The organism is Aeromonas sp. 25-248, assembly GCF_053005425.1.
Genome location: NZ_JBRKTB010000015.1, coordinates 1 through 113,356, shown reverse-complemented (window position 1 = coordinate 113,356; position 113,356 = coordinate 1). Strand labels below are relative to the sequence as shown.

The 113,356-nt window shown below is 62.0% G+C and carries 101 protein-coding genes (1 of these 101 cut by a window edge); 58 read left to right on the top strand and 43 right to left on the bottom strand.

Features of this window, described 5'->3' with window-relative positions; genetic code table 11:
* From ACVDHI_RS17940 to elyC, 4 genes are all read right to left on the bottom strand, one after another.
* Nucleotides 1-485, bottom strand: partial view of an amidohydrolase gene (locus tag ACVDHI_RS17940; RefSeq protein ID WP_408745313.1) — the start only. 772 nt of this gene lie to the left of the window's left edge; the window shows 485 of its 1,257 coding nt (coding positions 1-485); the start codon lies at nucleotides 483-485; the stop codon falls past the left edge of the window.
* A 1,308-nt stretch (nucleotides 486-1,793) separates the two neighbouring features.
* Nucleotides 1,794-2,765 (bottom strand): 6-phosphofructokinase, encoded by a 972-nt coding sequence (gene pfkA, locus ACVDHI_RS17935; protein WP_010674852.1) that lies wholly within the window; start codon nucleotides 2,763-2,765, stop codon nucleotides 1,794-1,796.
* Between the two features lie 143 nt (nucleotides 2,766-2,908).
* A complete protein-coding gene (gene tpiA, locus ACVDHI_RS17930; RefSeq protein ID WP_042879260.1) occupies nucleotides 2,909-3,664 on the bottom strand; it encodes a triose-phosphate isomerase in 756 nt (251 codons plus the stop codon).
* Nucleotides 3,665-3,799: 135 nt separating this feature from the next.
* Nucleotides 3,800-4,585, bottom strand: coding sequence for an envelope biogenesis factor ElyC (gene elyC / locus ACVDHI_RS17925; protein WP_447212358.1), 786 nt, complete (start codon nucleotides 4,583-4,585; stop codon nucleotides 3,800-3,802).
* Nucleotides 4,586-4,713: 128 nt separating this feature from the next.
* On the opposite strand from elyC, the gene cmoM reads away from it, so the two are divergent.
* The 8 genes from cmoM (at nucleotide 4,714) to ACVDHI_RS17885 (ending at nucleotide 14,487) form a co-directional block, all read left to right on the top strand.
* Nucleotides 4,714-5,490 carry a tRNA uridine 5-oxyacetic acid(34) methyltransferase CmoM gene (cmoM, locus tag ACVDHI_RS17920; protein ID WP_039040723.1) on the top strand — a complete coding sequence of 259 codons (777 nt, stop codon included), beginning with the start codon at nucleotides 4,714-4,716 and terminating at the stop codon, nucleotides 5,488-5,490.
* Between the two features lie 114 nt (nucleotides 5,491-5,604).
* Entirely contained in the window at nucleotides 5,605-6,924 is a 1,320-nt protein-coding gene (mukF, locus tag ACVDHI_RS17915; RefSeq protein WP_039040724.1) for a chromosome partition protein MukF, read from the top strand.
* Nucleotides 6,905-7,642, top strand: coding sequence for a chromosome partition protein MukE (gene mukE / locus ACVDHI_RS17910; protein ID WP_042863921.1), 738 nt, complete (start codon nucleotides 6,905-6,907; stop codon nucleotides 7,640-7,642). The genes mukF and mukE overlap by 20 nt, the downstream gene beginning before the upstream one ends.
* A gap of 45 nt (nucleotides 7,643-7,687) precedes the next feature.
* Complete coding sequence (gene mukB, locus ACVDHI_RS17905; protein WP_447212357.1) at nucleotides 7,688-12,115, top strand: chromosome partition protein MukB; 4,428 nt, start codon at nucleotides 7,688-7,690, stop codon at nucleotides 12,113-12,115.
* A gap of 149 nt (nucleotides 12,116-12,264) precedes the next feature.
* On the top strand, nucleotides 12,265-12,651 hold the full coding sequence (locus tag ACVDHI_RS17900; RefSeq protein ID WP_042863918.1) for a septal ring lytic transglycosylase RlpA family protein: 387 nt from the start codon (nucleotides 12,265-12,267) through the stop codon (nucleotides 12,649-12,651).
* 286 nt (nucleotides 12,652-12,937) lie between these two features.
* Nucleotides 12,938-13,411, top strand: coding sequence for a cupin domain-containing protein (locus ACVDHI_RS17895; RefSeq protein ID WP_039040728.1), 474 nt, complete (start codon nucleotides 12,938-12,940; stop codon nucleotides 13,409-13,411).
* A gap of 17 nt (nucleotides 13,412-13,428) precedes the next feature.
* Nucleotides 13,429-13,914: a GNAT family N-acetyltransferase gene (locus ACVDHI_RS17890; protein ID WP_103243077.1), complete on the top strand. Its 486-nt coding sequence runs from the start codon at nucleotides 13,429-13,431 to the stop codon at nucleotides 13,912-13,914.
* A gap of 264 nt (nucleotides 13,915-14,178) precedes the next feature.
* Nucleotides 14,179-14,487, top strand: a complete 309-nt coding sequence (locus ACVDHI_RS17885) for a putative quinol monooxygenase (RefSeq protein WP_202043628.1) — start codon at nucleotides 14,179-14,181, stop codon at nucleotides 14,485-14,487.
* Nucleotides 14,488-14,532: 45 nt separating this feature from the next.
* On the opposite strand, the gene ACVDHI_RS17880 is transcribed toward ACVDHI_RS17885, so the two are convergent.
* Entirely contained in the window at nucleotides 14,533-15,471 is a 939-nt protein-coding gene (locus ACVDHI_RS17880) for a LysR family transcriptional regulator (protein ID WP_319909213.1), read from the bottom strand.
* Nucleotides 15,472-15,779: 308 nt separating this feature from the next.
* On the opposite strand from ACVDHI_RS17880, the gene xapA reads away from it, so the two are divergent.
* The 5 genes from xapA to ACVDHI_RS17855 all read left to right on the top strand — a co-directional run bounded on the left by xapA (nucleotide 15,780) and on the right by ACVDHI_RS17855 (nucleotide 20,253).
* Nucleotides 15,780-16,607, top strand: a complete 828-nt coding sequence (xapA, locus tag ACVDHI_RS17875; protein ID WP_447212356.1) for a xanthosine phosphorylase — start codon at nucleotides 15,780-15,782, stop codon at nucleotides 16,605-16,607.
* Between the two features lie 25 nt (nucleotides 16,608-16,632).
* A complete protein-coding gene (locus ACVDHI_RS17870; RefSeq protein WP_447212355.1) occupies nucleotides 16,633-17,892 on the top strand; it encodes a NupC/NupG family nucleoside CNT transporter in 1,260 nt (419 codons plus the stop codon).
* 62 nt (nucleotides 17,893-17,954) lie between these two features.
* Nucleotides 17,955-18,761, top strand: coding sequence for a deoxyribose-phosphate aldolase (gene deoC, locus ACVDHI_RS17865; RefSeq protein ID WP_447212354.1), 807 nt, complete (start codon nucleotides 17,955-17,957; stop codon nucleotides 18,759-18,761).
* A gap of 47 nt (nucleotides 18,762-18,808) precedes the next feature.
* On the top strand, nucleotides 18,809-19,723 hold the full coding sequence (locus ACVDHI_RS17860; protein ID WP_447212353.1) for a DMT family transporter: 915 nt from the start codon (nucleotides 18,809-18,811) through the stop codon (nucleotides 19,721-19,723).
* Nucleotides 19,724-19,761: 38 nt separating this feature from the next.
* On the top strand, nucleotides 19,762-20,253 hold the full coding sequence (locus ACVDHI_RS17855; protein WP_447212352.1) for a SixA phosphatase family protein: 492 nt from the start codon (nucleotides 19,762-19,764) through the stop codon (nucleotides 20,251-20,253).
* Nucleotides 20,254-20,326: 73 nt separating this feature from the next.
* Here ACVDHI_RS17855 and ACVDHI_RS17850 read toward each other — a convergent pair whose 3' ends face one another.
* From ACVDHI_RS17850 to ACVDHI_RS17835, 4 genes are all read right to left on the bottom strand, one after another.
* Nucleotides 20,327-20,917 (bottom strand): hypothetical protein, encoded by a 591-nt coding sequence (locus ACVDHI_RS17850; RefSeq protein ID WP_048208717.1) that lies wholly within the window; start codon nucleotides 20,915-20,917, stop codon nucleotides 20,327-20,329.
* A 121-nt stretch (nucleotides 20,918-21,038) separates the two neighbouring features.
* Nucleotides 21,039-21,242 (bottom strand): hypothetical protein, encoded by a 204-nt coding sequence (locus ACVDHI_RS17845; RefSeq protein WP_039040737.1) that lies wholly within the window; start codon nucleotides 21,240-21,242, stop codon nucleotides 21,039-21,041.
* A gap of 123 nt (nucleotides 21,243-21,365) precedes the next feature.
* Nucleotides 21,366-22,001: a LysE family translocator gene (locus ACVDHI_RS17840; RefSeq protein WP_447212351.1), complete on the bottom strand. Its 636-nt coding sequence runs from the start codon at nucleotides 21,999-22,001 to the stop codon at nucleotides 21,366-21,368.
* 521 nt (nucleotides 22,002-22,522) lie between these two features.
* A complete protein-coding gene (locus tag ACVDHI_RS17835) occupies nucleotides 22,523-23,101 on the bottom strand; it encodes a PhnA domain-containing protein (RefSeq protein WP_039040739.1) in 579 nt (192 codons plus the stop codon).
* Nucleotides 23,102-23,280: 179 nt separating this feature from the next.
* Here ACVDHI_RS17835 and ACVDHI_RS17830 point away from each other — a divergent pair, with 179 nt between their 5' ends.
* The 6 genes from ACVDHI_RS17830 (at nucleotide 23,281) to ACVDHI_RS17805 (ending at nucleotide 27,916) form a co-directional block, all read left to right on the top strand.
* Entirely contained in the window at nucleotides 23,281-24,474 is a 1,194-nt protein-coding gene (locus tag ACVDHI_RS17830; protein WP_447212350.1) for a methyltransferase, read from the top strand.
* Nucleotides 24,475-24,662: 188 nt separating this feature from the next.
* The gene (locus ACVDHI_RS17825; protein ID WP_201926158.1) at nucleotides 24,663-26,108 is read left to right on the top strand and encodes a chitinase; all 1,446 of its coding nucleotides are present in this window, start codon (nucleotides 24,663-24,665) and stop codon (nucleotides 26,106-26,108) included.
* A gap of 122 nt (nucleotides 26,109-26,230) precedes the next feature.
* On the top strand, nucleotides 26,231-26,596 hold the full coding sequence (locus ACVDHI_RS17820) for a VOC family protein (RefSeq protein WP_323901649.1): 366 nt from the start codon (nucleotides 26,231-26,233) through the stop codon (nucleotides 26,594-26,596).
* A gap of 207 nt (nucleotides 26,597-26,803) precedes the next feature.
* Entirely contained in the window at nucleotides 26,804-27,202 is a 399-nt protein-coding gene (locus tag ACVDHI_RS17815; protein ID WP_447212349.1) for a GFA family protein, read from the top strand.
* A gap of 29 nt (nucleotides 27,203-27,231) precedes the next feature.
* Nucleotides 27,232-27,459, top strand: coding sequence for a DUF4287 domain-containing protein (locus ACVDHI_RS17810; protein WP_042863908.1), 228 nt, complete (start codon nucleotides 27,232-27,234; stop codon nucleotides 27,457-27,459).
* A gap of 46 nt (nucleotides 27,460-27,505) precedes the next feature.
* Entirely contained in the window at nucleotides 27,506-27,916 is a 411-nt protein-coding gene (locus ACVDHI_RS17805) for an SRPBCC domain-containing protein (RefSeq protein ID WP_042881036.1), read from the top strand.
* A 90-nt stretch (nucleotides 27,917-28,006) separates the two neighbouring features.
* Here the strand turns inward: ACVDHI_RS17805 and smrB are convergent, their stop codons facing one another.
* Nucleotides 28,007-28,531, bottom strand: coding sequence for an endonuclease SmrB (gene smrB / locus ACVDHI_RS17800; RefSeq protein ID WP_041211465.1), 525 nt, complete (start codon nucleotides 28,529-28,531; stop codon nucleotides 28,007-28,009).
* Between the two features lie 65 nt (nucleotides 28,532-28,596).
* Here smrB and prmB point away from each other — a divergent pair, with 65 nt between their 5' ends.
* On the top strand, nucleotides 28,597-29,532 hold the full coding sequence (gene prmB, locus ACVDHI_RS17795) for a 50S ribosomal protein L3 N(5)-glutamine methyltransferase (RefSeq protein WP_039040745.1): 936 nt from the start codon (nucleotides 28,597-28,599) through the stop codon (nucleotides 29,530-29,532).
* Nucleotides 29,533-29,548: 16 nt separating this feature from the next.
* Complete coding sequence (gene aroC / locus ACVDHI_RS17790; protein WP_042017130.1) at nucleotides 29,549-30,637, top strand: chorismate synthase; 1,089 nt, start codon at nucleotides 29,549-29,551, stop codon at nucleotides 30,635-30,637.
* An 87-nt stretch (nucleotides 30,638-30,724) separates the two neighbouring features.
* On the opposite strand, the gene ACVDHI_RS17785 is transcribed toward aroC, so the two are convergent.
* A complete protein-coding gene (locus ACVDHI_RS17785; protein ID WP_410487827.1) occupies nucleotides 30,725-31,543 on the bottom strand; it encodes a substrate-binding periplasmic protein in 819 nt (272 codons plus the stop codon).
* A gap of 305 nt (nucleotides 31,544-31,848) precedes the next feature.
* On the opposite strand from ACVDHI_RS17785, the gene ACVDHI_RS17780 reads away from it, so the two are divergent.
* Nucleotides 31,849-33,255: a DEAD/DEAH box helicase gene (locus ACVDHI_RS17780; RefSeq protein ID WP_042881342.1), complete on the top strand. Its 1,407-nt coding sequence runs from the start codon at nucleotides 31,849-31,851 to the stop codon at nucleotides 33,253-33,255.
* Nucleotides 33,256-33,341: 86 nt separating this feature from the next.
* On the opposite strand, the gene ACVDHI_RS17775 is transcribed toward ACVDHI_RS17780, so the two are convergent.
* The 4 genes from ACVDHI_RS17775 to cra form a co-directional block, all read right to left on the bottom strand.
* Nucleotides 33,342-34,031 carry an RES family NAD+ phosphorylase gene (locus tag ACVDHI_RS17775; protein WP_324026077.1) on the bottom strand — a complete coding sequence of 230 codons (690 nt, stop codon included), beginning with the start codon at nucleotides 34,029-34,031 and terminating at the stop codon, nucleotides 33,342-33,344.
* On the bottom strand, nucleotides 34,031-34,435 hold the full coding sequence (locus ACVDHI_RS17770) for an antitoxin Xre-like helix-turn-helix domain-containing protein (protein ID WP_041211580.1): 405 nt from the start codon (nucleotides 34,433-34,435) through the stop codon (nucleotides 34,031-34,033). The genes ACVDHI_RS17775 and ACVDHI_RS17770 overlap by 1 nt, the downstream gene beginning before the upstream one ends.
* Nucleotides 34,436-34,678: 243 nt before the next feature.
* A complete protein-coding gene (locus tag ACVDHI_RS17765) occupies nucleotides 34,679-35,872 on the bottom strand; it encodes an aromatic amino acid transport family protein (RefSeq protein WP_447212348.1) in 1,194 nt (397 codons plus the stop codon).
* A 634-nt stretch (nucleotides 35,873-36,506) separates the two neighbouring features.
* Nucleotides 36,507-37,493 (bottom strand): catabolite repressor/activator, encoded by a 987-nt coding sequence (gene cra / locus ACVDHI_RS17760; RefSeq protein ID WP_048207771.1) that lies wholly within the window; start codon nucleotides 37,491-37,493, stop codon nucleotides 36,507-36,509.
* A gap of 307 nt (nucleotides 37,494-37,800) precedes the next feature.
* Here cra and fruB point away from each other — a divergent pair, with 307 nt between their 5' ends.
* The 3 genes from fruB to fruA are packed head-to-tail and all read left to right on the top strand — an operon-like array spanning nucleotide 37,801 to nucleotide 41,611.
* Nucleotides 37,801-38,901, top strand: coding sequence for a fused PTS fructose transporter subunit IIA/HPr protein (fruB, locus tag ACVDHI_RS17755; RefSeq protein WP_010674822.1), 1,101 nt, complete (start codon nucleotides 37,801-37,803; stop codon nucleotides 38,899-38,901).
* Nucleotides 38,901-39,890 carry a 1-phosphofructokinase gene (gene pfkB, locus ACVDHI_RS17750; protein ID WP_447212347.1) on the top strand — a complete coding sequence of 330 codons (990 nt, stop codon included), beginning with the start codon at nucleotides 38,901-38,903 and terminating at the stop codon, nucleotides 39,888-39,890. The genes fruB and pfkB overlap by 1 nt, the downstream gene beginning before the upstream one ends.
* A complete protein-coding gene (gene fruA, locus ACVDHI_RS17745) occupies nucleotides 39,887-41,611 on the top strand; it encodes a PTS fructose transporter subunit IIBC (protein WP_447212346.1) in 1,725 nt (574 codons plus the stop codon). Before pfkB ends, fruA begins: the two co-directional genes overlap by 4 nt.
* Nucleotides 41,612-41,692: 81 nt before the next feature.
* Here the strand turns inward: fruA and ACVDHI_RS17740 are convergent, their stop codons facing one another.
* Complete coding sequence (locus ACVDHI_RS17740) at nucleotides 41,693-41,944, bottom strand: DUF1289 domain-containing protein (RefSeq protein WP_447212345.1); 252 nt, start codon at nucleotides 41,942-41,944, stop codon at nucleotides 41,693-41,695.
* 150 nt (nucleotides 41,945-42,094) lie between these two features.
* Here ACVDHI_RS17740 and mltA point away from each other — a divergent pair, with 150 nt between their 5' ends.
* Nucleotides 42,095-43,246 (top strand): murein transglycosylase A, encoded by a 1,152-nt coding sequence (gene mltA, locus ACVDHI_RS17735; RefSeq protein ID WP_042863900.1) that lies wholly within the window; start codon nucleotides 42,095-42,097, stop codon nucleotides 43,244-43,246.
* 133 nt (nucleotides 43,247-43,379) lie between these two features.
* Here mltA and yfaE read toward each other — a convergent pair whose 3' ends face one another.
* The 5 genes from yfaE to ubiG all read right to left on the bottom strand — a co-directional run bounded on the left by yfaE (nucleotide 43,380) and on the right by ubiG (nucleotide 49,219).
* Nucleotides 43,380-43,700: a class I ribonucleotide reductase maintenance protein YfaE gene (yfaE, locus tag ACVDHI_RS17730; RefSeq protein WP_042863899.1), complete on the bottom strand. Its 321-nt coding sequence runs from the start codon at nucleotides 43,698-43,700 to the stop codon at nucleotides 43,380-43,382.
* A 48-nt stretch (nucleotides 43,701-43,748) separates the two neighbouring features.
* Nucleotides 43,749-44,882, bottom strand: coding sequence for a class Ia ribonucleoside-diphosphate reductase subunit beta (gene nrdB, locus ACVDHI_RS17725; protein WP_042017109.1), 1,134 nt, complete (start codon nucleotides 44,880-44,882; stop codon nucleotides 43,749-43,751).
* Nucleotides 44,883-44,961: 79 nt separating this feature from the next.
* Nucleotides 44,962-47,229 (bottom strand): class 1a ribonucleoside-diphosphate reductase subunit alpha, encoded by a 2,268-nt coding sequence (nrdA, locus tag ACVDHI_RS17720; protein WP_010674815.1) that lies wholly within the window; start codon nucleotides 47,227-47,229, stop codon nucleotides 44,962-44,964.
* Nucleotides 47,230-47,816: 587 nt separating this feature from the next.
* Nucleotides 47,817-48,503, bottom strand: a complete 687-nt coding sequence (locus tag ACVDHI_RS17715; RefSeq protein ID WP_029314563.1) for an HAD family hydrolase — start codon at nucleotides 48,501-48,503, stop codon at nucleotides 47,817-47,819.
* A complete protein-coding gene (gene ubiG, locus ACVDHI_RS17710) occupies nucleotides 48,503-49,219 on the bottom strand; it encodes a bifunctional 2-polyprenyl-6-hydroxyphenol methylase/3-demethylubiquinol 3-O-methyltransferase UbiG (RefSeq protein ID WP_447212344.1) in 717 nt (238 codons plus the stop codon). Before ubiG ends, ACVDHI_RS17715 begins: the two co-directional genes overlap by 1 nt.
* A gap of 199 nt (nucleotides 49,220-49,418) precedes the next feature.
* On the opposite strand from ubiG, the gene gyrA reads away from it, so the two are divergent.
* On the top strand, nucleotides 49,419-52,166 hold the full coding sequence (gyrA, locus tag ACVDHI_RS17705; protein ID WP_039040760.1) for a DNA topoisomerase (ATP-hydrolyzing) subunit A: 2,748 nt from the start codon (nucleotides 49,419-49,421) through the stop codon (nucleotides 52,164-52,166).
* 304 nt (nucleotides 52,167-52,470) lie between these two features.
* On the top strand, nucleotides 52,471-52,644 hold the full coding sequence (locus ACVDHI_RS17700; RefSeq protein ID WP_164882096.1) for a hypothetical protein: 174 nt from the start codon (nucleotides 52,471-52,473) through the stop codon (nucleotides 52,642-52,644).
* Between the two features lie 6 nt (nucleotides 52,645-52,650).
* On the opposite strand, the gene ACVDHI_RS17695 is transcribed toward ACVDHI_RS17700, so the two are convergent.
* The gene (locus ACVDHI_RS17695) at nucleotides 52,651-53,706 is read right to left on the bottom strand and encodes a PA0069 family radical SAM protein (protein ID WP_323881349.1); all 1,056 of its coding nucleotides are present in this window, start codon (nucleotides 53,704-53,706) and stop codon (nucleotides 52,651-52,653) included.
* A 174-nt stretch (nucleotides 53,707-53,880) separates the two neighbouring features.
* On the opposite strand from ACVDHI_RS17695, the gene ACVDHI_RS17690 reads away from it, so the two are divergent.
* Nucleotides 53,881-54,471: a tetratricopeptide repeat protein gene (locus ACVDHI_RS17690; RefSeq protein WP_324063465.1), complete on the top strand. Its 591-nt coding sequence runs from the start codon at nucleotides 53,881-53,883 to the stop codon at nucleotides 54,469-54,471.
* 3 nt (nucleotides 54,472-54,474) lie between these two features.
* Here ACVDHI_RS17690 and ACVDHI_RS17685 read toward each other — a convergent pair whose 3' ends face one another.
* Complete coding sequence (locus ACVDHI_RS17685) at nucleotides 54,475-54,687, bottom strand: hypothetical protein (protein WP_010674802.1); 213 nt, start codon at nucleotides 54,685-54,687, stop codon at nucleotides 54,475-54,477.
* A 325-nt stretch (nucleotides 54,688-55,012) separates the two neighbouring features.
* Between ACVDHI_RS17685 and thrS the strand changes: the two genes are divergently transcribed.
* The 13 genes from thrS to ACVDHI_RS17620 all read left to right on the top strand — a co-directional run bounded on the left by thrS (nucleotide 55,013) and on the right by ACVDHI_RS17620 (nucleotide 71,040).
* Nucleotides 55,013-56,941 (top strand): threonine--tRNA ligase, encoded by a 1,929-nt coding sequence (gene thrS, locus ACVDHI_RS17680; protein WP_042017100.1) that lies wholly within the window; start codon nucleotides 55,013-55,015, stop codon nucleotides 56,939-56,941.
* 3 nt (nucleotides 56,942-56,944) lie between these two features.
* Entirely contained in the window at nucleotides 56,945-57,493 is a 549-nt protein-coding gene (infC, locus tag ACVDHI_RS17675) for a translation initiation factor IF-3 (protein ID WP_026139078.1), read from the top strand.
* An 86-nt stretch (nucleotides 57,494-57,579) separates the two neighbouring features.
* On the top strand, nucleotides 57,580-57,777 hold the full coding sequence (gene rpmI, locus ACVDHI_RS17670; protein ID WP_005300673.1) for a 50S ribosomal protein L35: 198 nt from the start codon (nucleotides 57,580-57,582) through the stop codon (nucleotides 57,775-57,777).
* Nucleotides 57,778-57,792: 15 nt separating this feature from the next.
* On the top strand, nucleotides 57,793-58,149 hold the full coding sequence (rplT, locus tag ACVDHI_RS17665; protein ID WP_010674800.1) for a 50S ribosomal protein L20: 357 nt from the start codon (nucleotides 57,793-57,795) through the stop codon (nucleotides 58,147-58,149).
* 305 nt (nucleotides 58,150-58,454) lie between these two features.
* Entirely contained in the window at nucleotides 58,455-59,438 is a 984-nt protein-coding gene (gene pheS / locus ACVDHI_RS17660) for a phenylalanine--tRNA ligase subunit alpha (protein WP_043155490.1), read from the top strand.
* A gap of 12 nt (nucleotides 59,439-59,450) precedes the next feature.
* On the top strand, nucleotides 59,451-61,838 hold the full coding sequence (pheT, locus tag ACVDHI_RS17655) for a phenylalanine--tRNA ligase subunit beta (protein WP_447212343.1): 2,388 nt from the start codon (nucleotides 59,451-59,453) through the stop codon (nucleotides 61,836-61,838).
* A 3-nt stretch (nucleotides 61,839-61,841) separates the two neighbouring features.
* Nucleotides 61,842-62,138 (top strand): integration host factor subunit alpha, encoded by a 297-nt coding sequence (ihfA, locus tag ACVDHI_RS17650; RefSeq protein WP_005300715.1) that lies wholly within the window; start codon nucleotides 61,842-61,844, stop codon nucleotides 62,136-62,138.
* A 54-nt stretch (nucleotides 62,139-62,192) separates the two neighbouring features.
* Nucleotides 62,193-66,116 carry an ATP-binding protein gene (locus tag ACVDHI_RS17645; protein WP_447212360.1) on the top strand — a complete coding sequence of 1,308 codons (3,924 nt, stop codon included), beginning with the start codon at nucleotides 62,193-62,195 and terminating at the stop codon, nucleotides 66,114-66,116.
* Between the two features lies 1 nt (nucleotide 66,117).
* Nucleotides 66,118-67,368 carry a response regulator gene (locus ACVDHI_RS17640; protein WP_257726063.1) on the top strand — a complete coding sequence of 417 codons (1,251 nt, stop codon included), beginning with the start codon at nucleotides 66,118-66,120 and terminating at the stop codon, nucleotides 67,366-67,368.
* Nucleotides 67,369-67,983, top strand: coding sequence for an N-acetyltransferase family protein (locus ACVDHI_RS17635; protein WP_447212342.1), 615 nt, complete (start codon nucleotides 67,369-67,371; stop codon nucleotides 67,981-67,983).
* 72 nt (nucleotides 67,984-68,055) lie between these two features.
* On the top strand, nucleotides 68,056-68,829 hold the full coding sequence (cobB, locus tag ACVDHI_RS17630; protein ID WP_041215132.1) for a Sir2 family NAD+-dependent deacetylase: 774 nt from the start codon (nucleotides 68,056-68,058) through the stop codon (nucleotides 68,827-68,829).
* An 85-nt stretch (nucleotides 68,830-68,914) separates the two neighbouring features.
* Nucleotides 68,915-69,394 (top strand): hypothetical protein, encoded by a 480-nt coding sequence (locus tag ACVDHI_RS17625; protein ID WP_042017169.1) that lies wholly within the window; start codon nucleotides 68,915-68,917, stop codon nucleotides 69,392-69,394.
* Nucleotides 69,391-71,040: a GGDEF domain-containing protein gene (locus ACVDHI_RS17620; RefSeq protein WP_447212341.1), complete on the top strand. Its 1,650-nt coding sequence runs from the start codon at nucleotides 69,391-69,393 to the stop codon at nucleotides 71,038-71,040. Before ACVDHI_RS17625 ends, ACVDHI_RS17620 begins: the two co-directional genes overlap by 4 nt.
* Before the next feature lie 88 nt (nucleotides 71,041-71,128).
* On the opposite strand, the gene ACVDHI_RS17615 is transcribed toward ACVDHI_RS17620, so the two are convergent.
* The 7 genes from ACVDHI_RS17615 to ACVDHI_RS17585 all read right to left on the bottom strand — a co-directional run bounded on the left by ACVDHI_RS17615 (nucleotide 71,129) and on the right by ACVDHI_RS17585 (nucleotide 77,889).
* Nucleotides 71,129-72,154: a substrate-binding domain-containing protein gene (locus tag ACVDHI_RS17615; protein WP_201921040.1), complete on the bottom strand. Its 1,026-nt coding sequence runs from the start codon at nucleotides 72,152-72,154 to the stop codon at nucleotides 71,129-71,131.
* Complete coding sequence (rbsK, locus tag ACVDHI_RS17610; protein WP_263308945.1) at nucleotides 72,154-73,086, bottom strand: ribokinase; 933 nt, start codon at nucleotides 73,084-73,086, stop codon at nucleotides 72,154-72,156. The genes ACVDHI_RS17615 and rbsK overlap by 1 nt, the downstream gene beginning before the upstream one ends.
* Nucleotides 73,087-73,184: 98 nt before the next feature.
* Complete coding sequence (rbsB, locus tag ACVDHI_RS17605; protein WP_010674790.1) at nucleotides 73,185-74,060, bottom strand: ribose ABC transporter substrate-binding protein RbsB; 876 nt, start codon at nucleotides 74,058-74,060, stop codon at nucleotides 73,185-73,187.
* A gap of 30 nt (nucleotides 74,061-74,090) precedes the next feature.
* A complete protein-coding gene (gene rbsC, locus ACVDHI_RS17600; RefSeq protein WP_042863889.1) occupies nucleotides 74,091-75,059 on the bottom strand; it encodes a ribose ABC transporter permease in 969 nt (322 codons plus the stop codon).
* Nucleotides 75,056-76,585, bottom strand: a complete 1,530-nt coding sequence (rbsA, locus tag ACVDHI_RS17595; protein ID WP_447212340.1) for a ribose ABC transporter ATP-binding protein RbsA — start codon at nucleotides 76,583-76,585, stop codon at nucleotides 75,056-75,058. The genes rbsC and rbsA overlap by 4 nt, the downstream gene beginning before the upstream one ends.
* A gap of 21 nt (nucleotides 76,586-76,606) precedes the next feature.
* Nucleotides 76,607-77,026, bottom strand: a complete 420-nt coding sequence (rbsD, locus tag ACVDHI_RS17590; protein ID WP_048207718.1) for a D-ribose pyranase — start codon at nucleotides 77,024-77,026, stop codon at nucleotides 76,607-76,609.
* A 245-nt stretch (nucleotides 77,027-77,271) separates the two neighbouring features.
* A complete protein-coding gene (locus ACVDHI_RS17585) occupies nucleotides 77,272-77,889 on the bottom strand; it encodes a glutathione S-transferase family protein (RefSeq protein WP_039040777.1) in 618 nt (205 codons plus the stop codon).
* 257 nt (nucleotides 77,890-78,146) lie between these two features.
* Between ACVDHI_RS17585 and ACVDHI_RS17580 the strand changes: the two genes are divergently transcribed.
* Nucleotides 78,147-78,902 (top strand): hypothetical protein, encoded by a 756-nt coding sequence (locus ACVDHI_RS17580; protein WP_447212339.1) that lies wholly within the window; start codon nucleotides 78,147-78,149, stop codon nucleotides 78,900-78,902.
* Nucleotides 78,903-78,963: 61 nt separating this feature from the next.
* A complete protein-coding gene (locus tag ACVDHI_RS17575) occupies nucleotides 78,964-79,626 on the top strand; it encodes a DUF2987 domain-containing protein (protein WP_324061560.1) in 663 nt (220 codons plus the stop codon).
* 71 nt (nucleotides 79,627-79,697) lie between these two features.
* Here the strand turns inward: ACVDHI_RS17575 and ttcA are convergent, their stop codons facing one another.
* The 11 genes from ttcA to ccoN all read right to left on the bottom strand — a co-directional run bounded on the left by ttcA (nucleotide 79,698) and on the right by ccoN (nucleotide 89,865).
* Nucleotides 79,698-80,606 (bottom strand): tRNA 2-thiocytidine(32) synthetase TtcA, encoded by a 909-nt coding sequence (gene ttcA / locus ACVDHI_RS17570; protein WP_447212338.1) that lies wholly within the window; start codon nucleotides 80,604-80,606, stop codon nucleotides 79,698-79,700.
* Nucleotides 80,607-80,673: 67 nt separating this feature from the next.
* Nucleotides 80,674-81,621: a universal stress protein UspE gene (gene uspE / locus ACVDHI_RS17565; RefSeq protein WP_039040780.1), complete on the bottom strand. Its 948-nt coding sequence runs from the start codon at nucleotides 81,619-81,621 to the stop codon at nucleotides 80,674-80,676.
* Nucleotides 81,622-81,757: 136 nt separating this feature from the next.
* Entirely contained in the window at nucleotides 81,758-82,513 is a 756-nt protein-coding gene (locus ACVDHI_RS17560; RefSeq protein WP_039040781.1) for an FNR family transcription factor, read from the bottom strand.
* 68 nt (nucleotides 82,514-82,581) lie between these two features.
* Complete coding sequence (locus ACVDHI_RS17555) at nucleotides 82,582-83,268, bottom strand: sulfite exporter TauE/SafE family protein (protein WP_045524886.1); 687 nt, start codon at nucleotides 83,266-83,268, stop codon at nucleotides 82,582-82,584.
* Nucleotides 83,252-83,458 (bottom strand): cbb3-type cytochrome oxidase assembly protein CcoS, encoded by a 207-nt coding sequence (gene ccoS / locus ACVDHI_RS17550; RefSeq protein WP_447212337.1) that lies wholly within the window; start codon nucleotides 83,456-83,458, stop codon nucleotides 83,252-83,254. The genes ACVDHI_RS17555 and ccoS overlap by 17 nt, the downstream gene beginning before the upstream one ends.
* A gap of 82 nt (nucleotides 83,459-83,540) precedes the next feature.
* Nucleotides 83,541-85,937 (bottom strand): heavy metal translocating P-type ATPase, encoded by a 2,397-nt coding sequence (locus tag ACVDHI_RS17545; RefSeq protein WP_447212336.1) that lies wholly within the window; start codon nucleotides 85,935-85,937, stop codon nucleotides 83,541-83,543.
* Between the two features lie 88 nt (nucleotides 85,938-86,025).
* Nucleotides 86,026-86,514, bottom strand: a complete 489-nt coding sequence (locus ACVDHI_RS17540) for a FixH family protein (RefSeq protein ID WP_039040784.1) — start codon at nucleotides 86,512-86,514, stop codon at nucleotides 86,026-86,028.
* A 113-nt stretch (nucleotides 86,515-86,627) separates the two neighbouring features.
* Nucleotides 86,628-87,617 carry a cytochrome-c oxidase, cbb3-type subunit III gene (gene ccoP / locus ACVDHI_RS17535; protein WP_039040785.1) on the bottom strand — a complete coding sequence of 330 codons (990 nt, stop codon included), beginning with the start codon at nucleotides 87,615-87,617 and terminating at the stop codon, nucleotides 86,628-86,630.
* Nucleotides 87,617-87,796, bottom strand: coding sequence for a CcoQ/FixQ family Cbb3-type cytochrome c oxidase assembly chaperone (locus ACVDHI_RS17530; RefSeq protein WP_010674775.1), 180 nt, complete (start codon nucleotides 87,794-87,796; stop codon nucleotides 87,617-87,619). The genes ccoP and ACVDHI_RS17530 overlap by 1 nt, the downstream gene beginning before the upstream one ends.
* An 11-nt stretch (nucleotides 87,797-87,807) precedes the next feature.
* Nucleotides 87,808-88,422, bottom strand: a complete 615-nt coding sequence (gene ccoO, locus ACVDHI_RS17525) for a cytochrome-c oxidase, cbb3-type subunit II (protein WP_010674774.1) — start codon at nucleotides 88,420-88,422, stop codon at nucleotides 87,808-87,810.
* An 18-nt stretch (nucleotides 88,423-88,440) separates the two neighbouring features.
* Nucleotides 88,441-89,865: a cytochrome-c oxidase, cbb3-type subunit I gene (gene ccoN, locus ACVDHI_RS17520; protein ID WP_010674773.1), complete on the bottom strand. Its 1,425-nt coding sequence runs from the start codon at nucleotides 89,863-89,865 to the stop codon at nucleotides 88,441-88,443.
* 278 nt (nucleotides 89,866-90,143) lie between these two features.
* On the opposite strand from ccoN, the gene ACVDHI_RS17515 reads away from it, so the two are divergent.
* The 14 genes from ACVDHI_RS17515 (at nucleotide 90,144) to rmf (ending at nucleotide 110,484) form a co-directional block, all read left to right on the top strand.
* Complete coding sequence (locus ACVDHI_RS17515) at nucleotides 90,144-90,602, top strand: hypothetical protein (protein ID WP_202042465.1); 459 nt, start codon at nucleotides 90,144-90,146, stop codon at nucleotides 90,600-90,602.
* A gap of 108 nt (nucleotides 90,603-90,710) precedes the next feature.
* Entirely contained in the window at nucleotides 90,711-91,169 is a 459-nt protein-coding gene (locus tag ACVDHI_RS17510; RefSeq protein WP_447212335.1) for a GAF domain-containing protein, read from the top strand.
* A 101-nt stretch (nucleotides 91,170-91,270) separates the two neighbouring features.
* Complete coding sequence (proQ, locus tag ACVDHI_RS17505; RefSeq protein ID WP_010674770.1) at nucleotides 91,271-91,915, top strand: RNA chaperone ProQ; 645 nt, start codon at nucleotides 91,271-91,273, stop codon at nucleotides 91,913-91,915.
* 8 nt (nucleotides 91,916-91,923) lie between these two features.
* The gene (gene prc, locus ACVDHI_RS17500; RefSeq protein WP_041211433.1) at nucleotides 91,924-93,939 is read left to right on the top strand and encodes a carboxy terminal-processing peptidase; all 2,016 of its coding nucleotides are present in this window, start codon (nucleotides 91,924-91,926) and stop codon (nucleotides 93,937-93,939) included.
* Nucleotides 93,940-94,068: 129 nt separating this feature from the next.
* Nucleotides 94,069-96,693: an aminopeptidase N gene (gene pepN, locus ACVDHI_RS17495; protein ID WP_447212334.1), complete on the top strand. Its 2,625-nt coding sequence runs from the start codon at nucleotides 94,069-94,071 to the stop codon at nucleotides 96,691-96,693.
* Between the two features lie 67 nt (nucleotides 96,694-96,760).
* Nucleotides 96,761-96,982: a DUF2835 family protein gene (locus ACVDHI_RS17490; protein ID WP_447212333.1), complete on the top strand. Its 222-nt coding sequence runs from the start codon at nucleotides 96,761-96,763 to the stop codon at nucleotides 96,980-96,982.
* A 274-nt stretch (nucleotides 96,983-97,256) separates the two neighbouring features.
* Nucleotides 97,257-102,119: an NAD-glutamate dehydrogenase gene (locus ACVDHI_RS17485; RefSeq protein WP_447212332.1), complete on the top strand. Its 4,863-nt coding sequence runs from the start codon at nucleotides 97,257-97,259 to the stop codon at nucleotides 102,117-102,119.
* 47 nt (nucleotides 102,120-102,166) lie between these two features.
* Nucleotides 102,167-103,177, top strand: a complete 1,011-nt coding sequence (gene pyrD, locus ACVDHI_RS17480) for a quinone-dependent dihydroorotate dehydrogenase (protein ID WP_143237545.1) — start codon at nucleotides 102,167-102,169, stop codon at nucleotides 103,175-103,177.
* A gap of 85 nt (nucleotides 103,178-103,262) precedes the next feature.
* Nucleotides 103,263-103,799 (top strand): cell division protein ZapC, encoded by a 537-nt coding sequence (locus ACVDHI_RS17475; RefSeq protein ID WP_041211431.1) that lies wholly within the window; start codon nucleotides 103,263-103,265, stop codon nucleotides 103,797-103,799.
* Between the two features lie 308 nt (nucleotides 103,800-104,107).
* Nucleotides 104,108-106,279, top strand: a complete 2,172-nt coding sequence (rlmKL, locus tag ACVDHI_RS17470; protein WP_447212331.1) for a bifunctional 23S rRNA (guanine(2069)-N(7))-methyltransferase RlmK/23S rRNA (guanine(2445)-N(2))-methyltransferase RlmL — start codon at nucleotides 104,108-104,110, stop codon at nucleotides 106,277-106,279.
* Nucleotides 106,279-106,506: a glutaredoxin family protein gene (locus ACVDHI_RS17465; protein WP_010674762.1), complete on the top strand. Its 228-nt coding sequence runs from the start codon at nucleotides 106,279-106,281 to the stop codon at nucleotides 106,504-106,506. The genes rlmKL and ACVDHI_RS17465 overlap by 1 nt, the downstream gene beginning before the upstream one ends.
* Nucleotides 106,507-106,578: 72 nt before the next feature.
* Nucleotides 106,579-108,489 carry an ATP-binding cassette ATPase Uup gene (gene uup, locus ACVDHI_RS17460; protein WP_029314544.1) on the top strand — a complete coding sequence of 637 codons (1,911 nt, stop codon included), beginning with the start codon at nucleotides 106,579-106,581 and terminating at the stop codon, nucleotides 108,487-108,489.
* A gap of 8 nt (nucleotides 108,490-108,497) precedes the next feature.
* Nucleotides 108,498-110,147, top strand: a complete 1,650-nt coding sequence (locus tag ACVDHI_RS17455) for a DUF3466 family protein (RefSeq protein ID WP_010674760.1) — start codon at nucleotides 108,498-108,500, stop codon at nucleotides 110,145-110,147.
* Between the two features lie 157 nt (nucleotides 110,148-110,304).
* Nucleotides 110,305-110,484, top strand: coding sequence for a ribosome modulation factor (rmf, locus tag ACVDHI_RS17450; RefSeq protein WP_005315693.1), 180 nt, complete (start codon nucleotides 110,305-110,307; stop codon nucleotides 110,482-110,484).
* Between the two features lie 80 nt (nucleotides 110,485-110,564).
* Here rmf and fabA read toward each other — a convergent pair whose 3' ends face one another.
* Entirely contained in the window at nucleotides 110,565-111,125 is a 561-nt protein-coding gene (gene fabA / locus ACVDHI_RS17445) for a 3-hydroxyacyl-[acyl-carrier-protein] dehydratase FabA (protein WP_010674758.1), read from the bottom strand.
* 78 nt (nucleotides 111,126-111,203) lie between these two features.
* Nucleotides 111,204-113,183, bottom strand: a complete 1,980-nt coding sequence (locus ACVDHI_RS17440; RefSeq protein ID WP_041215150.1) for a Lon protease family protein — start codon at nucleotides 113,181-113,183, stop codon at nucleotides 111,204-111,206.
* Nucleotides 113,184-113,356 lie beyond the last annotated feature (173 nt).

Below are 113,356 nucleotides of genomic sequence, written 5' to 3'. Positions count from 1 at the left end.
CGGCCAGTGAGGCGATCGGCGAGGGCCGCGATCCGCTCGGCCAGCACCAGCCCGATGGCGGTGTGACCATCGTGGGCACAGGCGTGCATCCAGCCCGGGTTGGCGGAGTGCCAGCCTCCCTGGCCGGGCAGGTGTGACGCCTCCTGGCTCTCTTCGACCTCCACCGCATCGATATCGAAGCGAAACGCCAGGGTGGGGCCGGGGCGCCCGCTATCCCAGAGTCCCATCACGCCGGTGAGTGCGTCGATCCGCGTCAGCCACTCCGGATGCGCCCCCTGGTGCAGGGCACGGGCCTTCTGGGCCTCGACGTCTATTTCCCGTCCCATGATGAGGGTGCTGGCGAGCAGTTGATCCCCCAGCATGATGGAGAAACCGAGTTCACTGAGGTGTTGGGCGATGAGGGTGGTGGTGCGAAATTCACACCAGGCGGCTTCGGGGTGACGATGAAGGTCGCGGCGCCAGTGGCGCAAGGCATCCTGAGTCATGGTGGTTCCTGCGTGGCAAATCCAGCGGTCATTGTGACGGGCAGGGGGGCAAGAGTAAATCCCGCAGGGGGAGATGCGACAAGGGGAGCCCGGGCTCCCCTTGAAAGATGGCATGGATGTCGACGCGGTCGTTTTGTGTGCGCAGATCGCACTCAATGATGGCTTGGCATCATCCTTTGCCAGAGCGCGTCAAAAACCCATGTTGCAGTCTGTTTTTTGAACCACCCCTCTGGTGCAGAGGGGGCAGAAGGCTGATTGACCGACTTAGAGCTGTGCCAGCGACGGCATGGAGACGGCAACCAGAGTGAAAAACACGGTGAAAACGGCGGTAACTACGAACTCTTTCATGATTTTATCTCCCTTGGTTGGCTCATGATGGAACCAAGATACCACAATAGAACGATAAAACAACGAAAAATGTAATTATGAGGCGAAAATGGTTTGGCGGTGAAATATGGCTGCATTTTTCAAAGTTTAAGGGCGTTTTTTGTCCTTGTAAGGGTTTTATGGTGATACCAGTTAAAGGGGATGTATATAAAGTCTTTAAATACATTGAGTTACGTTGTTCTTGTGACTCTTTCCTTTGTGGTTCCGATTGGGGTCTTTGTGGTGTTCTCCATTTTTAGTCAGCAAAATGGCCTGCGGGATGCGCCGATTGGTGTCGCCATAGGGAGGTTGGTGGCTGTCAGCCAGGTTTTGTCATCCCATGTCATGTTTTCTCACGACTTGTGTCCCAACCCCAGTCTGCAAGGCTGTTGCCAGCCAGGGTTATCCGATGAAGGCTCAATTTTCTGCTCATCCCAAACAGGATGGGAGCAAAAAGAGTACGAAAAAACGACAAAACGGCCGTCAAAGGAGCATGGAAGGAAAGGGGGGAAGGCGGGAAAATGGGGGGGCGATCTTCATGGGGCCTTGGGTGGCCGGAAGCCCCGTTTTTCGCTGTTTTCTTGGGGGGACGAGCCACTGGGCCCGCGCGCAGGGGAAGCGGGAGAGATCGTCGGCCCACCCGGGTGGCTATATGGCGCCAGTGTGATGGGATGAAGGGCAGGGGAGGCCTGGCGCAGGGCCGTGGCACTCCGGCACCAAGGCCTTTATCCAGACCCGTCGCGAACAAGGTGAGCAAGCAGAAAAGCGGGGGAAAGAAGTAAAGGAGAAGGTCGTGGGGTCAGAGGCTCAGGGCCGCCGGGCAAGGGGTAAGACATGGCGACAGTGGCCAGTGGATAGTCGGGCCCCCGCAGAGGGAGGAGGGGGTGAGGAGCCCGCATAAAAAAACCCTCCAGAGGAGGGTTTTTTGTCAGACCACAGCCCTTAGAACAGGGTGGTGGAGAGATCGTACAGCTCCTGGTTGAACGGGCGCTTCAGGTTCTCGATGCAGTCGATGATGTCGTGGTGCACCATCTCGTTGCCCTGAATGCCGACGCAGCGGCCACCCTGGCCCGCCAGCAGTTGCTCGACGGCGAAGGCACCCATGCGGCTGGACATGATACGGTCACGGGCAGTGGGAGAACCGCCACGCTGGATGTGACCCAGGATGGTGGCGCGGGTTTCGCGGCCGGTCATGGCCTCGATGTCTTTTGCCAGGGCGTTGACGTCGGTGACGTGCTCGCAGATGGTGATGATGGCGTGCTTCTTGCCCTTGGCTTCGCCTTCCTTGATCTGTTGCAGCAGCTTCTCCTTGTCGAAGGCCACTTCCGGCACGATCACGTATTCGGCACCACCGGCAACGGCGGCAGACATGGCGAGATCGCCGCAGTGGCGGCCCATGATCTCGACCACGGAGATGCGGTGGTGGGAGCTGCAGGTGTCGCGCAGGCGGTCGATGGCGTCCACGACCACGTTCAGAGCGGTGTCAAAGCCGATGGTGAAGTCGGTACCGGCGATATCGTTGTCGATGGTGCCCGGCAGGCCGATGCAGGGGAAGCCCTCTTCGGTCAGCTTCTTGGCACCCATGTAGGAGCCGTCACCGCCGATGACCACCAGGGCGTCGATGCCGTGTTTCTTCAGGTTTTCGACCGCTTCGGCACGGACTTTCGGATCCTTGAAGGCGGGGAAACGGGCGGAGCCCAGGAAAGTACCGCCACGGTTCACGACGTCGGAGACGCTGTGACGCTCGAGCTTGACGATACGGTCCTGGTGCAGACCGAGGTAGCCATCATAGATGCCGTAAACTTCCAGGCCATGATGCAGACCGGCGCGCACCACGGCGCGGATGGCTGCGTTCATACCCGGTGCGTCACCACCACTGGTCAAAACACCAATACGTTTGATTTGTTTGGTCATGAGTGCCTCTGGATCTGAGTTGTCGAAAATCAAGATTCTGAAAAATACGGCTGGCCGCTTTTACTATATCGGCTTTCCTATGGCGAGAGGGTCCATAGGAAAGCGATATGCAAAGAGGGGCGGGGCCCCTCTTTGCTTGGCGCTTACTTGGCGGCGCCAGCGATGATCTGGGAGAAGTCGTCCACTTTCAGGGACGCGCCACCCACCAGGCCACCGTCGATGTCCGGCTGGCCGAACAGGTCGGCAGCGGTGGCGCCAGTCACGGAGCCGCCGTACAGGATCTGTACCTTGGCAGCCACGGCTGCATCAAAACCGGCCAGGTATTGACGGATGTGGGCGTGAACGGCCTGAGCGATTTCCGGGGTGGCAGTCTTGCCGGTACCGATGGCCCATACCGGCTCGTAAGCGATGACGGCGTTCTCGAAGGAGGCGATGCCGCAGCGATCGATCACGGCCTTGAGCTGGGTCTCGACCACCTGGTTGGTGGTACCGGCTTCGAACTGGGCCAGGGTTTCACCGATGCACAGCACGGGGATCAGGCCGCCCTTCTGGATGGCTTCGTACTTGGCAGCCACCACGTCGTCGGTCTCTGCATGCAGGGTACGACGCTCGCTGTGGCCGACCAGGGAGTAGGTGCAGCCGAAGGCTTTGAGCATGGAGGGGGCGTTTTCGCCGGTGAAGGCGCCGGACTCGTGAACGTCGGCGTTCTGGGCACCGTAGGCGATCTTGCTGCCAGCGGTCAGCTGTTCAACCAGACCCAAAAAGATAACCGGCGGGCAGACGGCCACTTGCACGGAAGGATGAGCGGCAGCGGCCGGGGTCAGTCCTTTGATCAGGGCTTCTACAGAAGCCTTGGTGCCGTTCAGTTTCCAGTTACCCATTACCAGGTGCTGTCTCATCTTCTATATCTCCTAGGCATTTGATTGCGCAACATTATATGAATTGAACCGAGCCCAAGATAGCTGACCCGGCGGCAAATGACGTAATTTTTTTTCGCTTTCCTGATCCAAATCAGGAATGCAAGGCGCGATTGCTCACTCGGTGACCTGCCCACGCAAACGGGCCCACCATACCCCAATCCACTCGTGAATGGCAGCCTCGGAATACATCAGATAACGCCCCTTGGGGAGGTAGCTGTAGAGGGGTTGCGGCTCCTGACTCTGCTTGGCGGTGTAATCGGTGGGAGCCGGCACCGCATCGAGTCCCTGACTGCGATAGAGGGCCATGGCCCGGGGCAGGTGGGTGGCCGAACTCACCAGTGCCACCCGCTTGCCGTTGAGGTGGGCGGCGATGCTGACCGCCTCGTCATGGGTGTCTTTGTTGTTTTCAAACAACGTCATGTGCGCTCGCGGGATGCCAAGGCTGGCCGCCATGCGGGCGTTGACCTCGGCGTTCGACAGGGGATCCCCGGCCACGGCACCGGAGAAGACCAGCTCGGCCTCTGGATAGGCCAGGGCCAGGCGAACCCCTTCCAGGGTGCGCGCCAGGGAGATGTTGTTTTGCCAGGCGCGCTCTGGGATGGCCGGATCGCTCACATGACCGTTGCCCAGCACGACGATGGCCTGGATGTCAGGATGCTGGCTCACCTCGAAGGGGGGATAGGTCTGCTCCAGGCTGCGGGCCAGCTCGTAGCTCACCGGCCGCGTCCCCATCAGGGCGATGATCACCAAGGAGAGGGTCGCCAGCAGCCTGCCGCTTTTTTGAAAGCGGGTGAACCAGAGCAGCACGAGCGCCAGCACCAACAAGGAGAGAGAGAAGGGGAGCGGCATCAACAGATGGCCCAGCCATTTCTTGATGACAAAGAAGTTGAGCTCGAACACGACAGAGACGTCCTTGAGTTTTCAGCAAATTCGGGATGTGACAGAATACCCCTCTTTTTTCCTGTGGCCCAATCCTGTGTGGTTCCTCCTGCGGCCCTCATGGCGGGGCGGTCGAAGATGAGTGTGTCTTGAAGCAAGATCAGAGTTTTGACGGGCGCGCGGACAAGTTCGCTCGCAACATTTACGACTCCACCAAGGGGCGCATTCGCACCACCATTGTCTGGAGTGACATCGAAGCCTGCCTGGCGCGCCTGGGCAACCGGCCGCTGCGCATCCTGGATGCCGGCGGCGGCTTTGGCTACTTCGCCCAGAAACTGGCGGCCATGGGCCATCAGGTGGAGCTGTGCGATTTGTCGGCAGAAATGCTGGATCTGGCCCGGGAGCAGATCGCCCAGAAGGGCTTGGAAGACAGAATTCGTCTCATCCATTGCCCCATTCAGGATCTCAAGCACCAGGTGACCGGCACCTTCGATCTGGTGCTCTGTCACGCGGTACTGGAGTGGCTCGCCGAGCCGCGCCAGACCTTGCTGGGTCTGTTCCCTTTCGTCAAGGCTGGGGGCATACTGTCGCTGCTTTTTTACAATCGTCACGGCCTCCTGTTCCAGAGCCTGGTGGTGGGTAATTTCGACTATGTGCGCCTGGGCCTTCGCAAGAAACGCCAGACCGCCCTGACTCCCACCAACCCTCAGTTGCCGGAGCAGGTCTATGACTGGATAGGCCGGGGGGGATTGCGGATCATCGGCAAGACCGGGGTGCGCGTCATCCACGACTACATGCGCCACAAGCAGGATCAGGTCGAGAAGTTCGAGGACCTGCTGGCCATGGAGCAGCAATATTGCCGCCAGGAGCCCTTTGTTTCCCTGGGGCGCTACATCCATGTGATGGCCCAGAAACCGGCCGGTTGAGACACACCGGCGTGAATACGATGCGGGATCCAGCCGCCGGGGCGCCACCGACCCCGGCCTATATCACCACGGCGGGCGAAGACCTGCCGACTATAACAACGAGATGATAACGTCATGATGAGTACATCCCGTACCCTGCCAGAGACGGTGGGATGGGTCAGACAGGAGGGGTTGGCGCTGAACCTCCCCACCGACAGGCTGGCCTTTCTGATAGCGATCAAGACGCTCTCCGAGGACGAGTCTGATCTCTCTGAGGCCGCGCTGCACGATGCCTTTGGCTATGTCAGCAGTGCCTTCGGCCAGATGGACGAGACCCTCACCGGTCGCGCCAACAACGCCATCAACGATCTCATTCGCCAGCAACTGCTGTCGCGTTTCACCACCGACATGGTGGCGGGGGAGAGCCTCTACCGCCTGTCGCGCCTTGGCATGAGCATCGTCGATTTCTTCATGGATCAGCGCCAGGTGGACTCCATCAAGCTCTCCATCCTGCTCGAGCACCTGGCGGCCGAGCTCGACACCGCCCGCAAGGCGGCGCTCGAGACCAACACCCGGGAGCAGTGGGACGCCGAGGTGCTGCCGCGCCTCTCCTTCTCCCTGGAAGAGACGCTCGGGCGCATCGATCTCACCCAGCGCGCCATGGACGAGCAGCAAAACCAGGTCAAGAGCGAGATCGCGGCCCTGCTGACCCAGAACTGGGTCGATGCCATCCACAGCTGCGAGAAGCTCCTGCACGAGACCGGCCAGACCCTGCGCGAGTTGCAGGACACCCTGGACGCCGCCGGCCACCGCCTGCAGGCGGGGCTGCTCAACATTCAGGAAGCGGCCCAGGGGCGCGATGATCTGTTCCATGTCGAGGAGCTGACCCACGCCCTGCAGGGGCGTCTGGACGTCATCACCGCCTGGGGCCAGCAGTGCATCGAGCTCTGGTCCCGTTATGACAGGCACGTCCACAAGTTCATCCGCAACGCCATCGACATGGACAAGAACCGCGCCTTCAGCCAGCGGCTGCGGGAATCCATCCGCAACTTCGAGCAGCACAGCTGGTTGTTGCGGGTGGCCGAAGAGCCCCGTTTGCTGGAGCTTCGGGATGAAACCATCGCCATCCACGACGAGGAGGTGACCGGCGAGGTGCCCCTCGAGATGGAGTACGTGGAGATGGTGGACATCAACCAGGAGCTGGCGGAGCGCATCGAGCGCTACCTGGCCCGCTACCCCGAGCAGGGAGATCGGCTGGATCTTGCCGACGTGCTGCGGGAATACCTGCTGGACTACCCGGCCCATGCCCACTTCGACGTGGCGCGCCTCCTGATCGATCAGGCCGTGCGTCTCGGCCATGCCAGCGGTGAGCGCGAGCACCACCGCCAACCCGCATGGAAACCCATCAACCAAGCTGGATCCAAGGTTCAGGCCTATGTCATCGATCAATACTGAGTTTCCCTTGCCCCTGCGTCTCGCAGAGGCCATCGCCAACCCCTTGTTTCCGCGCATCGACACCGCCCTGCGCTCCGGTCGCCACATCAGTGCCGACGAATTCGAGCAGCACTCTGCCCTGGTGGAGTACCACCAGGAGCTGGAGATCTTCTACGGCCGCTATCAGGTGGAACTCATCAAGGCGCCGGAAGGCTTCTTTTACCTGCGTCCGCGCCCGAGCGCCGACATCGGAACAACAGTGTTATCTGAGCTCGATATGCTGGTGGGCAAGGTACTCTGCTACCTCTACCTGAGCCCGGATCGCCTCGCCTCGGAAGGGGTGTTCGCCATGGGCGAGCTGCAAGAAGAGGTGCTGAGTCTGGCGGACGAGAAGCAACTGCTGCGCATGGTCAACAGCCGCTCCGGCGGCACGGATCTGGACAAGAAGAAGCTCCTCGAGAAGATCCGCACCTCCATGCGTCGCCTCAAGCGCCTCGGGATGATCACCCCCCTTGGCAACAGCGACAAATTCCGGGTCAACGAATCCGTGTTCCGCTTCGCCGCCGATGTGCGCTCCGACGAGGATCCTCGCGCGGTGCAACTGCGGATGATCCAGGAAGGGGAGGCTATCTTCCACGACGACGAGATGCCGAGCAGCGATTCCCTGTTCGAGGATATCGAAGAGGATCTGGACGAAGAGCAGCTGGAGCTGGAGGTGGAAGATGATCTGCAACGTTAATGTGCCGGCACTGATGGTGTCTGCCGGTTTGATGGAGAGTGTGGCGTGAGAGGCAAATTCAAATCCCTGACCATGGTCAACTGGAACGGCTTCTTCGCCCGCACCTTCGATCTCGACCAGCTGGTCACGACCCTGTCCGGCGGCAACGGCGCGGGCAAGTCCACCACCATGGCGGCCTTTATCGCGGCCCTCATTCCCGACCAGTCACTGCTTCACTTCCGTAACACCACGGAGGCGGGCTCCTCCAGCGCGTCCCGCGACAAGGGGCTCTACGGCAAGCTGCAGCGCGGCCACTGCTATTCGCTGCTGGAAGTGATGAACAGCCGCGAGCAGCGGATCTGGGTCGGCGTCCACCTCGAACAGGTGGCCAACCGTGACAACAAGGTCAACATCACCCCGTTCGCCCTGGTGGATGTGCCCGAGCACCTGGCGCCCACGGATCTGCTGCTGGAGAAGCTCGATGACGGCAAGGGCCGGGTACGTGCTTTCGCCGATCTGAAGGGGGCGGCAGCGGAGCTCGGCGCCATCAAGGTCGCCAAGTTCAATACGGTGACCGACTATCACAACTTCATGTTCGAGTTCGGCATCACGCCGAAGAAATTGCGTGATCAGAAGGATCGCGGCAAGTTCTATCGGCTGATCGAGGCCTCCCTCTACGGCGGCATCTCCTCGTCCATCAGCCGCTCCCTGCGGGAATACCTGCTGCCGGAAAACTCCGGGGTGCGCAAGGCGTTCCAGGACATGGAGGCGGCCATCTACGAGAACCGCCGCACCCTGGAAGCCATCAAGGAGACCCAGGGTCAGCGGGATCTCTTCAAGAACCTGATCACCGAGACCACCCACTATGTGGCCGCGGAGTATGTGCGGGGCGCTGCCGAGAAGAGCCGCCTCTCCGAGCTGGCCCTCAAGGCACGCTCTGAGCTCGCCGGCAAACGCCGCCTGCTGGCCGAGGAGAAGCAGCGCGCCATCTATCTGGCGGACGAGGTGGATCAGCTCACCAACCGCGAGAAGCTCCTGACCGACGAGCTGGAGTCCGCCGCCGAGCACCTGGCCAAGGTGATGGCGGCCGTGGCCCTACAAAAGAAGATTGCCCTCTATCGCGCCGATCTGGCGGAGCTCAACGACAAGCTGGAGCAGCAGCAGGCGGTGGTGGAAGAGATCCACGGCCAGTTGCTGGAAGTGGAAGAGCGCAAGGAGCTGGCCCAGGCAGAGGTAGACAGCCTCAAGACCCAGCTCGCCGACTATCAGCAGGCGCTCGATATCCAGCAGACCCGCGCCATCCAGTACCGTCAGGCGGTGCAGGCCCTCGATGCTGCCCGCGAGCAGTGCGAGTTGCCGGGGTTCGAGCCTGCGCAGGCGAGCGACACCCTGCACCAGTTCCGCGCAGCCGAGCAGAGCTTGACCAGCCGGGTGCTGGGGGCCGAGCAGCAGTTGGCGCTGGCCAAGGCGGCGGTGGCCGAGCACGAAGCGGCGCTGGCGCTGCTGCTCAGCATCGCCCCCGAGACAGTGCGCGAGGCTGCCTGGCCCACCGCGCAGGGGCTGCTCAAGCGCCACATCGAAGACAAGGCCCGCATTGCCCAGGGCCAGGGTCTGCGCGCCGCCCTGGCTCGCCTCGAGAAAGAGAGCGAAAGCCAGAAGACCCTCTTGCGGCTGCGAGACGAGCTGGCCCAGGCGTCTGGTCAGCACATTGCCAGCCAGGACGAGCTGGAGATCTTCCTCGAAGCCCAGCGCACCCGCCAGGAGGAGCTCTCCGAGCAGCAGGCAGAGGCCAATCAGCGCCGCGCCAGCCTCGAGCATCAGGGCACTCAGCTGGGTCGCGATATCGCGGAACTGACCAAGCTGGCCCCGCGCTGGCTCAAATCCTTTGAAAAACTCGAGCAACTGCGCGAGCAGAGTGGCTTGGCCTTGGCCACCGCCGAAGAACTCTCTTCCGGCATGCAGAGCGTGCTCGACAAGGAGCGGGAGTTCGAGCAGGAGAGCAACCGCATTCAGGGCCAGAAACAGGCGCTGGAGATGCAAATTCGCAACCTGCAGCTGGGTGCCGGCGAGGCGGATCCCCGTCTTGCCCGCATCGCCGAGCTGGTGGGGGGCGTGCTGCTCTCCGATGTCTACGACGACATCTCCATCGATGATGCCCCTTACTACTCCGCGCTCTACGGCCCGGCCCGCAGCGCCCTGGTGGTGCTCGACCTCGAAGGCGCCATCGAGCGGCTGAAAAAGCTGGAAGATTGCCCGGAAGATATCTACCTCATTCAGGGCAACCCAGACTCCTTTGACGAGGATCTGGTGGAAGCGGATGAGCTGGGGGACGCCGTGCTGGTGCGCACCAGCAAGCGTCAGGTGCGCTTCTCCCGCTACCCCGAGCTGCCGCTGTTTGGCCGCGCCGCCCGGGAAAAACGGATCGAGCAGCTCGATCTTGAGCGGGAAAACCTCATCGAGGGCTACGCCAAGGCCGCCTTCGAGCAGCAGAAGTACCACCGTCTCTACGGCCACTTCCGCGACTTTATCGGCCAGCATCTGGATATCGCCTTCCGCCCGGACCCCGAAGCCGAGGTGCAGGCCAAACAGGCCGAGCAGCGCAAGCTGCAAGAAACCATCGCCGAGTGCGACAAGCAGCTGAGTGATGCCAAAGCCGCCGCCGCCCAGCTGACCCGCCATATCCAGCTGGTGCAGGGGATGCTGCCCTTTGCCCACCTGTTTGCCGAGGCAGACCTGGCGGCCCGCCTCGAGGCGGCTCACGCCGACGTGGAGGCGCTTAAAACAGCCGAAGCCTTTATCGCCAAACACGGCAAGGCGCTGGAAAAACTGGAAACCATGGTGCAGGTGCTGCGCCAGGATCCCCAGGATCTGGCGGCCCTGCAGGCGGCCTTTGACGAGGTGAGTGACCTGCTGGCCGAGCAGAAGCGCCGCTGCTACGCCCTCGATCAGCTGGTGGCCCGTCTGCCGCACTTTGCCTATCAGGATGCGCAAGACCTGCTGGGCAAGGCCTCCGAGATGAGCGAGCGACTCAAAGAGAAGCTCAAGGCGGCGGAGCTTGCCGCCCGCACCGCCGGTGAGCAGCACAAGCAGGTCACCCAGCGCCACACCGAGGCGCTGCAACTGCGCACGGCGCTCGATTCCAGCGCCTCGGCCAAGGGGCAGACCCTGGCGGAGTTCGAGCAGGAGCTGGCGGCCATGGGGCTGACCCTGTCGGATGACATGGAAGAGAAGGCCCGTGCCCACAAGAAAGAGATTGAAGAGCTGCTTATCCGCACCCGGACCCGCCGCACCAGCGCCGAGGCCCAGTTGCAGGTGTGCAAGCGCGAAATCGAATCCCTTGGCGGTCGTCTCAAGCTCGAAGGCAAGGATTACTACAGCGCCCGCAAATCCCTGGTGGGTCACAAGGCGAGCTGGTCGCGGGTGGTGCGTCTGGCACGGGAGACCGACGTCGAGAAGCGTCTGAACAAGCGCGAGCTGGCGTACCTCGACAGCGACGAGCTGCGCTCCATGTCGGACAAGGCCCTCGGCGCCCTGCGGGTGGCGGTGGCCCACGACGAGGCCCTGCGCGATGCGCTGCGTCTGTCGGAAGGCAACCGCAGCACCGAGCAGAAGGTCGCCTTCTACGTGCAGGTCTACCGTTACCTCAAAGATCGCATCCGCAACGACATCATCCGCTCGGACGATCCGGTGGAAGCCATCGAGGAGATGGAGATCGAGCTGGCGCGCCTCGCCGACGAGCTCAAGCAGCGGGAAACCCATCTGTCCCTCTCCTCCCACGAGGTGGCGGCCAAGATCACCAACATCATCCGCCGGGAGCAGAACCGCATCCGGGTATTGAACCAGGGCCTGCAGAACATCGCCTTCGGTCTGGTGCGCGGGGTGCGTCTCAACGTCAATATCCGCGAGGCCCACACTCGCCTCCTGACGGCGCTGGCCGATCAGAGCGCCATGCACAACGATCTTTTCGCCGACAAGGAGCTCAGCTTCTCCGAGGCCATGGCCAAGCTCTTCCAGCGTCTCAATCCGCAGGTGGAGCAGGGGGAGCGCAACTATCAGGTGATGGGGGACGTGCTGCTGGATTATCGCAACTACCTGGAGCTGGAGATCGAGGTGCAGCGCGGGGCTGACGGCTGGCTGCGTGCCGAGAGCGGCGCCCTCTCCACCGGTGAGGCGATCGGCACCGGTCAGGCCATCCTCTTGATGGTGCTGATCAGCTGGGAGGAGGAGTCCCGCCGTCTGCGCGGCAAGGACATCGCTCCCTGCCGCCTCTTGTTCCTGGACGAAGCGGCGCGGCTTGATGGCAAATCCATCGCCACCCTGTTCGAGCTGTGCGAGCGGCAGGACATGCAGCTCCTCATCGCGGCGCCGGAGAACATCAGCCCCGAGAAGGGCACCACCTACAAGCTCATCCGCAAGGTGCAGGGCAAGCACGAGCACGTGCATGTGGTGGGGCTGCGCGGCTTTGGCTTTGCCGACGACAAGCTCATCGCCTGACATCTTCCCCTGACAGGGGCTGACGGGTGAACACACAAACGGGAGGCCTGGGCCTCCCGTTTTACATGGGAAATATGAGAGAGTAGGCCCCTGTTAACGGAAGCCCGACTGGCGATGCTGGTCGCTCTGTCCCATCGAGGAAGCAACGCATGACGACGCGACAAAAAGGGCTGCTGGCCTCCCTGTGCCTGCTGCTGGCCGCCTGCAGCAGCCAGCCTGATGCAGGCAGTGCGGGCAACTGGCGAGGCTATAGCGAGACGGGGCTCGCCTCCTATTACGCCGATCGCTACCACAACAAGCGCACCGCCAGCGGGGAGCCTTACCAGCGCCACGCCAACACCGCCGCCCACATGACACTGCCCTTCGGCGCCCTGGTCAGGGTCACCAACCTGGCCAACGACAAGAGCGTGGTGGTCAGGGTCAACGACAGGGGCAATTTCCCCCGCGGGCGCATCATCGATCTCTCCAAAGCGGCCTTCAGCGCCATCGGCAATCCCCGATCCGGGCTTATCAAGGTCAGGATTGAGGTGCTCTAGTCGCCGGTTCTGCATGTGCCCGAGCCCCTCCATACCCGGGCCGCTGGAAGAGGATGCTTCCCAGTGATCGCGGGCCATCTTCTTCATTCCATTGGTGAGGTCGCCGACGCGGCTTCCCATTTTCCGGTGTGCCATTAAGATAGCCAAACGAAAAACAGGGTGTCTTTGCCATCTGGCGGCAACCGGGCATGACATGGTGTGTGAGACCCCCTTCAACCCCTGCCCATGTTTCGCCGCTAAGGAGCAGGCTATAAAGTGAGACGTCATTCACAGGGAGGATCAGAACATGACTGACAAACGCGCCATTCAGGCAACGGCCATCCCCGAGCACAAGGCAAAGTCCCTCTATCCGGAGCCCTTTGCCTCCCTGGTCAAGCACCGCACCCGGCGCAGGCTGGGGGATCATTTCGGCCTCGCCAATTTCGGGGTCAATCTGACGACCCTGGCACCGGGAGCCATCTCGGCGCTCAAGCACCATCACGGCCTGCAGGACGAGTTCGTCTATGTGCTCTCGGGCAATCCCACCCTGCGCCACGGGGAGGAGGAGTACCGGATGTCGCCGGGGGAGTGCATCGGCTTCAAGGGGGGCAGCGGCCTGGCCCACCAGTTGCTCAACCACGGTGAGGTGGACGCCGTCTATCTCGAGGTGGGGGACAGGCTGCCAGGGGATACCGTCGACTATCCCGACGACGATCTGGCCCTGGTACAGGGGGCCGATGGTGCCTGGTCAGCCAGACACAAGGATGGCAGCCCCTACTAGGGGGAGCTCTTCGGGCAATGAGAGAGACCTCCATGGTGTTCAGCCCCTTTTCTGCTGTCAGGGCAGAGGATTTTCTGCCGCTGCTCAACGACGAGACGCTGCGAAAGCACCTGATCCCTCACCCGCTTTTCGATGTGGCCGGGGTGCGCGACTGGATGGCGCACAAGCTGGGAGTCGACGCCCGGCCAGGTTGCCGCGTGCGCGCCATCTTCCTCGACGGCACCCTGGCGGGGTGGTGCGGCATCCAGCCCGATGACGAGGGAGTGGAGCTTGCCATTGTGCTCGCCAGGGGCGGCTGGGGAAGCGGCGTGGCGATTTTCAACGAGATGATGGGGTGGGCGAGGGAGCTTGGCCATCGGACGATCCTCTTTCACTTGCTGGATACCCGCCCGCCTTATCGATCCCTCGCCAGACGGGCCATCTGGGTGAGGAAAACGCGCCTGGGCGAACACCCTTTCACCACCTATTGCCTTGACGTTGAGCGCTGGTCTGCAGGCCCTTAGCCTGGACCAGGGGGCAGCAAGCCGTGCCGCCTCCTGGCGGGTCCCGTTGCCACCCTTTGCGCCATGATCCCTCCCGCTCGTTTGTTCCTCCGTGCACGGCGTGGTTATCCACCCCGTTGAACACAGTGTTCATTCTGCCCCCCTATATGGCCTCCACCGTCCTGCCTACACTGGGCAACGTCTGATGGGGGGCATCCGGCAGTATAAATCGCTGTCCAGGTTGCACTCTCTGGCGTGTTGACGATGTACAACGGAGAAAACTGGATGAAAAAAGAGACAGACAAACTGGTATCGATCGCGGTGCTCAAGGCCCGTGACGGCATGGGAGAGCGCCTTCGCGATACCCTGCTTGCCTTGATTGACCCCACTCGCCAGGAGCCGGGCAACCTCGATTACGTACTGTTCGAGTTGAAGGATGAACCCGGCACCTTCTACATGCGGGAAGCCTTCGTGAGTCAGGCCGCCCTGGATGCCCACTGTGAGACCGCGTATTTCCAGGCTTTCGCTCGCCAGGCGGACGAGCTGCTGGCCGAACCCCTTCGGCTTGTCTTCATGGAAGAAGTGAGCCCCTGATCCTTGCCGCAGAGCCCGATGATCCCCTCATCGGGCTTTTTGCCTTCAGCCTCGCTCCGGCAGGTTCATCTGCTCGCTCATGGTGTCGATGAAGTGGCGGATGGCGGTGGTCGTCGGCTGCCCGGCCAGGGGCGGAGCATGGAGCACGCAGAGATCGGCGGGGATCCCCTGCTCGAGGCGGATGAAGCGCACGTGGGGCCACTTCTGGCGGGCGTAGCTCGCGGGCACAAGGGCCACCTGCTGGCTGGTGGCCACCACTGCCATCAGGGTATTGGGCTCCACCACCTCCTGACGCAGGCGGGGGTAAAAGCCCTCCACCAGGCAGGCGTTGATGATGAGATCCGTGGAGGCGGAGTTGGCGCGGCTCATCAGCACGAAGGGCTCTGCGGCGAGTTCAGGGAGGGAGACCCGCTTGCGATCCCGCAGGGGATGCTCGTCCGATACCACCAGCACCATGGACTCCCGATAGACAGTCTCGGCCTGCAGCGGGTGGATGTTGAGGGTGTCGGCGAAGCGGGCGAGGCCGATGTCTATCTCCTTGCTGGCCAGCGCCTGCTTCTGGCGCTCGGGGGAGAGCTCGGTGAAGGAGATCTCGCACTCGGGGTGGCGCTGGTGACACTGGCGGATCACCTCGCCAAAGCCGGCCCAGAAGATGGAGCTGACCAGCCCGATGCGGATCTGGTTGCGCTCCATGCGCCCTGCCTGCACCACCCGGTTGAGGCCGCTCTCCAGCACGTCGAACAGGCGATCGCATTCGGCCTGCAGCAGGCACCCTGTGGGGGTCAGGTTCACCTGGCGGGTGTGGCGCTCAAACAGGGTCACCCCCAGCAGGGATTCGAGTTCCTTTATCTGGGCGCTGAGCGGCGATTTGGAGACATTGAGCCGCAGGGCTGCCCGGCTGAAGTGGCCCTGGCTGGCCACTTCATGGAAGTAACGCAACATCTTGAGGGTGACGCGATCGCGCCATTGGGTGTCCGGGAACATGGTCTCTCCAGGCTTTAAGGGTGAGATCGCCGTCAAAGTTCGGGCACGGGAATGGCGGGGCAGGGAGGCGGGTCCCTCCTGACACCGCGATCCGCATCACATCGGGTTTCCCCCTCCGGCGACCCGTTTGACGGTGAAATGGCATGAAGCAGCGGTTTTTGGGCCATTTCGGGTGCGTCATTACCCCATTATGTCGGTCATTGTGTTGTATATCGGGATAATCAGGCCGATTTTAGCGATTTTTGTCGTCCAATGCCTCCCCTAGAGTGAGCGTCATGTCTCATTCACAGCCTCAAGAGGTACAACTCATGCAACACGATCCCGTACTCAACGCCGTCGCCACCATTCTTGCCCGCAAGCCGGGGTTTGCCCCCCGCGCCGCCATGATCCTGGGCTCCGGCCTCGGCGTGCTGGCCGATGCGCTGGAAGAGAAAGTCACCATTCCCTACGAGGAGCTGGACGGCTTCCCGGTCAGCACGGTGGCCGGTCACAGCGGCGAGCTGGTGCTCGGCAAGCTGCACGGGGTAGATGTGGTCTGCATGAAGGGGCGCGGCCACTACTACGAACACGAAACCATGAAGGTGATGACTACCCCGGTGCGCACCTTCAAGCGCCTGGGCTGCGAGCTGCTGCTGGTAACCAATGCGGCCGGCTCGCTGCGCCCGGAGCGCATCGGGGTCGGCTCCCTGGTCATCTTCAACGATCACATCAACACCATGCCGGGCACCCCCATGACGGGGGCCAATGACGAGGCCTACGGCCCGCGCTTCTTCAGCCTGGCCAATGCCTATGACAAGGGGTTGCGCAGCGAGGCGCTGGCGCTGGCCGAGCGGGAGGGGATCGCCGTCAATCAGGGGGTGTTCGTCTCCTACAGCGGCCCCTGTTTCGAGACCGCCGCCGAGATCCGCATGATGCAGATCATCGGGGGCGACGTGGTGGGGATGTCGGTGGTGCCCGAGGTGGTCAGCGCCGCCCACTGCGCACTGCCGGTGCTGGCCATCTGCGCCATCACCAACATGGCGGAGGGGCTGGGGGATGTGCAGCTCTCCCACGAGCAGACCCTCAAGTGCGCCAAGCTGGCGGAAGCGGACTTCATCCGCCTCATCAACGCCTTCATCCAGCACCACTTCCAGTAAGCAGGGAACGACCAGGAGGTCAGATATGTTTGCAGCAGGATTTCTCGGTATGGCGGCGCTGATCCTCATCGCCGTGTTCGCATCGACCAACCGCAGGGCCATTCGCCTGCGCACCGTGGGGCTGGCGCTGGCCTTGCAGGTCGCCATCGGTGCCCTGGTGCTCTATGTCCCGCTGGGGCGCCGGGCGCTGGAGGGGATGGCCCACGGGGTCGAGGCGGTGCTGGCAAGCGGCAAGGCGGGGATCCACTTCCTGTTTGGCAACCTGGTCAACTTCTCGGTGGACGGCATCGGCTTCGTGTTTGCCCTCAACGTGCTGCCCCTGGTGGTGTTCTTCTCGGCGCTCATCGCCGTGCTCTACTACCTCGGCATCATGCAGGTGGTGATCCGCATCATCGGTGGCGCCATGGCGCGGCTGCTCGGCACCTCCCAGACCGAATCCATGTCGGCGGTGGCCAACGTCTTCGTCGGTCAGAGCGAGGCGCCGCTGGTGGTCAAACCCTACATGCCCAGGATGAGCGATTCGGAGTTCTTCGCCGTCATGTGCGGCGGCATGGCCTCGGTCTCCGGCACCGTGCTGGCGGGCTACGCCATGATGGGAGTGGACATGCAGTACCTGCTGGCGGCCTCCTTCATGGCGGCGCCGGGCGGGATCCTGTTTGCCAAGCTGATCATTCCCGAAACCAGCCAGCCGGATTACGTCTTTGACACCAGCATCCAGTTTGATGGCAAGAAGCCGGAGAACGTGCTGGCAGCGGCAGGCGAGGGGGCCAGCAGCGGCCTCAAGCTGGCGGCGGCCATCGGCGCCATGCTGATCGCCATGATCGGGCTGGTGACCCTGGTCAACACCCTGCTGGGCGGGGTGGGGGAGATGGTGGGCATGCCGCTCTCCCTCGAGCTCATCCTGGGCTGGATCTTCTCGCCGCTCGCCTTCCTGCTCGGGGTACCGCTGGCGGACATCGGCATCGCCGGCGCCATGATCGGCAAGAAGCTGGTGGTGAACGAGTTCGTGGCCTACAGCGATCTGGCGCCCTACCTGAAAGACGCCAGCACGGTCACCGCTGCCGGTCTGCAGGTGCTGGAGGAGAAGTCCAAGGTGATCATCAGCTTCGCCCTGTGCGGCTTTGCCAATCTGGCCTCCATGGGGATCCTGATCGGTGGCCTGGGCACCCTCTGTCCCTCCCGCACCGACTTCATCGCCCGCTACGGCCTGCGTACCGTGCTGGCTGCCACCTGTTCCAACCTGATGAGCGCCGCCATCGCCGGGATCTTCTTCTCCCTGGCCTGAGCGTCCCATCCCTTGTTCCGGGGCGCTGCGGCGCCCCTCTCTTATCCCGACAGGAGCCTTCCATGATTCCAGCTACTGCTTTTTCACCAGCCTGCGTTGCCACCGAGGCGGCCAGCCGGGCCATCCGCTTGATGGACCTCACCAGCCTCAACGACGATGACCACGACGCGCGCATCATCGCCCTCTGCCACCAGGCGCAGACCCCCGTCGGCAACACCGCTGCGGTGTGCATCTACCCGCGCTTCGTGGGGCTGGCCAGGCTCACCCTGGCGGCTCAGGGCACCCCCGAGGTCAAGGTTGCCACTGTGGTCAACTTCCCCCACGGCGACGATGATCTGGCAACCGTGTTGGCCGAGACCCGCGCCGCCCTCGCGGATGGCGCCGACGAGATCGATCTGGTGATCCCCTGGCGTGCCTTGATGGCCGGGGACGAGGCCCCCGCCCGGGCGCTGGTGCGCGGCTGCAAGGCGTTGTGCGGCGCCCGGGTGCTCAAGGTGATCATCGAATCCGGCGAGCTGCAGGAGCCTGCGCTTATCCGCGTGGCCTCCCTGCTTGCCATCGAGGAGGGGGCCGACTTCATCAAGACTTCCACCGGCAAGGTGGCGGTCAATGCCACCCCGGCGGCGTGCCGCACCATGCTGGCGGCCATCGCCGAGTGCGGTGTGCAGGATCGGGTGGGGTTCAAGGCGGCGGGCGGGGTGAAAAGCGCACGGGAGGCGGCGGAGTATCTCGCCATGGCGGCCGCACTCTTTGGCGAGGAGTGGCTGGTGGCCGAGCGGTTTCGTTTCGGTGCTTCCAGCCTGCTTGGCCAGTTGCTGGCAACCCTGGGCGAGGGCAAGCTGTCCCCTGCGACCGACCACGGTTATTGATCTCTTCCGTCGGCGCCTGCGGGCGCCCTTGCTGACAGGTGTATCCCATGTCTTTACTTCCCCATGTTGCAAAGGCCCACGGCAAGGTGTTGCTGTTCACCCTGCTCATCAGCCTCTCGTTTCCCATCGGCAGCGCCCTCACCGCGGTGCTGGACCCGCTGGTGGTCACCTGGGTGCGCTACCTGCTGGCCTCCCTCATTTTCGTCGGGGTGCTGGGGTATCAGGGGGGGCTGGTGCTGCCTTCCCTGCGGGATCTGGGGCGTTACACCCTCATTTCGTTGCCGGCCCTCTGCTACTTTGTCGCCATGTTCGTGGCATTGCAGGAGACCAGCGCCCTCGATGCCAGCGCACTCTACACCACGGTGCCGCTGATCAGCGCCCTGGCCGGAATGGTGATCTTGCGCCGCGCCATCGGCTGGGGAATGGGGCTGGCCCTGCTGGGGGGCATGGTGGCTGCGGCCCTCATCATCTTTCGCGGCGATCTGGGATTGGTGGCGAACCTCAGCCTCACTCCCGGCAATCGCATCTACCTGTTCGGCTGCGTGGCCATGGCCCTCAACCCCATCCTGATCAAGCGCTGCTACCGGGGGGAGTCCTTCCTCCACCTGACCGGCTGGACCCTCATCTGCGCCACTGTGCTGCTCACCCCGGTGGCGCTGCCCGGATTGCTTGAAACCGACTGGAGCCGGGTCTCCCTGCCGGTGGGGCTGGGACTTGGCTATCTGGCTCTCTTTGCCACGGCGCTGAGCTTCTTGTTGTTCCAGCAGGGAAGCGTGGCGCTGCAACCGGAACAGGTGTCAGCCTATACCTACCTCATCCCGGTGATGGTGCTGCTCACCGGCATGCTGACCGGGGAGACAGTACACTGGGAACAGGTAGGCTGGGGGGTAGGGGGTGTGCTGCTGACCATGATGGTCATGGTGCTGCTGCCCCTTCATGCCGGCAAACGTGGGGCGGTCTGAGGGGCCGCCTGTCGCCCTTATCAACCAGGGAGTGCGTTATGAGAAGAACCCTGATCCTGGTACGCCATGGCAAGTCGAGCTGGGAGGACGCATCTTTGTCTGACCGCGCTCGTCCTCTGGCGGCGCGCGGGCTGCGCGATGCGCCCCTGATGGGGGCTCGCCTGGCACACCTGGGGGTGAAGCCCGATCTCATCCTCTCGAGCCCCGCCTGCCGGGCCCTGACAACCGCCCGGCTGCTTGCCGCAGAGCTGGGTTATTCACCAAACCACATCGCCATCGACGAGGGCCTCTACGAGAGCGATGCCGAGACCCTTCTCGGGGTGGTGGGGGCGTTTTCAGATGATCTCGCCTGCGTACTGCTGGTAGGCCATGATCCTGCCTTCACCGACCTGGCTCATGGCTTTTCCTCCGGTATCACTCGTATGCCGACCTGCGCCGTCGCCCGCTTCATCTTCGACGCCCCCTCCTGGTCGGCGCTCCCGTCCTGCTCGCCGGTGGTGGCCGTGCTGGACTTCCCGAAGAAGGGGTAGAGGGGGCGTGGGTTGCAAGCAGGCAGAAACGACAAGGGGAGCCTCGGCTCCCCTTGTCGGGATGGTGACGGGGTCATTTGGCCGCGATGGGCCCCTTGGTGCCCGCGTCGTTGTCGACCCAGCCATCTTCTCCCTTGAGGCGGCGATCCCCCTGGATGGTGTAGATGACCATGCCCTCCTTGAACACCAGGGCGCCGTCGGATTTCCTGGCACTGACCTGTTTGTCGTTGACCCACACCTGATCCTTGTCATCGATACGGATGTTCGCGACCGTGGCGCCCGTCTCGGGGAAGGTGGCGACCCAGTTGCCGGCGTAGGGGCTGGCGCTGGCCGCTGCGGGGGCGGCGCCAAATCCGGCGGCGGCGTTCTCGGCCTTGCTCTTGTTGATGTCACAGCCGCTGAGTTCGCTCACCTGGGTACAGCCTGAGCGCTCCAGCTTCTGCTCATAGCTCATGTTCAATCCGCCTTCGTCGGCCGTGGCGGCGGTGCCAAATCCTGCCTTGGCGTTTTCCGCCTTGCTCTTGTGAATATCGCAGCCCTGGGCTTCGGTCACCTGGGTGCAGCCGGAGCGTTCTAGCTGCTCGGCGTATTTGTGGTTGATGGCGTGAACCTGGGCGCTGCCCAACAGGGTGAGGGTCAGGATGAGCGCGGTCTGTCTGAACATGATCAATACCTCTGGCAATGGGTCATTCGGGCTTTCTGCTCCCTGGGCGGCAAGGGGCTTGCGTTGGCGAGCTGCCGCCCTCTCTCACCATAGCAGGAGGGAGCGAAAGAGGATGTCTGCGTCAGCTCTGGGGGATGCGGACCCCCTTGTCGAGGTAGAGGCTGCTGTAGTGGGCGCGGTGGGTGACGAACATCACCTGATGGCGACTGCCATCGGAGAGAATGATGAAATCACCGGCCTGTGCCGGGCTTTGCAAGCGGATCTCGTGTTCGGGGGCCGTCAGCTTGTCGGCCTCCTCCCGGAAGGTGAGGGTGTAGGAATACATATGGCGCTCCACCGCAGGCTCATATACAGACACGCCTACAACTCTAGCCCCGGTAGCCGGGATCCGCGGCGCCCAAGCGGCGCCGATGGTGCAGATAATGTCAGCCGCGGTGAGGCACAGGGATCAGGGACGACCACTGAGCAGGATGGCGCCGCCCAGGGTGATGAAGAGCCCGCCGGTGATGCGGCCAACGAGGCGCTCGCCGCGACCTGGCTTGAAGTAGCGACCGGCGCGCCTGGCCAGGGCGACATAGCACAGATGCACCAGGCTGACGATGGCGCAGATGGTCAGGTACATGGTGATGAACTGCAGCGTCAGCGGACTCTGGTGATCGAGGAACTGGGGCAGCAGGGCGCAGAGGAAGACGATGGTCTTGGGGTTGCTGGCGGAGACCAGAAAAGCTTCTCGCAGCAAGGAGAGGGTGGTTCTGGTGTGTCCCCGCGCGGTGGAGGGAGAGAGCCCTTGGGCACCGGTATTGGCCGCGCGCAGCGCCTTGTAGCCCAGATACACCAGGTAGCCACCCCCCGCCAGCTTGAGGGCGACGAAGAGGGGAGGCAGGGTTTGCAGCAGGGCCCCCACCCCCATGGCGACCAGACCGATGAGGATGGCCTGGCACCCCAGGTTGCCGAGGATGCTGACAAGGGCGGCGCGCCAGCCGTGTTGCAGACCGTTCTTGACCACCAGCAGCACATTGGGGCCAGGGGTCAGGGTCGCCAGCAGATAGGCCAGCGCAAACAGCATCCAGGTATTGGGGTTCATGAGCACGTCCTTGGCGTCAAAGCTGGCATGATGCCAGCCTCTTTGACGAGTCGTCCAGCGGCGTCTCTCCCGGCCCCGAAGAGGATCCAGACGAGAGCAATCAGGTGCAGCATGGTCTGCGGCAGGAAGTGCAATAGGCAAGGATGTGTATAAAAAAACCGCCATCAGGCGGTTTTAATGGTTGTCAGCCCCTATTTCAGGGCTTTTTTCAGCTTCTTGATCTTGCCTTCGTGCTTGGCGATTTTCGCCTGGCGAGCGGCGATCTTCATCTTGATCTCTTTCTTGCTGGCCATGGGGCGGCTCCTTGGTCTCGTGGGCGCCATGGGGATCAGGGTGCCCGGGGTCTTTCCATGCGTGCCGGGAAGGCCCTCTCCATTGGCGCACTGGCGGCCAGGGGAGGGGGCATACCGCGGAACTGGTTTGCAGGATAGTCCAGTTTCCCCCGGATGCCACCCGAACGGCAGGAAACAGAGGCAACAAAAAAGCGCCCCTGGGGGCGCTTCTGGCTTGAAGGGTCGGTATCAGGCCTTCTTCAGGTAGGCGGCCACCAGCACGATCTGCATGCCGTTGACCTTGCCCTCGATGTGCAGCGGGTTGTTGGTCAGGCGAATGCCCTTGACCAGGGTGCCGCGCTTGGCGGTGAAGCCGGCGCCCTTGACGTCCAGATCCTTGATCAGGGTGACGGAGTCCCCTTCCACCAGCACGGCGCCATTGGAGTCGACGGTCGGCACGCTGTCGTCATCGTCGCTGGTCACGCCGGCGTCTGCCCAGGCCTTGACCTCGTCTTCCATGTACATCATGTCCAGCATGTCCTGGGCCCAGAGCTCGCCCCGGGCGACGAGGGCCTTCAACTGGCGCCAGGCCATCACCTGCACCGCCGGCACCTGGCTCCACATGCTGTCACCCAGGCAGCGCCAGTGGTTCACCTCCGTGGTGTCCGGCTGCTCCAGCTGGCCGCGGCAGGTGGCGCAGAGGGCCACGCTGTGGTCGTCGTCGCTGGCGGGGGAGTGCGGCACCGGGAAGGCAGTCAGCGCATGTTCTGCGCCACACAGCTCGCATTTGGCGTTTGCACGGGCTTGCAGGATGGCATTGATGGTCATGATTGGGTTCCGTTTATAGGGGTAAAGCGGCTCGCCGTGGCGGGCTGCGCGAATGAGGGGGCGGAATATAGCACAAATCCCTGCTTTTTGTCAGGCTACCAGCGGCGCACAGGCGAGTGCTTTTTGACGGCAGATCGCTAGAATGAGCCTCCCTTTTTGCGCCAAAGGACAGGTTCACCGTGCTGGCCCACCGTTTTCGACAACTGGACTGCTTGCTCACCGCCGAGCGACGCTGGTGGCAATACCAGCCCTATCACCACCTGGGGATCGCCTTTGCCCGCGAGGAGCCAGCCCTTGCGAAGTGCCTGGCAGCCCTGACCCTTGACGAGATAGCGCACCTCGACGGGGACATGGATGCGCTCTGCGCCCTGCTCGCCCCCTGGATCCCGGCGGGGGCCGAGTTGCAGGCCCTCGGCGAGCTTGCCCCTTTCGCCCCCGAGCCCGTCCAGTGCGCCAGGGCCATGGCGATGTACATGCCGGGACGCAAGCAGGGGCAGATAGAGGCCTTCACCGGCTGTCTGCCCCCCCACCAAGGTCCCTATCTGGAGTGGTGCGCTGGCAAGGGGCATCTGGGACGCCTGGTGTCGCTGCACCGTGGCGCCGAGATCCTGAGCCTGGAGTGGCAGGGGGCGCTCTGCGAGGAGGGGCGGCGGCTCGCCGCGCGCGACGGCGCCAACATGCGGTTCGTGGAGGCGGATGCCTTTGCCGCCGAGTCCGGGGCCCTCATCGCCCCGCACCATCACGCCATGGCGCTCCATGCCTGCGGCGATCTGCACACCCATCTGCTGACGCGGGTGGCCGAGGGGGGCGCCCAGGGGGTGACCCTCTCCCCGTGTTGCTACCACCTCATCAGGGGAGAGCACTACGCGCCCCTCTCCCGGGCCGCCAGGGCCAGTGCCCTGCGCCTTGGCAAGAGCGATTTGAAGCTGCCGCTGCAGGAGACGGTGACCGGCGGTGCCCGCATCGCCCGGCTGCGGGAGCGGGAGGTGGTGTGGCGCCTCGCCTTTGACTGCCTGCAGCGCCAGGTGCGCGGGGTGGATGAGTACCTGCCGGTGCCCAACCTGCAAAAGAGTCTGCTGACCGGGGGCTTCGAGGATTTCTGCCACTGGGCCGCCGAACGCAAGGGGATGGGCTTGCCCGCGGGGCTCGACTACGCCGCCTTGCTGGCACAGGGGGAGCGGCGCTTTGGCGATGTCGCCCGCATGGAGCTGGTGCGCCACCTGTTTCGCCGCCCCCTGGAAATCTGGCTGCTGCTCGATCGCGCCCTCTTCCTTGAGGAGCAGGGCTACCGGGTGGAGGTGGGTACCTTCTGCCCCAAACCCATGACCCCGCGCAATCTGCTGATCCGGGCGGTGCGCGCAGGGGGGATCTGAGCAAGCGTCCGCACAGGTCGGATGGCTGCGGCCGCAAGACCTGGGGCTGGATCCCCCTGCAAACGAGCGCCATCTGAGTGCAGGGAGGCATGGCTCACAATTTCGCCAAATTCTTAATTCTTGTCGTGAATTTAGTTGTCAGGATGCCTATGCTCGCCCTGACATTTTCAAGACAAGGATGGTTACCCATGTTCATGCTCACGCGCACCGCCTGCCTGGTTGCCCTCGTCTGGGCGCTGCCCGGCCAGAGCGCCATGACAATCCAGCCCGATCCCCAGAACAGCGGCGGCTATGTGATGGCGGCGGCGGATCTTGCCAGAGCGGCCCAGGCCAAGACCGCCAACCCCATGTACGGGATCTGGTCCCACGCCCTGGCCACCCGGCCCAATACGGTGGTGGAGGCCATCGTGGCCCGCGCCCCCGGCAACCCGGACAACGTCAAGCGGGTCGAGCGGGTCTTCACCGAATCGGACTGGGAGTTCCTGACCCAGATGGCCGCCCCGGAGTACACCTACGAGCGCTTCCTGCGGGCGGTGGGCAAGTTCCCCGCCTTCTGCGGCGACTACACGGACGGGCGCAATGCGGACGCCATCTGCAAGAAGTCCATCATCACCGCCTTCGCCCACTTTGCCCAGGAGACCGGCGGCCACATTGCCAAGGAGAATGTCTCCGACAACCCCCTGGGGCTGGAGGAGTGGCAACAGGCCCTGGTGCACGTGCGGGAGATGGGCTGGTCTGAGGGGCAGACCGGCTACACCACGGGGTGTGGCCAGAGTGACTGGCAGAACCGGCGCTGGCCCTGCAGCACCGGTCAGGGCTATTTCGGTCGCGGCGCCAAGCAGCTCTCCTATCACTTCAACTACGGCGCCTTCTCCGAGGCCATGTTCGACGGCGACGCCTCTGTGCTCCTCAACAACCCCGGGCTGGTGGCGGACTCCTGGCTCAACCTCGCCTCCGCCATCTGGTTCTTCCTGACGCCCCAGGCTCCCAAACCCGCCATGCTGCACGTCATCGACCGGACCTGGGTGCCCTCCCAGCGTGAGCTGGCGGCGGGCATCGGCTACGGCTTTGGCACCACCATCAACATCATCAACGGTGGCATCGAGTGCGGCGAGCAGAACAAGAACAAGGGCCAGCCGGTCAACCGCATCCGCTACTGGGAGGGGCTCGCGGCCCACTACGGTATCCCGCTGCTGGCGGACGAGAAGAACACCTGCTGGCAGCAGACCCCCTATGGCAGCCTCAACCTCAACGGCGCCACCGACGTGCTCTACACCAACTGGGACGGCAACTGGAAATACTACCCGGACAGACCCGGCGGCTACTCCTTCGAGTGCGATCTGGTGGGGTACCAGACCGCCTATTCGGCCCTGGTGCCGGGGGATTACGAGAAGTGCGTGACCAACTTCTACGGCTCCCACGCCAGCTGGCCCAAGATACGGGTGGTGGCCACGCTGGATCCGGCCCCGGTCGACCCCGGCACGCCGCCGGTGGACGGGGTACCGGCCTGGGAGGCAGGCAAGGTCTACACCGCGGGCAACAAGGTGAGCCACAAGGGGGTCATCTATCAGGCCAAGTGGTGGACCCAGGGCAACGAGCCGGGCAAGGGGGACCCTTGGGCACCGGTGACCTGAGAGTCAATACAGGCGCAAGCACCCCGGGGAGGCCGCGCGCCTCCCTTGTTGATCGCCGCGCTGGCTTGCTGCGCCTCTTTTGGCACTGATAGAGTGCGGGTTCACACCGAGGGAGGATGACCATGAACATCGCCATTCATTTTGAAATTCCGGTACAGGATCTGGAGAGAGCCATCCGCTTCTATGAGGGGGTCTTCGAGACGGTGCTGGAGCGGGTGCAGATCGATGGCAACGAGATGGCGCTCTTTCCCCTGGAAAGTGGCACGGCGGGCTGCTCCGGCGCCCTGGCGAAGGGGGAGAGCTATGTGCCGAGCCTGGATGGCACCCGGATCTATCTGCGGGTGCCTGACATCGAGGGGACCATGGCCCGGGCGCTGGCATCGGGCGGGGCCTGTCTCTATCCCGTCACCCAGGTCGGGGAGGGCCTCCGGGTGGCGGAGTGTCGGGATTGCGAGGGGAATCGCATCGCCTTGCAGGAGGGAACCTGACCATTATTTATCTGGTGCATGGGATATGTTGAGTCATTCACGCGATGAATAAAGAGGGGGATTTTCCCGCTCCGGGAGCCTCAGACCCGCGGTGAGGCCCCGGAATGGTCAGTTGCCGCCCCCCGGATCCCGTGCTACTTCATCTGGTGCGGCAACAAGGCGAGCACCCGTTCGCCCGGTCTGTCGCCCCAACTCTCAGGAGGCATCATGGAAGGGCATTGTCTGTGTGGCGGGATCACCGTGTCGAGCGGCGATCACAAGGAGGTCAACCTGTGTCACTGCGCCATGTGCCGGCGCTGGTCAGGGGGGCCCATGTTCGCGGTGCACGGGGGCAAGGGCGTGCGGTTCACCGGGATGACCCCGGTGGCCTACCGCTCGTCGGAGTGGGCGGAGCGCGGATTCTGCCCCACCTGCGGCACCCATCTTTTCTACCATCTGTTGCCGACGGACGAGTACATCCTCTCTGCCGGCCTGTTTCAGGATCAGGGGTTCGAACTCACCGGGCAGATCTTCATCGACGAGAAGCCCGACTTCTATGCCCTCAAGAACGACACCCCGACCCTGACCGGACTGCAGGTGTTCGAGCAGTTCGCCCCCAAACCCTGAGCCTGTGGCCACCTTGAGGAGAAGCCATCATGGATGAACAACCGAAGGTGAAGGGGCCTGCCTCCTATTTTCCCGCCATCGAGCAGAAATACGGCCAGCCCATCGTCCACTGGCTGACCCTGCTGGCGGGGCGGGAGGAGCGCAAACACATGGCCCTGGTGGCCTGGCTCAAGGACGAACACGCCATGGGTCACGGCCATGCCAATGCCCTGGTGGCCCACTTTTTGGCGCAGCCCGATGCGCCCGGCGTGGCATGACAGTGCCACAGTGCAAAACGTGCAGGACAGCCAGAGGAGCAGAGAGATGAAGATAAGCGTCAGCGTCTGGGTTGCCAGGCCGATTGCCGATGTGTGGCAGGGCTGGAACACCCCCGCCAGCATCATGGCGTGGAACGCCGCCTCCCCGCAGTGGCACTGCCCCCAAAGCCGGGTGGACCTGCGGGTGGGTGGGCGTTTTTGCCACCACATGGCGGCGCGGGATGGCAGCACGGGGTTTGATTTCGAGGGGACCTTCACCGAGGTCACCGCGCCGACGGGGCTCGGCTACGTCATGGACGATGGCCGCGAGGTGAGCGTGCGGTTCGTGGCAGAGCAGGGGGGCACCCGGGTGGAGGAGCGGTTCGATGCCGAGTCCCTGCACAGCGGCGAACAGCAGCGGGCGGGGTGGCAGAGCATCCTGGATAACTTCAAGCGCCATATGGAGGCCGCCGGCTGACCCCTGTGGGGCGCCAAGAAAAAACCACCGCAAGCTGGCGGTGGTTTTTTTATGGCGTTCGCCCGGAGCAAGGCGGGGCGGGGAAGGGGGTCACTCCTCGATGTCCAGCAGCACCAGGATGGCGCTCTCGCCCCCCCACTCCCGCGGCGCCTGGTGAAAGGCGCGCACAGCGGGGTGCTGGGCCAGCCAGCTCGGGATGCGCTGCTTGAGGATGTGCTTGCCGATGCCGTGCATCACCGAGGCGACGTGGATGTTCTCTTTTCGGCACAGGGTGAGCAGGGCCGCCAGCTCCTGCTTGGCCTGGTGCTGGTTCATGCCGTGCAGATCCAGATAAATCTCCGGCGGGTAGCTGCCGCGCTTGAGCTTTTTCAGCTCGAATTTTGACACGTCGTCGCGCACGTAACGGGTCGGCCCGTCCGCCTCGAGATGGGGCTGGTACTCGTCGCTGAAAAAGTGGTCAACCCCAAGCTTTTCGCGGCTCTCGCGCACTTCGCGTTTCTGCTTGACCGGGCTTGAGGAGGCCCTTATGGTATCTTGCTTAATTTTCCGGGTACCTTTGACAGCATCACGAAACAGCAGGCTTTCCTCGTCTGTGAGTGAGGGCGTTTTTTTCATCAGGTACTCGTCTTGCTCGCTGTATAAAATTCTCGGGCCGGATATTACTCGACTTGGAGGTGGATTTGGACAAGATATTTATCGATGAGGTGGTTGCCGAAATGCACACCATCCAGGACATGTTGCGCTGGGCCATGAGTCGTTTCAACGACGCCGGGATCTTCTACGGACATGGTACCGACAACGCCTGGGATGAGGCCGTGCAACTGGTGCTGCCCGCGTTACATCTGCCGCCGGACGTGGATCCCGCCATGCGCCACTCCCGCCTGACCACCAGCGAGCGCCACCGCATCGCCGAGCTCATCATCCGCCGCGTGCAGGAGCGCATTCCGGCACCCTACCTGACCAACAAGGCCTGGTATGCGGGCTGGGAGTTCTACGTGGACGAGCGGGTGCTCATTCCGCGCTCCCCCATCGCCGAGATGGTGGCCAACCGCTTCGCCCCCTTCCTGAAAGACGAACCGACCCGGATCATGGACTTGTGCACCGGCTCCGGCTGCATCGCCATCATCATGGCCCATGAGTTCCCCCATGCGGAAGTGGATGCCATCGACATCAGCGTCGATGCCCTCAACGTGGCCGAGCGCAACATCAACGATCACGGGCTGGAGCAGCAGGTCATCCCCATTCGCTCCGATCTGTTCCGGGATCTGCCGGCCGGTGACAAGTACGATCTCATCGTCTCCAACCCGCCCTACGTGGACTCCGAGGACATGTCGGATCTGCCGGAGGAGTTTCGCCACGAGCCGGAGCTGGCCCTGGCGTCGGGCTCCGACGGCCTCAAGCTCACCAAGCGCCTGCTGGCCAATGCCGCCGACTTCCTGAAAGAGGATGGGGTGCTGGTGGTCGAGGTGGGCAACAGCATGATCCACCTGGAAGCCCAGTTCCCCGAGGTGCCCTTCACCTGGGTCGAGTTCGAGAACGGCGGTCACGGCGTCTTTGTGATGACCCGCGCAGAGCTCGAGCAGTACCAGGCCCATTTCGCCATTTACAAGAACTAAGCAGCAAGGAGCATCCATGGCAGGGAACAGTTTCGGCCAACTCTTTCGGGTCACCACCTTCGGCGAGAGCCACGGTCTGGCGCTGGGCGCCGTGGTCGACGGCTGCCCGCCGGGGCTGGAGATAAGCGAAGACGATTTGCAGGGGGATCTGGACAGGCGCAAGCCCGGCACGTCCCGCTACACCACCCAGCGCCGCGAGGCGGACGAGGTGAAGATCCTCTCCGGGGTGTTCGAGGGCAAGACCACGGGCACCTCCATCGGGCTGCTCATCGAGAACACCGATCAGCGCTCCAAGGACTATTCCGAAATCAAGGATCTGTTCCGACCCGGCCACGCCGACTACACCTATCACCAGAAGTACGGCCAGCGTGACTACCGTGGCGGCGGCCGCTCCTCGGCCCGCGAGACCGCCATGCGGGTCGCGGCGGGGGCCATCGCCAAGAAGTACCTGAAACAGGTGCACGGCATCGAGATAGTGGGTTTTCTCTCCCAGCTCGGCCCCATCAAGGCGGAAGGGTTCGACGAGAGCCAGATCGAGCAGAACCCCTTCTTCTTCCCCGATGCGGGCAAGCTGGAGGCGCTGGATGAATACATGCGTGCCCTCAAGAAAGAGGGCAATAGCGTGGGGGCCAAGGTGTGCGTCGTGGCGCGCAACGTGCCGGTAGGCCTGGGGGAGCCGGTGTTCGACCGCCTCGACGCCGACATCGCCCACGCCATGATGGGCATCAACGCGGTGAAAGGGGTGGAGATCGGTGACGGCTTCGCGGTGGTGGAGCAAAAAGGCTCGGAGCACCGGGACGAGATGACTCCGACCGGCTTTGCCAGCAATCATGCGGGGGGCATCCTGGGGGGCATTTCGTCGGGTCAGGAGATCGTGGTGAGCATGGCCCTCAAGCCTACCTCCAGCATCACGGTGCCGGGCAAGACCATCACCACCAGCGGTGAGGCCACCGAGATGATCACCAAGGGTCGTCACGACCCCTGCGTCGGCATCCGTGCCGTGCCCATCGCCGAGGCCATGCTGGCCCTGGTGCTGATGGATCACCTGCTGCGCCACCGCGCCCAGAACCAGGGCGTGCACACCCAGACCCCGCAGCTGCGCTGATCACGCGGCGGGCCAGGTGAGTGATCACCAGATACCACAAGGCGACCCCAGGGTCGCCTTTTTCATGGATTTTTGCCGGCGCCTGCCTCAGGGGGCCGATGGCGTCGAGAGCGATGGGGTCCGGGTTGCATCCAGGCGGCAGCGGGGCGGCGCAAAGGCGGGATCCGGTGAGGGCAGGGTGGCGATGGCGGCATCGATGCGGGCGAGCGCCTCATCGCTCACGGCCTCTTTGGCAAACATCAGGCGCACCGGCTGCTGGTGCAAGAGCACCTGGCACTGGATGGCATCGCTCGCCCCGAGCTGGCCGAGCCGGTAGCGGGCGTACTGCCACTCCATGATGACGCCGTCGAGGCGGCGCGCCAGCAAGAGGGTGAGCAGCCTGTCATCGCTGTTGTATTCACTCGCCTGCCCGAGGGCGGGGCACTCCTCGCTCATCGGCAGGGGGCGGGTGCCCCGCAGCTTGCCAAGGCGCAGCCCCTTGGCCTGGCACAGGGTTGCCAGCTCCGTGATCTCTCGCCAGCCCTCGGGCTCCCCGGCCTGCGGGCGCTGGCTCAGCAGCACGAAGCTGGCGCGCCGATAGGGGGTGGAGAAGCGGGCGAACCGCTCCCGCTCGGGGGTCTTGAGGGCGCCCATGGCCACGTCCAGCTGCTGGCGCTCCATGAGGTAGAGGGCCCGGGCCCAGGGGAGATTGCGAAAGGCGGGCTCCACGCCTGCCTTGCCCAGGATCTGGCGGGTCAGGGTCACGTCCAGTCCGCCGAGGGTGCCGTCGGCAGCGATTTGACTGAAAGGGGGCCAGTGGCTCCAGGCCACCGACAGGGTCTCCCTGGCGGCGAGGGGCTGGGCGAAGAGCAGGGGCAAGACGAGGCCCAGCATGCGCCGGGCGGTGGGGGTGAACTTCCGTTTCAATCAAAACCTCCTGTTCCGTGTATCGCGCCGTCCCCGGCAGGCTGTGCAGGGGCTTTGATACATACGGCGATTCGGGCCATTTTGTCCTGCCTTTGTCGCTATTTCCAGCCGCGCTGGGAGGTGCATCACATTTTCCTCGTCTAAGTGCGCCAACTCCGTTAGACTGCGCCTCTATTCTTTCCCCTTTGCTCTGCTCCCCGGGGAAATCGTTGTTTTCTCTATAGGCCCGGATCCTGTGAGATGGCATCGGCTCAGCAGAGGAGCCCCACCACGATCTTTGGCGCCCCTATCCCTAGCAGGTAACTATGAGTTTTACTTCCCTCGGTCTGGCCGAACCCTTGTTGCGTGCCGTTGCCGAGCAAGGCTACGACACCCCGTCTCCCATCCAGCAACAAGCGATCCCGGCGGTACTGGCTGGCCGTGATCTGATGGCCGCCGCCCAGACCGGGACCGGCAAGACCGCAGGTTTCACCCTGCCGATGCTGCAGCGTCTGACTGAAAGCAAGCGCAAGGTCTCCCCGAATCGCATCCGCGCCCTGGTGCTGACCCCGACCCGCGAGCTGGCCGCTCAGGTGGGCGAGAGCGTGCGCAACTACGGCAAACACCTGCCGATCCGCAGCCACGTGGTATTTGGCGGCGTGAGCATCAACCCGCAGATGATGGCGACCCGCCGTGGTCTGGACGTGCTGGTGGCCTGCCCGGGCCGCCTGATGGATCTCTACAACCAGAACGCCGTCAAGTTCGACGAAGTGGAGATCCTGGTACTGGACGAAGCGGACCGCATGCTCGACATGGGCTTTATCCGCGACATCCGCCGCATTTTGGCCCTGCTGCCGAAAAAGCGTCAGAACCTGCTCTTCTCCGCCACCTTCGCCGACGAAATTCGTGAGCTGGCCACCGGTCTGCTGGACAACCCGGCGGTGATCGAAGTGACCCCGCGCAACAGCACAGCCGAGCGCATCGAGCAGCTGGTGCACCCCTGCGACAAGGCCAACAAGATTGCCCTGCTGAGTCACCTGGTCACCAGCAACGACTGGCAGCAGGTGCTGGTGTTCACCCGTACCAAGCACATGGCCAACCGCGTTGCCGAGACCCTCGACAAGAACGGCGTCAGCGCCGCCGCCATCCACGGCAACAAGAGCCAGGGTGCCCGTACCCGTGCCCTGGCCGGTTTCAAGGATGGCAGCGTCAAGGTGCTGGTAGCGACCGACATCGCCGCCCGTGGCCTGGACATCGACAAATTGCCGCAAGTGGTCAACTTCGAGCTGCCGAACGTGGCGGAAGATTACGTGCACCGTATCGGCCGTACCGGTCGTGCCGGCGCCGCCGGTCACGCCATCTCCCTGGTGGCCGCCGATGAGGGCAAGCTCATCAAGGCCATCGAGCGGCTGACCAAGCAGAACATTCCGTGCGAGCAGGTGGCCGGTTTTGAAGCCTCCCGCGAGACCCTCGACAACATCGCCCGTGGCATCGGCGCGCCGCTGCGCAAAGAGCCTCGGGATCCGAGCGAGCAGCGCCGTGCGCCGCGTCCGCAAGGCCAGGGCCAGCGTCAGGGGGCCGGTCGCTCCGGCAATGGCGCCGGTGGTAACGGCGGTGGCAATCGCACTGGCAACGGCGGCAAGCCCAAGCCTCAGGGCGGCCAGCGTCCGGCCGATGGTGCCGGCAAACCGGCCCAGGCCCGTCGTCCCCGTCGCGCCAGCCACAACCAGTAAGCGGTCAGGGAGCCAGGCTCCCCCACTGTTCGGTTGATGTAAAAAGCCCCGCCAATCTGGCGGGGCTTTTTTTGTCCTGGTAGACGCTATTCACCGTAGAGGCGGATCTCCAGCACATGGGTGATGGCCTCGCCGCTCCAGTGGTACTCCAGATGACGGGCGTGGTCCACCCGGCTGACCAGACGGGGGCGATAGAGCACGTGACAGTCGTGACCGGGGTGGCGCACCGAGCGGTAGTGGATGCCGTCCGCCCCGGCAACCTTCTGCTCCCGGGCGAAGGCCTGGGCGGGGCCGTAATCGGTGGCGTGATAGAGGGGGCCTGGCAGAAACGCCGGGCCCGTGATGTCGATGAGGCTGGCGCTGAACTGCGCCTGGATCACCCGCATCTGCACCTTCTGGGCCGGCTCCCGGGTGTACCCGAAGATCCGCTCCCTGTGGTAGACCGTCTCCTTGATGCCGGTGTCGAGGGAGGGGGCACAATAGTAGCCGCCAAAGTCCCCCGTGGTGAAACGGGCACCCTCGGGATTGAGGTGGGTGAAGGCGGCCATCACATAGCTGCCGCCGGGCAGCCCCACCAGCCAGTCTTCCCTGGGCACCCGCATCAGCTCGCCCGCCTCTTCCCTCAGCCTGTCGTTGGTCAGAGCCTCTACGGCCCAGACCGCCTCCAGCTCGTCGGCGGTAGCGACGTCTTCATAGAGGCAGATGGGGGGAAAGCGGCTCGGAATGATGCGATAGGCGCAGGCATTGTGGAAGGTGCGCAAGGGCAGGGATGACATCAGGCCATCTCCCCGCGCCAGGCGTGCAGCCGGGTGGCCACTTCGTAAAGATCGGCCACCCGCCCACCCTGCATGACCTCCATCGCGCTGCGCCCGGCGAAGAAGGGGTGGCTGTTGGGCTTGCGCACCCAGCCATAGATGCTCTCATCCAGGCTGAACAGCAGCCGCAGGCTCTTGTGGATGTTGAGTAGATAGCTCATCCGCTCCTGGAGATCGGCGCTCAGCCGAATGCCGCCGCTGGCCTCCTTGTACTTGTTCAGGGTGGAGCGGGAGGTAATGCCAAGCAGCCTGAGCTGTTCATCCGTGCTGCACTGCCATTTGTCCAGGATGCGAAACACCACTGGCAGGGCCTTGCTGGGATCGACGGCGGGCTGTTGCCGGGGAAGAGATGCGGTGGCGACCATGTTGCCTCCCGGGTTGGCGTGCCAGACGGGCACGGGATCGTGGGTTGTCTGCTAAGCAGTGTAGGGCAGGGGGTCAGTAATGTACATATCTATACATGGTTGCACTCAAATGTTCATTATTGGATGAATTTCGCGCTGAGTGGTGTGGGTCGGCCAAGTGAGCCCGTGCCAATGAAACGCCCCGCCAACTGGGTTGGCGGGGCGTGTCTCTTTGCGGCGTTTCTGCTTGTCGGGTCGGGGAGATCAGAGGGCGGGCAGCAGCCCCATGCTGACGCTGACCTGCACCCCGACGATCAGTACCCCCATGGCACCGGCCAGACCCAGGGCCAGCAAGCCGCCCGGGACGCGGTAGTGGTCTGCCTCGGCCTGCTTGCGGCTCTGCCACACCAGGGCCACCGGCAGCAGCACCGCCAGCACCGCCAGCGCAATGGCGGCGTAACCCAGCGCCATGATGAAGCCTTGCGGGAAGTAGAGGGCGAACAGCAGGGGCGGCACGAAGGTGATGAGGCCGGTCTGGGTGCGGCCCTGCCAGTTGTCCTTGCGACGGGTCACCTTGGCCATGAAGTCGAACAGTCCCAGGGTCACCCCGAGGAAGGAGGTGGCGAGCGCGAGATCCGCGAACAGATGCATCGCCTGGTTGAAGGCGGGCCAGCTCACCAGGCCGCCGACGTTGGCCAGCAGGCTGTCCAGGGCGCCGCCGGTCTGGATCAGGGATTGCTGGCCCAGCAGCCCCAGAATGGCGACCTGCCACAGCACGTAGAGCACGAGCGGCAAGGCGGAGCCCCACACGAAGACTCGGCGCAACTGCCTGGGGTTGTCCCCGAGGTAGAGCATGACGCTCGGGATGGAGCCGTGGAAGCCGAAGGAGGTGAAGATGACCGGCAGGCCCGCCAGCAGCAAGCCTTCCCCGAGGGGCATGGAGAGCAGGTGCTGCCCCTGGGCGCGGGGCAGCAGCAGCGCCAGCACCGCCACCATGATCACCAGCTTCACGGTGAACATCAGGCGGTTGAGGTAATCCACCTGCCTGGTACCGACGCACACCATGCCGCCAAACAGCAGGGTAAAGACCCAGGCCGCCTGCTCCTGGCCGAGGGGAAGGCCGGCATCGGCCAGTGCCTGGGCCAGCAGGCTGCTGCCGCCGCTGATGTAGGCGGAGGCCAGGGCGTAGAACAGCATCAGGATGCAGAAGGAGGCGATGCCCTTGCCCCAGGGGCCGAGCAGGTGATCCGCCAGCTGGTGCAGGTACCACTTGCCGGTGCTGAGGCTGGCTTCCACCTGCAGCATGGCGGTGAAGGCCATCAGGGCCCAGAGGCCGATCATCAGCATCAGGGTGGCGGGGCCGCCCAGGGACGAGGAGGCCAGCGGCAGGGCCAGCATGCCGGCGCCTATGGTGGTGCCGGCAATCAACAGGGTACAACCCAGGGTCTTGGTATTCATGTCATCCATCCGAAAGTGAGGGGCGCTGTTGCAAACAAGAGAGAGCCAGTTGGCTGTGTCGGGAGACGCCTCCGGGGAAAAGCCGGAGGCTAGCAATATCGGTGTGGATACATCTGTACCTGAAACCTGTCAGTTGTAAAAACTGGTTGCCAAGTTAGCGGATTGAAATGGCGGAAACAACCCCTTAAAAGCGGATTTTGTGCTGTGGCAAGCCGAAGGGTGGCAATAAAAAGTGACACATTGCGCCATGCGCCGAAAAAACGCGCCCCTCAGGGGGAGGTCGCCCGTCAGGCTGTGTTGCGGGTCGACGCCGAGTGCGCCCGCGTTGGCGGCAACAGGGCTTGCAGAGGGTAACACGGGGCCCTGGTGGTGCGACTGGCCCGATATAAGCAAACATCGGGTCATACTCCAAAAAGCCATCATTTTCACTTATATCGAGCCGAGGCGCCGATAAACGGGCCCTGGCGCGGGGTGGCCAACCCTGCCGGCGGGGTTGCCGCCCGGCAGATAACCTCAAAGCCAGAAGGCGAAGGGCAAAAGCTGAGACAACAGGGGAGAACACAAGCAGGTGTGGGGGAGGAGGCTCAGGGGCTGGCACGGCGGGCCGCCCCCGGGGTGGTGCGTCGTGGCCGTGTCAGCGGCGGCGTTTGAGGGTGCGGCTCACATAGTGCAAGCCGCTCTGGTAGTCGCCATTGACCGCCTTGAGGGCCAGCGCCAGCGCCTGGCTTGCCAGGGCGTCGTGCTGCTGGGGCAGGGAGTTGATACCAAAGGGGAGGAAATCGAGTAGGCGGTCATCCCCGAAGGTAGCCATGGCGAGCTGGCTCATGTCGGCCTCCTGCTCCAGCAGGTAGTCGAGCACCCCCTCCATCAGGATGTAGGAGGTGGTGATCAGCGCCTCGGGCAGTTGGCCGAGTTGCTGATGGAGTGTCTTGATCAGGCGATACCCTTCGGTACGCGAGAAGTGGGCCCCTTCACACAGGTGGCGGGTCGCACTGTGACTGGCAATGGCCTGCTCGAAGCCCGCTTTTCGCTCCTGGCTGATCGTCAGTTCCGGCAGAGCAGTGATCAAGGCGATATGACCGATGGCCGGGGTGAGCAGGGAGGCGGTGAGATCCAGGCTCGCCTTCTGGTTTTCACTCGCCACGGTGACGAAATGCTCGGTGGCCATGGCACGGTCGATGGCGAGGATCTGCACGCCCCTGGACTGCTGCTCCAGATAGAAGGGATCCGCCGGGGGGAGGCAGCTTGCCACCAGGAGCGCGTCCACATGGCGGCTCACCAGCATCCGGGCCAGCTCCTTTTCGGTGTCCGGATCGTCCTCCGAGCAGACGATGAGCAACTGATATCCCTGGGTGCGGGCCCCTTGCTCCAGGCGCTTGGCGAGCTTGGCGTAACTGGCGTTTTCGAGGTCGGGCAGGATGAAGCCGAGGGTGCGGGTCTGGCCGCCGCGCAGGGAAGCGGCGCGGCTGTCCGGCTGATAGTTGTGGGCATGGACCACGGCCATCACCTTGTCGCGGGTTGCCTGGCTGATGCGGTATTGATCGGCCTTGCCATTGATCACATAGCTGGCGGTGGTGCGAGAGACACCGGCCAGCGCGGCGATTTCATCCAGTTTCATCATGTTGGCTCTGTTTGAGTTGCAAGGCCCGCGCCGGTTCCTGGTTGGGGCGCCGAAAAGTGTGCGCGGGATCATATCATTGAAACGTACTTTCTGCGGGATCTTGAACAATGCGCTGAAACGATTCAGTCTGAGTGTAAGTGAAACGATTCAGCTTGTCAGTAACGGATGATTATCTGCACTTGGAAATGGGTTCCGGCTCACCAAAGCGAAAGATCACCGTCTATTGTCAGCAGGCAAGTTACCCGAAAATCGAGTTGAGTTGAGCCGGTACGCCGCGAGGTGAAGCCGGACCTGATGGAGAATCTCTATGTTGAAGTTGGCGCGACAGCAAATCCTGCTGGGACAATCGGTGACGACCAAGGCGGACGCCATCGCCCTGCTGGCAAGCAAACTGACCGACGCCGGTCTGGTTGAAGCAGGTTACGTGGACGGCATGCTGGCGCGGGAAGCGCAGCACGCCACCTATCTTGGCAGCGGTATCGCCATTCCCCACGGCACCACGGACACCCGTCATCTGGTGAAGAGCACCGGCGTCATGGTGGCCCAGTTCCCCCACGGCATCGAGTGGGACGAGGGGCAGATTGCCTACGTCGCCATCGGCATCGCCGCCAAGTCCGACGAGCACCTGGGCATTTTGCGCCAGCTCACCCACGTGCTGGGTGACGAGCAGGCCGCAGCCCAGCTCAAGGGGGCGACCGACGAAGAGACCATCATCAATATCCTGACTGGCGCGACTGCCGCCAAAGAGGTGCAATACCTGACCCTGGCGGACTTCCCGGCCGACGACCAGGACCAGTTGCTGCTGGGGGCTGCGGCCCGCGCCAAATCCGCAGGCTGGGGAGACGCCGCCATGGTGAGCGCCCTCCTGGCCAGTCAGCCTGTTCACCTGGGGGAGGGCATCTGGCTGGCCCGTGCGCAAGCGGCCCAGACCGGTTGGGTGCTGGCCACCCCGAGCACCCCGCTGAACGTCGGTGAATTGCCGGTCAGCGCCCTGCTGCTGCTGTGTGCCGCAGATAGCGGCCATTTACCGCAACTCGAGAATCTGGCCAAGCTGGCCGCAGCCGGCCAGCTGGCCACCCTTTCTGGCAGCGATGGTCTTGCCATGTTGCAGGCGGGTCCGGCGAGCGGGCTGTCCGAGACCTTCACTATCATCAACCCCCACGGTCTGCACGCCCGTCCGGGCGCCATGCTGGTCAAGGTGGCCAAGGAGTATGAATCCGACATCCGCGTCGCCAACCTCGATGGCAGCGGTGAAGCCGTCTCTGCCAAGAGCCTGATGAAGGTGATCGGGCTTGGGGTCAAGTGCGGTCATCGTCTGGCGTTTCGCGCCGAAGGAGCGGATGCCGAAGCAGCCCTCAAGGGCATTGGCGAAGCCATTGCCGCCGGCTTGGGCGAGGGGGCGCACTGATGGACATCGTCACCATCACCCTCAATCCCGCGCTCGATCTCACCACCCGTCTGGAGGCCATGCACCCTGGCGAGGTCAATCTGGTGAGCGAGGCCAACTTGCGCGCAGCGGGCAAGGGGATCAACGTCGCCATGGTCTTGAAAGATCTCGGCCGTGACGTAGGCCTGACCGGCTGGCTCGGTGAGGGCAACCAGCAGAGCTTCGTCTCCCTGTTCGAGGAGCGTGCCCTTGCCGATCACTTCGTGCGCGTGGCGGGCGACACCCGGATCAACGTCAAGATCTCCGAACAATCCGGCCGGGTGACCGATCTCAATCTGCCGGGACTCGCCGTGCAGGAGGGCGATGTCAGCGCCCTGGAAGCGGCGTTGGATCGACTGGCTCCCCAGACCGACTGGTTCGTGCTGGCGGGCAGCCTGCCCAAAGGGGTGGCCCCCGATTACTGCGCGCGCCTTATTCGCCTGCTCAAGGCCAAGGGCAAGCAGGTGATCTTCGATTGCAGCGGCGCGGCGTTGAGCGAAGGGATCAAGGCGGCGCCGACCCTGGTCAAACCCAACCTGGAAGAGCTGAGCCAGTGGGCCGGTCGCCCCGTGAAGACCCTGAGCGAGCAGGCCGAGTGCGCCCGCGCGCTGCAGGCCAGCGGGATCCCCAACGTGGTGATCTCCAATGGTGCCGACGGCCTCATCTGGTTTGCACCGGATGCCACCTGGCAGGCGATTCCGCCGCGCATGGAGGTGGTCAGCACCGTGGGTGCCGGCGACTCCCTGGTGGCGGGCCTGGTCCATGGCATGAGCCTGGACTGGACGCCGGAGCAGACCCTGCGTCTGGCCACCGCCGTCTCGGCACTGGCGGTGAGCCAGGTCGCGGTCGGCTTCAACGATATCAATGTGCTCAAACCGTTACTCGAGCAGGTGCGCGTACAGCGTCTGGATGATCTGGCACCGACTCAACCCCAACCCCATTTGATGGCTAATTCAGGAGATGCCCAATGAAAGCAATTCTGGTTACGGCTTGCCCGGCGGGCATTGCCACCAGCTTTCTCGCTGCAAAACGGATAGAACAGCAGGCCAAACTGGCTGGCTGGGAGCTCACCCTCGACGTCGACTCCAGCGTGCAGCCCCGTCAGGTCCCCTCGAAAGAGCAGATTGCCGCCGCCGACCTGGTGCTGGTCGTTGCCAGCGCACCGGTGGATCTGGCCGCCTATGACGGCAAGTCGCTCTATCGGGGCGACATGGAGCTGGCGCTCCAGGAGCCCGCGGCCCTGCTGGAAACCGCGCGAAGCGGTGCCAGCATCTATCGCCATGAGGCGGCACCTGTGGTTGCCAAACCGGCCAGCGGTGCCAAGCGCATCGTGGCGGTGACGGCCTGCCCGACCGGGGTGGCCCACACCTTCATGTCGGCCGAGGCCCTAGAGACCATGGCCAAGCAGCTGGGTCACCAGATCCGCGTCGAAACCCAGGGATCGGTCGGTGCCCAGAATGCCTTGACGGCGGACGAGATTGCCGCCGCCGATCTGGTGTTCCTCGCCACTGACATCGAGGTGGACATGGCGCGCTTTGACGGCAAGCCGGTCTATCGCACCAGCACGGGGGCTGCCCTGAAGAAAACCCGGGCCGAGCTCGACAAGGCCTGGACCGAGGCGAAGGTCTATCGCCACAGCGGCGCGGCTGCGGTCAAGAAAGAGGAAAAGGCGGGCCCCTACAAGCACCTGCTGACCGGCGTCTCCTTCATGCTGCCCATGGTGGTGGCGGGGGGCCTTATCATCGCGCTCTCCTTCATCTTCGGCATTGAAGCGTTCAAGGAAGAGGGGACGCTGGCCGCGGCCCTGATGAAGATCGGTGGCGGCTCCGCCTTCGCCCTGATGATCCCGGTGCTGGCAGGCTACATCGCCTACTCCATCGCCGACCGTCCGGGTCTGGCGCCCGGCATGATCGCCGGTATGCTGGCAAGCTCGCTCGGCGCCGGTTTCCTTGGCGGCATCGTCGGCGGCTTCCTCGCCGGTTACAGCGCCAAGTTCCTGAGCGACAAGGTGCGCCTGCCGGTCACCCTGGAAGCCCTCAAGCCCATCCTCATCATTCCGCTCTTTGCCAGCCTGTTCACCGGTCTGGTGATGATCTACGTGGTGGGTGGCCCTGTGGCGGGCATCATGAACGCCATGACCGAGTTCCTCAACAACATGGGCTCTGCCAACGCCGTGCTGCTGGGTGTCATCATCGGCGCCATGATGTGCTTCGACATGGGTGGCCCGGTCAACAAGGCTGCTTATGCTTTCGGTGTCGGCCTGCTCGCCTCCAAGACCTATGCCCCCATGGCAGCGGTCATGGCCGCCGGCATGGTGCCTGCACTGGGGATGGGGATCGCGACCTTCCTGGCCAGCAGAAAGTTCATCAAGGCGGAGCAGGAAGCGGGCAAGGCCTCCTTCGTGCTGGGTCTGTGCTTCATCTCCGAGGGGGCCATCCCGTTTGCCGCCAAGGATCCCATGCGCGTCATCCCGGCCTGCATGGCGGGCGGCGCCCTGACCGGTGCGCTCTCCATGCTGTTCGGCTGCGAGCTGGTGGCACCCCACGGTGGTCTGTTCGTGCTCTTCATCCCGAACGCCATCAGCCATGTGATGATGTACATCCTGGCGATCGCGGCCGGTTCGCTGGTGACCGGGGTGGCCTACGCCATGCTCAAGCGTGGCGAGGAGCAGGCCAAGCTGGCGACCGCCTGAGGGCGTCACGGCGTGACACACTCTTCATGACAAGGCGGCCCTGGGCCGCCTTTCTTGTTGGGGGGATGGGCAACGTGGGATTTAAAAATCCCAGCCCGACGGGGGCGGCGGATCGGCCGCCTCTGCGGCCTGCGCCTTGCGGCGAGCGGCCTCGACCCTGGCCTTGCGGCTGCGGCACAGGCGCATCACCTCCTGCTGCTGGGCAGGGGTCATGGCAAGCCAGTTGAAACGCTCCTCGCGACTTCGCAGGCATCCCTTGCAATACCCCTTGTTGTTCAGTTCGCAGACCCCGACACAGGGGCTCTGGAGCGGGAAGATTTCGAGCTGTTCCATCCATGACCTCTCACACCTTGTCACCTTGTTATAACCCAGAAGATCACGGCAGGAGAAATCCGTCGTCAGGGGCGTGAAGGCGTTTGCTTTCCCCGGGCAATTTTGGCATCTTCCCCGCCGTGCAAGACACTCGGTGTTATATGAGGACATATGAATAGACATGCGTACTGGTTGGCCGCCGCCGTGGTGGGGCTGGCCGGTTGTGCGGGCAACCCTGAACCGGTCAAGGTGCCCCAGAAGAAGGCGGAATCCGGATGTTTTCTGAACTGCGAGATCCCTGTGAATCTGGGCAAGCAGTATCTGGATGGTGCCCTGCCGGGGGATCTGGTGCGGGTGGAGCGGGTCAACAGCCGCGCCCGCGCCGATTACAGCAAGTTCGGTCCCCAGAGCCGGATGGTGATGGAACGCTCCGGCCGCATGGCGAGCCGCTATGGGGAGCTCTACCGTCAGCTCTCACGCTGGGTCGCCAATGGGGGCAATCCCGCCCATATCACCCAGTACGGCATCAGCCTGGCGCAGCTTGGCGGTGCCGACCGCATGGGCAACGTGCTCTTCACCGGCTACTACTCGCCGGTGCTGGAGGTGCGCCATCGCCCGGACGCCCAGTACAAGTATCCCATCTATGCCATGCCCAACTGCGGCGGTCGCTGCCCGAGCCGGGCCGAGATCCACCGGGGGGCGCTGGCCAACCGGGGGCTGGAGCTGGGCTACAGCAAATCCCTCATCGACAACTTCCTGATGGACGTGCAGGGTTCCGGCTTCGTTCACTACGGCGATGACGACCGGTTGCAGTACCTCGGTTACAGCGGCAAGAACGGCCACGGCTATGTCAGCATTGGCCGGGTGCTCATCGACCGTGGCGAAGTGCCCAAGGAGCAGATGTCCATGAAGGCCATCAAGGAGTGGGCCAATCGTCAGCCGGAAGAGAGCGTGAAGGAGCTGGTGGAGCAGAACCCCTCCTATGTCTTCTTCGAGCGCCGTCCCACCAATGACGTGGTGGGCGCTGCCGGCATTCCGCTCTTGCCCATGGCGGCGGTGGCTGCCGACAAGACTCTGCTGCCCATGGGCACCCCCATCCTCGCGGAAGTGCCGCTGCTGGACAAAGCAGGCAACTGGACCGGCAAGCACCAGCTGCGCCTGCTGATTGCGCTGGATGTGGGGGGCGCGGTGAAGAAGGGGCACCTCGATCTCTACCACGGCATGGGGGAGAAAGCCGGTGTCGCGGCCGGTCATTACAAGCACTTTGGCCGGGTCTGGAAGCTGGGTCTGCACCACGGGCCGACCGCCGCCCCCTGGTTGTAACGCCCCCGGGTTGTAATGTAAGAGGGGCCATGGCCCCTCATTTCCCTCAAGAGACGGGTGATTCCCATGAAAAAAGCCGCCGGAGCAATCCGGCGGCTTTTTGTTTGCGGGGCAGATCTGGCGACAAGGGCCGTCAGCCCTTTCGGATATCGAGCTTGATGGCGCCCACCGGCTGACAGCAGCAGGGGAGGCACTCCCCCTGGGAGACAAAGGCGAGCGGGACGGCGGCGTAGTGCACCTTGCCCGCCAGCAGCGGGGTGCGGCAGGCGCCGCAATAGCCGCTGCGGCACTGGAACTCCACGTGATGACCGTGGCGCTCCAGGGTCTCCAGCACGCTTTCGCCGGGATGGGGGTGCAGCACACCGTCCAGGGTCTGTACCTGGGGGGCTTGCCCCTCCGGCGCCGTGGTGGCGGTATGCAGGGGCGCGTTCAGGGTGGCGGTGGCGTCACTCACGGACGTCGCTCTCCCGCATCATGGCCTGCCAGCAGAGGTCGCCTTGCATCACAGCTCGAAGTCACCCAGATCGTCGGCGTGCACTTCACTGTCGATCTGACCCACCAGATAGGAGCTTACTTCCACTTCCTGGGGCGCCACCTGCACGTTGTCGGAGGAGAGCCAGGTGTTGATCCAGGGGATGGGGTTCTGCTTGGTGCCGGCAAAGGCCGGTTGCAGGCCGACGGCCGCCATGCGCAGGTTGGTGATGTATTCCACGTACTGGCAGAGGATGTCCTTGTTCAGGCCGATCATGGAGCCGTCCTGGAACAGGTACTCGGCCCACTCCTTCTCCTGCAGGGCCGCTTCCTTGAACAGCTCGAAGCAGGCCTGCTCGCACTCGACGGCGATCTCCGCCATCTCGGGGTCGTCGTTGCCGCTGCGCATCAGGTTCAGCATGTGCTGGGTGCCGGTCAGGTGCAGGGCCTCGTCACGGGCGATCATCTTGATGATCTTGGCGTTGCCCTCCATCAGCTCGCGCTCGGCGAAGGCGAAGGAGCAGGCGAAGCTCACGTAGAAGCGGATGGCTTCGAGGGCGTTGACGCTCATCAGGCACAGGTAGAGCTTCTTCTTGAGCTCCCGCAGGCTGATGGTGACTTCGCGATCCCCGATCCGGTGAGTCCCCTCACCGTGCAGGTGATAGACGGAGGTCGCCTCGATGAGATCGTCATAGAAGTGGCTGATGGAGCCGGCGCGCTTCAAGATCTGCTCGTTTGTCACGATGTCGTCGAACACCTGGCCCGGGTTGTTGACGATGTTGCGGATGATGTGGGTGTAGGAGCGAGAGTGGATGGTCTCGGAGAAGGCCCAGGTCTCGATCCAGGTCTCCAGCTCCGGGATGGAGACCAGGGGCAGCAGGGCCACGTTGGGGCTGCGGCCCTGAATGGAATCCAGCAGGGTCTGGTACTTCAGGTTGGAGATGAAGATGTGCTGCTCGTGGGGCGGCAGAGCCTGGAAGTCGATGCGGTCGTGGGAGACGTCCACCTCTTCCGGGCGCCAGAAGAAGGAGAGCTGCTTCTCGATCAGCCGCTCGAAGATGTCGTGCTTTTGCTGATCATAACGGGCCACGTTGACCGACTGGCCGAAGAACATCGGCTCCTTGAGCTGATCGTTTTGGGTCTGGCAAAAAGTAGAGTAAGCCATGGTTCGAATGCCGTGAAATAGGGAAAACAGGAGGGCGGGAGCTTGATGCTCCCGCCCGGTTTATCAGTGCGTTTCGCGGTTAGATCTTGCAAGCCCCGCCAGCGCAGCCGTCATCTTGCAGATCGGTCTGGGTGTCGTCGGCACCATCACGGGTGTTGTGATAGTAGAGGGTCTTGAGACCGTATTTGTAGGCGGTCAGCAAGTCTTTGAGCAACTGCTTCATCGGCACCTTGTTGCCTTCGAAGCGGGCCGGGTCGTAGTTGGTGTTGGCGGAGATCGCCTGATCCACGAACTTCTGCATGATGCCGACCAGCTGCAGGTAACCGTCGACGCTCGGCTGTTTCCACAGCAGTTCGTACTGATCCTTCAGGCGGTGGTACTCCGGCACCACCTGCTTGAGGATGCCGTCCTTGGAGGCTTTCACCGACACCAGGCCGCGGGGCGGCTCGATGCCGTTGGTGGCGTTGGAGATCTGGCTGGAGGTCTCGCTCGGCATCAGGGCGGTCAGGGTGGAGTTGCGCAGACCCACGGTCTTGATCTCTTCGCGCAAGGTTTCCCAGTCCAGGTGCAGGGGTTCATTGCACAGGGTGTCCAGATCCTTTTTATAGGTATCGATGGGCAGGATACCCTGGGCATAGGTGGTCTCGTTGAAGGCCGGGCAGGGGCCGAACTCGCGGGCCAGTTGCACGGAGGCCTTCAGCAGGTAGTACTGGATCGCCTCGAAGGTGCGGTGGGTCAGGGCCAGACCGGAACCATCGGAGTAGCGGGCACCGTTTTTCGCCAGGTAGTAGGCGTAGTTGATGACGCCGATCCCCAGGGTGCGGCGGTTCATACTACCCTTCTTGGCGGCCTTGAGCGGGTAGTCCTGATAGTCGAGCAGGGCGTCCAGAGCGCGCACGGCCAGCTCGGCCATCTCTTCCAGATCTTCCAGCTTCTCGATGGCGCCCAGGTTGAAGGCGGAGAGGGTGCACAGGGCAATCTCGCCGTCTTCGTCATCCACGTTGTTGAGCGGCTTGGTGGGCAGCGCAATCTCGAGGCAGAGGTTGGACTGGCGTACCGGCGCCACGCTCGGATCGAACGGGCTGTGGGTGTTGCAGTGATCCACGTTCTGGATGTAGATGCGGCCGGTACCGGCGCGCTCCTGCATCATCAGGGAGAAGAGATCGACTGCCTTGAGGGTCTTCTTGCGAATGGCCGGATCCTGCTCGTACTTGACGTAGAGCGCTTCGAACTTGTCCTGATCCGCGAAGAAGGCGTCATAGAGACCTGGTGCATCGGAGGGGGAGAACAGGGTAATGTCACCGCCCTTGATGAGGCGCTGGTACATCAGCTTGTTGATCTGCACGCCGTAGTCCATGTGACGGACCCGGTTCTCTTCCACGCCGCGGTTGTTCTTCAGTACCAGCAGGCTCTCCACCTCGGTGTGCCACAGGGGGTAGAACAGGGTGGCCGCACCGCCGCGCACGCCGCCCTGGGAGCAGCACTTCACCGCAGTCTGGAAGTATTTGTAGAAGGGGATGCAGCCGGTGTGGAAGGCTTCGCCGCCACGGATGGGGCTGCCCAGACCACGGATGCGGCCGGCGTTGATGCCGATGCCGGCGCGCTGGGAAACATAACGCACGATGGCGCTGGCGGTGGCATTGATGGAATCCAGGCTGTCGTCACACTCGATCAGCACGCAGGAGCTGAACTGGCGGGTCGGGGTGCGCACGCCGCTCATGATCGGGGTCGGCAGGGAGATCTTGAAGGTCGAGACCGCATCATAGAAGCGCTTGATGTAGTCCAGACGGGTATCTTTCGGATACTTGGAGAAGAGGCAGGCCGCTACCAGGATGTAGAGGAACTGCGGGCTCTCGTAGATCTCGCCGGTGACGCGGTTCTGTACCAGGTACTTGCCTTCGAGCTGCTTGACCGCCGCGTAGGAGAAGTCCATGTCGCGCCAGTGATCGAGGTAGCCGTTCAGCTCCTCAAATTCCGCCTGGGTGTAGTCTTCCAGCAGGTGCTTGTCGTACTTGCCCATGTCCACCAGTCTGGCGACGTGCTGATACAGGTGGGGCGGCTCGAACTGGCCGTAGGCCTTCTTGCGCAGGTGGAAGATGGCCAGACGGGCAGCCATGTACTGGTAGTCCGGGCTTTGCTCGGAGATGAGGTCAGCAGCAGCCTTGATGATGGTCTCGTGGATGTCGGCGGTACGGATACCGTCATAGAACTGGATGTGGGACTTGAGCTCCACCTGGGAGACCGACACGTTGTCGAGTTTCTCGGCAGCCCAGTCGAGCACACGGTGAATTTTATCCAGATCGATGGGTTCTTTGTGTCCGTTACGCTTCGTCACAAACAAGTTCATTGGCTGATGACCCCTTTCATTGATACCTGCCGGTATCGGTTGATTCCCGAAAAGCCATCGCACATGGCGCAACCCGGCTCCGTCTGTCGAGGGAAACTGGGCAGGGATTGTGCGATGAATCACAAGATGTAGTGTTATTTTTAATGCGAACTACAAGATAGTGAGGTCGATGCGGTAATGCAATCTGTGGATAACGCATTAGCTGTGGATAAATTGTGGGTGTCGGGACGGGAGTTAGTGGACGCTCACAGCGAACGGGTTTTCATCCGTCCGATCCGTCAAATGCAAGTCCGGCGATCGAAGATGGAAAATTAAAATAACTTTTTTTGCTTGCGAAAGCAGGGTGTTTTTACTAGCAAATCCGGCCTGCTCATCCCTTGTGCAGTCAGGGTCAAAAGGTGTCCTGTTACGCCGTTCGGGGGGTTGCCAAGCCTGTAAAAAGAGGGATCGTCCGGGATCCCTCTGGTGTGCTGCGGGGGGAGCTGCGCGCCGGGGCAGATGCCCACATGGCCATCGGGACAACATCAAAGTTGCCCCGCAGATCCACCTCTATCCGGATGCCTTGTCGGTCATGGGCAATGAACGTGTCAGCTCAGCTCGTAACGCAGCCAGTGGTGCAGGGCCTGCACGGTATCAAAGTGAAGATCGGCGCCCCAGAGGGCCGGATCCTCGTCATCATTGAGATAACCCCAGCCAGCCACCGCGGTACGCATGCCGGCATTGCGGCCAGCCTCGATGTCGCGCACATGATCCCCTACATAGAGACACTGGCTCGCCGCGATGCCGAGCCGCTCGCAGGCAAAGAACATGGGGGCTGGGTCGGGCTTGCGCACCGGCAGGGTGTCGGCGCTCACGGTCACGCCGCAACTGGCGAGTTCAGGCAGGGCTGCCAGGAGCGGTTCGGTGAGAAAACCCGGCTTGTTGGTGACAATGCCCCAGGGCAGCTTTTTCTCGTCGAGCCACTCGATGAGATCCACCATGCCTTCATAGGGGCGGGTGCCGACGCAGAGGTTGGCGGCGTAGTAGTCGAGCAGGGCGGTGCGAAGGCGGGTAGCCCCCAGCTCCTCGAGCAGCTCGTCCCCAAGACCGGCCCTGAGCAGCCCGAGGGCCCCGTGGGAGGTGGTCTGACGGATGATGTCGTCAGAGAGCGGGGCAAAGCCTTCGCTTATCAGCACGTGATTGACGGCGGCGCCAAGGTCTGGGGCGGTGTCGAGCAGGGTGCCGTCCAGATCGAACAGCACGCAGCCAAGGGGCATCGGGTGAGGTGTGCTCATCAGCCTTGCTCCGGGCGCTCGAACGCCACCATGTAGTTGACGTCGACATTCTTGCCGAGCTTGAAGCTGTTGGAGAGCGGGGCGTAGTGAACGCCGCTCATGTCCCGCACCAGGAGCCCCGCCGCTTCCCCCATGCGACACAGTTCGGCGGGGGTGATGAACTTCTTGTGATCGTGAGTGCCCTTGGGGACCATCTTCAACAGGTACTCGGCCCCGAGGATCATCATCAGATAGGCTTTGGGGTTGCGGTTGATGGTGGAGACGAACACCTTGCCCCCCGGCTGTACCAGGGTGGCGATGGCGCGCAGCACCGAGGCCGGGTCCGGCACGTGCTCCAGCATCTCCATGCAGGTAACCACGTCATACTGGCCCGGCGCTTCATCGGCGTGGGCTTCGGCGGTGATCTGGCGGTACTCGAGCTCCACACCTTGTTCCAGCGCGTGGAGGCGGGCGACGCCGAGGGGTTCCTTGCCCATGTCGATGCCGGTGACCCGGGCCCCCCGGCGGGCCATGCTCTCGGAGAGGATGCCGCCACCGCAGCCGATGTCGAGCACGCGCTTGCCAAACAGGCCGCCGCTCTTGTCGGTGATCCAGTCAAGGCGCACCGGGTTGATTTGATGCAGCGGCTTGAATTCGCCCTCCATGTCCCACCAGCGGGAGGCGATGGCTTCAAATTTGGCGATTTCTGTCAGATCGACATTGGCATCACTATTCATGTTTTGATGATCCTGTGGCAAGGCGCGCAGCGGGCTGGGCGCGCGCAATCTATTGTCCTGGCGCGCATTATAACGGACCGACCTCGTCGCACCAGCCCGATGTGCTCATCGGATTTGTGGCTTAATGTATTTGGCTCAGTGTGTTACCATGTCGCGCTGTTTAAGCCAAAGAACAACTAATTAGGGATTAAGGCTTTCTATGAGCGATCTGGCCAGAGAGATCACGCCGGTCAACATCGAAGAAGAGCTCAAGAGTTCCTATCTGGATTACGCCATGAGCGTGATCGTAGGACGAGCTCTGCCGGATGTGCGTGATGGCTTGAAACCGGTTCACCGCCGCGTTCTGTATGCAATGAACGAGCTGGGGAACGACTGGAACAAGCCCTACAAGAAATCGGCCCGTGTGGTCGGTGACGTAATCGGTAAATATCACCCGCACGGCGACAGCGCCGTGTATGACACCATCGTCCGGATGGCGCAGGATTTCTCCATGCGCTACATGCTGGTCGACGGTCAGGGCAACTTCGGTTCGGTGGACGGCGACAACGCCGCGGCCATGCGTTACACCGAAGTGCGGATGGCGCGCATCTCCCACGAGCTGCTGGCCGATCTGGACAAAGAGACCGTGGACTGGGTGCCGAACTACGACGGCACCGAGATGATCCCGGCTGTCATGCCCACCAAGGTCCCCACCTTGCTGGTCAACGGCTCCTCCGGTATCGCGGTGGGCATGGCGACCAACATCCCGCCTCACAACCTCACCGAGATTGTCAACGGTTGCCTGGCGCTGATCGAAAACGGCGACCTCACCATTGACGAGCTGATGACCCATGTCACCGGCCCGGATTTCCCCACCGGCGGCATCATCAACGGCCGTTCCGGCATCGTGCAGGCGTACCGTACCGGTCGCGGCTCCGTCTATGTGCGGGCCAAGGCTGAAGTGGAGGTGGACGAGAAGACCAGTCGCGAGACCATCATCGTCCACGAGATCCCCTATCAGGTGAACAAGGCTCGCCTGATCGAGAAGATCGCCGAGCTGGTCAAAGAGAAGAAAATCGAGGGCATCAGCGCCCTGCGCGATGAGTCTGACAAAGACGGCATGCGCATCGTCATCGAGATCAAGCGCGGCGAGTCCGGCGAGATTGTGCTGAACAATCTCTACAAGCACACCCAGATGCAGACCACGTTCGGCATCAACATGGTGGCGCTGGACAACAACCAGCCCAAGGTGATGAACCTCAAAGAGATCCTGGATGCGTTCCTGCTGCACCGCCGTGAAGTGGTGACCCGCCGGACCGTGTTCGAGCTGCGCAAGGCGCGGGATCGGGCGCACATCCTGGAAGGGTTGGCGGTGGCATTGGCCAACATCGACCCCATCATCGAGCTCATTCGCCACAGTGCGACCCCGGCGGATGCGAAAGCCGCCCTGGTAGCCAAGGGCTGGGAGCTCGGCAACGTGGCCGCCATGCTGGAAAAAGCGGGCGACGACGCGGCTCGCCCCGAGTGGCTGGAGCCTGAGTTCGGCATCCGTGAAGGGCAGTACTTCCTGACCGAGATCCAGGCCCAGGCCATCCTTGACCTGCGTCTGCACAAGCTGACCGGCCTCGAGCACGAGAAGATCCTGGAAGAGTACCAATCTCTGCTGGATCTCATCGCCGAGCTGCTGCACATCCTGGCAAGCCCGGAACGCCTGATGGAAGTGATCCGTGACGAGCTGCTGGCCGTGCGCGAGCAGTACGGCGACGAGCGTCGCACCGAGATCAGCATGTCCAGTGCCGAGATCAACATCGAAGATCTGATCACCCCGGAAGACGTGGTCGTTACCTTGTCTCATCAGGGCTATGTGAAGTATCAGCCGCTCTCCGACTACGAGGCCCAGCGCCGCGGTGGTCGTGGCAAGTCGGCCACCCGGATCAAGGAAGAGGACTTTGTGGAGCGTCTGCTGGTGGCCAACACCCACGACACCATTCTGTGCTTCTCCACCCGTGGCAAGGTCTACTGGCTCAAGGTGTATCAGCTGCCGGAAGCGTCCCGTGGCGCTCGCGGTCGTCCGATCATCAACCTGCTGCCGCTGGATGAGGGTGAGCGCATCACCGCCATCCTGCCGGTGAAAGAATATGACGCCGACAAGTACGTCTTCTTCGCCACCGCCAACGGCACCGTGAAGAAGACCAGCCTGTCCGACTTCAGCCGTCCGCTCTCCTCCGGTATCCGTGCCATCAACCTCAAAGAGGGTGATGAGCTGATCGGGGTGGACATCACCGATGGCAGCAACGAGATCATGCTCTTCTCCGATGCGGGCAAGGTGGTTCGCTTCGCGGAAGGCAGCGGTCGCGCCGATGCCGATGCCACTGACGAGGTCGACACCGATGACGACGCCGGCAACGACGATGACGGCAGCGACAACGGCGAAGGCACCGAAAGCAAGGGCACCTTCAAGGGCGTACGTCCCATGGGTCGTACCGCTGCTGGCGTGCGCGGCATCAAGCTCGGCGCCGGTGACAAGGTGGTCTCCCTCATCGTGCCCCGTGGTGATGGTGCCATCCTCACCGCTACCGAGAACGGTTACGGCAAGCGCACCGCGCTGGACGAGTACCCGACCAAGAGCCGTGGTACCCAGGGCGTCATCTCCATCAAGGTGGATGAGCGCAACGGCAAGGTGATCGATGCGATCCAGGTCGAAGATACCGACCAGATCATGCTGATCACCAACGGCGGTACCCTGGTTCGTACCCGGGTGTCCGAGGTGAGCGTCATCGGCCGCAACACCGGCGGTGTGCGTCTGATCCGTACTGGTGAAGACGAGACCGTGGTTGGCCTGCAGCGCGTTGCCGAGAGCGACGAAGAGGAAACCGAGGCACTGGCCGTCGAGGGTGAGGTGTCTGAAGGCACCGACACCGCCGCAGACGCTGGCGCCGTCGATACCGGGGAGGCGGGCGACGAGTAATCGTCCCCCTTTGTCCGGTGCAAAAGAGCGACCTTGATGGTCGCTCTTTTTTTGTCCGCCTCACCGCAGGTTCTCCCCGTCCTTGTACTTGCCCAGCAGCTCTCTTCTCTGCTGCCCGGCTCCGTCTGCCGTGCATGCAGCCCTGCCTGCCACGGCGTCATCTTCCTGATATGCAGGGTTGGTCCCATCGCATCAACACGATTCCTTCACTCGGCTGTCATGGCCCTGTCATGACGGCCAGCCATGCTGCCTGCGTTGAATGAGGCCACCACAGAGGCAGGCATCGCTTGCCAGGAGCACTGTTATGACGAGCTGGGTAATGTGGGAGATCTGGTGGAGCCGGATGTGGGGAGGGCAGGAGAAGGCGCGCCTTAGGGTGGATGAGGAGGAGGTGGCGCACGAGCCATCACGCCTGCCTGCGGAGCTGATTGCACAGCGCCATCCAGCGGGGAGCTGCCCGCCGAGACCACGGGGCTGACGGCGCTCAGAACAGACGCAACTGCTCGCCCGGGCGGATGAAGGCGGCTGTATTGAGTGCTACATGGCGCTTGCCCAGTTGCAGCCGCCTGCTGATCAGGCGAAAGCGCTGGGCGAGCAGGTCGGCAAACTGTCCTTCACCTCGCATGCGGCTACCAAAGGTGGCGCTGTTGAGTGCGCCGCCCCGGCTTGCCCGCAGCTGGTTGAGGATCGCCTCTTTCTGGCCGGGATAGTGCGTATCGAGCCAGTCGCAAAAGAGGGTGGTGAGCTCGTGGGGCAATCTCAGCAAGATGTAATCCGCACAGCCCGCCCCGGCGTCGACGGCGGCCTTGATGATCTGTTCCAGTTCCGGCTCGTTGAGCCTGGGGATCATGGGGGCCGCCAGCACGCCGACCGGCACACCGGCCTTGGCCAGTCGTTCGATCACCTTGATCCGCCCAACCCCCGTGCTGGCCCTGGGCTCCAGCTGTCGCCTCAGCGTCTCATTGAGGGTGGTGACCGACACCATCACCTGGCATAACCCTTCCCGGGCCAGCTCGGTCAGCAGATCGAGGTCGCGCAGGATCATGGCGCTCTTGGTGATGAGCCCTACCGGATGGCGATGAGTCAGCATCACCGTCAGGAGTTCGCGAGTCAGGCGATAGTGGTGCTCGATGGGTTGATAGGGATCGGTATTGGCCCCCAGCACGATGGTTTGTGGCTGATAGGCTGGCTTGGCAAACTCCCGTCGCAGCAGCTCGGCAGCATTGATTTTGGCAAACAGCTTGCTCTCGAAATCCAGCCCGGGGGAGAGCTCAAGGTAGGCGTGGCTGGGTCTGGCATAGCAGTAGATGCAGCCATGCTCGCACCCCTGATAGGGATTGATGGAGCGACCGAAGGGAAGATCCGGCGAATCGTTGTAGCTGATGATGCTGCGGGCGCTGATCTCCGTCACCTCGGTGCGGGGAGCGCTGGCGGCAAATGCCGCGTCCCAGTCGCTCTGACTCCAGCCGTCGTCAACGGTTTCGATTTGCGGGCCGCTGAAGCGGTGCTCGACATTGTGGTTCGCGCCTCGTCCTGCCATCACATCACCAATTCACTGTTTATATATACAGTTATTTTGCTGTGTAGCCCGTTAAACTGCAAGTTCGCAAAGAGCGACCCCATGAAAGAGGGTGAACCCGGGTGATCTCCTGCTTGATCTGTTGCTACATTTCGTTTACATAGACGAAATGCGAACCAGATCACGGAAAATGTCATGCAACCTACTACCGCCCGCTGGCTCTTCATCGCCCTCATTGCGCTGGTCATCTGGCGTCTGATCCCGCTCTCCACCGAGCAGGAGCTGGCGGCGGCCAACCGCGCCTGGCGGACAGGGCACTTTGATGAGGCGACCCGGATCTGGTCGCCCCTGGCGGAGCAGGGCCAGCCACGGGCACAGGCGCTGATGGGTTGGAGCCATGAAGTGGGGCAGGGGAGCGAGCAGGATATGGATCGCGCCATCCGACTCTATCGTCAGGCTGCGCAGGCGGGGGACGCTGTCGGCCAGTATCGGCTGGGAGAGGTCTATCTGCGCGGGGCCGGGGTGAAGCGGGATCTGCACGAGGCGTTTCGCTGGATGGAGCTGGCAGCCAGAAACGGTGATGTGCCCGCCATGCTGAAGGTGGGCATCCTGCACCTGATGGGGGTCAACGGGCGGGTTGAACTGGCCGAGGCGAAGCAGTGGCTCTATCAGGCCTCGCAAAAGGGCAACAAGATGGCACTCCAGGTATTGCAGGAGATGGCGCTGGCCGAGGAGGGGCGCAGCGCCTTCGATTTCAATGGCCACTCATTTCTGAACGCCGGTTAGGGATCAACGGCTGGCGGTGACTTTGCCGGGCGTCACGTCGGTGACATAGAGTGTACTGCGCTCGGCACTGTGGACGATGCTGCATACCTCCCGCTTGCTGCCATCACCCAGGATCACCAGCTCACCGATATGGACGGGACAGTGAGTCGTGAGAAGGTGATCCGGATGAACCAGCTTTTCTGCATGCTCCGGAAATGAAATATCGTAGGTGTACATCATGCTCTCCTTGCTTTGGCTGACGCCTCAATCTGGTACAGGGTATGGCAGCAGAAGGGCGCCCTCGCAAGTAGGACAGGTTGACACCCGCGCTTAAGCGGTATGCAAAATCGCCAAGACAGCTTGTCTGGGTTGTCGCGTCTGATACAATCCCCCGCTGTACCTCTCAATGGATGGCCTTGCACACGCCATATGGTGTGCCACTGCCGTGTACCAACCGTATTGTGAACGGTGAAACTCGGGAGTGAACAGCTGGACATGAAAGGGTTTCTCCAACCTGCATGTGGCCTTTGGTAGGGGTCACCACTGTATAAGGAAACACCTAATGCCAATCATTACTCTGCCTGACGGCAGCCAACGTCAATTTGCCCACGCCGTTTCCGTCATGGATGTGGCCGCGGACATCGGTCCCGGTCTCGCCAAGGCGTGCATTGCCGGTCGGGTAAACGGTGAACTGGTGGATGCCTGCGAGCTGATCGAAGCCGATGCATCCCTGGCCATCATCACCGCCAAAGACGAAGAAGGTCTGGACATTCTGCGCCACTCCTGTGCTCACCTGCTGGGTCATGCCATCAAGCAACTCTGGCCCCAGACCAAGATGGCCATCGGTCCGGTTATCGACAACGGTTTCTACTACGACATCGATCTCGACCGCACCCTGACCGACGAAGATCTGGCTGCCCTGGAAGAGCGCATGCTGGCGCTGGCCGCCAAGGATTACGACGTCATCAAGAAGAAGGTCTCCTGGCAGGAAGCGCGCGACGTGTTCGAAGCCCGTGGCGAGACCTACAAGGTCGAGATCCTGGATCAGAACATTGCCCGTGATGACCAGCCCGGTCTCTATCATCACGAAGAGTACATCGACATGTGTCGCGGCCCGCACGTGCCCAACATGCGTCATTGCCACCACTTCAAGTTGCAGAAGATGTCCGGCGCCTACTGGCGCGGCGACTCCAACAACAAGATGCTGCAGCGCATCTACGGCACCGCCTGGGCTGACAAGAAGCAGCTCAAGGCCTATTTGCAGCGTCTGGAAGAGGCCGCCAAGCGCGACCACCGCAAGATCGGCAAGCAGCTCGACCTGTACCACATGCAGGAAGAAGCGCCGGGCATGGTGTTCTGGCACAACGATGGTTGGACCATTTTCCGCGAGCTGGAAACCTTCATCCGCGGCAAGCTCAAAGAGTACGACTATCAGGAAGTGAAAGGCCCCTTCATGATGGATCGCGTGCTGTGGGAGCGTTCAGGTCACTGGGAGAAATACGCCCAGGCCATGTTCACCACCCAGTCCGAAAACCGCGAGTACGCCATCAAGCCGATGAACTGCCCGGGTCACGTGCAGATTTTCAACCAGGGTCTGAAATCCTACCGCGATCTGCCGCTGCGCATGGCCGAGTTCGGCTCCTGCCACCGCAACGAGCCGTCAGGCTCCCTGCACGGCCTGATGCGGGTACGGGGTTTCACCCAGGATGACGCCCACATCTTCTGTACCGAAGAGCAGATCATGGAAGAGGTGTCTGCGTGCATCCGCATGGTCTATGACGTCTACGGTACCTTCGGTTTCGAAAACATCGTGGTCAAGCTCTCGACCCGTCCGGAGCAGCGTATCGGCTCTGATGAAGCCTGGGATCGCGCCGAGGCCGCGCTGGCCGAGGCGCTGGAACTCAACGGCCTGAAGTTCGACCTGCAACCGGGCGAGGGGGCTTTCTACGGTCCCAAGATCGAGTTCACCCTGCACGATTGCCTTGATCGTGCCTGGCAGTGTGGTACCGTGCAGCTCGACTTTGCCCTGCCGGGCCGTCTTGGCGCCACCTATGTGGGCGAAGACAACGAGCGCCACATCCCCGTGATGATCCACCGCGCCATTCTGGGCTCGCTGGAGCGCTTCATCGGGATCCTGACGGAAGAGTACGCCGGTCTGTTCCCGACCTGGCTGGCGCCGACCCAGGCCGTGGTCATGAATATCACGGATAACCAGGCCGATTATGCTGTGAAAGTTGCCAAGGCATTGAATGATGCGGGCCTTCGCGCAAAAGCGGACTTGAGAAATGAGAAGATTGGCTTTAAAATCCGCGAGCATACTTTGAAGCGAGTACCCTTCATGCTGGTCTGCGGCGACAAAGAAGTAGAAGCCGGCAAGATTGCAGTGCGTACTCGTAAAGGGGCTGACCTGGGCTCTTATCCTGTTGAAGAGCTGATTGCTCTGTTGACCCAGGAAGTTCAGACCCGCGGACAAAAGAAAGTGGAGGAATAAGCTATAAAAGGCGGAAAAAAACTGGGCAAGCAACCGCAAGCCCGCGCTCACCGGATCAATGAAGAGATCCGTCTGAAAGAAGTTCGTCTGACTGGTCTGGATGGTGAAGCCATTGGCATCACCTCCATTCAGGATGCGCTGAACTTGGCCCTTGAGGCAGGAGTGGATCTGGTCGAGATCAGTCCGAACGCTGAGCCGCCCGTTTGCCGGATCATGGATTACGGCAAATTCCTCTACGAAAAGAGCAAGACCACCAAAGAACAGAAGAAAAAGCAGAAAGTCGTCCAGGTCAAGGAAATCAAATTCCGTCCTGGCACAGACGAAGGCGACTATCAGGTAAAACTACGCAACCTGGTTCGCTTTCTGGAAGACGGGGACAAGGCAAAGGTCACTCTGCGCTTCCGTGGTCGTGAAATGGCCCACCAGGATCTTGGTATCAAGGTTCTCGAGCGCGTCAAGAACGATCTGGAAGAGCTGGCAGTAGTCGAATCGTTCCCGAAAGTCGAAGGCCGTCAAGCTGTGATGGTCCTCGCACCCAAGAAGAAATCTTAAGGTCCACAAGAAATTGACTCATGGGGCTGGCCCCATGAGTCGGTTCGCCTTGCGATTTTGTTGTCACTCACAATGCGGAGTATGAAATGCCGAAGATGAAAACCAACCGGGGCGCCGCAAAGCGCTTCAAGAAGACTGGCTCAGGTCGCTTCAAGTGCAAGCACAACCACCTGCGTCACATCCTGACCAAGAAGAGCAGCAAGCGTAAGCGTCAGCTGGGACCGAAGTTCTTTGTTTCCGCTGCCGACCACAAACGTGTTGTCGCTTGTCTGCCGTACGCATAAGGGGGGATGTGAAAAATGCCAAGAGTTAAACGTGGTGTGACCGCTCGCGCTCGTCACAAGAAAGTAATGAAAGCCGCCAAGGGTTACTACGGCGCCCGTTCCCGTGTCTACCGCGTAGCGGTACAAGCGGTAACCAAAGCTGGTCAGTATGCCTACCGTGACCGTCGCCAGAAGAAGCGTCAGTTCCGTCAACTGTGGATTGCGCGTATCAACGCTGCAGCCCGTCAGAACGGCCTGTCCTACAGCCGTCTGATCGACGGTCTGAAGAAGGCTTCCATCGAGATCGATCGCAAGATCCTGTCCGATATCGCCGTTCACGACAAGCTGGCTTTCACCGCCCTGGTTGAAAAAGCTAAAGCAGCTCTGGTCTAATCCAGTTCTGTTATAAAAATAAAGGAGGCTCAGGCCTCCTTTTTTGTTGCTCATTTTTGAGCGTTGGCAGGTAGCATGCCACGTTCATAAATGCTTTATCCTTCCATATGCCAACAAACTAGAACAAACGATGCTTGTTTCAATCCTGTTGCATCTGGCTTGTGGCTTTTCCATATAACAAAATGATTTGCAGGGAGAAAAGCCCGTCATAACTATGGTCAGCCAAGGGGCTTTTTTTGTATTATTCCCCTCTTGACCTTATTTAGCCTAAAGGCTCCTGTTCCGGGAGTGGTGACGAGGAAGACATGCAACAGCTTGAAGAAGTAGTCGGCCAGGCCAAGGCCGAAATTGAGGGCGTAAGCGACATCGCCGCCCTCGACGAAATCCGGGTCAAATATCTGGGTAAAAAGGGCTTTTTTACCGAGCAGATGAAGGGACTGGGCGCCCTGTCCGCTGAAGAGCGTCCCGCAGCGGGCGCCGTGATCAACCAGGCCAAACAGCAGGTTCAGGATGCCCTGAACGCGCGTCGTGAGGCCCTCGAAATCGCCGTGCTGAACCAGAAGCTGGCCGCCGAGACCATCGACGTCAGCCTGCCGGGCCGCCGCATCGAGAATGGCGGTCTGCACCCGGTGACCCGTACCATCGAGCGCATCGAGCGCCTGTTTGGCGAGATGGGCTTCAAGGTTGCCCGTGGTCCCGAGATTGAAGATGGCTTCCACAACTTCGATGCCCTGAATATCCCGGCTCACCACCCGGCGCGTACCGATCACGACACCTTCTACTTCAATCCTGATCTGATGCTGCGTACTCATACCTCCGGTGTGCAGATCCGCACCATGGAACATCAGCAGCCGCCGATCCGCATCATCGCGCCGGGCCGCGTCTATCGTAACGACTACGACATGACCCACACCCCGATGTTCCACCAGGTCGAAGGCCTGCTGGTCGACGAGCATGCCAGCTTCACCGAGCTGAAAGGCATCCTGCACGACTTCCTGCGCAACTACTTCGAGGAAGACTTGACCATTCGCTTCCGTCCTTCCTATTTCCCGTTCACCGAGCCGAGCGCCGAAGTGGACGTGATGGGCAAGAACGGCAAGTGGTTGGAAGTGCTGGGCTGCGGCATGGTGCACCCGAACGTGCTGCGTTCGGTCGGCATCGATCCGGAAAAATACTCCGGCTTTGCCTTCGGCATGGGCGTTGAGCGCCTGACCATGCTGCGTTACGGGGTCAACGACCTGCGTGCCTTCTTCGAAAACGACCTGCGCTTCCTCAAGCAGTTCAAGTAAGGGCGAGAGAACATGAAATTCAGTAAATCCTGGGTGATGGAGTGGGTCCGCACCGAGTTGAGTGACAATGTACTGGCCGAGCAGATCACCATGGCCGGTCTGGAAGTGGACGCCGTGGAAGCGGTGGCCGGCCAGTTCAACAATGTGGTGGTGGGTGAAGTGGTCGAGTGCGCCCAGCACCCGGACGCCGACAAGCTGCGGGTGACCAAGGTCAATGTGGGCGAGGCCGAGCTGCTGGACATCGTCTGCGGTGCGCCGAACTGCCGCCAAGGCCTGAAAGTGTGCGTGGCCAAGGTCGGGGCGACCCTGCCGGGTGATTTCACCATCAAGAAAGCCAAGCTGCGCGGCCAGCCGTCCCACGGCATGCTCTGTTCCTTCAGCGAGCTGGGCATCGACGTCGAGGCTGATGGCATCATCGAGCTGCCGCTTGATGCCCCCATCGGAACCGATATCCGTGAATACCTCGCGCTCAACGACGTCAGCATCGATGTGGATCTGACCCCGAACCGTGCCGACTGCCTAGGCATCGCGGGTCTGGCCCGTGAAATCGGCGTGCTCAACAGCGTGGACGTGGTCGAGCCGACCTGGGCACCAGCCGTTGCCACCATCGACGCTACCTTCCCGATCCGGGTTGAAGCGCCGGCAGATTGCCCCCGTTATCTCGGCCGTGTCATCAAGGGGCTGAACCTGCACGCCCAGAGCCCGCTCTGGATGCAGGAGAAGCTGCGCCGTGGCGGTATTCGTTCCATCGACGCCATCGTTGACATCACCAACTACCTGCTGCTGGAATACGGCCAGCCGATGCACGCCTTCGACCTGGCGACGCTTGAAGGGGAACTGGTGGTGCGTCGCGCCCGTGCCGACGAGCCCATGACCCTGCTCGATGGCAACGAGGTGAAGCTCAAAGAGACCACGCTCGTGATTGCCGATGGCAAAGGCCCTGCCTGCATGGCCGGCATCTTCGGCGGCGATCGCACCGGTGTCTCCGAGACCACCACCGACATCCTGCTGGAGTGCGCCTTCTTCGCGCCGCTCTCCATCACCGGCCGTGCCCGTGCCTACGGTCTGCATACCGATTCTTCCCACCGCTTCGAGCGCGGGGTGGATCCCGAGCTGCAGGCCAAGGTGATGGATCGTGCCACCCGTCTGCTGCTGGACATCTGCGGCGGTGAAGCGGGTCCGGTCATCGAAGTCAAATCCGATGCCCATTTGCCCAAGGCTGCCCCCATCAAGCTGCGCCGCACCAAGCTCGACAAGGTGATCGGCATCAGCGTGGCGGATGCGCAGGTGGTCGAAATTCTGACTCGTCTGGGCATGCAGGTAACCGTGGATACTGACGGCTGGACCGCGCTGGCTCCCTCCTGGCGTTTCGACATCGCCATCGAGGAAGACCTCATCGAGGAAGTGGCCCGCATCTACGGCTACAACAACATCCCGAACCTCAAACCCGCCGCCTCCCTCGCGATGGTGGAGCAGGCTGAAGGACAGGTGACCCTGAAGCGGGTGCGCGACCTGCTGGTTGACCGCGGTTTCCAGGAAGCGATCACCTACAGCTTCGTGGATCCCAAGGCTCAGCAGACCCTGTTCCCGCAGAGCGATGCCATCGTGCTGCCGAACCCGATCTCGGTCGAGATGTCCGCCATGCGCGTCTCTCTGTTCCCGGGTCTGGTGCAGGCGGTGGTCTACAACCAGAACCGTCAGCAGCCGCGCGTGCGCCTGTTCGAGCAGGGCTTGCGTTTCATCAAGGACGAGAATGCCGAGAATGGCATCCGTCAGGAACCCATGCTCGCCGGCATCATCACCGGCAACCAGGGGGACGAGCACTGGGATGTCAAGGCCCGTCCCGTCGACTTCTTCGATCTGAAGGGTGACCTGGAAGCGGTGCTGGATCTGACTGCAGAAGGGGCTACCTTCACCTTCGAGCGCACCGAGCACAGTGCCCTGCATCCGGGCCAGAGCGCAGCCATTCTGCGCAATGGCGTCGTGATCGGCCACATCGGCGTGATCCATCCGAGCCTCGAGAAGAAGCTGGGGCTCAAGAGCCGCGCTGTCATGTTCGAGCTGGAGCTGGACAAACTGACGCCGGCCAAGGTGCCGGTTGCTGCCGAAGTATCCAAGTTCCCGGCCAACCGTCGCGACATCGCCGTGGTGGTTGACAGACAGATCCTGGCAGGCGACGTTCTGGCAGTAATTAAAAAAGTTGGCGGAAATCAGTTAGTTGGAATAAACTTGTTCGACGTATACCAGGGCGCTGGTATGGCAGAGGACAAGAAGAGCCTGGCCATCAGCCTGGTGTTGCAAGACACCCAGCGCACCCTGGAGGAGAAAGAGATCGCCGAGACCGTGGACAATGTCGTGCGGGCCCTCGGTGAAGAGTTGAATGCATCCTTGAGGGATTGATCTATGGCGCTTACCAAAGCCGACATTGCAGAGCACCTGTTCACCCAGCTCGGGATGAGCAAGCGTGAAGCCAAAGATATGGTGGAAGCCTTCTTTGAGGAGATCAGACAGGCGCTCGAGCGTGGCGAACAGGTCAAGATTTCCGGCTTCGGTAACTTCGATCTTCGCGAGAAGAACCAGCGTCCCGGACGCAACCCCAAGACGGGGGAGGATATTCCCATCAGCGCCCGTCGCGTGGTGACCTTCCGGCCCGGCCAGAAGCTCAAGGCCAGGGTAGAAAATGTTGAACCCAACGAGTGACAAAAAGCCAGGCAATCGCCTGGCTTTTCCATTCCGATGATAAAAATCCTTCTGTTGTCCGGCGCGCTGCTGGCCTTGCCACTGCGTGCCGCCATACTCCCGCTGTCACCGGGTGCCCAGGCTTATGCCGATTCGCTCACCGGACTGACCTTCTGTTACCCGGCCCTGCAACGTCCTCCCTATCTGGAGGCGGAGGGAGGCTTGCTTATCGATCGCATGACGCGGTTGGCAGAGCTGTTGCCGGTACCGGTGCGCTTCGAGAAGCGGCCGAGCTGGGCAGTCATGACGCAGGATCTGCTGAACGGGCGCTGCGATCTCATTCCTCACGTCGGGCCTGCCCGGTCGAACTCGATCGATACCGTCCTGAGCCGCGCCATGATGGAAGCGGAGTCCGCCATCCTCTATCGGGGTGAGCTCGATCAGGCGCAGTTTCTGGTGTCACCCATCTGGCAGGCCCAGGAGACCCTGAAGCGTCTCTATCCTGGTTCATCCCAGCAACTGCTGACCGATGCCGAAAACTGGTATGGTGCCCTGGTGGCCGGCAAGGGCAGCGCCTATCTCGGTGATTATCTGCAACTGCGCTACCTGATGCGGGAGTACCCGGATGAAGGGCTGCGTCTTCGCCGTCTTCGCAGCGACGATCTGGTCATCAGCTACCGGCTGATGATGCGCAACCAGCCCGAGTTGCTGGAGCTGGTGGATACGGCCATCCGCTATTTGCCGCCGGGCAGTCTCTACCGGGATCTGGGCAAGTATCTGCCTCAGGGTGAGCAGGATGTGAATCCCCTGCATTTTACCGACAAGGAGCAGGCCTGGCTGGTCGGCAAGGCCCACACCATCAAGATGGTGGCGGATCCCGGTTTCATGCCATACAGCGGCGTCAACCAGCAGGGAGAGCTCATTGGCTGGAGTGCGGACGTTTTGAGGGAAGTGAGTCGGCAGACGGGACTGCGCTTCGAGCTTGTGCCCGCCGCCAGCCGGGAGGAGGCGTTGGCATTGCTGCGCAGTGGCGATGCCGCCATGATGGTCGGACTGATGGAGTCCGCCGCCCTGAACAAGGAGTTCGACTTCACCAGGATGGTGGCGACCAGCCGCTATGCCCTGGTCAGTCGCAGCAAGAGGGGGCCAGCCTCCCTCTCGGACGTGAGTGGCAAGGTGGTGGTCCCGAGAATGCTCTATGATCCCGGCCTGCTTGCCCGGTTCGGCCAGCATGAGTGGGAGGTCACCGACAACCTGCTGCAGGGATTGGCGGCGGTGCGGCATGGGGATGCCCAGGCCATGCTAGCGGAGTTGTATCAGCTCCAATATCCCATTCGAAACAACCAGTTGAGCGAGCTGACCATCACCGAATTGCCGGAGCGTTTCGGCCTCGGTTTTGCCATCCGGCCGGAACAGACCAGCCTGGCAGGGGTGCTGGATCAGAGCCTGATGACCCTCAATGATCGGCAGGTAGACGAGCTGGTGCAACGTTGGCGCCGCCTGGTGGTCAACCAGCAGGAAGGGGTCAGCTACGGTTTCTGGCTTGGCTCCGTGTTGCTGGCACTGCTGATCAGCATGGCGGTGATCTGGTCAGTCTGGCGATCCCGCCAGCAACTGGCCCAGGAGGCCCGCGAGCGTCACAAGGTAGAGCAGGCGCTGGCGCTGGAAAGCAAGTTCAGGGAGTCTCTCTTCCAGGCGCTCCCCGTTCCCGTGTTCTTGCGCAATGACAAAGGGGAGGTGATCAAGCGCAACAAGCGGGCCAAGCGCATGGAGGCGCGCTACGCCGCCGATCTGGTACTGCCCGCCCCCCAGTTGCAGGGCGCCGAAGGGGAGCTGGCGCTGCACGAGCAGGTCTACTCCTATGCCCAGATCCCTTTGCGACTGGGGCCCCAGGCACCGGCAGGGGATCTTATCGCCCTCTCCGACATCAGCGCTCTGCGCGAGCGTACCCGCCTGCTGCGTCAGGCAGAGCGGCGCCTGCGCGCCCTCACCAATACGGTGCCCGGTGTGGTGCTGCAATTCACCCTGCTGGGGGGAGCCATCACCCGGGTGGAGTTTGTGAGCCGGGGCAGTCACGAGCTGTTGGGGCTGGCGAGCCAGCAGATCCGGGTCAATCCCAACGAGACCCTGACCCGCATCTCCCATCAGGACAGGCGCGAGATGCGAGCCCCCATGCTAGCCATGCTGCAAGCCGGGCGACCTTTCTCCCATCTGCTGCGCTATCAGCACCCCGCCAAGGGAACCCGCTGGCTGCAATTTTCCGGCAGGGGGCGCCGTCAGGGGGAGGGGTGGCGGATCTACGGGGTGGTGCAGGATGTGACGGCCAGGGTGGAGCAGGAGCACTCCCTGCAACTTTCCCACGAGCAGGCTCAGCAGGCCGTGCTTGCCAAGGGGCGCTTCCTGGCCGCCGTGAGCCACGAGATCCGCACCCCCATGAACGCCATGCTCGGCCTGCTGGAGTGGCTCGAGCAGACCGAACTCAATGCAGAGCAGGCCTCGGTTCTGGCCCATGTCAGACAGGCGGGCAATGAACTGCTCGGATTGCTCAACGACGTGCTCGATTTCAGCCGCAACGAGACGCGCCAGTTGCGCCTCTCCGTGCAGCCCACGGATCTGGTGGAGCTGTGCGAGCATGTGGCGGCGGTGCACTGGTCCAAGGCGCGATCCCGCCATCTGCAGCTGCGCCTGGCGCTCGACCCGGCGCTGCCCGCCTTGATGGAACTCGATCCCCACCGGGTGCAACAGGTGCTGCACAACCTGCTCTCCAACGCCATCAAGTTCAGCGAGCGGGGAGAGGTGGTACTCTGGGCCCGGCGGCAAGGGGAGTGGATTTTGTGCGGGGTGGATGACGAGGGGCCCGGGATCAGTGCCGAGCTGTTGCCCCGGTTGTTCCAGCCCTTCGAGCAAGGGGAGGAGCCTGGCCAGCCCAGAGCCCAGGGGACCGGGCTTGGGCTGGCCATCTGCCGCCAGCTGATGGAACAGATGGGGGGCGAGATCCGGGTCGAACCTCTGGCTCGCGGGGGCAGCCGTTTCCTCTGTTCCTTGCCCCTCAGACATGCGCAGGAGAAGGCGCCCTGGCAACCGCGCGTCAAGACGGTCTCCCTGCAACTGTTGCCCGGGGAGCTCGAATATATGCGGGCCTGGCTCGCAGCGTTTGGCGTGGCCGAGGACCCGGCTGCACCTTGCCTTGGGGCCATGCAGGACGATGGGGGCTTGCGCGCCTGGTACTGGCAGGGGGAACCCTGGATCCCGGGCTCCGTGGTCAGCCTGCTGCAACCCAGACTCGTCCGTGGCGCCGAGGAGATCACGGATCTGCCGGGGGCAGGCAGGCGGGTGTTGCTGGTGGAAGATCACGAAGTGAACAGAATGCTGATCAGCATGCAGCTGGGGCAGCTGGGTGCCCGGGTATTGAGCGCGGCCAATGGCCGTCTGGCACTGGACATCCTGCAATCGGAGTCGGTGGATCTGGTGTTGACGGACCTGCAGATGCCGGTGATGGACGGCGCCGAGCTCTGCAGGCAATTGCACGCCGATGAACGCTGGCAGCATCTACCCGTCTACGTCATCACCGCCGATCTCAGCGAGCAGGCGGCGCAGCGACTGGCGGAATGCGGCTGTCAGGGCCATCTGGACAAACCCGTCTTGCTCAGGGATCTGGCCGTACTGCTTCGTACCGTCTTTGGCCCCCATGACGGGGGGAAGGCACCGCAGCCAACGGCAGCCCTTTCCCTGCCCGTGTCCCTCAGCCCGGCCCTCGTAGACATCTATCTGGCATCGGTTCACCAGGATCTGGCCGACATTGAGCGGTGTGTCACACAAGGGGACGAGAAGGCCCTCAATACGGCTTTACACAAGATGAAGGGGGCCGCCAAAATGGTGGGGGCTACCCCCTTGGTAGAGGTGATCGACCGTTGGCAGGAGGCCCCCGGACATCCCCTTGCAGCCGCCTTGAGGCAGTGCGTGGAAGAGGTCTGCCGACAACTGGGCGAGAGAGCATGACATGATCATCACAGATGAAGAGTTGATGGCCTTGCTGGAGTCTGATGACAGCCAGGAGCCAACGTTTTACCCGGTCAGCGTCTATGCCCTGGACGCCGTCTCCCATCAGGCGGTCAAGGGGGCGGGCCTGCCGGCCTATGCCAATCTGCACCGCACCCGACCCGATGCCGGTTGGCAATGGGAAGGGCTGTTTGCCGCCGGGGCCATCGCCCTGTTTGATCCTGCCTCTCATCAGGGGGCCGACTATCTGCCTCATCTGCTGGCTCCCGGGGCGGGGATCTATCGCCTCAGCGACCCCTGGCTCGAGGGGTTGCAGGCACGGGAACAGGGGTGGCGTGCCTGGCTCGCCCAGTGCCAGATCCTGCTGCTCGAAGATCACCCCTTCCAGGGAGCCTGCATTCAGCAGGAGATCCAGGGACTGGGGTTGCCCTGCCACTGGGTTCAGGATGGAGAAGGGTGCCTCAAGGCGCTGGAAGAGGGGGGCGTGAGATTGCTTATCTGTGATCTCAGCCTGGCGGAGCAGGATGCCATCAGTCTGCTGATGAGCCATCCCCAGTATCGCCACAGCGGTCTGCCCATCATCCTGCTCTCCGCTCATGATCAGACCCTGATAGACGGCGCCCGGCGTCTCCTGCACGATGCGGGTTTCAACGTGCTGGCCGCCCTGGCCAAGCCGCTGCAAAGCGACGATCTGCTGCGTCTGCTCAAGATGCTCTATCTTGGCCCCCAGCGTCAGCGCAGGCTGGGCGGGCTCAAGCGCACCGTGCGTAGCTGGCAGGGAGAGGCGAGAGGACAGCTTGGGCTGCTGGCAGATGCGGCCTCCTGCACGCTGCCGATCTGGCTGAGCCTGAGCGGCCTTTCCCCTCACTGGGAACCGCTCAAGCTCTGGCTCGAGCAGCATGGACGAGAAGCAGGCGAGCTGACCCTGGTCATCCACCGACGGGATCACCTGCTGAGCCAGGCGGACCGTTTCGCCCTGGTACTGCAGGCGAGCCTCGCGGGGGCCAGACTCGCGCTGCTGCTCGATCATGCCCAGCACCTGCCGTTTGATCTCATCGAGCGTCTGCCGTTGCAATCCCTGCTACTCGGGCAACACCTGCTGCCCGAGCTGGAGGCGATGGCGGCCGACTCCTTGCTGGCCCGCTTCATCCAGCGCTCCCGGGAGCTTGGCATCGCGCTCTACCTCGACGACCCCTTCAACCTGCAGGATGCCGCCCAGTGGCAGGATCGCGGCGTGGCAGGGCGCTGGTGAATGGCTCGCTATCTTTGCTGGCCGCTCGATGAGCCGCGCTTGTGGCAGGGAATGTCGGGTTGGACGGCTCCCGCCTCACGGGCCGCCCTGCCGATGACGATGGTGGTGGGGGGGCTCACTTGCCGCTTGCAGGAGCTGGCGGGCAGCGACCCGGAGCGAATAAGCGCGGCCTATGACGCCCTGAGCGAGCAGAGCGTCTATTTGCGCTTCATGCGGGCCAAGCAGCCTGCGACGGCCGAGCAGCTCGCCTTCTTTCTCGACTACCCCAGAGAACCCCAGATAGGATTGCTGCTGACCGACGAGCTGGGGGCGCCGCTTGCCATGGCCCAGTCCGTGCGCCGGCGCCTGCACCCGGACAGGGCCGAGTTCTCCTGCATCGTCGCGGATCATTTTCAGCATCGCGGCGCCGGGCGTCGCATCCTGCTGGCGCTTGCGCGGCTGGCATACGGGGAGGGGATCCGGGAGTGGACGGCGGAAGTGCTCGGCCAGAATCGCCCCATGCTGGCTCTGCTCAAGGGGCTCGGGTTGCCGCTTACCCTGGTGACAGGACGGGAGATGGTCTTTGCCAGGCTGGATCTCGCGCCCATGGCGAGCTTTGTGCTTCCATCGGCCTAAGACCAAGGGCGAATGGGCCGCTTCTTGCTCCTGTGCTAAGGTCAGCCTGTTACCCGTTGGAGGAGAACAACCATGGTGCAGTCAGCCAAACATATCGTGATCCTCACCGGTGCCGGCATCTCGGCCGAATCCGGTATCAAGACCTTCCGGGCCTGTGATGGCCTGTGGGAAGAGCACAGGGTGGAGGACGTGGCCACCCCTGAAGGCTATGCGCGGGATCCCGAACTGGTACAACGTTTCTACAATGCGCGGCGCCATCAGTTGCAGCGCGCCGAGATCCACCCCAATCCGGCCCACTATGCATTGGCCCGGCTGGAGCGCCTGCTGCCGGGGCGCGTCACCCTGGTCACCCAGAACATCGACAACCTGCACGAGAGTGCCGGCAGCAAGAACCTCATCCACATGCACGGCGAGTTGCTCAAGGCCCGCTGCCCGGGCTCGGGTCAGGTGATCGAGTGGCGCGGGGATCTCCATCAGGAAGAGCTGTGTTCCTGCTGCCAGTTTCCCCACCCGCTGCGCCCCCATGTGGTCTGGTTCGGGGAGATGCCCCTCGGGCTTGACCGCATCTACTCGGCCCTGGCCCAGTGCGATCTCTTCATCTCCATCGGGACCTCCGGGGCGGTCTACCCTGCCGCCGGATTCGTCCATGAGGCCGGCCTGAACGGTGCCCATACGGTGGAGCTCAATCTGGAGCCGAGCGAAGTGGGCAGCCAGTTCGATGAAAAACGTTATGGTCCGGCTTCCTTGCTGGTGCCCGCTTTTGTGGATGAACTCCTGCAAAGTTGCGGTGTGCATCAGCCTCTCACCGTCGAGGGACATAACTGGATGGAGATGCGGGGCCCATAATTATTGATTTTTCACACAGTTGCATTGACCCACTGAAATCGCCACACTGACACCTAACTTCAAGATGCAGCTGGCACAACATGTCATGAACTTTCCAATGCGCGGGATGGCCTCTCTCCTGCTGGTGCTTTTCTCGTTCGGTACCCAGGCTTCCTCCTCTTCGCTATTGCAACTGATCCTGCCGGATAAGCGGGAAATCACCCTGGATGAGGCGGCGTTGGCCGCCTTGCCACAAGTGGAGTTCGAGACGGCGACGCCCTGGACCCTCGGCACTCACCGCTATCGTGGCCCGACCCTGAAGAGCGTGCTGGCGGCGCAGCAGGTGGATAGTGCCAGCGCCATTGATGTCGCCGCACTCAATGGCTACCAGCAGCGGGTCGATCTCTCCCTGTTTGCCAAGGTGCCGCTGACCCTGGTGCGTTACCAGGATGACAAACCGCTCACCCGTCGCAATAAAGGGCCGCTCTGGCTGCTGGTCCCCCTCTCGGCCCATCCCGACATGGATGTGTCCGCCATCCACAACAACATGGTCTGGCAGGTGATCCGCATCGAGGTTGTCCCGTGACGCGACGCCAGCGAGATAACCTGCTGCTTGCAGCCATTTCCCTGCTGTTTCTCTTCTCGTCCCTCTGGGGGCTGCTGCTGCAGAGTCGGCACGAGCAGCTCGTTGACATGTTCTACCGCAACACCCACTGGAACATCAGCCAGGTAATGCAGGAGTCCCAGCGATTTCTCTATGATGTGCGCCTCTACCGTGCCGGGGCGCTCGACATGGCGGCCCTGAGCCTGGATTACGACCTGCTGTGGAACCGGCTGGATGTGTTCCTGATTAGTACCGAGACCGCCGATGCGCGAGCGAGGCATGGGTTGGGGGAGGTGCTTGAACGGCTCTTTGACGAACTCAAGGGGCTGGATCCCCAGATGCAGTCCGGGGAGCTGAAGAGGGGGAAAGCCCTCGATCTTGCCCTCGTCCGGCTGACCGGTTTGATCCATCAGGTGGAGCAGATTGGGGATCAGATCCTTTCCGGCCAGGAGCGGGAAGCCTCCCTCAACCAGTTGCGGCAGAGCCTGTTCTGGATCCAGATCTGGCAGTTGATCCTGCTGGTGATGGGCTGTGTGCTGGTCTTTGCCCTCATTCGAACCAATCTGCAGAATCGTCGCCTCTCCCTGCTCGATCCCATGACCCGGCTTGGCAACCGCCGGGCCTTGCAGGGGCAGCTCAGGCAATCCCTGCTGCAAGATCGGGTCCAGGCGCTGGCGGTGCTGGATCTGAAGCGGTTCAAGCAGGTCAATGATCTGCTCGGATACCAGGTTGGTGATCGCCTGTTGCAGGCCGTTGCGGCCCGGTTGCGTCAGGCATGCCCCGGCCGTGCGTACCGGCTGGGGGGCGATGAGTTCGCCGTGGTGCTGGACGACGAAGAGGGAGATCTCGATTCCCGCATGGCCGCCATGGTGAGCCTGTTGCAGTTTGAGTTCGTGACCCGGGAAAGCAGCTTTGATCTGGCGTGTCGCTTCGGAGTGGCCAGGTGCGAGGGTGGCGAGGATGCCGATGAGCTATTGGAGCAGGCCATATTGGCATTGAACGAGGCCAAGCGTGAGGGGACCACCCTGGTGTGGTATCAGAGTGCGATGAAGGCTGACCTCCACATGGCCCAGCGGCAGCTGCACCAACTGCGGGAATGGCTGGCGGGGGCCGCCCCTTCACCCCTGGAGACCCTCTGCGAGCCGATGAGAGACGAGCAGGGCGTGCCGGTGACGGTGGTCAGCCTGCGCTGGCGGGTGAGCCAGCAGCCCTGTGATGTGGGCTGGATGCAGGAGCGTGGTGTCCTTGGGCCCGTGATGGCGCGATGGCTGACAGAAGAGCCATGCAGTGGCACCTTGCTGGTAAGGCTTCATCAGCCTGCCCAGCTGGCCCCTCTGCTGGCGAGCCTGCCCCCCTTGCCACAGGGGTGGCTGATCCTGGCATTGCCTGCGCTGATACCGGATGCCACCCTGCTTGAGAAGATGCGCGAGTGTGGCTGCATGCTGGCGCTGAGCGAGCTTGGCAGCAGCGCCCCCGAACTGCTGCAAGCGGGCTGGCCAATTCGCTACTGGCTGCCAGCCCCCTCCGGGTACGAGGCGCTGCTCCAGCCGTTGGCAACGGCGCTGGGGCTGCTGCGCCTGGCTCCCCGGGGAGAGGCGCAGCAAGAGGATGATCTCAAGCTGAGTTGAGTGGTGGCTTGTGCAGTCCGGGGCCGATGCCAAGGAGACAATACACAGAAGGGCGGCTCATGGCCGCCCTTCTGCTGCTTGCTGGCACTTAAACTGGTTTGCTGTTCGGTGAGAAAAAGGGAGCGCAGGAGTGTCTGATCACCAGGTCAGGATCCACGGTGATCATGCGGTTTGCGATGGGCTCGCCGTTGATGCGCGCCAGCAGTCGGGTGACAGCGAGGCGGCCCAGCTCCTCTTTCGGTTGATTGACCGTGGTGAGCGGGGGGGACATGAACTGGGCCAGCGCCACGTTGTCATAGCCGACGATGGAGAGATCGCGGGGGATCACCAGCCCCGCCTGATGGGCGGCACTGATGACCCCCATGGCCATCATGTCGTTGCAGACAAACAGCGCGGTGGGACGCTCTGGCAGTGCCAGCAGGCGGGTCATGGCGGCGGCGCCGCTGGCGCAGTCAAAGTCTCCCTCCTGGATCCAGCCCGGATTGACGGTGAGCCCGGCCTCCTGCATCGCCTGCTCGAAACCCGCCTGGCGCTGGTTGGCCGGGGCGCGGCTGTGGGGGCCCGTGATGCAACCGATGGCAGTGTGACCCAGGCCCAGCAGATGGCGGGTTGCCAGGTAGCCGCCACGATGGGAGTTGTCGGCGATGAGATCCACCTCGCCGTTCTCCATGCCCCAGTCCATCACCACGACCGGCAGGCTCTTGAGCCAGTCGAGCTGGTTGAACACCTCCTGCTGCCCTTCGCTGCACATGATGAGCAGGCCGTCGACCCGTTTCCTGAGCATCATCTTGAGGTAGGAGAGCGCCGTCTCGGCCTGTCCTTCGGTGTTGCCCAGCATCAGGTTGTAACCCTGCTCGAAGCAGTAGCGCTCCACCCCGCGCACCACCTCGGCGAAGAAGGGGTTGCTGGAGGTGGTGACCAGCATGCCGATGCTGTTGGTCTCCTTTACCTTGAGGCTGCGGGCCACCAGGCTCGGGGCATAGTTGAGATCGCGCATGGCCGCGAAGACCCGCTCCCGGGTCTCTTCGGCGACGAAGCGGGTCTCGTTGATGACGTGGGAGACGGTGGTGGTCGACACCCCCGCCAGCGCGGCCACCTCCTTGATATTGGCCATCAGTGCCCCTGCGCAGTTTGTTCAAGCAGGAAGGCATCGACCTCCTGCTTGCTCGGGATGGAGCTCTGGGCACCAAACCGGGTGACGGAGAGTGCCGCCGCCCCGTGGGCAAAACGCACGGCCGCGTCAAAGTCGGCGCCGGCGAGCTCGGCCGCCAGGAAGGCGCCGTTGAAGGTATCCCCGGCCGCCGTGGTATCCACCGCCTTGACCCGAAAACCCGGCATGAGCGCCTGTTGCTGCCCCTTGCTGCAATAGACCCCTTGGGACCCCAGGGTGATCATCACCTCACCGATGCCCATCTGGTGGAAGCGGGCGGCAGCCTCCCGGGCGCTCGCTTCGTCGGTGACCTTGACGCCGGTCAGCAGCTCGGCCTCGGTCTGGTTGGGGGTGATGAGATCCACCAGCGCCAGCAGATCCCTTGAGAGCGGGCGCGCGGGGGCGGGGTTGAGCACCACCCGGGTGCCGTGGGCACGGGCCAGACGGGCCGCTTCCTGCACGCTCTCGAGCGGCACTTCCAGTTGCAGCAGCAGGGTGTGGGCGGCGGCGATCATCGCCTCGTGACCTTGCACCACGGTCGGGGTGAGGGCGCCATTGGCTTCGGCGGAGATGCCGATGCTGTTCTCCCCCTCGTCGCTCACATAGATGATGGCGATGCCGGTGGGGAGCCTGGGGTCGAGTTCGACGGCGCTGACATCGATGCCGTCGTTGGCAAACCCGGTTTTCATCTGGTGGCCGATGGCATCATCACCGATGCGGGCGATGAAGGAGACTGGGGCACCGAGGCGGGCGGCGGCCACCGCCTGGTTGGCGCCCTTGCCGCCGGGCACCACCTGATAGCTGTGGCCGGTCAGAGTTTCACCGGGGCGGGGAAAGTGGGGAACGCGCAGCACATGATCCGCATTCACGCTGCCGAGGACTACGAGACGATTCATTCCTATCACCCTTGGTTGAGTACATCCTGGTCTGGGTGGGCCCAGACCAGGCGGCACTGGCGGAAAAAGAGAGGGGAGGCGAGCCTCCCCCCGTCAACTTACTTGTTGACGATTTGCAGCGGTACCGGGATGGATTTTTCTACCGGTTGACCCTTGAGCACCTTGTCGGCGGTTTCCACGCCGATGGCGCCGATGAGGGCGGGCTGCTGGGCCACGGTGGCGGCCAGTTTACCCTTGGCCACGGCGGCTTTGCCATCGTCGGTGCCGTCAAAGCCCACGATCATCACCTCTTTGCCGGCGGCCTGCACGGCGCGGATGGCACCCAGCGCCATTTCGTCGTTCTGGGCGAACACTGCCTGCACGGTCGGATGGGCGGCCAGCAGGTTCTCCATGACGTTCAGACCCTTGGTGCGGTCAAAGTCGGCGGGCTGGGAGGCCAGCACCTGCAGCTTGTTGGCGGTGACCGCCAGGGCGAAGCCTTCGCCGCGATCACGGGCGGCGGAGGTACCTGCGATCCCTTCGAGCTGGATCACTTTGGCACCGCTGCCCAGCTTCTCGGCGATGAAGTCGCCAGCCAGCTTGCCACCGGCCACGTTGTCGGAGGCGATGTGGGCCTTGACGTCACCCTGGGCTGCGCCGCGGTCCAGGGTCAGCACCGGGATGTTCGCCTTGTTGGCCAGGCGAATGGCGTTGCCCACCGCTTCGGAGTCGGTCGGGTTGATCAGGATGGCATTGACCTTGCGCACGGTGAGATCTTCCACGTTGGAGAGCTCCTTGGCCGGGTCGTTCTGGGAGTCCAGCACCACCAGCTCGTAGCCAAGCTCCTTGGCCTTGGCTTCGGCGCCCTCCTTCATGGTGACGAAGAAGGGGTTGTTGAGGGTGGAGACCACCATCGCCAGGGTGTGATCCGCGGCCTGGGCGGTGCCCAGCACGGACATGATGGCGGCAGCGAGCAGGGTATTGAGCTTTTTCATCATTTCATTCCTTGTGTGTGGCGTGGCTTGTTAACGGTTGCTTTTGTTATCGATCATCACGGCAAGCAAAATCACGCTGGCCTTGGCGATCATCTGGTAATAGGAGCTGACGTCGAGCAGGTTGAGGGCATTGTTGAGGAAGCCGATGATGAGGGCACCGATCAGGGTTCCCATGATGCGGCCCTTGCCCCCCATCAGGCTGGTGCCCCCCAGCACCACGGCGGCGATGGCATCCAGCTCGTACCCCATGCCGGCAGTGGGCTGGGCGGAGGAGAGGCGGGATGTGACGATGAGCCCGGCCAGTGCCGACAGCATGCCGCACAGACCATACACCGCGAGCTTGACCCGATCCACATTGATACCGGAGAGGCGGGTGGCCGATTCGTTGCCGCCGAGGGCATAGATGTAGCGGCCCAGGCGAGTGTGGTTGAGCAGATACCAGGCCAGCAGGAAGACGATGGCCATCAGCCAGATGGGCACCGGCAGACCCAGCAGGTAGCCGGTCCCGAGCCAGGCGAAGTGATCGGCGCCGTCACTGAAGCCGGTGGAAATGGGGCGCCCCTCGGTGTAGACCATGGTGACGCCGCGCAGGGCGGTCATGGTGACCAGGGTGGCGATGAAGGCCTGTACCTTGCCCTTGGCAATGATAAGGCCGCTGACGCTGCCAAGCAGGGCGCCGGCCCCCAGGGTGAGGGGGATCACCAGGCCGATGGGCAGCTCCATGGCCACCATGGTGGCGGCCAGGGCGCCGCACAGGGCCAGTACCGAGCCGACCGACAGATCGATGCCGGCGGTGAGGATGACCAGCGTCATGCCGACCGCCATGATGGCGTTGACCGATGTCTGGCGCAGGATGTTGAGCAGGTTGTCGGCGGTGAAGAAGTTGGGGCTTAGGAAGGAGACCACGCCGATCAGCACCAGCAGCGCGACCAGGGACTTGTTCTCGATCCACCAGGCCTTGCTCATGACGCCGCGGCGGGAAAGGGTTTGGGTTGTCATTGTGCTGCCTCTTGCTCTGCTTGCCACTGTTTACCGACTGCCGCTGCCATCAGCTTCTCCTGATTGGCATCGCGGGTGTTGAATTCTGCGCTGATGCGCCCTTCGTGCATCACCAGGATGCGATCACTCATGCCGAGCACTTCCGGCATCTCGGAGGAGACCAGGATGATGCTCATCCCCTCCTTCTTGAACTGGTTGATGAGCTGATAGATCTCCTTCTTGGCGCCGACATCGACGCCGCGGGTCGGCTCATCCAGGATCAGCACCTTGGGCCGGGTCAGCAGCCCCTTGGCGATGGCCACCTTCTGCTGGTTGCCGCCGGAGAGGAGCTTGATCAGCTGATCCTGACTCGGGGTCTTGATGTTGAACAGACGCACATAGTCCCCTACCGCCTGGCGCTCGGCCTGACCGTCAATCTTGCCGCCACGAATGAACTCGCCGAGGGCGCACAGGCTCATGTTTTCGCGCACCGACAGCTCCAGCACCAGGCCGTCGCCCTTGCGATCCTCGGAGATATAGGCGATGCCGGCGGCCAGGCCATCGGCCGGGCTCTTGGGGACCAGTGCGTGGCCATCCACAGTAATGTCACCGGCGCTGATGGGGCTGGCACCGTAGATGAGCTTCATCAGCTCGGTACGCCCGGACCCCATCAGGCCGCTGAAGCCCAGAATTTCACCCTGACGCAGGGAGAAGCTCACCCCGCGCACGCCGGGGCCGGCCAGATCTTTCACCTGCAGGCTGACCGGGCCAAGCTCGCGCACCAGGCGCGGGTACTGCTCTTCCAGTCGGCGACCCACCATCATCTCGATGATCCTGTCTTCATCGAGATCGCTCACCGCCTTCTCGCCGATCCACTTGCCATCCCGCAGCACGGTGACCCGATCGCAGATCTCGAAGATCTCTTTCAGGCGGTGGGAGATGTAGACGATGCCGCACCCCTGCTCACGCAGCTCGCGGATAACCTTGAACAGCTGCTCGGTCTCGGTATCGGTCAGCGCATCGGTGGGTTCGTCCATGATGATGACGCAGGCATCGAACGACAGCGCCTTGGCGATCTCCACCATCTGCTGTTCGCCGATGGAGAGATCCCCGAGTCGGGTATCCGGCCCATGCTTGACGCCAAGTCGCGCCAGCAGGGTGCTGGCCCGTTCGCGCAGCTGCTTGTGGTCGATGCTGCCAAAACGGGTGCGCGGTTCGCGGCCGAGGAAGATGTTGGCGGCAATCGACAATTCCGGCAGCAGGTTCAGCTCCTGGTGGATGATGCTGATCCCCTGATCCTGGGAGTCGCGGGGGCCCTTGAAGTGAACCGGCTGGCCGCGATAGCTGATGCTGCCCGCATCGGCCTGGTAGATGCCGGTCAGCACCTTCATCAGGGTCGACTTGCCAGCGCCATTTTCGCCGAGCAGGGCCATCACCTGGCCCGGATAGACCCGAAGACCCGCTTCGTCGAGGGCGCGTACCCCGGGGAAGGTTTTGACGATCCCGGTCAGCTCCAGAATGGGTGAGAGGGGGGAGGTTGTGCTCATTTGCAGCTTCCTTGAAGAGGCTTAAAACGCCACACCGGCGCAGAGGATCAGGTTGGCGTAGGGAGTCACCTCGCCGCTGCGCACGATCGCCTTGCTCTGGCGGGAGCGAGCCTTGAACGCTTCGTGCAGGCAGTACTCGATGGTGATGGGCTTGCCTTGAGCCGCGGCGTGCGCCTCCAGCTGATCCACCAGCGCCTGATGGGTGGCGGGGCTGATCGCCTTGATCTCGCTTGCCATGATCACCTTCTCCACCACCAGGTCGGTGAGCAAGGCGGTCAGCACGGTTTCAAGGCTCGGCGTCCCCGCCATCAGCGCCAGATCGATGCGCTCGGGGCCTGCCGGAATGGGCAGGCCAGCGTCGCAGACGGTGATCTCGTCGGTGTGGCCCATCTGCGCGACCAGCGCGCTTAAGGGAGCATTGAGCAGCTTGCCTCGTTTCATACAGCACCTCGGCGGCCTGGGACCGCATATGGATATTGAGTTGGGCAATCGGTTACGCAACCGGTTGCGTCATTAGGGCGAAAGATAGGTGTTAACCGTTAACGGGTCTAGGCAGTGATGACGAAAATGTGAAAACGATCTCAGTGACAGGGCAATTTCAGAAGAAACGGGTGCCAGAAGAGCACCCGTCTGAGAGGCGTCGCCGGATGTTGCCCGTACAAAAAGGCGTACCCGGCGCGAGGAGTTCAGAGGGCGAGCGCCGCCTGCACTGCGGGGCGGGCCAGCATGCGCTGATAGTGATCCGCCACCTTGGGAAACTCGCTGATGGCAACCCCGTCGCTCTCGAGCCAGCCTGCAATCACGAAGAGGTAGATGTCGGCCAGGCTGAAGCGCTCCCCCAGTACCCAGGGGCCGGCCAGATAGTGGCGCTCAATCTGGTCAAAGCCATCGCGCATGTTCTGGGGCATCTTGGCCTGCATGGCAGCCATGGCCTGTTCATCGTCGGCCCAGCGGCCGGGACGGCGTCCATGGGCATGGGCGACATGGACGGTGGAGACGAGGAAACTGTGTACCTCCTGCATCCTGGCCAGGAGGAAGGGGTCATCCAATGGGGCCAGCCCGGCGTTAGGAAAACGCTGGGCCACGTAGAGCAGCAGAGCCGGTGTTTCGGTCAGCACGCCATGCTCCGTCACCAGTGCCGGGACTCGCCCCTTGGGATTGATGGCGAGGTAGTCGGGGCTGCGCTGTTCACCAGCGGCCAGATCCAGGCGCTTGACAAGGTGAGGGGCACCGGCCTCCACCAGAGCGATGCGCACCGCCATGGCACAGGTACCGGGGGCAAGATAGAGCGTCAGTTCGGACATGACAATTTTCCTTGTGTGAGAGAGAAGAGCCAGTGGACATCTCGTTCGCCAGCGCGCGCCATCATCCTACCCCCGTTGGACAGAGGGGCCAAGGGTGAGGGGAACCTCATCAAGAAGGGCTGCAAGGCCTTTGGTATCAATGGCTTTCTGAACGGAAGATAACAGGAAAAACGGCTACGCATGCCGGTTCAAACCGCTATAATGTGCCACCTTGGATCAGTCGTCAGTGAATGTTGGACAGTCAATTGAGTAATAGAATGCGGATCGGTGGAACCCTCGAACAGTCCCTCAGCCAGGGATATCGTCTGGACCTGCAAGGGGTGTTGAAAGAGGGGTGGCAACAGACTCGTCGCACCGGTTTCGGATTGGCGCTGGCCATCGCCGGGGTCATGGCAATCTGGATCCTGCTGAGCAATACCTTGCTGACGCCCTATGTCGCCCGTGAAGGAGGGGATATGGATATGACCCTGATCCTGAGCCTGCTGGTCACGGTGATCATGTCACCCATGACCTCCTCCCTCGACATGCTGGGGTTGCAGCAGTCGGTGGGGGTGCGCGCCCGGCCGAGCCAGGTATTCGACTTCTTCCGCCACTTCCTGCGCCTGGGCAGCCTGAGTCTGCTCGGCAGCCTCATCACCAGCCTGTTTGGCCCCCTGTTCGAGCTGCTGGGCGTGCCGGTGATGCTGGCCTTCATCCCTTCCGCCCTGGTGGGCATGGGGATGGTGTTTACCGTACCTCTGGTGCTGGAGCGCGGTCTTTCCCCGGCTCAGGCCATTCTGGTCTCCCTCAAGCTCTTTGCCCGGGGCTGGCCCAGCATAGTGCTGCTGCACGGGGTCATGCTGGCACTCTTCTTCCTGGCGCTCATCCCCATGGGGCTGGGACTTATCTGGGTGGCGCCGCTCTACTTCAACTGCAAGGGCATTCTCTACCGGGATCTGTGTGGGGTGGCAGTCGAAGTGACCGAGGTTGCCAGTGGCAACGACGGGCAGGGCCCGGATCATTTCAACGCATAACGGGATACCAGGGGGTCAGCCGGTGTCGACCCGCCCGGAGCATGATGCAAAAGGATGGCATATGAACAAGCGATACGGGATGGCGGCGCTTCTGCTGGTACCCATGCTGGGACAGGCTGAGCCGTCCCTTGAACTCGACTACGGCACTTTCTACAGCCAGATGAAGACCTTCGCCAAGGGGCAATTTGGCCACGCCAGACTGGGCTTTTATCTGGCCAGTCAACAAAATGGTCGGCGCTGCGGTCTCACCTCGGCCCGGGTCTCGACCCCGGACAGGGATGTGCCCGCCGAGGTCACGGTCGATGGCGAACTGCGTCTGCCCTATGACGAAGATCTCAACCTCGACAAGGCGATCGTGGTGGTGGGGCTCACCGAGGCCCATGCTGCCTGCGATCTGTCGGTACAGGTGATGGCCGACGCCCCCGCCACACCCGAGGTGCCGCTGGCCGAGCTCGTCTCGCGCCAGCAGCAGATGCAGCGATTGCTCGACAAGATGGCCGGCATGGTCGGCCAGTATTTCCTGCCCAAGATGGAAGGGGTGCGGATCTCCATGGTGGCGCCCGCAGGCACAGCCTACCTTGTGGAGGGTGCCCGTCAGGAGGCCGTCTCCTGGCAGCAGGGGCAACTGCTGCTCAGCAATGCGCAGCTGAAGGGGTTTGCCCAGGGCAAGCTGCAACTGCAAGGGGAGATCCTGCGCCTGACCCCCTGGCTGCACAAGGGGTAGCGACCCGAGTCCGCAGATTGCCAGAATGAAAAAAGGAGCGCCTGGCGCTCCTTTTCTGTGGGTGACGGGGCTTAGCGCACCTCAATCACGTCCAGCATGTCCATCTCGTCGATGTCCAGCAGCGGCGCCTTGGGCAGCTCGGGCGGATCAAATGCCTTGTCGCCACCGTCGATGATGCCGGAGTCACGGTTGATGTTCTTGAAGTCAAACAGCTGGTGATCGAGCAGGTGGCTCGGGATCACGTCCTGAATGGCGGTGAACATGGTTTCGAGACGACCCGGGAAGCGGCGATCCCACTCCTGCATCATCTGTTTGATGGCCTGGCGCTGCAGGTTTTCTTGGGAGCCGCACAGGTTGCAGGGGATGATGGGGAAGGCCTTGACCTCGGCATAGCGCACCAGATCTTTCTCCTTGCAGTAGGCCAGGGGGCGGATCACCACGTTCTTGCCATCGTCGCTCACCAGCTTGGGGGGCATGGATTTGAGCTTGCCACCGTAGAACATGTTGAGGAACAGGGTCTCGAGGATGTCGTCACGGTGATGGCCAAGGGCGATCTTGGTACAGCCCAGCTCCTGGGCGGTGCGATACAGAATGCCGCGGCGCAGGCGGGAGCAGAGCGCGCAGGTAGTCTTGCCCTCCGGTACCTTCTCCTTGACGATGGAGTAGGTATCTTCTTCCACGATCTTGAAGTCGATGCCGAGAGTGCTCAGGTATTCGGGCAGCACGTGCTCGGGGAAGCCGGGTTGCTTCTGATCCAGGTTGACGGCCACCAGATCGAAATGGATGGGGGCGCTGGCCTTCAGGCTCATCAGGATGTCGAGCATGGCAAAGCTGTCCTTGCCGCCAGACAGGCAGACCATGATCTTGTCACCCTCTTCAATCATGTTGAAGTCGGCGATGGCCTGGCCCACGTTGCGCCGCAGGCGTTTCTGCAGCTTGTTGAAACTGTATTTCTCTTTGGCGTTAAGCTCTTCTCGCATGGCCTCAAACCCGGGACAAAAATAAGCGGCTTATTATAGCCATGTCCCGGGGGAGGGCAAGAAACGCTTATGCAGGATGACGCCTGTCATCCACAGGGCAGCTGTAATCGTCGGGTTTGAGGATGAGAATGTCGCAGTTGAGCCTGTCCACCACGTGCTCGGCGGTGTTGCCGAGCAGGGCGGCAGAGAGGCCGGTACGACCGACGCACCCCATGATCATCAGGGTGGCATTCAGATCGTCCGCCATGTCCGGCAGCACCTCCTCCGGCAAGCCTTCCGCCACCTTGGTCCACATGTGGTTGATGCCGAACTGATCGGCATGCTCCCGCAACAGATCTTCATGGTGTTTGCGAATGGCATCGTTGTAGGCGTTGGGATCGAACTCTGGCAGTTCGATGGCGACATTGACCGGGGTGCCCGGGTAGGTGTTGACCAGATAGAGACTGGCACCAAGCAGCTCGGCGATGGCGATCCCCTCGCGGGTGATCCGCTCGTTGAGCACCTTCTGCTCCTTGTCATCGCTCGAGCAGTTGATGGCGGCAATCAGGTTGCCCCCCCGTTGCCAGTGCCCTTCTTTTACCAGCAGAACCGGACAGGGGCATTTGCGCAGCAGGTGCCAGTCGGTGGGGGTGAAGATGAAGGTTTGCAGGAAGGAGTGCTTGTGAGTAGCCTTGACGACCAGATCGTGACGCTGTTCCAGCACTTCCTGAATGACGCACTCGAAGGGACGGTTGTGCCAGAGCACTTTCACTTCGCATTCCAGTCCTCTGGCCCGATAGGGAGTGAGGATCTCGTCGAGCCACTCCCGACGCTGGGCGATGACACCATGGCGCATCTCTTCCCGCTCGTCTGCCGAGAGCATGGCGGTCATCTCGTAAGAGAAGTCGTAAATCGTCAGGAGCAGGGTCAGCTGGGCGCCCTCATCCAGCTCGGCGACCTTGACCGCGCGCTCGAGCGCGATCTGGCGCTCCTCCTCGGGATTGATCACCACCAGAATGTTTCGGTACTTGACCATGTTCTCCTCCTTGGCAAAAAGGCCAATGATGGCAACTCTTTAGCTATTACAGCTTAGTCCAAGGGGGGAGACGGGAAGGTGTGCCGGATCAAATTTCAGGGTGATCCGATCCGGCAAAAAAGGGAATAAACGGGCATTAACCGCAGGGAGGACGAGTGGCTCCGGCCATGACGCCCAAGGCAACGTTGTCCAGTACCGTAATGTATTTGCCTTTGACGCTGATGAGACCGGATTTCTGGAAACGACCCAGCAGGCGGCTGATGGTCTCGACGGTGAGACCGAGGTAGTTGCCGATGTCCCCACGGGTCATGGAGAGGCGGAACTCCTTGGCGGAGAAGCCGCGTTCGGAGAAACGAACCGAGAGATTGTGCAGGAAGGCAGCGAGGCGCTCTTCGGCGTTCTTTTTGGAGAGCAGCAGGATCATCTCCTGGTCGCCCATGATCTCGTTGCTCATCAGGCGCATGATCTGCTGGCGCAGTTTGGGCATCTTGCCTGAGAGGTCGTCGAGCACATCGAACGGGATCTCGCACACCATGGCGGTTTCCAGCGCCTGGGCGAAGGAGGGGTGAGACTGCTTGTGGATGGCGTCAAAACCGACCAGATCACCGGCCAGGTGGAAGGCGGTTATCTGCTCGTCACCCTGTTCGGTGATGGTGTATGACTTGATGGTCCCGGAACGGATGGCATAGAGCGATTTGAGCTCGTCGCCGGCCTTGAACAACTCTTCACCCTTCTGGATCGGCTTTTTGCGCTCGATGATGCTGTCCAGCTGATCAAGCTCGTTGTCGTTCAGGGTGAAGGGGATGCAGAGCTGGCTGATGCTGCAATCCTGGCAATGAATTGCACAGCCACCGCTCTGAATACGTCTGCCAGGTTTCTTGTCCGGGATCATAGGCTCAAATGAATAATTGATTTATATCAAACAAGTTTACCACCATCTCATCCATTTTGGATAGGGTTTCAAAAGGACGCCATTCCGATCCAGAGGGTGTGGATCCCGTAGGCAATAAGCAGCAAGGCGCCCCCAAGGCGCAGGCTGCGCAGGGTGAGCCAGTAGCGCAATCGGTCTGCCAGCCCCCCCAGCGCAAACAGGGTCGGCAGGGTGCCGAGGCCGAAAAAGAGCATGATGAGTGCCCCGCCACTTGCGGAGCCTGCGGCAGCGCTCCAGGTCAGCATGGAGTAGACGAGGCCGCAAGGGAGCCAGCCCCAGACCATGCCAAAGGGGAGGGCCTGCCAGGCTGATGTAAACGGGAGAAACCTGCCTGCCAGCGGCTTGATGAGAGGCCAGAACTTCGCACCGATGCGCTCGAGCAGCAAGACGCCATGCCACCAGCCAGCCAAGTAGAGGCCGAGCGCTATCATGAGCAGGGCGGCGATGAGGCGAAGCCCTGCCAGGGCGTGTTTGCCGGCGCCTATCTCCGTGGTGGTGGCGAGCAAGCCGCCCACCAGAGCCCCCGCCAGCACATAGCTCAGGATGCGCCCCAGGTTGTAGTTGAGCAGATAACCGAGCCTGCCCCAAAAATGCTGCTTCTCGGCAGGTATGGCCATGGAGAGCGCTGCAGACACGCCGCCGCACATGCCGATGCAGTGGCCGGCACCGGCAAGCCCGACCAGCAGGGCGCCCATGAGGTCAAGGCTGCTGGTCATGGGGACTGTTTTCCTCTTCGGGGTGTTGTTCAGGGGGGGGCAAGGGGCGCTGCTCCTCGTCAAACAGGATGTTGGAGCCCTGCCTGTCGAGATCCTCGAACTGCTCGGAGCGGATGGCCCAGAAGAAGACGCCTCCTGCAATGACAACGAACAGGATGGCGATGGGGATGAGGACGAAGATGATGTTCATGGCGCAGACCCTGTGGTGAAAGGGGGATGATAACCCGGCGAGGCAAGAGGTGCCGCCACCCGGGAGGATGACAGACGGCTGCTCACCGGTTGAGCCGCATGGAGTTGGTGACCACGATGAGGGAGCTCAGGGACATGCCAGCAGCCGCCAGATAAGGGGGGAGCCAACCACTGGCCGCCAGCGGCAGCACAAGCAGGTTGTAGCCGATGGACCAGGCAAAGTTCTCCTTGATGATCTTGCGAGTGCGCAGGGCCAGGGCCCGGGCGGCCAGCAGACGGGAGAGATCGTCGGCCAGCAGGATGGCGTCGGCGCTGTTCTTGGCCAGATCCGTGCCCCCCGCCATGGCAAAGGAAGCGTGAGCGCCGGCCAGCACGGGAGCGTCGTTGATGCCATCTCCTACCATGATGCTGATATCCCCGGCCGCTTCCCGGGCCTTGAGATAGGCCAGCTTGCCGTCCGGGGTGACCCCTTTTACCAGCTCATCGACACCCAGCTCGCGGGCCAGCATGTCCGCCTGGTCCGAACCGTCGCCGGTGAGGATGGTGGTTTGCAGGCCAGCCTCCTTGAAGGCCTGGATCAGTGCACCGGCATCGGGGCGTAGCGTGTCGGCCAGGATGAAACGGGCCAGCAGTCCGTGTTCATCGGCCAGATAGATGGCCAGCCCTTGAGCGGTATTCTCTTCTTGCGCCAGTTCGAGCCAGCGTGCACTGCCGATGCGGTAATGTTTGCCCTCAATCACTCCCTGCACGCCGTGGCCGATGACGGGGGTGACGTCGCTGGCGGCGAGCGGCACCCCGTCCGCCAGTGGTTTGCTTCGAAACGCACGGGCGATGGGGTGCTCGGAGTAGGTCTCCAGGGCCTGGGCGAGGGCGAGGCAGCGGGCTGCGTCGAGCTCGCCGAGGGGCTGGGTGTTCACCAGGCTGATGTTGCCCGTGGTCAGGGTCCCCGTCTTGTCCATCACGATGCGGTTGGCTCGGGTCAGAATGTCCAACACGTGGCCGCGGCGCAGCAGAATGCCGCTGCGGGTCAGGTTGGCAGTGGCCGAGGTCAGTGCGGTCGGGGTGGCCAGCGAGAGGGCGCAGGGACAGGTCGCCACCAGCACCGCCAGGGTGACCCAGAAGGCCCGCTCGGGCTGATGAAAATGCCAGAAGGTCCAGACCGCGGCCGCAATGATCAGGAGCACCAGGATAAAGTGGCGCGACAGCACGTCCGCCAGTTGGGCGATGGCGGGCTTGTCGTCCAGAGCATGATCCTGCAGGCGCATGATCTGGGCGAGACGCGACTCTTCAATGGGATGGCTGACCCGGATCTCCAGGGGGGCATCGGTATTGATGGTGCCTGCATAGACGGGATCCCCGGCCTGCTTGAGCAGAGGCAACTGTTCGCCAGTCAGCATGGATTCGTTGAGGCTGGCCTGGCCCAGGGTGACGATGCCGTCGGCTGGCAGAGTGGCCCCCGCGAGTACCCGCACCCTGTCTCCGACTCGCAGCGTCTTGGCGGCCACCTCGTGTTCGCCGTCATCATTGATGCGGGTTGCCATGATGGGTACCAGGCGCGCCAGGTTGGAGCTCGACTCCGACGCCTTGCGCCTCGCTCGCAGTTCCAGCAGACGGCCCAACAGCAGGAAGAAGACGAACATGGTGATGGAGTCGTAATAGACCTCACCCGTGTTGAAGACCGTGGCCCAGATGGAGGCGACGAAGGCGCCGATCAGTGCCAGCGACACCGACACATCCATGGAGAGGTGCCCCTGCTTCAGGCTGCGCCATGCCCCCACGTAAAAAGGCTGGGCCGAGTAGATCATGATGGGGGTGGAGAGCAGAAGGCTTATCCACTTGAAGTAGATCATGAACTCCTCTTCCACGCTGATGAAGAGGTCCATGTAGAGTGCCACGGCGCACATCATCACCTGCATGGATCCAAGCCCGGCCAGCGCCATGCGGAACATGTAGCTGCGCACCTCTTTGGCGTAGAGCGCTTCCTGTTGATGAGTCTGGAAGGGATAGGCGCGATAGCCGACCCTGGCAAAGCCCTTGAGAATGTCGCTCAAAGAGAGCTGGGCCGGATCCCACTTGATGCGGGCGCGATGGGTGGTGGTATTGACGTTGATGTAACGCAGACCGCGCAGGGTCATCAGGTGCCGCTCGATGAGCCAGGCACAGGCGGCGCAGGTCAAGCCCTCCACCGTCAGCTGGATCTCGCGCGTCGTTTCGCGACCCGTACCGGTGTCGGTGACGAACTCCTGCTGCACCTCCGCCAGATCGTAGTGGGTGAGGGCGGCGAGCTCTTCGGGCACCAGCTCCCCCTTGATGCCGGGAGCGGTGCGGTGTTCGTAATAACTGGCGAGGCCGCATTCGAGAATGGTCTGTGCCACGGCTTGGCAGCCAGGGCAGCACATCGGCTGAACGATGCCTTTGATCTCGAGAGTAAAGTTACTGCCAGTGGGAACCGGTTCACCACAGTGAAAACAGCCGGTCATGGTGATCATCCCTCTTTGATGCAGCCCTGCAGGCCGGGTCGGGGAGAAGGGCGGCTGACCGGCGTGCCGATCACCCTGCCTTCGTGATTCAACGTCCCTTGGGATCGAGCTCAATCGCTGCCTGAGTCGGCAGTTGTGCCGTCTCCTGGAGGCGCCACTCATGGTTGAAGGCATCGACCCGCACGTGCCACTTGCCGGTGAGGGGCTTGTCCAGCATCAGGCGATAGACTCCCTTGCCATCGGCCGTCAGCAGATGTTCGCTGTCCAGGCCCGCCAACGTGGGATGAAACAGGGAGAGGTGCAGTGCTTGCCCTGGTGGGATCTTCCCTGCCAGGGGAGTCAAAGTCAGCTCCTTGTCGCTGACATTGAGGGCGATACGGATGCCGAGCGCCTCGGCGCGATCGAACTTGCTGAGATCCTGGTTAATCTCCTTGCCCTGCTTGTAGTAGTCCTCCGCTACCAGGTTGACCCCATCCTTGCTGGCAATGATGGCGGTGGCGATGCTGCCTACCACGGCGGCGCAGGGGAGGGCGATGATGAACCAGGGCCAGAATTGGCGATACCAGGGTTGGGTCATGATGCTACCGAAACAAATGGTTAACGAAATGGCGGTAATTCAGCCAACACAAGATAACAAAAAGCCTCGAAGAGTCGAGGCTTTTTGCTGATTAATCACGTGCTTATCACATGTTACTGCTGATTTTGCCGATCGTTGTGGGACAAGCTGTAAACGTAGGAAGCGAGCAGGTGTACCTTGTCTTCCCCCAGAATGTCCTTCCAGGCCGGCATCACGCCGTGGCGCCCGTGGGTGATGGTCTGTTCGACCACCTGACGGGAGCCGCCATAGAGCCAGATGTTGTTGGTCAAGTCGGGAGCGCCGAAGGCGATGCCGCCCTTGGCATCCGGGCCGTGGCAGGCGGCGCACATGGCAAAGCGTGCTTCCCCTTTCTTGGCTTCCACCAGATCAACCTTGCGACCGGAGAGGCTCAGCACATAGGAAGCCACCTCCTTCACCCCGTCCTGACCCAGGATCTCGCCCCAGGCGGCCATGATCCCCTGACGACCGCCCATGATGGTTGTCTTGATCTGGTCGGGGGCGCCGCCCCACTGCCATTCGCTGTCGGTCAGGTTCGGGAAACCGCGGCCACCGCGGGCATCGGAGCCATGACACTGGGAACAGTTTTGCAGGAACAGTCGCTGACCCACCTTCAGGGCTTCCGGATCCTTGGCGATCTCGGTGATCTCCTTGTAGCTCTTGCCGTCAGCCTGATAGGTCAGCTCGCGGAACTTGGCGCCGTAGATCTCGTCGGCCTTGGCAAGTTCCCGGTCGTATTCCACCGCGCGTCCTTCGGCCTTGGCAGACTCGGCCGCCGCCTTGGACTCGGCCAGGGAACGCACATCCTGGTTGGAGCTTTGCCAGCCCAGCAGACCCTTGAAGTTGCCAAGGCCCGGGAAGGCGAGCAGGTAGATGAGCCCGGTGACGATGAAGAAGAGGAACATATAGGACCACCACTTCGGCAGGGGATTGTTGATCTCCTCGATGCCGTCGAAGGTGTGACCCATGGGTTTGCCCTCTTCGGCCCCCATCTTGTCCTTCATGCACCAGGCCAGCAGCAGGAAGCAGCCGAGAATGGTGCCAAGGCTTATGACGGTCACAAAAATGCTAAACAGAGTGCTCATTATTGCTTCGCTCCTGCGTTCTTGTTATCAGCACTGGGTTGCTCGTCATCGGCAAAAACCAGGTTGGCGGCCTCGTCGAAAGAAGCCTTGCGGCGCTTGCTGTAGGCCCAGACGATGATGCCAATCATGATGACCATCAGCAGCAGGGTGTACAGGCCGCGAAATGTGCCGTAATCCATATCCCGACTCCTTATTTCAGGGCATGGCCCAGTGATTGCAGATAGGCGATCAGCGCATCCAGCTCGGTCTTGCCCTTGACGGCCTCACCGGCGCCGGCGATGTCGGCATCGGTATAGGGCACGCCGAAGTGATCCCGGAACAGAGCCAGCTTCTTGCCGGTCAGCTCGCCACTCAGCACATTGGTCTCGAGCCAGGGGAAGGCCGGCATGTTGGACTCGGGCACCACGTCGCGCGGGTTGATGAGGTGGGCGCGATGCCAGTCATCGGAGTAGCGGCCGCCGACCCGGGCCAGATCCGGACCGGTACGCTTGGAGCCCCACAGGAAGGGGTGCTCCCACACGCTCTCGCCGGCAACCGAGTAGTGGCCGTAGCGTTCGGTCTCGGCGCGGAACGGGCGGATCATCTGGCTGTGGCAGACGGTGCAGCCTTCGCGGATGTAGATGTCGCGTCCTTCCATCTGCAGGGCGGTGTAGGGCTTGAGGCCCTCCACCGGCTCGTTGGTCTGCTTCTGGAAGAACAGGGGGGTGATTTCCACCAGGCCCCCCAGGCTGATGGCGAAGATGATGCCAATGACCAGCATGGGGACGCTTTTTTCAAAAATCTCGTGACGGTTGTTGTTGCTCATGCTTTAAACCCCTTCAAATCAGGCTGGCTGTGCGACGGGTTCCAGGGAACCCTTGGGCGCAGTGACGGTGCGGTAGGCGTTGTAGGCCATCAGCAGCATGCCGGTGACGAAGAAGCAGCCACCCAGGAAGCGCACGAAGTAGAAGGGATAGGAAGCTTGCAGCGCCTCCACGAAGCTGTAGGTCAGGGTGCCGTCGTCGTTGACCGCACGCCACATCAGGCCCTGCATCACACCGGAAATCCACATGGCGACGATATAGAGCACGGTGCCCACGGTGGCCAGCCAGAAGTGGACGTTGATGAGCTTGATGCTGTACATGCGCCCCTGCCCGAACAGGTTCGGGATCAGGTGGTAGACGGCACCGATGGACACCATGGCAACCCAGCCCAGGGCACCGGAGTGAACGTGACCGATAGTCCAGTCGGTGTAGTGGGAGAGGGCGTTGACGGTCTTGATCGCCATCATGGGGCCTTCGAAGGTCGACATGCCGTAGAACGACAGGGAGACGATCAGGAAGCGCAGGATGGGGTCATAACGCAGCTTGTGCCAGGCACCCGAGAGGGTCATGATGCCGTTGATCATGCCGCCCCAGGAGGGCACGAACAGGATGAGGGACATCACCATGCCCAGCGACTGGGCCCAGTCAGGCAGGGCGGTATAGTGCAGGTGGTGCGGACCGGCCCAGATATAAAGGGAGATCAGCGCCCAGAAGTGCACGATGGAGAGGCGGTAGGAGTAGACGGGGCGACCCGCCTGCTTGGGCACGAAGTAGTACATCATGCCAAGGAAGCCCGCCGTCAGCAGGAAGCCCACCGCGTTGTGGCCATACCACCACTGCACCATGGCATCCATGGCGCCGGAGTACATGGAGTAGGACTTCATGCCGGAGAGGGGCACTTCCATGTTGTTGACGATGTGCAGCACGGCCACCGTGATGATGAAGGCACCGAAGAACCAGTTCGCCACATAGATGTGGGAGGTGGTGCGCTTGACCAGGGTGCCGAAGAAGACGATGGCATAGCTCACCCAGACCACGGCGATGGCGATGTCGATGGGCCACTCCAGCTCGGCGTACTCTTTGGAGGTGGTGTACCCCAGCGGCAGCGAGATGGCTGCAGACAGAATGATCGCCTGCCAGCCCCAGAACACGAAGGAGGCGAGGGGGCCACCAAACAGCCGGACCTGACAGGTGCGTTGCACCACGTAGAAGGAGGTGGCCATCAGGGCGCTGCAACCAAATGCGAAGATGACCGCATTGGTATGCAGGGGACGCAGACGGCTGTACGTCAGCCAGGGGGTGTCGAAGTTGAGGGCAGGCCAGATCAACTGGGCTGCAATCAATACACCCACCGACATGCCGACGATACCCCAGACAATCGTCATGACGGTGAACTGGCGCACAACGGTGTAGTTGTACTCAGGGTGGTTTGTTGTATGGCTCATCGTTGTATTCCGCTTCCGATGCTGTTGTTTGTGTTGCCCGGTGTCCTGGGCCATTTTACCCCGGTTTTGCAAAATCCTCTCGTTAACATCTGTTAATAAAAGGAAAAGCAAAAGGTGGTTAAATGAAAATCCATTGAGAATGATACTGAAATGACCGGTAAAATAACAGTACAAACAGTGATATATTTGGCTCCAGCGGGTCTCATGTCCGCCAGTTTTTACCTTGCGCCAGATCACGAAAATTACATTTTCAAAGTACCTTACAGAGCTGTTTTTTCATGAAAGAGAGACTCACTTCACGCAAAATCGTCCACCTGTCCATGGTGCTGGTCATTTTGCTCTCCCTGATGGCCTATCGAACCTGGTTTTCAGGCACTGGAAGCGATCATGAAGAGGACACCAATGTTCAGATTTGTGATCTGTCCCACAGCCCCTGCCGCCTCATCGTCGGGGATCGCCCGCTGACGGTCAGCATCGATGGCTTGCCGATCCTCCCTGAACATGACTTTGTCCTGCGCCTTCAAGGGGGTGTGCCGGCCATCACGCCGGTCAAGGCCTGGCTCGAGGGCAAGGAGATGTTCATGGGGCTCATCCCCGTGCTGTTTGAACCCAGCCAAGCGGGGTGGCGAGGGGTGGCCCAGGTGGGAAGTTGTACGACCGAGGCGATGGACTGGCTCCTGACCATCGAGTGGAGCAATGGCCAGCGCCATCAACTGACGTTGGGCGCGGCACGTTGAACGGCCTCTCATCGGGCCCCAAGAGGGGGGATAAATGAAAATTGATTTGAAATTTTCAGGCAGGACGGTACCTTGCATTGATTATCAAGGAGTGAAGTTCATTTAATCATGATTGAAAAACAAGCATTTTATCGCACGCTCAACCAGCAGGCCCAGGCATTGCTGGAGGGCGAACCCGACATGATCGCCACCCTTGCAAACCTGTCTGCCCTGCTCAATCAGGAACTGGCTGACATCAACTGGGTTGGTTTCTACCTGCTGCAGGGCGAGACCCTGGTGCTCGGCCCGTTCCAGGGCAAGCCGGCCTGTGTGCGCATCCCGGTCGGGCGCGGCGTCTGTGGCACTACGGTTGCCGAGGGCAAGACCCAGCTGGTGGACGACGTGCACCAGTTCGCGGGGCACATTGCGTGCGACGGTGCCAGCAACTCGGAAATCGTGATCCCGCTGCGCCGTGGCGGGGAGATCATCGGGGTGCTGGACATCGACAGTCCAATCTTTAACCGCTTTGACGAGCAGGACCGGATTGGCCTCGAAGAAACGGTGCAAATTTTGGAAAGCATGCTCTAAGTCATTGCTAGATGGTTCGCAAAAGGTCCCAAGCTCTCTATAATGGGGCCTTTGTTGTGTTCGGGCATGCCCGTGCGTCTATATGAAAGCCAAGGTTATACATGGAAAACACTGAAAAGCTGAAGAACAGTAAAGAGATCGTCGCCTACCTGGTCGAGAAATTCCCGGCCTGCTTCATCGCTGAAGGAGAGGCCAAGCCACTCAAGATTGGCATCTTCCAGGATCTGGCCGCGCGTCTTGCTGATGACGAGAGAGTCTCCAAGACCATGCTGCGCTCTGCTCTGCGTCAATACACCTCCAGCTGGCGTTACCTGCATGGCCTCAAGGCTGGCCAGGCCCGTGTCGATCTGGACGGCAACCCGGGCGAGCTGCTCACCGAAGAGCACATCGAGCATGCCAAACAGGCGCTCAAGGAGAGCAAGGAACGTGTCTTTGCCAGCCGCCGCACCAACACCAAGGAGAAGGAAGACAAGCCCAAGCAGCCGCGTCGCAACGCGCCGCGCAAGGCTGACGCTCCCCGCTCCGACAAGCCCAAGTCCGCCCCTGCTCCCAAGGCTGCACCGGTCGCCGATGCGCCGCTGGTGAAAGTGGATGCCGCTACCCTGAAAGTCGAGCAGGGCGTGCGCGTCGTGCTGGGCAAGTCCCCCGTGCCTGCGACCATCAAGGAAGTGACCAAGGATGACGTACAGGTTCAATTGCAGACCGGCATGATGTTGCGGGTCAAGTTCGAGCATCTGGTTCTCTAAGGAGACGAATGTTGAAGCATGGCGTGATTCGTTTTTCACTCGTTGCCTGTAGCCTGGCGCTTGCCGGGCTCGCACAGGCCATCGAGCCGGTGCTCAAGGAAAGTGATTTGCCTGTGTTGGCTCAAGAGAGCCAACATGCTACGGCCAGCAAGCGAATTGCCAATCTGTTTACCCGCTCCCACTACAAACAGTTCAAGCTGGACGACGCCTTTTCCTCCGTGATCTTTGACAAGTATCTGGAGAATCTGGACTACAGCCGCAACCTGTTTCTGGCCTCTGACATCAGCCGTTTTGAGAAATATCGTACCGGTTTTGACACCGACCTCGAGCGAGGGCGACTGGCTCCGGCCTACGAGATGTTCAACCTGAGTCAGCAGCGGCGGTACGAGCGGTTCGAATACGCCCTCAAACTGCTCGACACTCCCTTCGATTTTACCCAGAAAGACAATTACGTCTTCGATCGGGAAGGGGCTCCCTGGCCCAAGGATGAAGCCGAGCTCAACGAGCTGTGGCGTCAGCGGGTCAAGTTCGATGCCCTGAGCCTCAAGCTCAGCGGCAAGGAGTGGCCCGAGATCAAGGAACTGCTTGGCAAGCGTTACAACAACGCCATCAAGCGGATGTCCCAGACCGAGAGCGAGGACGTGTTCCAGCTCTTCATGAACTCCTTCGCCCGCGCCATCGAGCCGCACACCAGCTATCTGTCTCCGCGCAGCGCCGATCGGTTCAACACCGAGATGAACCTCTCGCTGGAGGGGATTGGGGCCGTGCTGCAGGCGGAAGATGACTTCACCGTCATCCGCTCCCTGGTGCCAGGCGGCCCGGCGGCCAAGTCCAATCACCTGAAACCCGATGACAAGATCACCGGGGTGGGGCAGGACGACGGCAAGATTGTGGATGTCATTGGCTGGCGTCTTGACGACGTGGTCGAGCTCATCAAGGGGCCCAAGGGCAGCAAGGTGAAGCTGGAGATCCAGCGCGGCAAGGGCGCGACCGCCAAGACCGAGCTGGTGGAGCTGGTGCGTGACAAGGTGCGTCTGGAAGACAGAGCCGCCAAGTCCAAGGTGATCACCGCCGAGGGCAAGAAGATCGGCGTGCTCGAGATCCCGAGCTTCTACGTCAACCTGCACGACGACGTGATCAAGGAGATCTCCAGCCTCAACAAGCAGAAGATCGACGGCCTCATCGTCGATCTGCGCGGCAACGGCGGCGGTGCCCTGACGGAAGCCTCCGCCCTGAGCGGTCTCTTCTTCGCCAGCGGTCCCGTGGTGCAGATCCGTGATCACATGGGTCGCATCACCGTCAACGGCGACGACGACGGCAATGTCTACTACGGTGGCCCCATGTCGGTGATGATCGACCGCTACAGCGCTTCGGCGTCCGAGATCTTCGCCGCCGCCATGCAGGATTACGGTCGTGCGCTGATCCTCGGCGAAAACTCGTTCGGCAAGGGGACGGTGCAGCAGCATCGCAGCCTCGCAAAGGTCTATGACTTCTACGAGCAGCCGCTGGGTCACGTGCAGTACACCATCGCCAAGTTCTACCGTATCGATGGCGGCAGTACCCAGAACAAAGGGGTTGCACCCGATATCGCCTTCCCGACCGCAGTGGCGCCGGGTGAGACGGGGGAGAGCCGCGAGTTCAACGCCTTGCCCTGGGACAAGATCGCCTCGGCCAGCTACGAGCGACTGGGGGACTTCTCCAGCCTGTTGCCCAAGCTGAAAGCGGCCCACGAGGCGCGGATCACCAAGGATCCGGAATTTGCCTATGTGCTGCAGGACATCAAGGAGTATCAGGCGGACAAGGACAAGAAGTCGGTCTCCCTGAACGAAGCCGAGCGGCTGGCTGAACAGGCCAAACAGGACGAGAAGGCGCTGGCGCGAGCCAACGAGCGGCTGACCCGTCTTGGCAAACCGACGGTGAAGAGCCTGGATGAACTGCCGACCGATTTCGAGGCACCTGACGAATACCAGGTGGAAGCGGCCAACATCACGGCGGATCTGGCCACCCTCAGCAAGAAGAGCTGATGCTGGCAACGAAATGACAAGGGCGACTCGGGTCGCCCTTTCTTTTGCCTGAATGCAAACTATTTGACCCTGTCCGAGCCTTGTGACAGCCTCTGACACGTCAATAACAAAGCGTGGAAGCACACAATAATGACTGAACAACCTCAGGCCATGACGGCCAAATATCGCCAGGATTACCAGGCTCCCCTCTATTGGTGTGACAGCCTGGATCTCGATTTTCAGCTGCAAGAGCCCCTGACCCGGGTCACCGCCATCTCCCGTTTGCGTCGCAGCGGCGATCACAACGAACCCCTGGTGCTGGACGGCGAGGGGCTTGACCTTGTCAGCGTCAGCGTGGATGGCGTGCCCTATCAGCAATACGAGCAGGGAGAGAGCAGCCTGACTCTGTTCAACCTGCCGGCCGAGTGCGTGCTGACCGTGGTCACCGACATCGATCCCGCCGCCAACACGGCGCTGGAGGGGCTCTACAAATCCGGCGATGCCTATTGCACCCAGTGCGAGGCCGAGGGCTTTCGTCGTATCACCTATTACATGGACAGGCCGGACATCCTGGCCCGTTACAGTACCCGCATCACCGCCGACAAGGCCAAGTACCCCTATCTGCTCTCCAATGGCAACAAGGTCGCGAGCGGCGATCTGGACGACGGTCGCCACTTCGTGCAGTGGCAGGATCCCTTCCCCAAACCGAGCTACCTGTTCGCCCTGGTGGCCGGTGACTTCGACGTGGAGCGCAACCACTTCATTACCAAAAGCGGCCGCCAGGTGGCGCTCGAGATCTTCGTGGACAAGGGCAACCTGGACCGCGCCGGTTTCGCCATGGAGAGCCTCATCCACTCCATGCGCTGGGACGAGCAGCGTTTCGGCCTCGAGTATGACCTCGACATCTACATGATCGTGGCGGTGGACTTCTTCAACATGGGAGCCATGGAGAACAAGGGGCTCAACATCTTCAACTCCAAGTTCGTGCTGGCCAACCCGACCACTGCCACCGATGCGGACTACCACGGCATCGAGCGGGTGATTGGCCACGAATACTTCCACAACTGGACCGGCAACCGCGTCACCTGCCGCGACTGGTTCCAGTTAAGCCTCAAAGAGGGGCTGACGGTGTTCCGGGATCAGGAGTTCTCCTCCGATCTGGGGTCGCGCGGCGTCAACCGCATCAACAACGTGCGCACCGTGCGCGGTCCGCAGTTTGCCGAAGATGCCGGCCCCATGGCCCACCCCATCCGTCCGGATGTGGTGATCGAGATGAACAACTTCTACACCCTGACCGTCTACGAGAAGGGCTCTGAAGTGATCCGAATGATGCACACCCTGCTGGGGGAGGACGCCTTCCAGGCGGGCATGCGCCTCTACTTCGAGCGTCACGACGGCTCTGCCGCCACCTGCGACGACTTCGTGCAGGCGATGGAGGATGCCTCCGGGGTGGATCTCGCTCGCTTCCGCCGCTGGTACAACCAGTCCGGCACCCCCGAGCTCACCGTGGCCGACGAGTACGATGCCGAAAGTGGTGTCTATCGTCTGCACGTGAGCCAGCACACCCCGCCGACCCAGGATCAGCCACAAAAGCTGCCGCTGCATATCCCCCTCGACATCGAGCTCTACGATGCACAGGGTGCCGTCATCCCGCTGCAATACCAGGGCAGGGCCATCGGCAATGTGCTGGACGTGCTGGAAGCACAGCAGACGTTCGAATTCGACCAGGTGCCGGTCAGACCGGTACCCTCCCTGCTGCGGGACTTCTCCGCTCCGGTCAAGCTGCACTATGACTACAGCGACGAGGCCCTGGCCTTCCTGATGCGCCATGCCCGCAACGAGTTTGCCCGCTGGGATGCGGCGCAGATGCTGATCAACAAGGCGGTGATCGACGGGGTGGCGCGGGTGCAGCACGGGCAGGGGGTTGAACTCTCCCACACCCTGCTGGCGGCCTTTGTCGCCATTCTGGACGAGGCTGCGCTGGATCCCGCCCTCAAGGCAGAGATCCTGGCCCTGCCGGGAGAGGCGACCCTGGCCGAGCTGTTCGAGGTGGCCGACATCGACGCCATCCACCAGGTGCGCAACGGGATCCAGGCCGTACTGGCCCACGCCTTCGGCGACCGCCTGCTGGCGTGCTACGAGAGCCTGCGCCTGCCGGCTTATCAGGTGGTCCATGCCGACATGGCCAAGCGGGCCCTCAAGGGCGTGGTGCTGGGTTATCTGGCGGCGCTGGATGCCGCGAAGGCCGATACCCTGGTGCGCGAGCAGTACGGGGCCGCCGACAACATGACCGACACCCTGGCTGCACTCCAGGTGGCCAACAGCCATCTGCTGCCGTGCCGCGCTGCGCTCTTGGCCGACTTCGAAGGCAAGTGGGCCCATGATGGCCTGGTACTGGACAACTGGCTGCGGCTGGTGGGGGCCAAGCCGGCCAAGGATGTGCTCGATGACGTGAAGCAGGCGATGGCGCACCCGACCTTCAGCATCCGCAACCCGAACCGGCTGCGGGCGCTCATCGGCAGCTTCGCCATGAGCAACCAGGTGCAGTTCCACGCCGCCGATGGCAGCGGCTATCGCTTCCTGACCGATATCTTGATCGAGCTCAACGAGGTCAATCCCCAGGTGGCGTCCCGCCTCATCACCCCGCTTATCCAGTTCAAGCGGCTCGATGAGGGGCGCAAGGCGCTGGTTCGCGCCGAGCTGACCCGCCTGGCCAACCTGGACGGGCTGGCGCGGGATCTGTTCGAGAAGGTGAGCAAGGCGCTGGCACAGTAAGCGTCACGACGGCGGGCAGGGGAGTCTGGCTCTCCTGCCCGTTTTTCATGGATGACCAGGAGGTGACATGAGGCAATACACTTTTCGGCTCTCCCTTGGCCGCGACGAGATCATGCTGATGTACCAGGGACAGGTGAGCCGCCTGGTGGTACGTACCGAGCAGGGTCTGATCCTGGAGCTGGGGTTGGAGAAAATCCGGCGTTTTGTGTCGGAGAGCGGCGTTCACGGCTACTTTCGACTGAAAACCCAGGACGATCATCGCTTCATTTCCCTGGAACGCATAAATTAACAAAACTTGAACATCAATCCGGGTAAATATCTGCTTTAAGTCACTATCTATCCGGTAAATGGCGCGGCATCCAGTGCGATTTTCTGAATTTTGCCAACTTGGCAAAATTTATCACAACCCAAGCCGTGATCTGCCCCTTGTTTTTAACATCCCGTTATCACCTTTGCTCGCCTTCCTTGATCCAAGCCATTACACTTCGCTGCAACTCTGTACCGGTGGGCATCCTGGGTGGATGTCGCCGTGTCTGTGATGTCGTCCGATAAGGAAACTAGCAATGGCATTGAAAGACGCCCCTACCTCCGTTCTGCTCGAAAACGTTCTCAGTCTGATCCACCAGAAATTGCCGAAAAACAGTGCCTCCCTGGTCGAATGTTTCGTTGCCAAGTTCTACGGCAACATGGCCAGCACTGATCTGCATGACCGCAATGACAGCGATCTCTATGGCGCCGCCCTCAGTCTGTGGAATGCCCTCAACCACCGCACCGGCATCGAGCCCTATATCCGGGTCTACAACCCCGAGCTGACCCGCCACGGATGGCAGTCTCCCCATACCATCGTCGAGATCATCCTGCAGGATTCCCCCTTCCTGGTGGACTCCATCCGCATGGCCCTCAAGCGTCTCAACATCACCGCCCACATGATGCTGCACCAGCCGCTGCACCTGATCCGCGGCGAAGGCGGCAAGATTGGCGCCATCCTGGATCTGGACAACACCGCAGAGCAGACCTCGGTGGAAACCGCCTTCCTCATCGAAATCGATCACCTGACCGGTGAAGAGGAGATGGACGCCCTGACTGCCGAGCTCAACTCGGTCGCGCGGGAAGTGGCCCTGGCGGTGGGAGACTGGCAGCCCATGCTGACGCGCCTGAACGAGATCATCGAGGAGCTGCCCAAACGCAAGAACCCGGTCAGCCAGGCTGAGGTGGACTCCTGCGTCGCCTTCCTCAAATGGGTGGCCGCCCACAACTTCACCCTGATGGGTTATCGTCGCTACGACGTCAAGGCGGTGGAGGGGGATCACGAGATCCTGCCGCAGCCCGAGTCCAGCCTGGGGCTGATGAAGAACTCCATCAAGGACGAAGGCCAGCGCCTCGGCACCATGCCCGCCAGCGCCCGTCACGCGGCCCTCAGTTCCGACTTGCTGATCCTCACCAAGTCCAACAGCAAGTCCCGGGTGCATCGTCCGGCCTATGTGGATTACATCGGCATCAAGCGCTTCGACGAGCACGGCAAGGTGGTGGGAGAGGATCGCTTCATCGGCCTGTATGCCTCCTCCATCTACAACACCAGTGCGACCCAGATCCCCCTCATCAGCCACCGCCTCGAGCGCATCATGGCCGCCTCCGGCTTTGAATCGGGCTCTCATGCCTACAAGGCGCTGCTGAACGTGCTGGAAACCTACCCGCGCGACGAGCTGATCCAGGCCCGTGAAGAGGAGCTGCTGGCCACCGGTCTCGGGGTGCTGGAGATGCAGGAGCGGGACATGCTGCGCCTGTTCGTGCGCCGCGACGTCTACGGCCGCTTCTTCTCCTGCATGGTCTATGTCACCAAGGAGCGCTACAACACGGCGCTGCGAGTCAAGACCCAGCAGATTTTGCAGAAATATTTTGGCAGCAGCATCGATGTGGAGTTCAACGTCTACTTCACCGAGGGCGTGCTGGCACGGACCCACTACATAGTGCGGGTCAACAACAACAACGTGGATGTGGATGTGAACGAAGTACAGAACAACCTGATTGAAGCGGCCCGCAGCTGGGATGACCGCCTGGATTCCGTGCTGCTTTCCCACTATGGCGAGGCCCGCGGCAACGAGCTGCGCCGCCGTTTCAGCACCGCCTTCCCCCGTGCCTACAAGGAAGATGTGCTGCCGGGCTCTGCCGTCGCGGACATCATGGCCCTGGATGGATTGAGCGAGGCCGAGCCGCTTGGCATGCTGTTCTACCGCGCCCAGGAGGAGGAGAACGATCGCCGGGTACGCCTCAAGCTGTTCCACCGAAGCGAACCCATCCACCTCTCCGACGTCCTGCCCATGCTGGAAAACATGGGGCTGCGCGTCATCGGCGAGACCCCGTATCAGGTACGGACCCCCACCGGCGAGGTGTTCTGGATCCTCGATTTCTCCATGCTGCTGCGGGGCGAGCAACCGTTCGATCTGGAGCAGAGCCAGCAGCGCTTCCAGCAGGCCTTCGCTGCCATCTGGAACAAGACCCTGGAAGATGACGGCTTCAACCGTCTGGTGCTGGGGGCCGGCCTCACCGGTCGTCAGGTATCCGTGCTGCGGGCCTATGCCAAATACATGCGCCAGACCGGCGTCTCCTTCAGCCAGTCCTACATCGAGGAGACCCTGACCCGTTATCCGGATATCGCAGAGCTGCTGTTCACTCTGTTCGAACAGCGCCTGGATCCGGCCATCAAGCAGGATGCCAAGGTGCCATCGCAAGATGCCAAGGCATCCGCCAAGCTGCACGAGCAGCTCGCCGCCAAACTGGATCAGGTCGCCAACCTGGATGACGATCGCATCATTCGCCGCTATGTAGAGATGATCGACGCCACCCTGCGCACCAACTACTACCAGCTGGACAAAGCGGGCAACATCAAGCCCTACATCTCCTTCAAGCTGGCCCCCTCCAGCATCACCGACATGCCGCTGCCGCTGCCGAAGTTCGAGATCTTTGTCTACTCGCCGCGAGTGGAAGGGGTACACCTGCGCTGGGGCAAGGTGGCCCGTGGCGGCCTGCGCTGGTCCGATCGCAAGGAGGACTTCCGCACCGAAGTGCTGGGTCTGGTGAAAGCCCAGCAGGTGAAGAACACCGTCATCGTGCCGGTTGGCGCCAAGGGCGGCTTCTATTGCAAGCAGATGCCGGCGGGGGCGCCCCGTGCCGTCATTCAGGAGGAGGGCAAGGCCTGCTACCGTCTGTTCATCCGCGGCCTGCTCGACGTGACTGACAACATCATCGGCGGCGAGGTGATCCCGCCAAAATCCGTGGTGCGTCACGACGAGGATGACTACTACCTGGTCGTGGCCGCCGACAAGGGCACTGCCACCTTCTCCGACATCGCCAACGAGATAAGCCTCGAATACGGCCACTGGCTCGGCGATGCGTTTGCCTCCGGCGGCTCGGTGGGCTATGACCACAAGAAGATGGGTATCACCGCCCGCGGCGCCTGGGAATCGGTCAAGCGCCACTTCCGTGAGATTGGCATCAACTGCCAGACCACCGACTTCACCTGCGTGGGGATAGGTGACATGGCCGGCGACGTGTTCGGCAACGGCATGCTGCTCTCCGAGCACATCCAGCTGGTGGGCGCCTTCAACCACATGCACATCTTCGTCGACCCGACCCCGGATGCGGCCAGGAGCTTCGTCGAGCGCAAGCGCCTGTTCGAGCTGCCGGGCTCGAGCTGGGATGACTACAACCGTGAGCTCATCTCCAAGGGGGGCGGCATCTTCCTGCGCTCTGCCAAGTCCATCAAGCTGAGTCCGGAAATGCAGACCCTGCTCGGCACCGACAAGAGCGGCATGGCCCCGAACGAGCTGATCAAGGCGCTGCTCTGCCTGAACGTCGACCTGCTCTGGAACGGCGGCATCGGTACCTATGTGAAGAGTGCCCGCGAGAGCGACGCCGACGTCGGGGATCGCAGCAACGACGTGCTGCGCGTCAATGGGCGTGACCTGCGTGCCCGCATCGTGGGCGAGGGTGGCAACCTTGGCTTCACCCAGCTTGGCCGGGTGGAGTACGCGAGTCAGGGTGGTCGCATCAACACCGACTTCACCGACAACGTGGGCGGGGTGGATTGCTCCGACAACGAGGTCAACATCAAGATCCTGCTCAACCAATTGGTGGCCGCCGGGGATCTGACCCTCAAGCAGCGCAACCAGATGCTCTACGAGATGACGGATGCGGTGGCCCAGGTGGTCATCACCAACGCCTACCGCCAGTCCCAGTCCATCTCGGTGACCGCCTTCCGTGGTGCCGAGCAGTTGAAAGAGCAGCAGCGCTTCATCCAGGGGCTGGAGCGGGAAGGCAAGCTGGACCGGGCGCTCGAGTTCCTCCCCTCCGACGAGGAGCTCTCCGAGCGGATGGCGGCAGGGCAGGGGCTGACCCGACCCGAGCTCGCCGTGCTGGTGGCCTACGGCAAGATGGTGCTCAAAGAGCAGCTCAATTGCCCGGAAGTGACCGAGGAGCCCTTCCTCGCCAACATGCTGGTCACCAGCTTCCCGACCCAGTTGCAGCAGCAATTTGGCGCGGCCCTGGCCCAGCACCCGTTGCGAGGCGAGATCATCGCGACCCGGGTGGCCAACATGCTGGTCAACGACATGGGGCTCAACTTCGCCAGCCGGATGAAGGACGAGACCGGTGCCTCGGTGGCGGAAGTGGCCTGCTGCTTCGCCATGGCCCGGGAAGTGTTCGGTCTCGGCGCCCTGTGGCGTGACATCGAAGGGTGTGACAACGGGGTGGATGCCCAGATCCAGCTCGAGCTGATGTTCTACAGCCGCCGCATCGTGCGCCGCGCCACCCGCTGGTTCCTGCGCGCCCGCAACCGCAGCTGGAGCATCGGCGAGAACATCGCCTTCTTCCGCCCGGCCTTCGAGACCCTGAGTCAGCACCTTTATGAGGTAATGGACGAGAGCGAAGTGGCCGAACACAGCCAGGCTGTCGCCGCCCTGATGGAGAAACAGGTGCCGGAGGCCATCGCCCGTCGCGTGGCCCACATGAGCAGCCTCTTCTCCTGCCTGGATCTGGCGCAGATTGCCGCGGAGCACAAGACCGACATCCTGCGGGTTGCCAACGTCTACTATCGCCTGGGTGCCAAGCTGGATCTGCACTGGTTCCTCGAGCAGATCAACCATCAGCCGGTGGGCAACCACTGGCAGGCGATGGCGCGGGCTTCCTTCCGCGAAGATCTGGACTGGCAGCAACGCAGCCTCACCTCCGTGGTACTGGAAGGGTGCAAAGAGCAGGGGGAATGCGCTACCATACTGGCCGACTGGATTTCGGAGCATGAGCAACTCTTGTCCCGTTGGACCCACATGTTGGCCGACTTCAAGACCACGAGCACGCACGAGTTCGCCAAGTTCTCGGTGGCCTTGCGAGAGTTGAACCTGCTCCAGTTGAATTGCCGAACCTCGGCATAACCCCAAAAGCCCCGGCCAGTTGCCGGGGCTTTTTTTAAGGAGCAAGCATGCTGTACCCACTCGCCAGGCATTTCCTGTTCAAACTCAATCCGGAGCAGGCTCACGATCTCTCCATCAAATATTTGCCCCGCCTTCTCGGTACCCCGCTTGATTGTTTCTTCCGCCACTCTCTGCCCAAACGCCCCGTCACCGTCATGGGGCTTAATTTTGCCAATCCGGTGGGGTTGGCCGCCGGTCTGGATAAAGACGGGGAGTGCATCGATGCCTTCGGCGCCATGGGGTTCGGTTTCATCGAGGTCGGTACCGTGACCCCCAGACCCCAGAGCGGCAATGACAAGCCTCGTCTCTTCCGGGTGATCCCGGCCGAGGGGATCATCAATCGAATGGGATTCAACAACAAGGGAGTCGATCACCTGGTGGCCAAGGTGAAAGAGGCCAAATATCAGGGGGTGATCGGCATCAATATCGGCAAGAACAAGGACACCCCCATCGAGCAGGGCAAGGATGATTACCTTCTCTGCATGGACAAGGTGTATGACCATGCCGGTTATATTGCGGTCAATATTTCCTCACCAAACACCCCGGGTCTGCGTCAATTGCAATATGGCGATGCACTGGATGAACTGCTGGCCGCATTGAAACAGCGTCAACAGGAGCTGGCCGAGAAATATAAAAAGTATGTGCCGCTGGCCGTGAAAATTGCCCCGGATCTGTCACTCGATGAAATAGATCAGGTAGCCGCCTCTTTGATCAAGAACCGTATTGACGGTGTCATCGCCACCAATACCACTCTGGAGCGGGAGATGATATATGACATGCCCCATGCCGCAGAGGCCGGCGGGCTTAGCGGCCGCCCGCTCCAGCACAAGAGCACCGAGGTGATCCGCCACCTGGCCAAGGCCCTCGACGGCGCCCTGCCCATTATCGGTGTGGGTGGTATCGACAGTGCCATGGCGGCTCGGGAAAAACTGGCAGCGGGTGCCAGTCTTGTCCAGATTTACAGCGGCTTTATTTATAAAGGGCCGGGTCTGGTCAAAGAGATCGTTACCCATATTTAAAAAATAACCGGTTGCCCTTATTTAACGTTGCTCAAATTCTCGACATGGAATAAAGTCGAGGGACGGCTTAGATAAGGGCACCACCATGTGTATTCAACCCAATGACAATTGGCAGTGGCATTATGACGCTCAGGATGATCGCCTGATGCTGGATTTGTCCGATCGCATGATATTTGCCACCGAATATAAAGGTCGGCAACTTGTTCCCTGTTCTTTCACCACCCAGCCTTTTTGTGTGGATGATGCCGCCCTCTATTACCAGTTGATGGACAAGGCCGCTGAACTCGACTGGAGTACGCCCCACCAGGTCCAGCTGGTCCTCAATGCCATCGCCGTCAGCCGTTTTTATAAACCCCTGATGCCGCAAAGCTGGTTCTTTCATGAACAGCAGGCTCATGTTATTCCAGAGATGGGATCCCTGGTGTGGATGGATACGCCCCACGGTCGGGGGGAATTCATGGTCATCGAAGCCGGCGATCAGGCGAGCGTTTGCCTGAACCTGACCGACGAGCTGGTGCTGACCAACAGCAAGACGCTGCCGCGCTTTGCCGTGATCAAGGTGATGAATAACCGGATGCAAGCCAGAGTCCGGGCACAGACACAATATCGGGAAGTGGGCTGACGATGGGGCCGTTATATGGCGACGAATAAGTCCGTTATAGGCCTGCTATATTGGTCTGATATTTAAGCGCTCAGTCTCTCTCTTGTTCCATTATTTGTATTTTCTCCTTCGTCTGGTCGTCACGACCGTTTTCTGCCTGGCCCGGGCAAGATTTTCGAATTCTTTACGAATGTGATGGTAGACAGCTGCCAGCCAAGAGCGGGATCCTGTCGCCCGCAAGGGGGAGGGGAGCGTTTGCCGCACCTCTTGCCGTTTATATGGCGCCTTTGTCCAAGGTTCGAGTGCCGAGCGCGGGCCGATAAGGTATAATGCGGCACTATTTTTATGGCATCCCCGTGAGCGTGATGAAAGAATTTTTTGCAACCTGCCCCAAGGGGCTGGAAAACCTGCTGGCCGTCGAGCTGACCAATCTGGGTGCGGAGCAGGTCCGTGAGACCGTGGCTGGCGTCCACTTCAAGGGCGAACTGGCCATCGGCTACAAGGCCTGTCTGTGGAGCCGCTTTGCCTCCCGTATCGTGCTGGTGCTCTCCGAGTTCCAGATGAACGACGATCTGGACCTCTACCTCGGGGCTCATACCATTCCCTGGGAGGAGCACTTCTCCGGTACCGCCACCATCGCGGTGGACTTTACCGGTACCAACGCCTCCATTCGCAATACCCAGTACGGCGCCCTGAAGATCAAGGACGCCATCGTCGATCGCTTCACCAAGCGCGGTCACGTGCGCCCGGATGTGGACAAGAAGTCTCCGGACATTCGCATCATGGCGCACCTTGGCAAAGGCAAGGCCAATATCACGCTGGACTTGTCAGGCCCGGCGCTGCACCAGCGCTTCTATCGCCAGGGCACCGGCGAGGCGCCCCTCAAAGAGAACCTGGCGGCGGCCATGATTGCCCGCAGCGGCTGGGCCGGCGAGCCCATGATGGACCCCATGTGCGGCTCCGGTACCCTGCTGATTGAAGCGGCCTTCATCGCTGCCGACATGGCGCCGGCCCTGCGCCGCGAGCGCTTCGGTTTCGATCGCTGGCTGCAACACGATGGTGAACTGTGGCAGAGTCTGATGATGGAAGCCCAGGTGCGTGCCAAGCGCGGCATGCAGCGCTGCGAGGTGAAACTGTTCGGTTGCGATGCGGATACCCGGGTCCTGATGAAGGCCCGTGACAACGCCAAGGCCGCCGGCGTGGCCCATCTCATCACCTTCAAGCAGGCCGATGTCACCAAGCTGGAAAACCCGCTGCCGATGCCGGCTGTGGAAGGGGAGAGCCGTCAGGTCGGCATGCTTATCTCCAACCCGCCCTATGGCGAGCGTCTTGGGGAGTTCCCGGCGTTGCTGGAAGTGCATCAGGCCCTTGGCGATGCCCTGCGCCGCGGCTTCCAGGGGTGGAAGGTCACCATTCTCTCCGCCTCTCCCGAACTCCTGAGCTGCCTGCGCCTGCGTGCCGACAAGCAGTATCGCCTGTTCAACGGCGCCCTCGAGTGCCAGCTGCGCAACTATCAGATCGCCCTCGATGCCGTCGCTTCCCAGAAAGAGGTGGCCCAGGACTTTGCCAACCGTCTGCGCAAGAATCTGAAGACCCTCGAGAAATGGGCGAGCAAGGAGAACCTCGATTGCTACCGCCTCTATGACGCCGACTTGCCGGAGTACAACGCCGCCATCGACCGCTATCAGGACTATCTGGTGGTACAGGAGTACGCTGCGCCCAAGGACATCCCCGCCCAGAAGACCCGCCAGCGTCTGCTGGACATGGTGCAGGCCGCCATCAAGGTGACTGGCATGGACGGCGAGAAGGTGATCCTGAAGGTGCGCGAGCGCCAGGAAGGCAAACAGCAGTACCAGAAGCTCTCCGAAGAGCAGCACCGGATGGAGGTGCAGGAGTACGGTGCACGCCTCTGGGTCAACCTCTACGACTATCTGGACACCGGCCTCTTCCTCGACCACCGCCAGACCCGCCGCATGCTGGGCCAGATGGCAAAGGGCAAGCGCTTCCTGAACCTCTTTGCCTACACCGGCAGTGCCACCGTGCACGCGGGGCTCGGCGGCGCCCGCGAAACCACCACGGTGGACATGTCGCGCACCTACCTCAACTGGGCCCAGGACAACATGCGCCTCAACTCGCTGGTGGGCCGCGAGCACAAGTTCGTGCAGGCGGACTGTCTGAAGTGGTTGTCGGAAGCCGACGAGCAGTACGACCTCATCTTCATCGATCCGCCCACCTTCTCCAACTCCAAGCGGATGGACGAGAGCTTCGACGTGCAGCGGGATCACCTGCTGTTGATGCAGCACCTCAAGCGCCTGCTCGCGGCGGACGGCACCCTGGTCTTCTCCAACAACAAGCGCCACTTCAAGATGGACTTGGCCGGCCTTGACGCCATCGGTCTCAAGGCGCAGAACATCACGAACAAGACCCGGCCCAAGGACTTCGAGCGCAACCAGCATATTCACAACTGCTGGGTCATCACCCACGCCGAGGCACAAGGCTGATGCTGACCCTGTTTCACACCGACGGCTGCCACCTGTGCGAACAGGCGTGGACGCTGGTGGAACAGGCCGGGATGGCCGCGCAGACCCGCCGCTGCGACATCCTGGAGGAGGAGGCTTGGCTCGAGGCTTACCGGGTGCGCATCCCGGTGCTGCAAGACAGTGCCGGCCGGGAGCTGGGCTGGCCCTTCACCCTGGGGGAGCTGCAAGGCTGGCTGGCACAGGGGTGAGCAGGATTTGACGACAAAACGGGGGCAGATTCACGCTGCCGCCCGTTTTTTCATAAGCAACAAGGAACAAACATGGCTCTTTTGACATTGCACGGCGCGTCCCTGTCGTTCAGTGATTTTCCGCTGCTCGACCATGCCGAGCTCACCATAGAGCGGGGCGAGCGCCTCTGTCTGGTGGGTCGCAACGGGGCGGGCAAGTCCACCCTGATGAAGGTGATTGCCAGCGAATTGCCGCTGGACGACGGCCGTCTGGTGTTGCAACAAGATTTGAAAGTGACCCGCCTCGAGCAGGATCCGCCCGCCTCGAGCGAGATCACCGTGTTCGATTACGCCGCAGAAGGGCTGGCCGGGGTAGGGGAGCTGCTCAAGCAGTACCACCATGTCTCCCACGCCCTGGCGCACGACCCTTCCGATGCCAACATTCGCACCATGAGCCAGTTGCAGGAGCAGCTCGACTATCAGAACGGCTGGCAGTACGAAACCCGCATCAATCAGGTGTTGACCCTGCTTGATCTCGACCCTGATGTGACGCTCGACAGTCTGTCTGGCGGCTGGCTGCGCAAGGTGGCTCTGGCCCGCGCCCTGGCGTGTGACCCGGACCTGTTGCTGCTGGACGAGCCGACCAACCACCTGGACATCGATGCCATCAACTGGCTGGAAGAGTTCCTCAAGGACTTTCGCGGCGCCATCGTCTTCATCTCCCACGACCGGGAGTTCATCCACAAGCTGGCGACCCGGATCATCGATCTCGATCGCGGCGTGATCACCTCCTGGCCCGGCAACTATGACGAATATCTGCAAGGCAAGGAGGAGTGGCTGCGGGTCGAGGAGCTGAAAAACGCCGAGTTCGACCGCAAGCTGGCCCAGGAAGAGGTATGGGTGCGCCAGGGGATCAAGGCGCGTCGTACCCGCAACGAGGGACGGGTGCGGGCCCTCAAGGCGATGCGCATGGAGCGCACCCAGCGCCGGGAACTGCAGGGCAAGGCCAAGCTGCAACTGGACGAGGCGGGCCGCTCCGGCAAGCTGGTGTTCGAGACCGAGGGGCTGGGGCTGGACTTTGGTGATCGCACCCTGTTCCAGGGACTGGATCTGCAGGTGCTGCGCGGGGACAAGATTGCTCTGGTGGGCCCCAACGGCTGCGGCAAGTCGACCCTGATCAAGCTGCTGATGGGCCAGCTCGAGGCGAGCCGTGGCTCGGTGCGCCAGGGGACCAACCTGGAAGTGGCCTACTTCGATCAATACCGTGAGCAGCTCGACCCCGAGAAGACGGTGGTGGACAACGTGGGGGAGGGCAAGCAGGAGGTGATGGTTCGCGGCCGCTCCCGCCACATCCTTGGCTACCTGCAGGACTTCCTGTTCGAGCCCAAGCGGGCGCGCACCCCGGTCAAGGCCTTGTCAGGGGGCGAGAAAAACCGTCTACTGTTGGCCAAACTCTTCCTCAAGCCCAGTAACTTGTTGATTCTGGATGAACCAACCAACGACCTGGATGTCGAAACGCTGGAATTGCTGGAAGAGCTGCTCACCGATTACCCGGGCACCCTGCTGCTGGTCAGCCACGATCGCCGTTTCATCGACAATACCGTGACCGGCTGCTGGCTGTTTGAAGGGGATGGACGGATCAGCGATTATGTCGGGGGCTACGCCGACATGATGGCCACACGAGCCTTGCAGGCCGCCCAACAGACGGCCAAGCCGGCCCCGGTCAAGGTGGCAGAGCCTGTCGCGTCGGCAGCGGAGCCTGCGAAAAAAACACGAAAACTCTCTTACAAGTTGCAACTGGAGCTGGATAATCTGCCAGCCCGGCTGGAACAGTTGGAAATGGAACTCGATGCCCTGCAGGCCGAGATTAACCACCCCGGTTTCTTCTCCCTGCCAGCAGAGCAGACCCAGCCCAAACTGGATGCATTGAATGCGGCAGAGGCCGCATTGGAACACGCCTTCTCCCGTTGGGAGGAGTTGGAAGCGTTGAAACATCAAGACTAAGGAAGTAGATGAAAAAGCAATTATCCATGCTGGCCATCCTGGTCGGCGCCAGCCTCAACGCGCAGGCGGCACAAAGCTCCTTTTTCACCATCGTCGATGACGAAGTCAAAGGCTATGCCAGCGGGATCAGCGGCGATGCCAACGGCCTCATCGGGCTCAACACCAAGAACAACATGGCGGAATACTTCTCCACCGTGCGGTTTGCCGACTTCCTGGTCGATCGTTTCCGTTTCGAGCAGGGCTGCATGCTCTCCAACTCGGTCTGCAACTCCTTCTGGAGCGACAACTCGGGCTTTGCCTACCAGTGGCGTCGCGACTTCCTGGACAAGGTGGATCAACGCAGCAACCTGGGCTACGTGACCAGCTCCGAGGTCGATGGCCTGGTGACGGCCCTCGGGGATGTTCCGGAGGATCGGGTCGGTTACAAGATGAATGGCAAGCTGCGCACCGCCTTTGCCGTGGTCAATGACGGCAACCCGGTCGAGCTCAAGGATGCGGCCAGCACCCACGGCCTGAGCGTCCCCACATCCATCAAGAAGCTGGACAACGGTCAGTACCTAGTGACCGGTACCGCGGCCAGCGACAAGTATCGCCACAAGGTGGGCGGTGACTTCTACAAGTGGTGTTTCGAGACGGGCAATGACAGCCAGTACGGTGACTTCCGCTACTGCCCCGGGGTCGATACCCAGGCGAGCTTCTGGCTGCTCAACAGCTCGGGCGGGTTCAACAAGCTGATGCAGGCCGGCACCTATGGCCATCAGCGTGACGAGGTGCTGCAAACCGCCTCTGCACTGGGCGTGGCCAAGTACAACGGCACCCTCTACGGCGTGGGCTACAGCTCCACCGGGGAGGTGGGCACTGGTGATCTGGATGGCCGCAACCTCGCCAGCTACTGGACCCTGGATACGGCTGCCGGCACCGTGGGCACCACCAAGATCATCCCGCTGCCGGATGGCGAGCCTGGCAAGGACGATGCCAAGCTGCAACACAGCTGGGCCGTGGCCGTCAACGACAACGGCTACGTGATCGGCAACCAGCGCTATCGCATCAACAAGGGCCAGAACCGCCCGGTGGAGATGTTCCTGTTCAACCTGAGCAAGCCGGGTACGGCGGCCAGCCTTCCTCTCCAGGACAAGCCGGTCTCGGGGGCAGGCTCGGAAGCGGCCGCCATCAACGAGCACAACATGGTGGTTGGCTGGCGCGACTCCCGCCATCAGACCCAACCGGTGGTCAATGGCACCAACCGCATGCAGGAAGCCTTCCTGCTGAACGCGGCTGCCCCGGCCAACAGCTGGTATCTGAACGATCTCATCTGTGGCAAGGATGACGCCGGCAACAAGCAGTGTGCCCAGAACGGCAAGTACTATCACATCGCTTATGCCAGCGGCATCAGCAGCGACGGCACCATTGCCGCGACGGCGTATCGCTATGACAGCGAGAGCGACCTCAACAAACGCGCCAACGCCACCGTGGTCGCCGTCAAACTGACGCCGGCCGTGGCGGATTATCAGGGCAATGCCCCGGCCAGCTATGTGGTCAGCAATGCGCCGGTCAACAACCAGACCGGTCAGGATGGCGGCGAGGGCGGTGGCGGCAGCCTGTTCTGGTTGACTCTGCTGGCGCTGCCCTTTGCCTGGCTGCGTCGCTATCAGCGATAAATAAGTGTCATCAAAAATTAATGCAGTTCAGTATCTTGTGTCACAACCCCTGAATAGCATGGAATTTTTTGTTTGACCCTGCCTCCCCCCTGGGGTAAAGATGAAGGCGACCGGTGAAAAACTGGTCGCTTTTTTTGTTCCACGAAGAGGGTCGTAGATGATGAAGAGACAGAAACGGGACCGTCTGGAGAGAGCTCGCGCTCGTGGTTATCAGGCTGGCGTAGTCGGCAAACAGAAAGAAGCGTGTCCGTACCAGTGCCTGGATGCCAGGGGCCATTGGCTTGGTGGTTGGCGCGATGCCATGGAAGGGCGAGGCTCAGGCCTCTTCATGAAGTAACCGATACTTCATCACTCATTACAAAAGGAAAGGGGCCATCGTGGCCCCTTTACGTTGTCTCTGCTCACCCAGGAGCAGGATCAGAATGCGGTGGTGTCTTTGAACAGGCCCACTTTCAGATCGGTGGCGCTGTAGATGGGGCGACCATCCACTTCCACGACTCCATCGGCAATGCCCATGACCAGTTTGCGGTTGATGACGCGCTTGAAGGTGATCTTGTAGGTGACCTTCTTGGCCGTCGGCAGGATCTGGCCGGTGAACTTGACTTCACCGACACCCAGCGCACGTCCCTTGCCAGGACCCCCTTTCCAGCCCAGGAAGAAGCCGACCAGTTGCCACATGGCATCCAGGCCCAGGCAGCCGGGCATGACGGGATCGCCGGGGAAGTGGCAGTCGAAGAACCAGAGATCCGGCGTGATATCGAGTTCAGCCAGGATTTCACCCTTGCCGTGCTCGCCGCCATGGTCGTTAATCTTGACGATGCGATCCATCATCAGCATGTTGGGGGCGGGCAGCTGGCTGTTACCTTCACCAAATAATTCGCCACGGCTGCAGGCAAGCAGCTCTTCACGGGTAAAGGACTCTTTGCCTTGTTCGCACAGGGAGAGGCGGGGATCAGTGGTGTCGTTATCTAGGGTCACGCTGTTTATCCTTCATATGGGTCAAAGCCGGGCCAATTTAGCTTACAGATGTTCGCCAAACAACTCCGATCACTTCATTTAACGGCCAAGCAGCCGGTCCAGCAGGCTGCGCAGCAGGCCGCCACTCTTTGTTGCCGTGCCATTGAGTTCGTCCAGTCTCTCCTGGATGCGACCAAACAGGGTATCCGGCATGTCCGGTTCGCCAGCGACGCAGCCGGTGAGCAGCTCGATTGCCTCTTCCACGTGATCCACCGGGTGGATGTGGAACTGGCCGGCCTCTACTGCCGCGATCACTTCATCAGAGAGGTTGAGCTGCTGGGCGTTGGTGCCTGGCAGCAGAATGCCTTGCTTGCCGGTGAGACCGTGGATCTTGCACACCCGGAAGAAGCCCTCAATCTTCTCGTTCACGCCGCCAACGGCCTGCACATTGCCGAACTGGTCGACCGCACCGGTCACGGCGAAGTGCTGATAGATGGGCTGGCGGGCGAGGGCGGAGAGGAGGGCACACAGGCCGGTCAGGGAGGCGCTGTCACCATCGATCTCGTGGTATGACTGCTCGAACACCAGGTTGGCCGAGAGCGGCGAGGGGTTCTCTGCGCCGAACTTGTTGGAGAGGTAGCCGTGGATGATCATCATCGCCTTGGCGTGAATGTGACCGGCGAGCTCCGCCTTGCGCTCGATGTCAGCCACATCGCCATCCCCGAGGTGGACGGTCGCGGTGAGGCGTACCGGCTCCCCGAAGTCATAGGGATGGCCAGCCACCTGGATGACGGAAAGGCCGTTGATCTGGCCAACCTCTTCCCCGTCGGTCTGCAGCAGGATCTGGCCGTCGATGACACCCTGATCCGATTGCTCCACCAGATAGTTGAGGCGGTAATCCTGCTCTTCCAGGGCGAGCAGGATATGTTCGTCAGTGACGCAGGTCGCTTCCAGCTCGCGGGCCAAGCTGTCGGCCATGCGCATGATGGCGCCGAGCTGTACCTCGGAGAGGGATAGCCACTCCTGGTGGTCACACAGGCGGCTGGCATGGCGACAGAGGGCGAGGAGGGCACTTGGGGTGAAATCCAGCAGCGCCCAGCGCGCTCGCAGCCAGGCGAGATATTGCAGGAAGGCGGGGAGATCTTCCTCGATGTTCACTTCGGAGACCAGATCGGCACGCAGGAAGATACGCTCCGCCATATCCCTGTCCAGCATCTGGAATTCCGCCACGTCCAGCCTGTCACCGACCAGGATCAACTTGAACCGGATGGGGGTCGCTTCCGGGGTGAAGAACGGCGTCAGCGTCTTGCCTTCCTGATAGGCATTCCAGTCCAGCTCGCCTTTTTGCATGGCGTTTTTGAGCTTGAACCAGAGATGAGGCTGATCCAGCAGCTCATCAAGCTGAAGTACCAGGTAACCACCGTTGGCTTCCCGCAGCAGACCAGGTTCCAAAAGGTGCTGGTTGGCGTAGACGGAGCCTTGTTCCGTCTGATAGTTGATGGAGCCGAACAAGGTATCCCAGTTCAGGTCGCGGCCGTAGACGACAGGGGCTTGCTGATCCTCATGATGGATCAGCAGGTTGATGAGCACCGGGTGCTGGAACTCGAGGCCCTGGGCGACATGGGCGGCCAGATCGGAGAGGAAATCCACGATCTTGGGGTCGTTGTTCTGTTTGCGGATGATCCGGGTGACCAGCCGCTCGGCGTCGAGATGGTGGCTCATCAGCTTGAGCAGCTCGCCGACCATCTCGCAGAACTCGAAACCCGAGCCCGGTTGCAGGCGCAGCCAGATGGGTTTGAAAGGGTTGTTGAGATTCTCGGTATAACAGAGATCGAACAGGTCGCCATCCTTGCCATTCGAAGAGGCAATCAGGGTCTGGCAGACATTCTCGTAATCTGCACCGGGGAAACCGTTGAGGATCATGACCGGGCAGTCACCATCAAAACTGGCCAGCCGTTTGATACCCGAAATCGCTCTGGGTTGCAGGGCGGCAAACGGAATGGGGTCGAGTTCGCCCAGTGTGGGGAACTGCTCAATCGAGAAAGCGGGTTTTAATTGTTCTGATGTTAATTCAGCCACTTAAGACATCCGGTCGGGGATAGGATCAATTGCCACCATTATACACAGTTCGGTTGAGGGTGACAGAATACCAAGATATTCAATTTAACATAATATACATTATGCGCGGTCGCACAGGCCACTAGACCAGGGGGGCGCTGCGGCGTTCGCTTCCCTCAGACTCGGAAAGCCTC

What these genes read in the sequence shown, in the direction of transcription:
- aroC (WP_042017130.1), top strand. Translation starts at nt 29,549, where the DNA reads ATGGCAGGGAACAGTTTCGGCCAACTCTTTCGGGTCACCACCTTCGGC.
- deoC (WP_447212354.1), top strand. Translation starts at nt 17,955, where the DNA reads ATGATTCCAGCTACTGCTTTTTCACCAGCCTGCGTTGCCACCGAGGCG.
- cobB (WP_041215132.1), top strand. Translation starts at nt 68,056, where the DNA reads ATGGTGCAGTCAGCCAAACATATCGTGATCCTCACCGGTGCCGGCATC.
- mukE (WP_042863921.1), top strand. Translation starts at nt 6,905, where the DNA reads ATGTCATCGATCAATACTGAGTTTCCCTTGCCCCTGCGTCTCGCAGAG.
- ACVDHI_RS17455 (WP_010674760.1), top strand. Translation starts at nt 108,498, where the DNA reads ATGAAAAAGCAATTATCCATGCTGGCCATCCTGGTCGGCGCCAGCCTC.
- ACVDHI_RS17715 (WP_029314563.1), bottom strand. Translation starts at nt 48,503, where the DNA reads ATGAGCACACCTCACCCGATGCCCCTTGGCTGCGTGCTGTTCGATCTG.
- ACVDHI_RS17685 (WP_010674802.1), bottom strand. Translation starts at nt 54,687, where the DNA reads ATGTACACCTACGATATTTCATTTCCGGAGCATGCAGAAAAGCTGGTT.
- ACVDHI_RS17850 (WP_048208717.1), bottom strand. Translation starts at nt 20,917, where the DNA reads ATGTTCAGACAGACCGCGCTCATCCTGACCCTCACCCTGTTGGGCAGC.
- pyrD (WP_143237545.1), top strand. Translation starts at nt 102,167, where the DNA reads ATGCTGTACCCACTCGCCAGGCATTTCCTGTTCAAACTCAATCCGGAG.
- ACVDHI_RS17820 (WP_323901649.1), top strand. Translation starts at nt 26,231, where the DNA reads ATGAACATCGCCATTCATTTTGAAATTCCGGTACAGGATCTGGAGAGA.
- nrdB (WP_042017109.1), bottom strand. Translation starts at nt 44,882, where the DNA reads ATGGCTTACTCTACTTTTTGCCAGACCCAAAACGATCAGCTCAAGGAG.
- ACVDHI_RS17780 (WP_042881342.1), top strand. Translation starts at nt 31,849, where the DNA reads ATGAGTTTTACTTCCCTCGGTCTGGCCGAACCCTTGTTGCGTGCCGTT.
- ACVDHI_RS17635 (WP_447212342.1), top strand. Translation starts at nt 67,369, where the DNA reads ATGGCTCGCTATCTTTGCTGGCCGCTCGATGAGCCGCGCTTGTGGCAG.
- ACVDHI_RS17510 (WP_447212335.1), top strand. Translation starts at nt 90,711, where the DNA reads ATGATTGAAAAACAAGCATTTTATCGCACGCTCAACCAGCAGGCCCAG.
- ACVDHI_RS17890 (WP_103243077.1), top strand. Translation starts at nt 13,429, where the DNA reads ATGAGAGAGACCTCCATGGTGTTCAGCCCCTTTTCTGCTGTCAGGGCA.
- rbsB (WP_010674790.1), bottom strand. Translation starts at nt 74,060, where the DNA reads ATGAAAAAGCTCAATACCCTGCTCGCTGCCGCCATCATGTCCGTGCTG.
- ttcA (WP_447212338.1), bottom strand. Translation starts at nt 80,606, where the DNA reads ATGCGAGAAGAGCTTAACGCCAAAGAGAAATACAGTTTCAACAAGCTG.
- ACVDHI_RS17840 (WP_447212351.1), bottom strand. Translation starts at nt 22,001, where the DNA reads ATGAACCCCAATACCTGGATGCTGTTTGCGCTGGCCTATCTGCTGGCG.
- cra (WP_048207771.1), bottom strand. Translation starts at nt 37,493, where the DNA reads ATGATGAAACTGGATGAAATCGCCGCGCTGGCCGGTGTCTCTCGCACC.
- ccoN (WP_010674773.1), bottom strand. Translation starts at nt 89,865, where the DNA reads ATGAGCCATACAACAAACCACCCTGAGTACAACTACACCGTTGTGCGC.
- fruB (WP_010674822.1), top strand. Translation starts at nt 37,801, where the DNA reads ATGTTGAAGTTGGCGCGACAGCAAATCCTGCTGGGACAATCGGTGACG.
- ACVDHI_RS17880 (WP_319909213.1), bottom strand. Translation starts at nt 15,471, where the DNA reads ATGTTCCCGGACACCCAATGGCGCGATCGCGTCACCCTCAAGATGTTG.
- ACVDHI_RS17560 (WP_039040781.1), bottom strand. Translation starts at nt 82,513, where the DNA reads ATGATCCCGGACAAGAAACCTGGCAGACGTATTCAGAGCGGTGGCTGT.
- ccoO (WP_010674774.1), bottom strand. Translation starts at nt 88,422, where the DNA reads ATGAGCAACAACAACCGTCACGAGATTTTTGAAAAAAGCGTCCCCATG.
- uup (WP_029314544.1), top strand. Translation starts at nt 106,579, where the DNA reads ATGGCTCTTTTGACATTGCACGGCGCGTCCCTGTCGTTCAGTGATTTT.
- ACVDHI_RS17700 (WP_164882096.1), top strand. Translation starts at nt 52,471, where the DNA reads ATGACGAGCTGGGTAATGTGGGAGATCTGGTGGAGCCGGATGTGGGGA.
- ACVDHI_RS17855 (WP_447212352.1), top strand. Translation starts at nt 19,762, where the DNA reads ATGAGAAGAACCCTGATCCTGGTACGCCATGGCAAGTCGAGCTGGGAG.
- ACVDHI_RS17740 (WP_447212345.1), bottom strand. Translation starts at nt 41,944, where the DNA reads ATGGAACAGCTCGAAATCTTCCCGCTCCAGAGCCCCTGTGTCGGGGTC.
- ACVDHI_RS17515 (WP_202042465.1), top strand. Translation starts at nt 90,144, where the DNA reads ATGAAAGAGAGACTCACTTCACGCAAAATCGTCCACCTGTCCATGGTG.
- ACVDHI_RS17775 (WP_324026077.1), bottom strand. Translation starts at nt 34,031, where the DNA reads ATGTCATCCCTGCCCTTGCGCACCTTCCACAATGCCTGCGCCTATCGC.
- ACVDHI_RS17585 (WP_039040777.1), bottom strand. Translation starts at nt 77,889, where the DNA reads ATGTCCGAACTGACGCTCTATCTTGCCCCCGGTACCTGTGCCATGGCG.
- ACVDHI_RS17490 (WP_447212333.1), top strand. Translation starts at nt 96,761, where the DNA reads ATGAGGCAATACACTTTTCGGCTCTCCCTTGGCCGCGACGAGATCATG.
- fruA (WP_447212346.1), top strand. Translation starts at nt 39,887, where the DNA reads ATGAAAGCAATTCTGGTTACGGCTTGCCCGGCGGGCATTGCCACCAGC.
- thrS (WP_042017100.1), top strand. Translation starts at nt 55,013, where the DNA reads ATGCCAATCATTACTCTGCCTGACGGCAGCCAACGTCAATTTGCCCAC.
- ACVDHI_RS17540 (WP_039040784.1), bottom strand. Translation starts at nt 86,514, where the DNA reads ATGACCCAACCCTGGTATCGCCAATTCTGGCCCTGGTTCATCATCGCC.
- ACVDHI_RS17580 (WP_447212339.1), top strand. Translation starts at nt 78,147, where the DNA reads ATGCGGATCGGTGGAACCCTCGAACAGTCCCTCAGCCAGGGATATCGT.
- rpmI (WP_005300673.1), top strand. Translation starts at nt 57,580, where the DNA reads ATGCCGAAGATGAAAACCAACCGGGGCGCCGCAAAGCGCTTCAAGAAG.
- ACVDHI_RS17825 (WP_201926158.1), top strand. Translation starts at nt 24,663, where the DNA reads ATGTTCATGCTCACGCGCACCGCCTGCCTGGTTGCCCTCGTCTGGGCG.
- xapA (WP_447212356.1), top strand. Translation starts at nt 15,780, where the DNA reads ATGCAACACGATCCCGTACTCAACGCCGTCGCCACCATTCTTGCCCGC.
- ACVDHI_RS17810 (WP_042863908.1), top strand. Translation starts at nt 27,232, where the DNA reads ATGGATGAACAACCGAAGGTGAAGGGGCCTGCCTCCTATTTTCCCGCC.
- gyrA (WP_039040760.1), top strand. Translation starts at nt 49,419, where the DNA reads ATGAGCGATCTGGCCAGAGAGATCACGCCGGTCAACATCGAAGAAGAG.
- ACVDHI_RS17555 (WP_045524886.1), bottom strand. Translation starts at nt 83,268, where the DNA reads ATGACCAGCAGCCTTGACCTCATGGGCGCCCTGCTGGTCGGGCTTGCC.
- prc (WP_041211433.1), top strand. Translation starts at nt 91,924, where the DNA reads ATGTTGAAGCATGGCGTGATTCGTTTTTCACTCGTTGCCTGTAGCCTG.
- ACVDHI_RS17870 (WP_447212355.1), top strand. Translation starts at nt 16,633, where the DNA reads ATGTTTGCAGCAGGATTTCTCGGTATGGCGGCGCTGATCCTCATCGCC.
- ACVDHI_RS17545 (WP_447212336.1), bottom strand. Translation starts at nt 85,937, where the DNA reads ATGACCGGCTGTTTTCACTGTGGTGAACCGGTTCCCACTGGCAGTAAC.
- ccoP (WP_039040785.1), bottom strand. Translation starts at nt 87,617, where the DNA reads ATGAGCACTCTGTTTAGCATTTTTGTGACCGTCATAAGCCTTGGCACC.
- ACVDHI_RS17475 (WP_041211431.1), top strand. Translation starts at nt 103,263, where the DNA reads ATGTGTATTCAACCCAATGACAATTGGCAGTGGCATTATGACGCTCAG.
- ccoS (WP_447212337.1), bottom strand. Translation starts at nt 83,458, where the DNA reads ATGAACATCATCTTCGTCCTCATCCCCATCGCCATCCTGTTCGTTGTC.
- pfkB (WP_447212347.1), top strand. Translation starts at nt 38,901, where the DNA reads ATGGACATCGTCACCATCACCCTCAATCCCGCGCTCGATCTCACCACC.
- rlmKL (WP_447212331.1), top strand. Translation starts at nt 104,108, where the DNA reads ATGCGGCACTATTTTTATGGCATCCCCGTGAGCGTGATGAAAGAATTT.
- ACVDHI_RS17815 (WP_447212349.1), top strand. Translation starts at nt 26,804, where the DNA reads ATGGAAGGGCATTGTCTGTGTGGCGGGATCACCGTGTCGAGCGGCGAT.
- ACVDHI_RS17690 (WP_324063465.1), top strand. Translation starts at nt 53,881, where the DNA reads ATGCAACCTACTACCGCCCGCTGGCTCTTCATCGCCCTCATTGCGCTG.
- smrB (WP_041211465.1), bottom strand. Translation starts at nt 28,531, where the DNA reads ATGAAAAAAACGCCCTCACTCACAGACGAGGAAAGCCTGCTGTTTCGT.
- ACVDHI_RS17465 (WP_010674762.1), top strand. Translation starts at nt 106,279, where the DNA reads ATGCTGACCCTGTTTCACACCGACGGCTGCCACCTGTGCGAACAGGCG.
- pepN (WP_447212334.1), top strand. Translation starts at nt 94,069, where the DNA reads ATGACTGAACAACCTCAGGCCATGACGGCCAAATATCGCCAGGATTAC.
- rbsD (WP_048207718.1), bottom strand. Translation starts at nt 77,026, where the DNA reads ATGAAACGAGGCAAGCTGCTCAATGCTCCCTTAAGCGCGCTGGTCGCG.
- tpiA (WP_042879260.1), bottom strand. Translation starts at nt 3,664, where the DNA reads ATGAGACAGCACCTGGTAATGGGTAACTGGAAACTGAACGGCACCAAG.
- rbsA (WP_447212340.1), bottom strand. Translation starts at nt 76,585, where the DNA reads ATGAGCACAACCTCCCCCCTCTCACCCATTCTGGAGCTGACCGGGATC.
- ACVDHI_RS17695 (WP_323881349.1), bottom strand. Translation starts at nt 53,706, where the DNA reads ATGGCAGGACGAGGCGCGAACCACAATGTCGAGCACCGCTTCAGCGGC.
- proQ (WP_010674770.1), top strand. Translation starts at nt 91,271, where the DNA reads ATGGAAAACACTGAAAAGCTGAAGAACAGTAAAGAGATCGTCGCCTAC.
- ACVDHI_RS17485 (WP_447212332.1), top strand. Translation starts at nt 97,257, where the DNA reads ATGGCATTGAAAGACGCCCCTACCTCCGTTCTGCTCGAAAACGTTCTC.
- pfkA (WP_010674852.1), bottom strand. Translation starts at nt 2,765, where the DNA reads ATGACCAAACAAATCAAACGTATTGGTGTTTTGACCAGTGGTGGTGAC.
- ACVDHI_RS17805 (WP_042881036.1), top strand. Translation starts at nt 27,506, where the DNA reads ATGAAGATAAGCGTCAGCGTCTGGGTTGCCAGGCCGATTGCCGATGTG.
- rplT (WP_010674800.1), top strand. Translation starts at nt 57,793, where the DNA reads ATGCCAAGAGTTAAACGTGGTGTGACCGCTCGCGCTCGTCACAAGAAA.
- ACVDHI_RS17895 (WP_039040728.1), top strand. Translation starts at nt 12,938, where the DNA reads ATGACTGACAAACGCGCCATTCAGGCAACGGCCATCCCCGAGCACAAG.
- ACVDHI_RS17625 (WP_042017169.1), top strand. Translation starts at nt 68,915, where the DNA reads ATGAACTTTCCAATGCGCGGGATGGCCTCTCTCCTGCTGGTGCTTTTC.
- uspE (WP_039040780.1), bottom strand. Translation starts at nt 81,621, where the DNA reads ATGGTCAAGTACCGAAACATTCTGGTGGTGATCAATCCCGAGGAGGAG.
- ACVDHI_RS17640 (WP_257726063.1), top strand. Translation starts at nt 66,118, where the DNA reads ATGATCATCACAGATGAAGAGTTGATGGCCTTGCTGGAGTCTGATGAC.
- ACVDHI_RS17900 (WP_042863918.1), top strand. Translation starts at nt 12,265, where the DNA reads ATGACGACGCGACAAAAAGGGCTGCTGGCCTCCCTGTGCCTGCTGCTG.
- ACVDHI_RS17885 (WP_202043628.1), top strand. Translation starts at nt 14,179, where the DNA reads ATGAAAAAAGAGACAGACAAACTGGTATCGATCGCGGTGCTCAAGGCC.
- ACVDHI_RS17575 (WP_324061560.1), top strand. Translation starts at nt 78,964, where the DNA reads ATGAACAAGCGATACGGGATGGCGGCGCTTCTGCTGGTACCCATGCTG.
- mltA (WP_042863900.1), top strand. Translation starts at nt 42,095, where the DNA reads ATGAATAGACATGCGTACTGGTTGGCCGCCGCCGTGGTGGGGCTGGCC.
- rbsC (WP_042863889.1), bottom strand. Translation starts at nt 75,059, where the DNA reads ATGACAACCCAAACCCTTTCCCGCCGCGGCGTCATGAGCAAGGCCTGG.
- ACVDHI_RS17765 (WP_447212348.1), bottom strand. Translation starts at nt 35,872, where the DNA reads ATGAATACCAAGACCCTGGGTTGTACCCTGTTGATTGCCGGCACCACC.
- rmf (WP_005315693.1), top strand. Translation starts at nt 110,305, where the DNA reads ATGATGAAGAGACAGAAACGGGACCGTCTGGAGAGAGCTCGCGCTCGT.
- ACVDHI_RS17835 (WP_039040739.1), bottom strand. Translation starts at nt 23,101, where the DNA reads ATGACCATCAATGCCATCCTGCAAGCCCGTGCAAACGCCAAATGCGAG.
- nrdA (WP_010674815.1), bottom strand. Translation starts at nt 47,229, where the DNA reads ATGAACTTGTTTGTGACGAAGCGTAACGGACACAAAGAACCCATCGAT.
- ACVDHI_RS17845 (WP_039040737.1), bottom strand. Translation starts at nt 21,242, where the DNA reads ATGTATTCCTACACCCTCACCTTCCGGGAGGAGGCCGACAAGCTGACG.
- ihfA (WP_005300715.1), top strand. Translation starts at nt 61,842, where the DNA reads ATGGCGCTTACCAAAGCCGACATTGCAGAGCACCTGTTCACCCAGCTC.
- ACVDHI_RS17860 (WP_447212353.1), top strand. Translation starts at nt 18,809, where the DNA reads ATGTCTTTACTTCCCCATGTTGCAAAGGCCCACGGCAAGGTGTTGCTG.
- pheS (WP_043155490.1), top strand. Translation starts at nt 58,455, where the DNA reads ATGCAACAGCTTGAAGAAGTAGTCGGCCAGGCCAAGGCCGAAATTGAG.
- ACVDHI_RS17530 (WP_010674775.1), bottom strand. Translation starts at nt 87,796, where the DNA reads ATGGATTACGGCACATTTCGCGGCCTGTACACCCTGCTGCTGATGGTC.
- ACVDHI_RS17770 (WP_041211580.1), bottom strand. Translation starts at nt 34,435, where the DNA reads ATGGTCGCCACCGCATCTCTTCCCCGGCAACAGCCCGCCGTCGATCCC.
- pheT (WP_447212343.1), top strand. Translation starts at nt 59,451, where the DNA reads ATGAAATTCAGTAAATCCTGGGTGATGGAGTGGGTCCGCACCGAGTTG.
- ACVDHI_RS17615 (WP_201921040.1), bottom strand. Translation starts at nt 72,154, where the DNA reads ATGGCCAATATCAAGGAGGTGGCCGCGCTGGCGGGGGTGTCGACCACC.
- mukF (WP_039040724.1), top strand. Translation starts at nt 5,605, where the DNA reads ATGATGAGTACATCCCGTACCCTGCCAGAGACGGTGGGATGGGTCAGA.
- rbsK (WP_263308945.1), bottom strand. Translation starts at nt 73,086, where the DNA reads ATGAATCGTCTCGTAGTCCTCGGCAGCGTGAATGCGGATCATGTGCTG.
- ubiG (WP_447212344.1), bottom strand. Translation starts at nt 49,219, where the DNA reads ATGAATAGTGATGCCAATGTCGATCTGACAGAAATCGCCAAATTTGAA.